This is a genomic window from Variovorax sp. M-6, from assembly GCF_052114385.1.
In the GTDB taxonomy this organism is placed as follows: Bacteria; Pseudomonadota; Gammaproteobacteria; order Burkholderiales; family Burkholderiaceae_C; genus Variovorax.
This window is the reverse complement of the sequence record NZ_JBFREQ010000013.1, coordinates 1-111,831: the sequence shown is the minus strand read 5'-3', so window position 1 is coordinate 111,831 and position 111,831 is coordinate 1. Positions and strand designations below refer to the sequence as shown.

At 66.8% G+C, this 111,831-nt stretch carries 105 protein-coding genes and 1 pseudogene (1 of these 106 only partly in view); 55 read left to right on the top strand and 51 right to left on the bottom strand.

Annotation, left to right across the window (positions count from 1 at the left end):
- Nucleotides 1-503: the start of an AI-2E family transporter gene (locus AB4Z46_RS16695; protein ID WP_442284630.1), read on the bottom strand. The gene continues 538 nt to the left of window position 1, outside the view; only the first 503 of its 1,041 coding nucleotides appear in the window; its start codon is at nt 501-503; the stop codon falls past the left edge of the window.
- A gap of 206 nt (nt 504-709) precedes the next feature.
- On the opposite strand from AB4Z46_RS16695, the gene AB4Z46_RS16690 reads away from it, so the two are divergent.
- The 4 genes from AB4Z46_RS16690 to AB4Z46_RS16675 all read left to right on the top strand — a co-directional run bounded on the left by AB4Z46_RS16690 (nt 710) and on the right by AB4Z46_RS16675 (nt 6,816).
- Nucleotides 710-925: a hypothetical protein gene (locus AB4Z46_RS16690; RefSeq protein ID WP_442284629.1), complete on the top strand. Its 216-nt coding sequence runs from the start codon at nt 710-712 to the stop codon at nt 923-925.
- Between the two features lie 116 nt (nt 926-1,041).
- The gene (locus AB4Z46_RS16685) at nt 1,042-2,562 is read left to right on the top strand and encodes an efflux transporter outer membrane subunit (RefSeq protein WP_442284628.1); all 1,521 of its coding nucleotides are present in this window, start codon (nt 1,042-1,044) and stop codon (nt 2,560-2,562) included.
- A gap of 28 nt (nt 2,563-2,590) precedes the next feature.
- The gene (locus tag AB4Z46_RS16680; RefSeq protein WP_442284627.1) at nt 2,591-3,724 is read left to right on the top strand and encodes an efflux RND transporter periplasmic adaptor subunit; all 1,134 of its coding nucleotides are present in this window, start codon (nt 2,591-2,593) and stop codon (nt 3,722-3,724) included.
- On the top strand, nt 3,721-6,816 hold the full coding sequence (locus tag AB4Z46_RS16675) for an efflux RND transporter permease subunit (protein WP_442284626.1): 3,096 nt from the start codon (nt 3,721-3,723) through the stop codon (nt 6,814-6,816). Before AB4Z46_RS16680 ends, AB4Z46_RS16675 begins: the two co-directional genes overlap by 4 nt.
- 410 nt (nt 6,817-7,226) lie before the next feature.
- Here AB4Z46_RS16675 and AB4Z46_RS16670 read toward each other — a convergent pair whose 3' ends face one another.
- Nucleotides 7,227-7,484 carry a hypothetical protein gene (locus AB4Z46_RS16670; protein ID WP_442284625.1) on the bottom strand — a complete coding sequence of 86 codons (258 nt, stop codon included), beginning with the start codon at nt 7,482-7,484 and terminating at the stop codon, nt 7,227-7,229.
- A 392-nt stretch (nt 7,485-7,876) separates the two neighbouring features.
- Between AB4Z46_RS16670 and AB4Z46_RS16665 the strand changes: the two genes are divergently transcribed.
- The 4 genes from AB4Z46_RS16665 (at nt 7,877) to AB4Z46_RS16650 (ending at nt 13,661) form a co-directional block, all read left to right on the top strand.
- A complete protein-coding gene (locus AB4Z46_RS16665; RefSeq protein ID WP_442284624.1) occupies nt 7,877-9,319 on the top strand; it encodes a patatin-like phospholipase family protein in 1,443 nt (480 codons plus the stop codon).
- A gap of 13 nt (nt 9,320-9,332) precedes the next feature.
- Complete coding sequence (locus AB4Z46_RS16660) at nt 9,333-10,073, top strand: MgtC/SapB family protein (protein ID WP_442284623.1); 741 nt, start codon at nt 9,333-9,335, stop codon at nt 10,071-10,073.
- 630 nt (nt 10,074-10,703) lie between these two features.
- The gene (locus AB4Z46_RS16655; protein ID WP_442284622.1) at nt 10,704-11,819 is read left to right on the top strand and encodes a S1C family serine protease; all 1,116 of its coding nucleotides are present in this window, start codon (nt 10,704-10,706) and stop codon (nt 11,817-11,819) included.
- Nucleotides 11,820-12,476: 657 nt separating this feature from the next.
- On the top strand, nt 12,477-13,661 hold the full coding sequence (locus AB4Z46_RS16650; protein WP_442284621.1) for an FAD-dependent monooxygenase: 1,185 nt from the start codon (nt 12,477-12,479) through the stop codon (nt 13,659-13,661).
- A 583-nt stretch (nt 13,662-14,244) separates the two neighbouring features.
- On the opposite strand, the gene AB4Z46_RS16645 is transcribed toward AB4Z46_RS16650, so the two are convergent.
- The 3 genes from AB4Z46_RS16645 to AB4Z46_RS16635 form a co-directional block, all read right to left on the bottom strand.
- Nucleotides 14,245-14,544, bottom strand: coding sequence for a DUF1214 domain-containing protein (locus AB4Z46_RS16645; RefSeq protein ID WP_442284620.1), 300 nt, complete (start codon nt 14,542-14,544; stop codon nt 14,245-14,247).
- A 136-nt stretch (nt 14,545-14,680) separates the two neighbouring features.
- Nucleotides 14,681-15,262 (bottom strand): hemerythrin domain-containing protein, encoded by a 582-nt coding sequence (locus tag AB4Z46_RS16640; protein WP_442284619.1) that lies wholly within the window; start codon nt 15,260-15,262, stop codon nt 14,681-14,683.
- 217 nt (nt 15,263-15,479) lie between these two features.
- Complete coding sequence (locus AB4Z46_RS16635; RefSeq protein ID WP_442284618.1) at nt 15,480-15,647, bottom strand: hypothetical protein; 168 nt, start codon at nt 15,645-15,647, stop codon at nt 15,480-15,482.
- 342 nt (nt 15,648-15,989) lie between these two features.
- Here AB4Z46_RS16635 and adhP point away from each other — a divergent pair, with 342 nt between their 5' ends.
- The 9 genes from adhP (at nt 15,990) to AB4Z46_RS16590 (ending at nt 27,711) form a co-directional block, all read left to right on the top strand.
- The gene (gene adhP / locus AB4Z46_RS16630) at nt 15,990-17,021 is read left to right on the top strand and encodes an alcohol dehydrogenase AdhP (RefSeq protein ID WP_442284617.1); all 1,032 of its coding nucleotides are present in this window, start codon (nt 15,990-15,992) and stop codon (nt 17,019-17,021) included.
- A gap of 121 nt (nt 17,022-17,142) precedes the next feature.
- A complete protein-coding gene (locus AB4Z46_RS16625) occupies nt 17,143-19,539 on the top strand; it encodes a phosphoketolase family protein (RefSeq protein WP_442284616.1) in 2,397 nt (798 codons plus the stop codon).
- 17 nt (nt 19,540-19,556) lie between these two features.
- Complete coding sequence (locus tag AB4Z46_RS16620) at nt 19,557-22,040, top strand: glycogen/starch/alpha-glucan phosphorylase (protein WP_442284615.1); 2,484 nt, start codon at nt 19,557-19,559, stop codon at nt 22,038-22,040.
- 513 nt (nt 22,041-22,553) lie between these two features.
- Complete coding sequence (locus AB4Z46_RS16615; RefSeq protein WP_442284676.1) at nt 22,554-23,222, top strand: c-type cytochrome; 669 nt, start codon at nt 22,554-22,556, stop codon at nt 23,220-23,222.
- A complete protein-coding gene (locus AB4Z46_RS16610; protein ID WP_442284614.1) occupies nt 23,219-24,508 on the top strand; it encodes a c-type cytochrome in 1,290 nt (429 codons plus the stop codon). The genes AB4Z46_RS16615 and AB4Z46_RS16610 overlap by 4 nt, the downstream gene beginning before the upstream one ends.
- 15 nt (nt 24,509-24,523) lie before the next feature.
- Nucleotides 24,524-24,718, top strand: a complete 195-nt coding sequence (locus AB4Z46_RS16605) for a hypothetical protein (protein ID WP_442284613.1) — start codon at nt 24,524-24,526, stop codon at nt 24,716-24,718.
- Nucleotides 24,715-25,287 carry a cytochrome C oxidase subunit II gene (locus tag AB4Z46_RS16600; RefSeq protein ID WP_442284612.1) on the top strand — a complete coding sequence of 191 codons (573 nt, stop codon included), beginning with the start codon at nt 24,715-24,717 and terminating at the stop codon, nt 25,285-25,287. The genes AB4Z46_RS16605 and AB4Z46_RS16600 overlap by 4 nt, the downstream gene beginning before the upstream one ends.
- Entirely contained in the window at nt 25,274-26,893 is a 1,620-nt protein-coding gene (locus tag AB4Z46_RS16595) for a cbb3-type cytochrome c oxidase subunit I (RefSeq protein WP_442284611.1), read from the top strand. The genes AB4Z46_RS16600 and AB4Z46_RS16595 overlap by 14 nt, the downstream gene beginning before the upstream one ends.
- The gene (locus AB4Z46_RS16590; RefSeq protein ID WP_442284610.1) at nt 26,893-27,711 is read left to right on the top strand and encodes a c-type cytochrome; all 819 of its coding nucleotides are present in this window, start codon (nt 26,893-26,895) and stop codon (nt 27,709-27,711) included. Before AB4Z46_RS16595 ends, AB4Z46_RS16590 begins: the two co-directional genes overlap by 1 nt.
- Nucleotides 27,712-27,836: 125 nt before the next feature.
- Here AB4Z46_RS16590 and AB4Z46_RS16585 read toward each other — a convergent pair whose 3' ends face one another.
- Both AB4Z46_RS16585 and AB4Z46_RS16580 read right to left on the bottom strand, forming a co-directional pair.
- Nucleotides 27,837-28,403 carry a methyltransferase family protein gene (locus AB4Z46_RS16585; protein WP_442284609.1) on the bottom strand — a complete coding sequence of 189 codons (567 nt, stop codon included), beginning with the start codon at nt 28,401-28,403 and terminating at the stop codon, nt 27,837-27,839.
- Between the two features lie 181 nt (nt 28,404-28,584).
- Entirely contained in the window at nt 28,585-29,097 is a 513-nt protein-coding gene (locus tag AB4Z46_RS16580; RefSeq protein WP_442284608.1) for a hypothetical protein, read from the bottom strand.
- A 315-nt stretch (nt 29,098-29,412) separates the two neighbouring features.
- Between AB4Z46_RS16580 and AB4Z46_RS16575 the strand changes: the two genes are divergently transcribed.
- Nucleotides 29,413-29,787 (top strand): hypothetical protein, encoded by a 375-nt coding sequence (locus AB4Z46_RS16575; RefSeq protein ID WP_442284607.1) that lies wholly within the window; start codon nt 29,413-29,415, stop codon nt 29,785-29,787.
- Between the two features lie 164 nt (nt 29,788-29,951).
- Here AB4Z46_RS16575 and AB4Z46_RS16570 read toward each other — a convergent pair whose 3' ends face one another.
- The 3 genes from AB4Z46_RS16570 to AB4Z46_RS16560 form a co-directional block, all read right to left on the bottom strand.
- Complete coding sequence (locus AB4Z46_RS16570) at nt 29,952-30,170, bottom strand: hypothetical protein (protein ID WP_442284606.1); 219 nt, start codon at nt 30,168-30,170, stop codon at nt 29,952-29,954.
- Between the two features lie 38 nt (nt 30,171-30,208).
- Nucleotides 30,209-30,664 carry a hypothetical protein gene (locus AB4Z46_RS16565; RefSeq protein ID WP_442284605.1) on the bottom strand — a complete coding sequence of 152 codons (456 nt, stop codon included), beginning with the start codon at nt 30,662-30,664 and terminating at the stop codon, nt 30,209-30,211.
- Nucleotides 30,665-30,725: 61 nt separating this feature from the next.
- Nucleotides 30,726-31,175 carry an ester cyclase gene (locus AB4Z46_RS16560; protein WP_442284604.1) on the bottom strand — a complete coding sequence of 150 codons (450 nt, stop codon included), beginning with the start codon at nt 31,173-31,175 and terminating at the stop codon, nt 30,726-30,728.
- Between the two features lie 20 nt (nt 31,176-31,195).
- Here AB4Z46_RS16560 and AB4Z46_RS16555 point away from each other — a divergent pair.
- The 3 genes and pseudogenes from AB4Z46_RS16555 to AB4Z46_RS16545 all read left to right on the top strand — a co-directional run.
- Nucleotides 31,196-31,585: pseudogene (locus AB4Z46_RS16555) on the top strand (methylated-DNA--[protein]-cysteine S-methyltransferase); the annotation flags it as partial.
- Nucleotides 31,485-31,841: an alkyl sulfatase dimerization domain-containing protein gene (locus AB4Z46_RS16550; protein WP_442284675.1), complete on the top strand. Its 357-nt coding sequence runs from the start codon at nt 31,485-31,487 to the stop codon at nt 31,839-31,841. The pseudogene AB4Z46_RS16555 and the gene AB4Z46_RS16550, both read left to right, overlap by 101 nt.
- Before the next feature lie 28 nt (nt 31,842-31,869).
- Complete coding sequence (locus AB4Z46_RS16545) at nt 31,870-32,979, top strand: zinc-binding dehydrogenase (RefSeq protein ID WP_442284603.1); 1,110 nt, start codon at nt 31,870-31,872, stop codon at nt 32,977-32,979.
- Between the two features lie 21 nt (nt 32,980-33,000).
- On the opposite strand, the gene AB4Z46_RS16540 is transcribed toward AB4Z46_RS16545, so the two are convergent.
- Nucleotides 33,001-33,711: a GntR family transcriptional regulator gene (locus AB4Z46_RS16540; protein ID WP_442284602.1), complete on the bottom strand. Its 711-nt coding sequence runs from the start codon at nt 33,709-33,711 to the stop codon at nt 33,001-33,003.
- A 134-nt stretch (nt 33,712-33,845) separates the two neighbouring features.
- Between AB4Z46_RS16540 and AB4Z46_RS16535 the strand changes: the two genes are divergently transcribed.
- The 6 genes from AB4Z46_RS16535 to AB4Z46_RS16510 all read left to right on the top strand — a co-directional run bounded on the left by AB4Z46_RS16535 (nt 33,846) and on the right by AB4Z46_RS16510 (nt 40,552).
- A complete protein-coding gene (locus tag AB4Z46_RS16535; protein WP_442284601.1) occupies nt 33,846-34,814 on the top strand; it encodes a VOC family protein in 969 nt (322 codons plus the stop codon).
- Between the two features lie 56 nt (nt 34,815-34,870).
- Nucleotides 34,871-35,725, top strand: coding sequence for a fumarylacetoacetate hydrolase family protein (locus tag AB4Z46_RS16530; protein ID WP_442284600.1), 855 nt, complete (start codon nt 34,871-34,873; stop codon nt 35,723-35,725).
- A 47-nt stretch (nt 35,726-35,772) separates the two neighbouring features.
- On the top strand, nt 35,773-36,987 hold the full coding sequence (locus tag AB4Z46_RS16525) for an amino acid ABC transporter substrate-binding protein (protein ID WP_442284599.1): 1,215 nt from the start codon (nt 35,773-35,775) through the stop codon (nt 36,985-36,987).
- A 20-nt stretch (nt 36,988-37,007) separates the two neighbouring features.
- Complete coding sequence (locus AB4Z46_RS16520) at nt 37,008-37,868, top strand: branched-chain amino acid ABC transporter permease (RefSeq protein ID WP_442284598.1); 861 nt, start codon at nt 37,008-37,010, stop codon at nt 37,866-37,868.
- Between the two features lie 160 nt (nt 37,869-38,028).
- Nucleotides 38,029-39,846, top strand: coding sequence for a branched-chain amino acid ABC transporter ATP-binding protein/permease (locus AB4Z46_RS16515; protein ID WP_442284597.1), 1,818 nt, complete (start codon nt 38,029-38,031; stop codon nt 39,844-39,846).
- Entirely contained in the window at nt 39,839-40,552 is a 714-nt protein-coding gene (locus tag AB4Z46_RS16510; RefSeq protein ID WP_442284596.1) for an ABC transporter ATP-binding protein, read from the top strand. The genes AB4Z46_RS16515 and AB4Z46_RS16510 overlap by 8 nt, the downstream gene beginning before the upstream one ends.
- A gap of 67 nt (nt 40,553-40,619) precedes the next feature.
- On the opposite strand, the gene AB4Z46_RS16505 is transcribed toward AB4Z46_RS16510, so the two are convergent.
- Both AB4Z46_RS16505 and AB4Z46_RS16500 read right to left on the bottom strand, forming a co-directional pair.
- Complete coding sequence (locus AB4Z46_RS16505; protein WP_442284595.1) at nt 40,620-41,840, bottom strand: hypothetical protein; 1,221 nt, start codon at nt 41,838-41,840, stop codon at nt 40,620-40,622.
- A 1,043-nt stretch (nt 41,841-42,883) separates the two neighbouring features.
- The gene (locus AB4Z46_RS16500; RefSeq protein WP_442284594.1) at nt 42,884-44,077 is read right to left on the bottom strand and encodes an ornithine cyclodeaminase; all 1,194 of its coding nucleotides are present in this window, start codon (nt 44,075-44,077) and stop codon (nt 42,884-42,886) included.
- 190 nt (nt 44,078-44,267) lie between these two features.
- Here AB4Z46_RS16500 and AB4Z46_RS16495 point away from each other — a divergent pair, with 190 nt between their 5' ends.
- Nucleotides 44,268-44,423 carry a hypothetical protein gene (locus tag AB4Z46_RS16495; RefSeq protein ID WP_442284593.1) on the top strand — a complete coding sequence of 52 codons (156 nt, stop codon included), beginning with the start codon at nt 44,268-44,270 and terminating at the stop codon, nt 44,421-44,423.
- Between the two features lie 108 nt (nt 44,424-44,531).
- Entirely contained in the window at nt 44,532-45,173 is a 642-nt protein-coding gene (locus tag AB4Z46_RS16490; protein WP_442284592.1) for a LysE family translocator, read from the top strand.
- 44 nt (nt 45,174-45,217) lie between these two features.
- Here AB4Z46_RS16490 and AB4Z46_RS16485 read toward each other — a convergent pair whose 3' ends face one another.
- The 6 genes from AB4Z46_RS16485 to AB4Z46_RS16460 all read right to left on the bottom strand — a co-directional run bounded on the left by AB4Z46_RS16485 (nt 45,218) and on the right by AB4Z46_RS16460 (nt 54,518).
- On the bottom strand, nt 45,218-45,646 hold the full coding sequence (locus AB4Z46_RS16485; RefSeq protein WP_442284591.1) for a hypothetical protein: 429 nt from the start codon (nt 45,644-45,646) through the stop codon (nt 45,218-45,220).
- A gap of 104 nt (nt 45,647-45,750) precedes the next feature.
- A complete protein-coding gene (locus AB4Z46_RS16480) occupies nt 45,751-46,815 on the bottom strand; it encodes an adenylate/guanylate cyclase domain-containing protein (RefSeq protein WP_442284590.1) in 1,065 nt (354 codons plus the stop codon).
- Nucleotides 46,808-47,179: an Hpt domain-containing protein gene (locus AB4Z46_RS16475; protein ID WP_442284589.1), complete on the bottom strand. Its 372-nt coding sequence runs from the start codon at nt 47,177-47,179 to the stop codon at nt 46,808-46,810. The genes AB4Z46_RS16480 and AB4Z46_RS16475 overlap by 8 nt, the downstream gene beginning before the upstream one ends.
- Nucleotides 47,176-51,384, bottom strand: a complete 4,209-nt coding sequence (locus tag AB4Z46_RS16470) for a GAF domain-containing protein (RefSeq protein WP_442284588.1) — start codon at nt 51,382-51,384, stop codon at nt 47,176-47,178. Before AB4Z46_RS16470 ends, AB4Z46_RS16475 begins: the two co-directional genes overlap by 4 nt.
- A gap of 60 nt (nt 51,385-51,444) precedes the next feature.
- Nucleotides 51,445-53,550, bottom strand: coding sequence for a prolyl oligopeptidase family serine peptidase (locus tag AB4Z46_RS16465; protein WP_442284587.1), 2,106 nt, complete (start codon nt 53,548-53,550; stop codon nt 51,445-51,447).
- Nucleotides 53,547-54,518 carry an AraC family transcriptional regulator gene (locus AB4Z46_RS16460; RefSeq protein WP_442284586.1) on the bottom strand — a complete coding sequence of 324 codons (972 nt, stop codon included), beginning with the start codon at nt 54,516-54,518 and terminating at the stop codon, nt 53,547-53,549. The genes AB4Z46_RS16465 and AB4Z46_RS16460 overlap by 4 nt, the downstream gene beginning before the upstream one ends.
- 140 nt (nt 54,519-54,658) lie before the next feature.
- Between AB4Z46_RS16460 and AB4Z46_RS16455 the strand changes: the two genes are divergently transcribed.
- Entirely contained in the window at nt 54,659-55,516 is an 858-nt protein-coding gene (locus tag AB4Z46_RS16455) for an NAD(P)H-binding protein (RefSeq protein ID WP_442284585.1), read from the top strand.
- A gap of 28 nt (nt 55,517-55,544) precedes the next feature.
- On the opposite strand, the gene AB4Z46_RS16450 is transcribed toward AB4Z46_RS16455, so the two are convergent.
- Together AB4Z46_RS16450 and AB4Z46_RS16445 are read right to left on the bottom strand one after the other, a co-directional pair.
- Entirely contained in the window at nt 55,545-56,072 is a 528-nt protein-coding gene (locus AB4Z46_RS16450) for a hypothetical protein (protein WP_442284584.1), read from the bottom strand.
- 84 nt (nt 56,073-56,156) lie between these two features.
- Entirely contained in the window at nt 56,157-56,786 is a 630-nt protein-coding gene (locus tag AB4Z46_RS16445; RefSeq protein ID WP_442284583.1) for a DUF2652 domain-containing protein, read from the bottom strand.
- 165 nt (nt 56,787-56,951) lie between these two features.
- Between AB4Z46_RS16445 and fabV the strand changes: the two genes are divergently transcribed.
- Together fabV and AB4Z46_RS16435 are read left to right on the top strand one after the other, a co-directional pair.
- Complete coding sequence (gene fabV / locus AB4Z46_RS16440) at nt 56,952-58,148, top strand: enoyl-ACP reductase FabV (RefSeq protein ID WP_442284582.1); 1,197 nt, start codon at nt 56,952-56,954, stop codon at nt 58,146-58,148.
- Between the two features lie 145 nt (nt 58,149-58,293).
- The gene (locus tag AB4Z46_RS16435; RefSeq protein WP_442284581.1) at nt 58,294-58,713 is read left to right on the top strand and encodes a hypothetical protein; all 420 of its coding nucleotides are present in this window, start codon (nt 58,294-58,296) and stop codon (nt 58,711-58,713) included.
- Between the two features lie 34 nt (nt 58,714-58,747).
- On the opposite strand, the gene AB4Z46_RS16430 is transcribed toward AB4Z46_RS16435, so the two are convergent.
- The gene (locus tag AB4Z46_RS16430) at nt 58,748-59,701 is read right to left on the bottom strand and encodes a phosphate acetyltransferase (RefSeq protein ID WP_442284580.1); all 954 of its coding nucleotides are present in this window, start codon (nt 59,699-59,701) and stop codon (nt 58,748-58,750) included.
- Between the two features lie 61 nt (nt 59,702-59,762).
- Here AB4Z46_RS16430 and AB4Z46_RS16425 point away from each other — a divergent pair, with 61 nt between their 5' ends.
- The 3 genes from AB4Z46_RS16425 (at nt 59,763) to AB4Z46_RS16415 (ending at nt 63,195) form a co-directional block, all read left to right on the top strand.
- Entirely contained in the window at nt 59,763-60,965 is a 1,203-nt protein-coding gene (locus AB4Z46_RS16425) for an acetate/propionate family kinase (protein ID WP_442284579.1), read from the top strand.
- Nucleotides 60,966-61,131: 166 nt separating this feature from the next.
- Nucleotides 61,132-62,733: an arylsulfatase gene (locus AB4Z46_RS16420; RefSeq protein WP_442284578.1), complete on the top strand. Its 1,602-nt coding sequence runs from the start codon at nt 61,132-61,134 to the stop codon at nt 62,731-62,733.
- A gap of 48 nt (nt 62,734-62,781) precedes the next feature.
- Entirely contained in the window at nt 62,782-63,195 is a 414-nt protein-coding gene (locus tag AB4Z46_RS16415) for a DUF1801 domain-containing protein (RefSeq protein ID WP_442284577.1), read from the top strand.
- Nucleotides 63,196-63,210: 15 nt separating this feature from the next.
- Here the strand turns inward: AB4Z46_RS16415 and sorU are convergent, their stop codons facing one another.
- The 15 genes from sorU to AB4Z46_RS16340 all read right to left on the bottom strand — a co-directional run bounded on the left by sorU (nt 63,211) and on the right by AB4Z46_RS16340 (nt 78,881).
- A complete protein-coding gene (sorU, locus tag AB4Z46_RS16410; RefSeq protein WP_442284576.1) occupies nt 63,211-63,531 on the bottom strand; it encodes a SorU family sulfite dehydrogenase c-type cytochrome subunit in 321 nt (106 codons plus the stop codon).
- Nucleotides 63,532-63,536: 5 nt separating this feature from the next.
- Complete coding sequence (gene sorT / locus AB4Z46_RS16405; RefSeq protein WP_442284575.1) at nt 63,537-64,751, bottom strand: SorT family sulfite dehydrogenase catalytic subunit; 1,215 nt, start codon at nt 64,749-64,751, stop codon at nt 63,537-63,539.
- A gap of 75 nt (nt 64,752-64,826) precedes the next feature.
- On the bottom strand, nt 64,827-66,020 hold the full coding sequence (locus AB4Z46_RS16400; protein ID WP_442284574.1) for a rhodanese-like domain-containing protein: 1,194 nt from the start codon (nt 66,018-66,020) through the stop codon (nt 64,827-64,829).
- Nucleotides 66,021-66,194: 174 nt separating this feature from the next.
- Nucleotides 66,195-67,442, bottom strand: a complete 1,248-nt coding sequence (locus tag AB4Z46_RS16395) for a phenylacetate--CoA ligase family protein (RefSeq protein ID WP_442284573.1) — start codon at nt 67,440-67,442, stop codon at nt 66,195-66,197.
- A gap of 48 nt (nt 67,443-67,490) precedes the next feature.
- Complete coding sequence (locus AB4Z46_RS16390) at nt 67,491-68,294, bottom strand: ABC transporter ATP-binding protein (protein WP_442284572.1); 804 nt, start codon at nt 68,292-68,294, stop codon at nt 67,491-67,493.
- 68 nt (nt 68,295-68,362) lie between these two features.
- Nucleotides 68,363-69,688 (bottom strand): ABC transporter substrate-binding protein, encoded by a 1,326-nt coding sequence (locus tag AB4Z46_RS16385; RefSeq protein WP_442284571.1) that lies wholly within the window; start codon nt 69,686-69,688, stop codon nt 68,363-68,365.
- 55 nt (nt 69,689-69,743) lie between these two features.
- On the bottom strand, nt 69,744-70,820 hold the full coding sequence (locus AB4Z46_RS16380) for a branched-chain amino acid ABC transporter permease (RefSeq protein ID WP_442284570.1): 1,077 nt from the start codon (nt 70,818-70,820) through the stop codon (nt 69,744-69,746).
- 93 nt (nt 70,821-70,913) lie between these two features.
- Nucleotides 70,914-71,843, bottom strand: coding sequence for a branched-chain amino acid ABC transporter permease (locus AB4Z46_RS16375; protein ID WP_442284569.1), 930 nt, complete (start codon nt 71,841-71,843; stop codon nt 70,914-70,916).
- An 18-nt stretch (nt 71,844-71,861) separates the two neighbouring features.
- Entirely contained in the window at nt 71,862-72,659 is a 798-nt protein-coding gene (locus AB4Z46_RS16370; protein ID WP_442284568.1) for an ABC transporter ATP-binding protein, read from the bottom strand.
- Nucleotides 72,660-72,670: 11 nt separating this feature from the next.
- Entirely contained in the window at nt 72,671-74,617 is a 1,947-nt protein-coding gene (locus AB4Z46_RS16365) for an AMP-dependent synthetase/ligase (protein WP_442284567.1), read from the bottom strand.
- Nucleotides 74,618-74,672: 55 nt separating this feature from the next.
- The gene (locus tag AB4Z46_RS16360; RefSeq protein WP_442284566.1) at nt 74,673-74,996 is read right to left on the bottom strand and encodes a hypothetical protein; all 324 of its coding nucleotides are present in this window, start codon (nt 74,994-74,996) and stop codon (nt 74,673-74,675) included.
- Complete coding sequence (gene meaB / locus AB4Z46_RS16355; RefSeq protein WP_442284565.1) at nt 74,993-76,189, bottom strand: methylmalonyl Co-A mutase-associated GTPase MeaB; 1,197 nt, start codon at nt 76,187-76,189, stop codon at nt 74,993-74,995. Before meaB ends, AB4Z46_RS16360 begins: the two co-directional genes overlap by 4 nt.
- A 4-nt stretch (nt 76,190-76,193) precedes the next feature.
- On the bottom strand, nt 76,194-77,876 hold the full coding sequence (locus AB4Z46_RS16350) for an acyl-CoA mutase large subunit family protein (protein WP_442284564.1): 1,683 nt from the start codon (nt 77,874-77,876) through the stop codon (nt 76,194-76,196).
- A complete protein-coding gene (locus tag AB4Z46_RS16345) occupies nt 77,873-78,295 on the bottom strand; it encodes a cobalamin B12-binding domain-containing protein (protein ID WP_442284563.1) in 423 nt (140 codons plus the stop codon). The genes AB4Z46_RS16350 and AB4Z46_RS16345 overlap by 4 nt, the downstream gene beginning before the upstream one ends.
- Entirely contained in the window at nt 78,276-78,881 is a 606-nt protein-coding gene (locus AB4Z46_RS16340; RefSeq protein ID WP_442284562.1) for a TetR/AcrR family transcriptional regulator, read from the bottom strand. Before AB4Z46_RS16340 ends, AB4Z46_RS16345 begins: the two co-directional genes overlap by 20 nt.
- 77 nt (nt 78,882-78,958) lie before the next feature.
- Between AB4Z46_RS16340 and AB4Z46_RS16335 the strand changes: the two genes are divergently transcribed.
- Nucleotides 78,959-79,531, top strand: a complete 573-nt coding sequence (locus AB4Z46_RS16335) for a cob(I)yrinic acid a,c-diamide adenosyltransferase (RefSeq protein ID WP_442284561.1) — start codon at nt 78,959-78,961, stop codon at nt 79,529-79,531.
- Nucleotides 79,532-79,556: 25 nt separating this feature from the next.
- Here AB4Z46_RS16335 and AB4Z46_RS16330 read toward each other — a convergent pair whose 3' ends face one another.
- Complete coding sequence (locus AB4Z46_RS16330; RefSeq protein ID WP_442284560.1) at nt 79,557-80,030, bottom strand: GAF domain-containing protein; 474 nt, start codon at nt 80,028-80,030, stop codon at nt 79,557-79,559.
- A 62-nt stretch (nt 80,031-80,092) separates the two neighbouring features.
- On the bottom strand, nt 80,093-80,284 hold the full coding sequence (locus tag AB4Z46_RS16325; RefSeq protein ID WP_442284559.1) for a hypothetical protein: 192 nt from the start codon (nt 80,282-80,284) through the stop codon (nt 80,093-80,095).
- Nucleotides 80,285-80,453: 169 nt separating this feature from the next.
- Here AB4Z46_RS16325 and AB4Z46_RS16320 point away from each other — a divergent pair, with 169 nt between their 5' ends.
- Genes AB4Z46_RS16320 through AB4Z46_RS16305 form a run of 4 tightly spaced genes read left to right on the top strand, consistent with a single transcriptional unit; the run spans nt 80,454 to nt 83,881 of the window.
- A complete protein-coding gene (locus AB4Z46_RS16320) occupies nt 80,454-81,041 on the top strand; it encodes a TRAP transporter small permease (protein ID WP_442284558.1) in 588 nt (195 codons plus the stop codon).
- Entirely contained in the window at nt 81,038-82,336 is a 1,299-nt protein-coding gene (locus AB4Z46_RS16315) for a TRAP transporter large permease (RefSeq protein WP_442284557.1), read from the top strand. Before AB4Z46_RS16320 ends, AB4Z46_RS16315 begins: the two co-directional genes overlap by 4 nt.
- Before the next feature lie 40 nt (nt 82,337-82,376).
- Nucleotides 82,377-83,405 carry a TRAP transporter substrate-binding protein DctP gene (gene dctP / locus AB4Z46_RS16310; protein WP_442284674.1) on the top strand — a complete coding sequence of 343 codons (1,029 nt, stop codon included), beginning with the start codon at nt 82,377-82,379 and terminating at the stop codon, nt 83,403-83,405.
- A gap of 23 nt (nt 83,406-83,428) precedes the next feature.
- The gene (locus AB4Z46_RS16305) at nt 83,429-83,881 is read left to right on the top strand and encodes a MarR family winged helix-turn-helix transcriptional regulator (protein ID WP_442284556.1); all 453 of its coding nucleotides are present in this window, start codon (nt 83,429-83,431) and stop codon (nt 83,879-83,881) included.
- On the opposite strand, the gene AB4Z46_RS16300 is transcribed toward AB4Z46_RS16305, so the two are convergent.
- A complete protein-coding gene (locus AB4Z46_RS16300; protein WP_442284555.1) occupies nt 83,867-84,634 on the bottom strand; it encodes a cupin domain-containing protein in 768 nt (255 codons plus the stop codon). The genes AB4Z46_RS16305 and AB4Z46_RS16300 overlap by 15 nt on opposite strands.
- A 146-nt stretch (nt 84,635-84,780) precedes the next feature.
- On the opposite strand from AB4Z46_RS16300, the gene AB4Z46_RS16295 reads away from it, so the two are divergent.
- On the top strand, nt 84,781-85,359 hold the full coding sequence (locus tag AB4Z46_RS16295; RefSeq protein WP_442284554.1) for a DNA-3-methyladenine glycosylase: 579 nt from the start codon (nt 84,781-84,783) through the stop codon (nt 85,357-85,359).
- 37 nt (nt 85,360-85,396) lie between these two features.
- Here AB4Z46_RS16295 and AB4Z46_RS16290 read toward each other — a convergent pair whose 3' ends face one another.
- From AB4Z46_RS16290 to AB4Z46_RS16280, 3 genes are read right to left on the bottom strand one after another with little or no spacing between them, the layout of a single operon-like run.
- Nucleotides 85,397-86,953: an acyl-CoA synthetase gene (locus AB4Z46_RS16290; RefSeq protein WP_442284553.1), complete on the bottom strand. Its 1,557-nt coding sequence runs from the start codon at nt 86,951-86,953 to the stop codon at nt 85,397-85,399.
- 49 nt (nt 86,954-87,002) lie between these two features.
- On the bottom strand, nt 87,003-88,127 hold the full coding sequence (locus AB4Z46_RS16285) for a DUF5938 domain-containing protein (protein WP_442284552.1): 1,125 nt from the start codon (nt 88,125-88,127) through the stop codon (nt 87,003-87,005).
- A gap of 43 nt (nt 88,128-88,170) precedes the next feature.
- A complete protein-coding gene (locus AB4Z46_RS16280; RefSeq protein WP_442284551.1) occupies nt 88,171-88,974 on the bottom strand; it encodes an SDR family NAD(P)-dependent oxidoreductase in 804 nt (267 codons plus the stop codon).
- 198 nt (nt 88,975-89,172) lie between these two features.
- Here AB4Z46_RS16280 and AB4Z46_RS16275 point away from each other — a divergent pair, with 198 nt between their 5' ends.
- The 4 genes from AB4Z46_RS16275 (at nt 89,173) to AB4Z46_RS16260 (ending at nt 93,058) form a co-directional block, all read left to right on the top strand.
- On the top strand, nt 89,173-89,874 hold the full coding sequence (locus AB4Z46_RS16275; protein ID WP_442284550.1) for a TetR/AcrR family transcriptional regulator: 702 nt from the start codon (nt 89,173-89,175) through the stop codon (nt 89,872-89,874).
- A gap of 159 nt (nt 89,875-90,033) precedes the next feature.
- A complete protein-coding gene (gene acs / locus AB4Z46_RS16270) occupies nt 90,034-92,001 on the top strand; it encodes an acetate--CoA ligase (RefSeq protein ID WP_442284549.1) in 1,968 nt (655 codons plus the stop codon).
- A complete protein-coding gene (locus AB4Z46_RS16265) occupies nt 92,001-92,396 on the top strand; it encodes a DUF488 domain-containing protein (RefSeq protein ID WP_442284548.1) in 396 nt (131 codons plus the stop codon). Before acs ends, AB4Z46_RS16265 begins: the two co-directional genes overlap by 1 nt.
- Nucleotides 92,397-92,506: 110 nt before the next feature.
- Entirely contained in the window at nt 92,507-93,058 is a 552-nt protein-coding gene (locus tag AB4Z46_RS16260; protein WP_442284547.1) for an OmpA/MotB family protein, read from the top strand.
- Between the two features lie 8 nt (nt 93,059-93,066).
- On the opposite strand, the gene AB4Z46_RS16255 is transcribed toward AB4Z46_RS16260, so the two are convergent.
- Nucleotides 93,067-93,990 (bottom strand): ketopantoate reductase family protein, encoded by a 924-nt coding sequence (locus tag AB4Z46_RS16255; protein ID WP_442284546.1) that lies wholly within the window; start codon nt 93,988-93,990, stop codon nt 93,067-93,069.
- 212 nt (nt 93,991-94,202) lie between these two features.
- On the opposite strand from AB4Z46_RS16255, the gene AB4Z46_RS16250 reads away from it, so the two are divergent.
- On the top strand, nt 94,203-94,643 hold the full coding sequence (locus tag AB4Z46_RS16250) for a YciI family protein (protein WP_442284673.1): 441 nt from the start codon (nt 94,203-94,205) through the stop codon (nt 94,641-94,643).
- A 47-nt stretch (nt 94,644-94,690) separates the two neighbouring features.
- Here the strand turns inward: AB4Z46_RS16250 and AB4Z46_RS16245 are convergent, their stop codons facing one another.
- The 5 genes from AB4Z46_RS16245 to AB4Z46_RS16225 are packed head-to-tail and all read right to left on the bottom strand — an operon-like array spanning nt 94,691 to nt 99,096.
- A complete protein-coding gene (locus tag AB4Z46_RS16245; RefSeq protein ID WP_442284545.1) occupies nt 94,691-95,695 on the bottom strand; it encodes a TRAP transporter substrate-binding protein in 1,005 nt (334 codons plus the stop codon).
- A 45-nt stretch (nt 95,696-95,740) separates the two neighbouring features.
- Complete coding sequence (locus tag AB4Z46_RS16240; protein WP_442284544.1) at nt 95,741-97,021, bottom strand: TRAP transporter large permease; 1,281 nt, start codon at nt 97,019-97,021, stop codon at nt 95,741-95,743.
- Nucleotides 97,018-97,578 carry a TRAP transporter small permease gene (locus AB4Z46_RS16235; RefSeq protein ID WP_442284543.1) on the bottom strand — a complete coding sequence of 187 codons (561 nt, stop codon included), beginning with the start codon at nt 97,576-97,578 and terminating at the stop codon, nt 97,018-97,020. Before AB4Z46_RS16235 ends, AB4Z46_RS16240 begins: the two co-directional genes overlap by 4 nt.
- A 43-nt stretch (nt 97,579-97,621) precedes the next feature.
- Nucleotides 97,622-98,065, bottom strand: coding sequence for a type II 3-dehydroquinate dehydratase (locus AB4Z46_RS16230; RefSeq protein WP_442284542.1), 444 nt, complete (start codon nt 98,063-98,065; stop codon nt 97,622-97,624).
- Nucleotides 98,066-98,085: 20 nt separating this feature from the next.
- Nucleotides 98,086-99,096 carry a TRAP transporter substrate-binding protein gene (locus AB4Z46_RS16225; protein WP_442284541.1) on the bottom strand — a complete coding sequence of 337 codons (1,011 nt, stop codon included), beginning with the start codon at nt 99,094-99,096 and terminating at the stop codon, nt 98,086-98,088.
- Between the two features lie 224 nt (nt 99,097-99,320).
- On the opposite strand from AB4Z46_RS16225, the gene AB4Z46_RS16220 reads away from it, so the two are divergent.
- The 3 genes from AB4Z46_RS16220 (at nt 99,321) to AB4Z46_RS16210 (ending at nt 102,238) form a co-directional block, all read left to right on the top strand.
- A complete protein-coding gene (locus tag AB4Z46_RS16220; RefSeq protein ID WP_442284540.1) occupies nt 99,321-100,103 on the top strand; it encodes an IclR family transcriptional regulator in 783 nt (260 codons plus the stop codon).
- A gap of 117 nt (nt 100,104-100,220) precedes the next feature.
- Nucleotides 100,221-101,075, top strand: coding sequence for a hypothetical protein (locus AB4Z46_RS16215; protein ID WP_442284539.1), 855 nt, complete (start codon nt 100,221-100,223; stop codon nt 101,073-101,075).
- An 89-nt stretch (nt 101,076-101,164) separates the two neighbouring features.
- Entirely contained in the window at nt 101,165-102,238 is a 1,074-nt protein-coding gene (locus AB4Z46_RS16210) for a TAXI family TRAP transporter solute-binding subunit (RefSeq protein WP_442284538.1), read from the top strand.
- A gap of 52 nt (nt 102,239-102,290) precedes the next feature.
- Here AB4Z46_RS16210 and AB4Z46_RS16205 read toward each other — a convergent pair whose 3' ends face one another.
- Nucleotides 102,291-102,521: a hypothetical protein gene (locus tag AB4Z46_RS16205; RefSeq protein ID WP_442284537.1), complete on the bottom strand. Its 231-nt coding sequence runs from the start codon at nt 102,519-102,521 to the stop codon at nt 102,291-102,293.
- Nucleotides 102,522-102,643: 122 nt separating this feature from the next.
- Nucleotides 102,644-104,821, bottom strand: coding sequence for a catalase/peroxidase HPI (gene katG, locus AB4Z46_RS16200; protein WP_442284536.1), 2,178 nt, complete (start codon nt 104,819-104,821; stop codon nt 102,644-102,646).
- Nucleotides 104,822-104,974: 153 nt separating this feature from the next.
- Between katG and AB4Z46_RS16195 the strand changes: the two genes are divergently transcribed.
- The 6 genes from AB4Z46_RS16195 to AB4Z46_RS16170 all read left to right on the top strand — a co-directional run bounded on the left by AB4Z46_RS16195 (nt 104,975) and on the right by AB4Z46_RS16170 (nt 111,174).
- Nucleotides 104,975-105,646: a hypothetical protein gene (locus AB4Z46_RS16195; RefSeq protein ID WP_442284535.1), complete on the top strand. Its 672-nt coding sequence runs from the start codon at nt 104,975-104,977 to the stop codon at nt 105,644-105,646.
- Nucleotides 105,647-105,865: 219 nt separating this feature from the next.
- The gene (locus AB4Z46_RS16190) at nt 105,866-106,999 is read left to right on the top strand and encodes an AI-2E family transporter (RefSeq protein WP_442284534.1); all 1,134 of its coding nucleotides are present in this window, start codon (nt 105,866-105,868) and stop codon (nt 106,997-106,999) included.
- A gap of 49 nt (nt 107,000-107,048) precedes the next feature.
- On the top strand, nt 107,049-108,569 hold the full coding sequence (locus AB4Z46_RS16185) for an efflux transporter outer membrane subunit (RefSeq protein WP_442284533.1): 1,521 nt from the start codon (nt 107,049-107,051) through the stop codon (nt 108,567-108,569).
- Entirely contained in the window at nt 108,566-109,681 is a 1,116-nt protein-coding gene (locus AB4Z46_RS16180; protein ID WP_442284532.1) for an HlyD family secretion protein, read from the top strand. Before AB4Z46_RS16185 ends, AB4Z46_RS16180 begins: the two co-directional genes overlap by 4 nt.
- Entirely contained in the window at nt 109,671-110,720 is a 1,050-nt protein-coding gene (locus tag AB4Z46_RS16175; RefSeq protein WP_442284531.1) for a DUF2955 domain-containing protein, read from the top strand. Before AB4Z46_RS16180 ends, AB4Z46_RS16175 begins: the two co-directional genes overlap by 11 nt.
- A 16-nt stretch (nt 110,721-110,736) precedes the next feature.
- Nucleotides 110,737-111,174: an ion channel gene (locus AB4Z46_RS16170; RefSeq protein WP_442284530.1), complete on the top strand. Its 438-nt coding sequence runs from the start codon at nt 110,737-110,739 to the stop codon at nt 111,172-111,174.
- Nucleotides 111,175-111,831 lie beyond the last annotated feature (657 nt).

The following is a 111,831-nucleotide window of genomic DNA, read 5'->3' as shown; positions in this document are numbered from 1 at the left end:
AGCAGGATCGCAAACCCGACGATCAGCGCATGCCGGGCGCTGAACTGTCCCAGCGCCTGCGCCCAGCCGAGAAGTGCGGAGGGATCGGTGCGTTGGGTCAGCTGCAGCAGCGCCCCCGGGTTGACGAATTGGCTTTGCCGGTGCGCGGCCAGCCAAGGTCCGATGAGGGGGGCGTTCGCCAGCCATTCAGGCACGTCGAGCCCGTGGCTATCGGCGGCCGAAAGGCCCAGTAGCAATGTGTGCGCCTCGCTCAGCAGCGCCCAGCAAGCGAAGAGCATGGGTGCCAGCACGAACACCGTGATTGCGCCTGTGAACATCGCGGCGCCTGCGCTCTTTCCGATGCGGCTCGGCAAGCGACCCCTGTATACGGCATAGAGCGGCCAGCTCGCGATCGCAGTCACGCAGGCCGCCAGAAGGGCCTCGATGAAGTCGTGCACGATCCAGAGGGACAGGACGACGATGGCGGCGGCAAGGAGCCGCCCTGGTGTGAGCTTGAGGTTCATGTGCTGCGGGCTGCTGGGTCGGACGGTATTCGTTGTGTTGAGCACTGATGCTAGATACGTCATCCGCCGGCGTCGTCAGCGACAAGTCGGGATTCCGTCGCATCTGCACGCGAGCGCGGTCTCGACTGTTCGTCGACCTTTCGCTGACGACTCGACGCGAGGATGGGCCTACGCTGACCCCCACCTTCTCCCATCCACAGACTGCCATGGTCCTGAACCCAGAATCCAAGTTCCCGAACCGCCGGGCGTACGTGTTGAAGCTGCGCAGCGACGCCACCCCCGAGGCGTTCGCGGGCCGCCTCGAAAACCTTGTCACCGGGCGCCAGCTCGAATTTGCGAGCGCCCGCGAGTTGCTGCTTTCTCTGGCCCGCGAACTCGAGGCCGGGGCCACCGAAGGCCCGGCCTACGAGCCGCCCGCATGAGCGCGCCAGACATTCGGCGACCGCGCGCATGGCGACCAAATGCCGACGCAACGCTGACGACTTCGACCAGCTCGCGCCCTACGCTACCCCCCTCGAATCCAGACGAGTCCACTCCGATGTCACCTCCATCCACACTCTCGCCATCTCCGCAAGCCAGGCAGAAGCGATCCCAACGGGTCGATCGGCCGGCCGGTCTCTTCGTCGTTTCGGCGTTAGCCACGTCAATCGCCCTGGTGTTCACCGGCTGTTCGACGCCGGCCCCGCATCCGGCGGTCGACGTGCCGGCCCGTTTTGCCGCGAGCACGCCTTCCGACATCGAGCCCGAGGCTGCGTGGTGGGAAACGTTTCACGACCCCGTACTGGCCGACCTGGTGCGGCGCGCCGAGCGAGAGAACCGTGACGTCAAGATCGCCGCCGAGCGGTTGCGAGCGGCGCGTTCCGGCGTGACGGTCAGCCAGTCCTTCCTGATGCCCAGCGTCAGCGCCGTCGGCTCGGGGAGCGATCGCAGCAGCGGCTACGGCGACGCCGTGAAGAAGTTGCAGCCGGACATCAAGAGCGGCAGCGCTGGCCTCGACGTCTCGTGGGAGATTGACCTGAGCGGTCGCTTGCGTGCGGGCGCGGCCGCGGCCGCGGCGGACGCGCTGGCGGTGGAAGACGGTCTGCGCGGCGTGCGTCTGCTGGTGATGACCGACGTCGCCAGGAACTACTTCACGCTGATCGGCGCGACACGTCAGCTTGACACCCTGCGTGCCATCTCCGCGGCCCGGGACGAGACTCTGCGCCTTGTGGGGGCGCGCCAGCGTGCCGGCCTCGCTACTTCGTTCGACGTGGAACGCTCGCAGACCGAGGCCGAAACAGCGCGCGCCCAGATCCCGCCGCTGGAGACGGTCGCGGCGGTCTCGCGGCATCGCATCGCGGTCCTGATCGGCGAGCAGGCCTTCAACGCCGCGCAGGTCGAGCCTTGGCGCGGCGACGCGGTCGTGCCCCAGGCGCAGCCGGGACAACCTGCCGCGCTGCTGCAACGGCGGCCCGACGTGCTTGCCCTGATGGCGCAGCTGGATGCGGCCAACGCCCGCCGCCAGCAGGCCGCAGCCGAATGGTTTCCGCGGCTGTTTCTCGACGCGTCGTTCGGCCGCCAGAACGTGCAGCTGAACGGTATGGGTCTGGGCGCCGCACGCTACACCAACGTGGCGGCCCTGCTCGCGATGCCGATCTTCAACGCGGGGCGGACGCGTGCGATCAACGAAATCGCCGAGAGCGGCCAGCGCGAAGCGCTGTTGCGCGCCGAGGATGGCATGGTGCGCGCGCTGGAGGACGTGGAAAACGCCCTGGTCGCGCTCTCCTCGGAACGGCAGCGCTCGCAGTCGCTGCAGAGCGCCGCCGCGTCCGCGGAAGCGGCCCTGGGCCGCGCCCAGTCGCTCTACGACCGCGGCCAGATCGACCTGCTGCCGCTGCTGGACGCGCAGCGCTCGCGCCTGGCAGCAAGTCTCAGCGCCAACGAGAGCAATACCCAACTGCTGCTCGATAGCGTGCAACTTTACAAGGCACTGGGCGGGGGCTGGCAGGTGTTCGAGCCCGCCGGGCATCCGGCAGCGCAAACCACTCCCGCCGGCGCCACCCTGGTGTCGCATTCCTGAAACCCGTCGCTTTCCACGAGGTATCGTCTTGAAGAATTCTCTTTCCGTGGCCGGCGCTTTGGCCGTCGCCACTTTGCTTTCCGCTTGCGGCCCTGACAAGCCGCAAACCGCGGCGCCCCGGCCGGTGCGCACTGCCGATGTCCGCTATGACGCGGCCCGCGAAGCCAATCGCTACGCTGGTACCGTGCAGTCGCGCTACGAAGTCGACCAGGCCTTCCGCGTGGGCGGCAAAGTCGCTCAGCGCAAGGTCGACGTTGGTCAGATCGTGCACGAAGGCGACATCCTCGCGGTGCTGGACGACAGTGACTACAGACTGGCGGAGGAGGCCGCGCGGCAGCAATGGTCGGCTACCGTCTCGCAGGCTCGCCAGGCGGAATCGGATCGCAAGCGGCTGGGTTCGCTGAAAGCCGACGGCTCGGTCAGCGCGGCCGACGACGAGCGCTCCCACAGCGGAGCGGAAACGGCGCAGGCTGCCGAAGGGGCGCAGGCGCGTCAGCTCGAACTCGCCCGCAACCGCCTGAAGTACACCGTGCTGCGCGCCTCGCGCAGCGGCGTGGTCACGGCGGTGCGCATCGAGGTGGGCCAGGTGGTCGCGGAAGGACTGCCGGTGGTCGCGATCGCCGACCCCGGCGCACCGGAAATCGTCATCGATGTGCCCGAGGACCAGGTCACGGCTTTCAAGTCGGCGCACTTCAAGGCGTCGCTGGCGAGCGCGCCCGCCGAGTTCTTCGAGGTCGCGCTGCGCGAGGTTTCGCCGCAGGCGGCCGCGCAGACACGCACTTACCGCGCCCGGCTGAAGCCGGTCGACGCGCGGACCCTGCCACTGGGTGCGACCGCCACGCTGGTGACCGACCGGGTGGTTTCGGACGTGCAGTCTGCCGCGATTCCCGCCACAGCGCTCACCCAGGCGAACGGCCATCCGGCGGTCTGGGTGGTCAAGCGCGCCGGCAAGGAGCCGGTGGGCAGCGTGGACCTGATGCCTGTGGCAGTGCTCGGCTACCGCAACGATCTCGCGCTGGTCTCCGGCCTGCCGGCCGGGGGGCTCGTCATCACCGCGGGGGTGCAGAAGATGGCGCCCGGATTGAAGGTCGCGCTAGCCGATGCGACGCTCGCTGAAGCCAAGATCAAGCCGGTCGACACGACACAGCAGGCCGCCCAATGAACAACTTCAACCTCACCGAATGGGCGCTCGGGCATCGCGCCGTGGTTCTCTTCCTGATCATCGTGGTCTCGATCGCGGGCGTCTTCAGCTTCTCGAAGCTCGGCCAGCTCGAGGACCCCAAGTTCTCGGTGCCGTCGATGACGGCGACGGTGATCTGGCCCGGCGCGAGTGCTCAGCAGATCCAGGATGAGCTCCTGAACCGCATTGAGAAGAAGTTCGAGCAGCTCGACCACTTCGAGAAGGTCGTCACCTTTGCGCGCCAGGGCTACGGCGGCATGACGATCACCGTGAAGGGCGGCACCTCGCACAAGGACCAGCAGGAAGCTTGGTACCAAGCGCGCAAGAAGTTCTCCGACCTCAAGCTCGAGCTGCCCGACGGCGTCGTCGGCCCGATCTTCAACGACGAGTTCGGCGATGTCTACTCCCTGCTCTATGCCGTCAAGGGCGACGGCATCGGACACGCGGAGCTTTCCGACATCACCGAGGACGTCAAGCGCCGCCTGCTCAAGGCGCCCTACGTGAAAAAGGTCGACCTCCTGGGCAAGCAGGACCAGAAGGTGTACGTGGAATTCTCCAACCAGCGCCTGGCCGCGCTCGGCATCTCGCCGCTCGCGATCGCCGAGAGCCTGAAGAGCCAGAACGCCATGTTGCCCGGCGGCTCCATCGACACGAAGGACGATCGCGTGTTCGTGCGCGTGAGCGGCCAGTTCACGAATCTGGACGACATCCGCAACGTGCCGGTCTCCGCGGGGGGCCGGACGATCAAGCTCGGCGACATCGCGTCCGTGACGCGCGGCTTTCAGGATCCACCGACCTACACCATCCGCCATAACGGCCAGGACGTGCTGATGGTCGGCATCGTGATGGCCGACGACGGCAATGTCGTCGAGCTCGGCAAGACCGTGGAAGAGGCGGTCGCGAAGGTGCAATCGGAACTGCCGCACGGCGTGGAGCTGGAACGCGTCGCCGACCAGCCCACCACCGTGAAGGATTCCGTGTGGGAATTCGAGCGCTCGCTGATGGAAGCGCTCGTGATCGTGATGGCGGTGAGCCTGCTGAGCCTGGGTTTCCGCACCGGCCTCATCGTCGCCATCTCGGTGCCGCTGGTGCTCGGCGTGGTCGCCATGGTGATGCTCGCGATGGGCTGGAACCTGGAGCGCATATCGCTCGGCTCGCTCATCATCGCGCTCGGTCTGCTGGTGGACGACGCGATCATCGCGATCGAGATGATGGTGGTGAAGATGGAAGGAGGGTGGGACCGCGCGAAGGCGGCCGCCTTCTCCTATTCCGCTACCGCCATGCCCCGCCTGTCGGGCGCCCTCATCACCGTGGCGGGCTTCATGCCGATCGGCTTCGCCCACTCCACCACCGCCGAATACGCGGGCGGCATCTTCTGGATCGTGGGCATTGCCGTCGTGTTCTCCTGGCTCTGCTCGGGCATGATCGTGCCTTACCTCGCGGTGAAGATGCTGCCGAAGGACTTGGGCAAGCACCACCACGGCGACCCCTACGACACGCCCTTCTATCGCAAGCTGCGCGGCTGGATCGACTTCGCGCTGGAAAAGCGTTGGCTGATCATCGCCGTGACGGGGGGTGCCCTGGTGCTCGCGCTGGCCGGCATGAAGTTCGTCCCGCAACAGTTCTTTCCGAACAGCGAGCGCCCCGAACTGATCGTCGACCTGCGCTTGAAAGAAGGCTCGTCGTTCCAGGCGGCGACCGAACAGGTCAAGCGCATGGAAGCGGTGCTGAAGAAGGACGAGGAAGTGCGCTTTTTCACCGCCTACACAGGCGCAGGCGCGCCGCGCTTCTACCTCGCGCTGTCGCCCGAGCTGCCCAATCCCGGCTACGCCCAGTTCATCGTGATGACGAAGGACATGGAAGCGCGCGAACGTGTGCGTTTGCGGCTGATGGCCACAGTCGACAAGGACTTCCCGCAGGCCTGGGTGCGCGTGACCCGCCTCGAGATGGGTCCCTCGGTGGGCTATCCGGTGCAATTCCGCGTGGTCGGCCCCGACACGCAGAAGGTGCGCGAGATCGCCCGCCAAGTGGAACAGGTCGTGTCCTCGAGCCCGAAGGTGCGTGACGTGCAGTTCGACTGGAACGACCCGGTCCGCACGCTCAAGGCGGACCTCGACCAGGACAAGGCCCGTGCGCTGGGCCTTACCCCCGCCGATGTGAATCTCGTCACCCAGAGCGTCATGAACGGCGCGACCCTGTCGCAGCTGCGCGAGCACGAGAATCTGGTGGACATCGTCGCGCGTGCCGTGCCGAAGGAGCGCCTGGACCTGGACGCGCTGAAGGACGTGAACATCTACACGCGCGCCGGCACCGTCGTGCCGCTCGCCGAAGTGGCGAAGGTGAAGTACGAGCTCGAAGAGCCCGTGCTGTGGCGGCGCAACCGCGACATGGCCATTACCGTGCGTGCCGACGTCAAGGACGGCGAGCAGGCCGTGTCCGTCACCAAGGAAATCGAGCCGCTGCTCAAGGACATCGAGGCGAAGCTGCCCGCCGGCTACCGCGTCGACACGGGCGGCGCCGTGGAAGAAAGCGAAAAGGCAAACAAGGCCCTTGCCGCCGTGGCCCCGGTGATGGTGCTCACCATCCTGCTGATCCTCATGCTCCAGCTGCAGGACTTCTCAAAGATGGCGATGGTGTTCCTCACCGCTCCGCTCGGCCTGATCGGCGTGGTCGCAGCCCTGCTGGTGTTCCGCGCCCCGCTCGGCTTCGTGGCGATCCTGGGCATTATCGCGCTCGGCGGCATGATCATGCGCAATTCGGTGATCCTGATCGACCAGGTGCGCATCGAGATGGAAGAGGGCCGCGACGCCTGGAATGCCATCGTCGATGCCGCCCTGCACCGGACGCGTCCCGTGGTGCTGACCGCCGCCGCCACCGTGCTCGCGATGCTTCCCCTCACGCGCAGCGTGTTCTGGGGCCCGATGGCCCTCGCGATCATGGGCGGCCTGACCGTCGCCACGGTGCTGACCATCTTCTTCGTGCCCGCCCTGTACGCCGCGTGGTTCAAGGTCGGCCGCCAGGCGGCCGCGAGCACCGAGCCGGCTCAGGGGCATGTGGTGCCGGCAGCGAACTGATGTGCAAAGGAGGAACGAGTCCGTGAATGGTGCAGCGATTCCGCTTGCCGACAGCCAGGCGATCTCGAGAGAGGTCGCCAGGGTGGTTGGGCACCCGGTCGTCGCGGGCGTCGATCATTGGGTCGAGTCGGTGGCCTCGCGCGGGTAGTGGATTCGCTGGCCGGCAGCACAGCCACGATCGCGATCGCGTGGATCACCCAGAAGACGCACAGCCGGCGCGAGCTGATCCAGATGGAGATCGGCAAGCACGAGACCCTCTATGGCGAGTTCATCGCGGAGTGCGGCAAGCATCCTCATGGATGCGCTGACGCATACGAGGGATGCCGACCCTCTGAAGGCTTTCGGCGAGGCATGCCGCAGGGAACTGAAGGCAATCCGCGCCGGACTCTAGGTGAGATGGTGCGGCGCCGCTACGCGGGATCGCGATCCTGCTCGACTTGCCTCTGCACGCTTGGGTAGTGCAGCTCGCGGCCGATCATCGCCCGGGCGTACAGGTAGTTGTTGCGCGCTCGCTCGCTCATGCCATCCATGTCGACGAGCCCGTGTGGGTCGCAGGCGAATGCGAACGCCCGGCCTCTTTGGAACAGGGACCGGAACACCAGGACGAAGGAAGCCGACCCGGTTTGCGCGGCTACTGCGCCGAACGCGGAAAGGTGTTGCTGATGCATGGTGAAACCCCCGGTCGTGAAGCCCGCGTCGTCGTCAGGGCGTGTACTCGAAAGCCGGCATGGCCCTAAGGGCCTCGCGCGTGGCGCCACGTAGCACCGGGTGTTCACCTGAGGCGTTGAACACACCTACCGGGATCGCGACGTCGTGTCTGCGCACGCCCAGGAAACCGGCGGCGCCCACGCTGGCGTAGGTGACGGATGCGTTCGGAGCGATGCCGAAAGGGTAGGCGGTGGCTCCTCCGAAGTCGTGGACGAATCGTCTGGGTTCAGTCCGGATTTGGTGTGCGCATGTCTGACCGAAAAGGCACGGAAACGCGACGGTATCGAGACGACTTCGCGCGGCCGGCGGCCTATCTTCTGGCCTGCGGAAACAAGCCGCACAAGGAAGCTCGATGAATCAGTTTTTCTCACATGAATCGCGCCGGCTCGCGCGCGGTGCGTCGGTCTGCGCCCTGGGCGTGCTGCTGGCCGCATGTTCCACGGCGCGTCCCTGGATCAATGAGCCGATCGCATCGGATGCGGCCCACGAGCCGCTGGTGAGGCGAGTGGTCACCACGGATCCGCAGACCACAGGACACCCGGTGATCGCGGCGGTCACTTTTTCCGGTGGCGGCGCGCGCGCGGCCGCGTTCGGGTTGGGCGTGCTGCAGGAACTTAAGGCCACACGCTTCGAGTCGCAACGCGGCGAGACCACGCTGCTGGACGAAGTGGGGCTGGTCAGCGCCGTGTCCGGCGGCAGCATCCTCGCGGCCTACTACGCGGCTTTCGGCGATGAGGTCTTCACGCGCTTCGAACACGACTTCCTGCTGGTGAATTTCCAGTCAGGGCTGATCCGCCAGGCGCTGTCTCCGGCCTCGACGTACCGTCTCACTTCGCCCTGGTGGGGCCGCACCGAAGTTCTCGGCGACCGGCTCGACACTGTGTTCCGCGGCACGACGTTCGGCGACCTGAGCCAGCGCCGTCCCTGGCCGCGTCTTCTGGTCACTGCCACTGATCTCACCACCGGAGTGCCCTTCGAGTTCACACCAGAGCAGTTCGCGCTGATTTGTTCCGACCTGGAATCGGTGCCCCTGTCGTTTGCCGTGGCCGCGTCCTCGGCAGTGCCCATCCTGCTGAGCCCAGTGACGGTGCGCAACTATGCCGGATCCTGCACGCAGTCACAGGGGCCGGAGACCGGCATGTCGCACGAACGGAACCTCTCCGCCCGCGTCCTGCACCGGATCGCTGAGAGCTACCGGAACGCAAAGGAGCGTCCGTACATCCACCTTGTCGACGGCGGAGTAGCGGACAACCTAGGAGTGCGCGGCTTGATGGATCACACCGTCGCCAGCGGCTCACTTCTGGACACGTTCCGAGACATGCCGCCGGCTTCGGTGCACACGATCGTTCTTGTGACGGTGAACTCCGAGCGTGGCGTTGCCACGGGCATCGAAATTTCCGATCGCGTGCCCAACTCAGGCCAAGTGATACAGACGCTGGTCTTCGGGGCCGGCTCCCGGTTCAGCGAGGAAACCACGGAGATGGTGAAGGACGCCGTACAGCGCCTCGAAGGCGAACTGCGCGAAGCAAGGGGTCGCGCAGGTAGCCCGTTTGCTACTGACGCGGAGATCTACTTGATCAACGTGAGCTTGCGCGACCTCAAGAACTCACGCATGCGACAACTGCTGATGAACGTTCCCACGGCATTCGAAATACTCCCCACGCACGCGCATGCCCTGGAGGCAGCCGGCCGGCAGGTGCTGCGCGAAAATCCGGAATTCCAGCGCCTGCGGCACAGCTTGGACTCGCAGCCAATGGCCGCGGGCACCGCGCCCCCGGGGGCGGAGACGCCATGAGAAAGGTCGGGCCATGTCTTCGCTGAACAATCTGCAGGTGTACTGGTCTGGCAGCTTCATCGCGGCCAATGCTCTGATTGGCGTCAACCTGCTGGGCGCGCTTCTGTTGGGGATGCTCATGGGATACGAGCGCTCATACAACGGCCGTGCGTCCGGGATGCGTACCTATGGTCTCGTGTGCATGGCGTCTACGGCGCTGACTGTATTCGTGGGCTATGCACCGCTCTGGTATGGCGGCGCGGCGGCACAAGTGGCGCCGGATGCGACCCGCGTCGTGCAGGGCATCGTCACTGGCGTCGGTTTTGTCTGCGCCGGGGTCATAGTCAAAGACGGGCTCAACGTCAGCGGGCTCACCACGGCAGCATCCATCTGGGCGGCGTCCGCCGTTGGCGTGCTGCTGGGGGTTGGCTTGTATGCGGCGGCCTTGGTCATGGCCGTGCTGTGCTTGCTCTCGATGTCGCTGGTCCACCAAGTGGAGCGCAAGCTGCCGGGACGAGCCGTCTTTGACGTGTCCCTCAGCTTCTGCCGCGATACCATGCCGGAGTTGGAGCAACTGGCCCAAGTGGCGCAGATGCATGGCTATCGCCTGCTGCACCACAGCCTCAGCATCAGCTACGCGGACACAGTTCCGGTGTGGCGCTTCTGGGTGATCGCCCTAGACCGATCGCGCTCCACTTCTCCCGCACGCCTGGCGCACGAGCTCTCTCGATCGGACGAGGTGCTTCGGTTCAGCATCGTTCCGTTGAAGAACTGAATCCCGCATCGACCTGGACGGAAGCGATTGCGGACAGGTGAGCAGCTTGCTGGCGTGGGTGGAGCGCACCTTGGAACCGGTCGGTGGCTTGGCCATGGCGCAAGCGTCAGGCGCACCCGCAAGGGCGCCCGTGGTCGACAACATCGACGCGCCAAGAACGGCTATTGGACAGAGCAAGTTAATAGGTGACTAGTCGAAGGTCCGCAGCCGAACTGAGTCCTTGGCCGTCGCCGTGCGAAAGGCGGGTCCCGCCGCACACCTGCTGTACATCGGTCCTTGGCGAAGGGCAGGGCAGGGCAGGGTCTACTACGGCTGTTGGCGACCCTTTTGGCTCTTGTCCGACGTGCCGCAGTGAGATTCGGCGTTGCCTGCGCAGGCACCTCAATCGGCAAGCCGTATTGAGGAGGGATGGATTCTCTCGGAGCAGCGCCGTGCTACTCTCTCTACACTTGCCACAGCGAAAGGCGTTTGTTGAGGACCGAAGCGGCCCACTGACGGCATCTGAGGCTGCCGTTAGAACCTCAGCCACCCGCGCGATCGCCTCCATCTGACGTACGCTGTGACGCGAGTTGCGTCTGCGCGGTTTGGATTCAAAATCTCCGAAGTGCTCTTGCCCATGAGCCCGCTTGAATGAAAGCCAACTCGATCACTCTGCATCGACTGTGGATGCTGCTCGCCCAAGCCGTGACCGTGGGTGCCGGCCTGCTGATCGCCTGGCATGCGTTCGGTCCTGCCGCGTCGCCGCCCGCCCGCAACGACGTCGTCACGATTCATGAGGCAGGCGGCAGTTCATCGCTGGCGAACACGATACTTGGGCGACGCGACACGGGCTATCGCTCGGCGGCGCGCAAGGCCTCGGCCTCGGTGGTCAACATCTATACGCGCAGCGCGTCAAGTCGCCGCAGCCGGCGCGGGCAGGATTCGCTGAGCCTGGGCTCCGGCGTGATCGTCGCGGCACAGGGCTATATCCTGACCAACAACCACGTGGTCGACGGTGCGACTGAAATCGCCGTCATGCTGCCGAACGGCAAGGTGGCTGACGCGCAGCTGCTCGGCCGCGACCCCGACACCGATCTCGCGGTGCTGAAGGTCGATGCGACGGACCTCCCGCCGATCACGTTCGCGGAGCCGGGTTCGGTGCAGGTGGGTGACATCGTGCTTGCCGTGGGTGACCCCTTCGGGGTCGGGCAGACCGTGACTCAGGGCATCGTGAGTGCAACCGGCCGTAACCGCCTTGGCATCAATACGTTCGAGAACTTCATCCAGACCGACGCAGCAATCAACCCCGGAAACTCGGGCGGCGCATTGGTGGACATCGACGGCAACCTGGTCGGAATCAATGCGGCCATTTACTCGGAAAGCGGAGGATCCCAGGGCATCGGCTTCGCGATCCCGGTGAGCCTGGCGCGCGAGGTGATGGACCAGATCATCGCGCATGGGCGCGTCGAGCGAGGCTGGATCGGCGTGGTCGCGCGCGATGCCAAACGCAGCGCCCCCGATGCATCCGGCGCGGTGGTAGAGAAGATCCAGCGCGGTGGGCCGGGCGAGAAAGCCGGCTTGCGCGTGGGTGATACCGTCACTTCGATGAATGGCAAAAGCATCGCCGATGCCACGGCCCTCATCAATGAGACGGCGATGCTGGCACCCGGCAGTCGTGTCGAGTTCAAGTTGACTCGCCACGGCGTGGCCATGGCCGTGGCAGTTGAACTGGGCCGGCGTCCAATGCCGGCAGAGAGGCGCCGGTGATCGGCATCACCGCCGACGCTCCTGGTGCCGTCCATCCTTTGGCGCAGCCATTGCCCTTCTGGCCGGAGCCGAGCTCGCGTATGCGCTCACGGAAGAAGGTCTTGTCATGCTCTTGGACCTTCCGATCGTCATAGCGTTCTTGCTGGGCTTGTCGTGCACCTTGTTGGCGTATCTCAGCCTTCGCAGTCAACCGCAGGGGCCCTCGCAAAATGGCACCTGACCCCTGCGTCAAGGGGACGTCTTGCGCGAGGGCGAAAGCTTGCCTCACGTCGAACGTCGAGCGGCAGCCTCCGGGTCCACCAAACGACCAAAGCCGGTTCCGCTTGGAGGGCCTACTCGACATCTGGCGCTGACAACGGAGCAAGGCGCTGTGAATGTCCGCAGAGCGCCAGCCTGCAGTCGTTCGTGCTTGCCTACCTGGAGGACTGCTTACGCTGCCTAGGAGCCGGACGGCGAGCGCTCGTGGACGGCAGTGCAGGACCCAAGACGATCAACGGCGGGAGATCAGAGTGGCCCCTCGCGATCTTCCCTGCCTACGACCTGCCTCAGCCGCGCTGACCCGGCATAGTGAGAAGCAGATCCTTGTGTCGACTGCCGTTGCCCTCTTCCCGCCATGCTCGCACAATGCCCTGCTGAATCATTTTCGATTGGGTTGAAATGGCATCTCAACCGAGCGTGCTGATCATCGGAGGCGGCATTGGCGGCTTGTTTGCCGCCAATGCGCTGATCAGGCAGGGGCTGCGCGTTTCGGTTTATGAACAGGCGTTCGCACTCGGCGAGATCGGCGCTGGTGTGTTTGTGACACCGAATGCGGTGCGTCACTTGGAGCGTGTGGGCCTCGGGTCCGACGTCGAGAAATGGGGTGCGCGAGTCGGTCTCGGGTCCTACTACTTTCGCCATGACGGTACGCCGATCGCCCCGGTGCAGGTGTCGGATACCTCCGGCTGGAATGCGACATATGGCATGCACCGCGCCGACTTTGTCGATTTCCTCGCTGCCAACCTGCCCGCCGGGATCGTCCATACCGGCCATCGTGCGATCGGCTTCGAGCAGACCGACAACGTAGCCCGCGTCGAGTTTGCCAACGGCGCAACCGCCGAGGCCGACGTTGTGGTTGCCGCCGACGGCATACATTCCGAACTGCGTTCCTACGTCTTTCCGGCCTCGAAGCCCGTCTTCCACGGCACCGTTTCATATCGAGGTCTGGTCTTGCGCGAGCGCCTGCCGAACTGGCCGATGGATCGCTGGCAAATGTGGGCCGGTCCATCCAGGCATTTCCTTGTCTTCCCTGTTCGTCACGGAACGATGGTCAACTACGTCGGTTTCGTGCCGGCCGATGAGGAGATGAAGGAATCATGGTCCGCGCCCGGTGATCCAGCGGTGCTGCGCAGCGAGTTCGAAGGTTGGGACCCGCGCATCGCCGATGTGCTGCAGCAAGTCGACAAGACATTTCGCTGGGCACTCTACGACCGTGAGCCGCTACCGACCTGGACCAAGGGCCGGTTGACGCTGCTCGGGGACGCGGCACATCCGATGTTGCCGCATCTGGGTCAGGGGGCCAACCAGTCCATCGAGGACGGCATGGCGCTCGCGGCGATTCTGGGCCAGGTGGACACATTGAGAGTACCGGCGTCGCTGCTTGCCTACGAGCGATTGCGTCGCGAGCGCGTGGCAGAGATTCAGCTTGGTGCCCGGCAGAATGGATTGCGTCTCGACTCGGCCGACATAGATCTCCGTGCCCGTGACGCGGAACTCGCCGCGCACGCCGAATTCCGCAAGCGCCTCTATGCCTACGATGTGGTGCCGGATGCGCGAACCGCCGCGGCAGCGCTGCTGGAATAGATCTCTTTTGGCGCGAACTCGACACTTCGCACGTCAACCCATTGGCTGGTTGAGAAGGTGGAAGCGCTTGGCGCACGCGACCCGCCACTGCCAGCCTTCTATTGCCGCCGCGGTAGGCGATGTGCCATCCTCATGGTTGCTGTTCCCTCCCAGGATAGCGCCGCCAACGAAACTGACGTGAACCCGTGTTGGACATCAATGGCCGAACTTGAGATCTGGACGGCCTTCTGTTCGTGGCCGACAGTTCCGGCTCGAGGTCCAAGCCTTGAGCGCGTCATGCAGACTGGTCGCAGCCGGTCGAATCTCTGCGTCGAACGACGGCGACCGGTGAAAGCTGACTTTCGCGCTTTTCATCGTGACCGGCTCGTCTGCATCGAAACTTGACCATTCCCGACGTCGAGGGAGGCTTGGGCAGGGCGGGGGGCGGATCGCTGGAAGGCACTGCATGACTAGGCTAGGCGCTGCCCTTTCAACGGCTGCTTTCAAATCTCGCGAGTTGGCGGTTAGGGCCCATTGCCGACCTTCGATCTTGTGCTGTGAACGCCCGCAACGTGATACCAAGCGGCCCTTCGTTCAGCTCACTTCACCCTCTCGACGTCCCGGGCTTCCAGCTCTTGTCGAAAGCAGGTTCCGTCGGGCCGTAGAGCCGAAGGATGGTGAAGTACCTCTTGCCGGGCGCGGTGGCGAGCCAGTTGCCGGCCTTGCCCTCAGGTGCTTTGGAGCTTCGCCGGCGGCCGCACCGAACGGCCGCCGCAAGTGAGGACCTCCTGGCAGTGGCTATTCCATGTACGCCAGATCGCGAACATCCGAGCGAACGGCTGTCGTAATCGCTCCACGTCGCAGCAGAATGTTCAAGAACTCCAATCCGCAAGGGGCGCCACATGGGCCATTGCTAGGGGAAACACCAAGCCAGCGCCCGCCGCGGCGCACCGGGCTCAGCGTTTATCCGAGCGGTGATCTCATCACGACGTTCAGCGCTCCGGGATTCATGCAATACCCGTCACTCCGGCCAGCCCCGCTCAGCCGCCCGCGGCCGAATCCTGCTTCTTCTCGCCTGAGGACCGCGCTGCCATCATCCCGGCCAGCCTCTGATAGGTTTGCGTCGGCGTGTCTCCGAACAGTGGGTCCGGGCACGAGGGCGCGGCTCTGGCGACGACCTCCCAGTCCTGCGCAGTCAACAGCAGCCGCGCATGCGGCAGGATCTGTCTTTCCTCCGTGGCAAGGTGATGCCGGTAGTAGGCCAGGTAGAGTGCTGCCGCCGCTTCCACCGTCGCGCTCCGCACATAGGTCTCGCTGATGACTTGGTTCAGGCGCGCGGCCAGTTCTTCGCTCGCGACGGCGAGGACGCGATGATCCTGGTGAAGGCGGTTGATCGGCAGTCGCATCCGCGGCTCGTGCGTGGCGAGGAGCGCAAACGCGGCATCTTCGCGCGGATGGTGAAAGCAATCCCCGAACTCGCGCAGGTACGAAACGATCTCGAGCATCAGGTGGTAGTCCGGGCTCTCGCCGTCTCGAAATCTGGCGACCTGCTCCTCAAGGAAGCTGAGGAGCAAGGAGAAATTCCCGTGCTCGGCATGCCATTGCGCGATCTGGCTGGTCATGTTGAACCTCCAAAACTGATGAGCCTGAACGGGCACTCTACGCCGCTTGACCGACAGATTCTTCGATCTGCATCCGCGCCAATGCCGGACGCTTGAGCGTCTCGCCACCGGGTCCGAGGCAGCGCCCCGCGACAATCGTGACGCCCAGGCCTGCGCTCGCTGGATCCGACGATCGCATCGCTGTGGCACCCGACCGCAGCTTCATTGGAGGGTCGTCCTATCCGGGTATCGCGAACATGACCAATTGGCTCATCGCGTCCACAAGCTCCTCGTTCCTCGGCGAGCCGTCTGGGTTGGCCTCGATCAATTGCCGAGCACGAGTGAGTGCTCTCCTCGCTTCCTGCACGTGAATGCTGTCCTGCTTGCGGTCCAGTTCGGCAAGCATGTCGCCGATAGCGGAAGTCACAGATGCCCGATCCATAAAGGGCTCCCGGCGCGCCCAGTCAGGCGCTCGACAAAAGTTACGGCTTCACGCCAATACAGGGCGGCGATGAGCGGCATCGGCAGGCAGTGACGCGTGCCAGCACGACATGCAGGCCGACCGGCTTGACCCCATTGTGCGCGGATGTTGAATCACTGGCGAGCCGTGCGGAAACCGGTTCCTCCGCCGCTTTGTACCCAAATGCAACGCTGGCATTTGCCCTGATCCTCTTGTTGTGCCGCGCGCTGTCGCGGTCGACAATTTGATCTTGGCTGCGCTGTTGTCCAAAACCTTCCGGAGGTCGCAATGCAGACGATGAAGGCCGCAGTGGTCCACGAGTTCGGCGAACCGCTCGTGATCGATGAAGTGCCGATGCCGATCGTGGTACCGGGCCAGGTGCTGGTGAAGGTGGCGGCCTCGGGCGTCTGCCACACCGACCTGCACGCCGCCGACGGCGACTGGCCGGTCAAGCCATCGCCGCCATTCATTCCCGGCCACGAAGGTGTGGGGCATGTGGCCGCCGTGGGCGCTGGCGTGAAGCATGTGAAGGAAGGCGACCGTGTCGGCGTGCCGTGGCTGCATACCGCCTGCGGCCATTGCGAGCACTGCATCACGGGCTGGGAAACCTTGTGTGATGGGCAGCAAATGACGGGCTACACCGTCGACGGCGGCTATGCGGAATACGTGCTGGCCGATCCGGGCTACGTCGGACACCTGCCCGCGAATCGAGGTTTCGCTGAGCTCGCACCCATTCTTTGCGCGGGGGTCACTGTCTACAAGGGCCTCAAGGTGCTCGACTGCCAATCCGGCGACTGGGTTGCGATCTCGGGTGTCGGCGGGCTGGGCCATCTGGCAGTGCAATACGCCAAGGCCATGGGCTTTCATGTGGCGGCGGTGGACATCGACGATGCCAAGCTCCAGTTGGCCAAACAGGTAGGCGCGGATATGGTGGTCAACGCCGCCACTGCCGATCCGGTCAAGGAGTTCCAGCGCGATCTCAAGGGGGCGCACGGCGTACTCGTGACGGCGGCCTCGCGCGCCGCCTTCTCTCAAGCACTCGGCATGTTGCACAAGCGGGGAACCATGTCGATGGTCGGACTGCCGCCAGGCGACTTCGGCCTGCCGATCTTCGATGTGGTGCTCAACGCAAAAACGGTCCGCGGCTCGATCGTCGGCACTCGCAAGGACCTGCAGGAAGCGCTGGCCTTCGCCGGCGAGGGCAAGGTACATACCCTGTACAGCGAAGACCGCATCGAGAACATCAACCCGATCTTCGATCGCATGCGCAAGGGCGAGATCGAGGGCCGGGTGGTTCTGCAGCTCACCGACGAGGCGTAGCTGGCGACAAAGGCAAATCGCTCGATTCGCTGAATTCCCCGGGGCCGGCCACAGGCGCGGCGGCCCGCGCCGACGCAGCGTGCCCGGCGCTACTGGCGACCCTGTTGACAGGAGACGCAGCATGACCAAGCAAGCCTCTTCGCGTGCCACGCAGCAGAAACCGCTGGACAAGGACGAACTGCGACGCATTGACGCCTGGTGGCGCGCGTGCAACTATCTTTCGGTCGGGATGATTTATCTGCGGGACAACCCGCTGCTGCGCGAGCCGCTGAAGGTCGAGCACGTAAAGCACCGCTTGCTCGGACATTGGGGCGCGAGCCCGGCGCTCTCGTTCGTATGGGCGCATCTGAACCGTGTGATCAAGCGCGACGATCAGGACGTGATCTTCATGGCCGGGCCGGGGCATGGCGCGCCGGGCGTGCTCGGCCCCGCTTACCTCGAAGGCACCTACTCCGAGGTGTATCCGGACAAGAGCGAGGATGCCGAGGGCATGGGGAAGTTCTTCAAGCAGTTCTCTTTCCCGGGGCACATCGGCTCGCATGTCACGCCCGAGACGCCGGGTTCGATCCACGAAGGCGGAGAGTTGGGCTACAGCCTCTCGCATGCCTACGGCGCCGCGCTCGACAACCCCGACCTCGTCGTGGCCTGCGTGGTTGGCGACGGCGAGGCCGAGACCGGCCCGCTCGCCACGGCCTGGCATTCAAACAAGTTCATCAATCCGGTTCGAGACGGCGCCGTGCTGCCCATCCTGAACCTGAACGGCTACAAGATCGCCAATCCGACCATCCTCGCGCGCATCAGCCACGAGGAACTGGAGGCGCTCTTCGTGGGCTACGGCTACAAGCCGTATTTCGTCGAGGGATCGGACCCCTCCGAGATGCATCAGAAGATGGCCGCAACGCTCGATACGATCTTCGCCGAGCTCCGCGACATCCGGGAGAAGGCGGGCGTGAGCGGCCGCGCCGAGCGGCCGCGCTGGCCGATGATTGTGCTGCGCACGCCCAAGGGCTGGAGCGGGCCGAAGGAAATCCGGGGTCACAAGGTCGAAGGCTCCTGGCGTTCGCACCAGGTGCCTTTCTCGGACGTGCGCGAGAACCCCGCGAGCCTGGAACTGCTTGAGAGCTGGATGCGCAGCTACAAGCCGGAGGACCTGTTTGATGCCGGCGGGCGGCTGGTCCCCGAGCTCAGGAAACTCGCACCCTCTGGGCCGCGACGCATCAGCGCCAACCCGGTCGCCAATGGTGGCCTGCTGCGCCGGGAGTTGAAGCTGCCTGACTTCCGCGACTACGCGGTGGACGTGCACGAGGCCGGCAAGGTGCTGTACGAGAACACCCGGCCTCTGGGTGAATTCCTGCGCGACACGATGCGCAACAACATGAGCACCTTTCGCGTGTTCGGCCCTGACGAGACCGCCTCCAACCGTCTGCAGGCGATCTACGAGGTCAGCAAGAAAGTGTGGATGGCCGACTTGCTGCCGGAGGACGCGGATGGCGGAGAGCTCGCCCGCGACGGCCGCGTGATGGAGATGCTGTCCGAGCACACGTTGATGGGATGGCTCGAAGGCTACCTGCTCTCGGGCCGCCACGGCTTCTTCCACACCTACGAGGCTTTCGCCCACGTCGTGGATTCGATGTTCAACCAGCATGCGAAGTGGCTGGACATCTGCAAGAACCATGTGCCGTGGCGCGCGTCGGTAGCGTCGGAGAACATCCTGCTGTCGTCCACCGTCTGGCGTCAGGACCACAATGGCTTCTCGCACCAGGACCCCGGCTTCATCGACCTGGTGACCAACAAGAGCCCGTCGGTCACGCGCGTCTACCTGCCGCCGGACGCCAACACGCTGCTGGCGGTGGCAGACGCCTGCTTGCGCTCCACAGACTGCATCAACGTGATCGTGGCGGACAAGCAGAAGCACCTGCAGTTCACGACCATCGAGGAGGCGATCGCGCACTGTGCCAAGGGCATGGGCATCTGGCGGCGCGCGAGCAGCGACGAGGGGGATGAGCCGGACGTGGTGATGGCCTCGTGCGGCGATGTCGCGACGCAGGAGGCATTGGCGGCAACGGCGATCCTGCGTGAACGGGTGCCTGACCTCAAGCTGCGCTTCGTGAACGTGGTGGACCTGTTCAGGATGCAGCCGGCCAGCGAGCATCCGCACGGTTCGTCCGATCGTGAGTTCGAAAGTCTGTTCACGCGCGACAAGCCGGTAATCTTCAACTTCCACGGATACCCCTGGCTGATCCACAAGCTGGCCTACCGCTTCTGCAACCACGAGCACCTGCACGTGCGCGGCTACAAGGAGAAGGGCAACATCAACACGCCGATGGAGCTCGCCATCCTCAACCAGGTCGACCGCTTCAATCTGGTGATCGACGTCCTCGACCGCGTGCCGCGCCTGCAGAGCCGCGCGGCGCACCTGCGGGAAGACATGAAGAACGCCATCATCGACAACCTGAACTACGCGCACACCCACGGCACCGACCACGCCGAGGTCGCGAATTGGGTGTGGCCGGGCTGAGGTCGAGGGGATGAAACATGCCCGCCAGCCCTACCCCGAGCACGATCCCCAGCGGCGCCGGCGCCGCCCGGCGCGGTCTGGACGCCAGTGCGCTGCAGCGCGACGTCGTCGACAACCTCGTGTGCCTGCAGGCGCGCTTTCCGGCCATCGCCACCCCGCACGACTGGTACATGGCGCTCGCCTACACCGTGCGCGACCGCCTGCTGGCGCGCTGGGTCGACACGATGGAGACCGATCGCGCGCGCGAAGCGCGGGTGGTCTGCTACCTGTCCGCCGAATTCCTGATCGGACCGCAACTCGGCAACAATTTGATCAACCTCGGCATCGAGGCGCAAGCGCGAGCCGCCTTGAGTGCGCTCGGTCAGGACCTGGATGCCGTGATGGCCCTGGAGGAAGAGCCGGGCCTCGGCAACGGCGGTCTCGGCCGGCTCGCGGCCTGCTACATGGACTCGCTCGCGACGCTCGAAAAGACGGCCATCGGCTACGGCATCCGCTACGAATTCGGCATCTTTCGTCAATCGATCCGCGATGGCTGGCAAGTGGAGGAAACCGACAAGTGGCTGCAGAAGGGCAACCCTTGGGAGATCGTGCGTCCGGATGTCGCCTTCTATGTTCACTTCGGCGGGCATACGGAACCTGCGACCGACGCGCAGGGGCAGTATCGCGTGCGCTGGATCGCGGCCAGGCAGGTCAAAGGAGTGGCTTGCGACACGCCTGTGTCGGGCTATCGGGTCCACCGCTGCAACACGCTGCGACTGTGGAAGAGCGAGGCCGTCGAGTCGTTCGACCTGACCGACTTCAATGTCGGCGACTACTACGGCGCGGTGGAGCAGAAGGTGGTCTCCGAGACGCTCTCGAAGGTGCTCTATCCAAACGATGAGCCCGACATCGGCAAGCGCCTGCGCTTGGCGCAGCAGTACTTCTTCGTGTCCTGCTCGCTGCAGGACATGCTGCGCTTGCTCGATCTCAAGGGCGAGCCGATCGAACGCTTTGCCGACGTGTTCGCGGCGCAACTCAATGACACCCACCCTTCGATCGCGGTTGCCGAACTGATGCGACTCCTCGTGGACGAGCGCGAACTGCCGTGGGACCAGGCCTGGGACATCACCTGCCGCACCCTTGCCTACACCAATCACACGCTGCTGCCCGAAGCGCTGGAGACTTGGCCGCTGCCACTGTTCCAGAGCCTTCTGCCGCGACCGTTAGAGATCATCCTGGAGATCAACCGCCGCTTTCTTGATACGGTCCGACAGCGTCTACCGGGCGACGAATCGCGCGTGGCCCGTATGTCCCTGATCGACGAATCCGGCATTCGGCGCATCCGCATGGCGCACCTGGCGACCGTCGGCAGCCATGCCGTCAACGGCGTCGCGGCCCTGCATTCGACGCTGCTGCGAGAGACCGTACTGCGGGACTTTGCCGAGCTGTGGCCCGACCGCTTCCACAACGTCACCAATGGCGTCACGCCGCGGCGCTTCCTGACCCTGTGCAACCCTGGCCTTGCGCGGCTGTTGGACGAGACGGTGAGCAAGGGGTGGGTGACGGACCTCAAGCGCTTGCGGGCTCTCGAGGCGCATGCAGACGACGCGGCGTTCCAGGAGCGCTGGCGCCAGATCAAGCGCGCGAACAAGGAAGTGCTGGCGCAGCGCATTCGCAGCGCCACCGGCATCGTCGTTGATCCGAGCGCACTCTTCGACATCCAGGTCAAGCGCATCCATGAATACAAGCGCCAGCACCTGAACGCGCTGTACATCGTGGCCCTATACCAGCGCATGCGCCGCGATCCGCAGTTCGCCCTGGCGCCGCGCTGTTTCGTCTTCGGCGGCAAGGCGGCACCGGGCTACGCGATGGCCAAGCTGATCATCCGCCTCATCAACGGCATCGCTGAAGCGATTGAGGACGATCCAACGATGGCAGGACGGCTGAAGGTGGTTTTCTTTCCGAATTTCAGCGTCACGAATGCCCACTACATCTATCCGGCTGCTGACCTGTCTGAGCAGATTTCGACCGCCGGCAAGGAAGCATCCGGAACCGGCAATATGAAGTTCATGATGAACGGGGCTCTGACCATCGGAACGCTGGACGGGGCCAATGTCGAGATCCGCGAGGAGGTGGGCGCGGAGAACTTCTTCCTCTTCGGCCTGCGCGCGGAAGATGTGGCGCGTCTGCAGCGTGAGGGCTATCGCCCAGCGGACTACGTGGCAGCGAACGACGAACTGCGCGACGCGCTGGACCTCATCGCCTCGGGGCATTTCTCACGCGGCGACCCCGATGTGTTTCGCCCGCTGGTGGAAAACCTGATGCAATGGGATCACTTCCTCGTGCTCGCCGACTTCGCCGACTACATGGCATGCCAGACGCGCGTGGACGCCGCCTGGGAAGATCCGGGACGCTGGACGCGCATGTCGATCCTCAACACGGCTCGATCTGGCAAGTTCTCATCAGATCGGGCCATCCACGAATACGCTGAAACCATCTGGAGCCTAGTGCCGAGTGGGTAGGCCGCCAACCTGCGCTCTGGGCCAGAGCTGTCTTGCGGCCGACGACCGCAATCGAGTCTTGAGCTGCCGAACATTTGGCGCCGGCGAAGGACCGGTGATGGCCGCGACTGTGAGTTCGCAGCCGAACCCGGCAGTTGTCGTTCGGGCTGATGGCCTGGTTGTTCAATGGCAGCCGTCAGCGCGCCTCGGGACCAGGCGGTCCCGGCCTGAAGCGGAAGCACGTGAAGCTCAACACCACGGCCGCTCCGGCAAGAAGCGGACTTCGCATTTGGAAAGGGAGATCCGCGATCCATGGGTCAGCGCGGCGCTAAAACCGCGCCACGCGGGCTCAAGCAGGTGTTTGGATCTGCTCGCGAACGGCGGGCGGCCGTAGGGGCCCGCCCCTCGGGGCAATTGACGCCAGGCCAAACGACGTATAAAAGTCAACAAATGGCTGCTCACGCCCATTACGCGGTCTGCCGGAAGCCCGCTTCCACATGGCTGGCCGCGGTGTGCGTGCTCGCGAGCGTCGGCATGGCCAGCGCGCAGGACTCGGCGATCCCCGCGTTCAAGTCTGTGGATACGATGGAAGCGCGCATGCAGGGCTGCGTGACCTGCCACGGCCAGAGCGGCCAGGGCACGAGCAACGCCTACTTCCCGCGCATCGCCGGCAAGCCGACCGCCTACCTCTATAACCAACTGGTGGCGTTTCGAGACGGCAAGCGCGAGTACCCGCCGATGAACTACCTCGTCGCGTATCTGCCCGATGCCTACTTGCGCGAGATCGCCGAGTACTTTGCGAAGCAGCGGCCGGCCTTCGAAGCCAAGCAATCGAGCGCGGCCGCGCCTGAAGTGTTCGCGCGTGGCCAGACGCTGGCGATCACCGGCGACCCGAGCAAGCAGTTGCCTGCCTGCATCACCTGCCACGGCGCGGGCCTCACCGGCATGGAGCCAGGCATTCCGGGACTGGCCGGCCTGCGCGCGCCGTACATCGTGGCGCAACTCACGCGCTGGCGCACCGGCGGGCGGCAGGCGCAACAACCTGATTGCATGAAGCGCATTGCCGATCGACTTACGGAGGCCGATGTGCATGCCGTGGCCACCTGGCTGGCCGCGCAGGACGCGCCGACCGACCCATCGCCTGCGAAGGCCAACCTCCAGGGCATGCCGATCTCGTGCGGCAGCCAGAAGCCCATGCCATGAGGAAAGGCACGCGCATCGTCCTCATCACCGCGGTGGCCGCGGTGGTGGTGGTCGCGGGCGCGCTCGCCATCTTCATGCCCGGCTACCTGCCGGTGATCCCCGGCGCGGTTCCGATGGACCCGACCACGCAAACGATCAAGAAGGGCGAATACCTCGCGCGCGCCGGCGATTGCGTGGCCTGCCACTCGAACCCCGGCGAAAAGCAGTTCGCCGGCGGTCGGCCCATGCCCACGCCCTTCGGCAATCTCTACGCGCCCAACATCACGCCCGACGACGAGACCGGCATCGGCAAATGGACCGCCGACGACTTCTATCGGATGATGCACAACGGCGTGTCGAGGGACGGCACGCTGATGTACCCGGCGATGCCTTTCGCGTCATACACCAAGGTGACGCGCGAAGATTCGGACGCCATCTACGCCTATCTGATGTCGGTGCCGCCCGTTGCTCTGAAGAACCGGCCGCACGAACTGAGCTTTCCGTTCAACCAGCGCGACCTGTTGATCGGCTGGCGCACGCTTTACTTCAAGCAGGGCGAATACGTGCCGGACCAGAGCAAGTCGACGCAGTGGAACCGCGGCGCTTACCTCGTCGAGGGCCTTGGCCATTGTGCGATGTGCCACACGGCCATCAACCGGCTGGGCGGTTCCAAGACCTCGCAGGAGTTCGAAGGCGGGATGATCCCCAACCAGAACTGGTATGCGCCCTCGCTGACATCGAATCACGAGGCCGGCCTCGGCAACTGGAGCATCAAGGACATCAAGGACCTGTTGCAGGTCGGCGTCTCGCATCGGGCCACGGTGTATGGACCGATGGCCGAGGTGGTCTACAACAGCCTCCAGTACCTGAGCGACGAAGACGTCGAGGCGATGGCGGTGTACCTCAAGGAACTGCCGCAGCGCGACTCCGAGCCACCGCCGACCAGCAGCGCGCGGCTGGTAAGCCCGAACGTGATGGAACTCGGCCGCAAGACCTACGCGAGGCAATGCTTCATGTGCCACGGCGACGAAGGCAAGGGCTTTCCGCCGAGCTACCCGCCGCTGGCGAGCAACCAGTCGATCACGATGTCGTCACCGGTCAACTCGATCCGCATGGTGCTGAACGGCGGCTACGCGCCGGGGACGATGAAGAACCCAAGGCCGCACGGAATGCCGCCCTTCTCGCACATCCTCAACGACGAGGAAGTGGCGGCTGTCGTCACCTATATCCGCGTGGCCTGGGAGAACAGCGGAACGCCCGTGACGCCTGCGCAGGTCAGCGAACTGCGCAAGATCATTCCGGAATAGAACAGGGTCTGCACCATGGCAACGCATGACGATGATTCGACAGCTGCGAGTGCATTGGATCCCGCGCATGACGGTGACCGCATCGAGGAGATCGTGCGGCGCGGGCCAGCGGGTACGTTCGCGGTGGTCGGCGTCGCTACGGTCCTTGTCGTAGCCATGTTCTTCATCTTCTACTTCTTTGCCTTCCTTCCGCGGGGAGCAGTCCAGTGACGCCGACGGGTGCCGACGCCGCACACGCCTCGGTGGCCGTCGCCGACGCGGCCGAGCGACGCTGGGCCGTCATCGTCGTGCTCATCATCGCAATATTGGTGGCGACCATGGTTCTCACCAGCCTGCACTGGGCGTCCATGCCGCCGTCGCGTGTGGAAACGATCGACCCGCGCAAGCTCCACATTTCGGGTGAGTTCGTCGAAGACAACCTTGGCACGACGCTGGGCGAAGATGGCAAGGTCATGGTTCGACTCATCGCGCAACAGTATTCGTTTGAGCCGCAATGCCTGGTTGTGCCGGCCGGCATGCCGGTCACTTTTCGCGCGACCAGCACCGATGCCGTCCACGGCTTCGTCATCGACAAGACCAACGCAAACGTGATGCTTGTTCCTGGCTTCATCGCCACCTTCACCGCCCGGTTCGACAAGGCCGGCGAGCGCCTGATGCCCTGCCATGAGTACTGTGGCACGGGGCATGAGGCGATGTGGGGCCGCGTGCAGGTGCTGCCGGCCGAAGAGTTCCTCGCCAAGGCGAAGGGCGGAGAGAGGATGAGCTGTGTTCCTCGCTAAGCGACTTGTACTCGCGCATTTCTGGGTCGCCTTCGTGGCATTCACCGCAGCCATCGTGCTCGGCGAATGGCAGATGTTCGTGCGCAGCCCGCTCAGCGCGTGGGTCGGCGACCCCGAGCACTACTACCGCTCGGTGACTGGCCACGGCACGGTGATGGGCTACGTGTTTCCAACGCTGGTTGCGATGGGCTTCGGCTATGCGATCACCGAGCTGGCATTGAAGCGGCGCCTGCTCGGACTGCGCTGGGCGTGGATCGGCTTCTGGATGGTGATGGCGGGCACGGTGATGGCGGCCACGCCGATTGCAATGGGCAGCGCTTCGGTGCTCTACACCTTTTACCCGCCGATGATCGGCAGCGTCTTCTACTACCTGGGCGTCGTGCTGGTGGTGGTCGGCTCTTGGGTATGGGTGGCACTCATGGCCATCAACTTGCGGGCCTGGAAGAAGGACAACGCAGGCAAGGCCGTGCCGCTGGCGATGTTCGGCAACGTGGCCGGCGCCTACCTGTGGGCATGGACCTCGGTGGGCGCGGCGATCGAGATCATCTTCTTGATCCTGCCGGTGGCACTCGGCTTCAAGGACACCATCGACGCTGGCCTGGCGCGCGTTTTCTTCTCATGGACGCTGCACGCCATTGTGTACTTCTGGCTGATGCCGACCTACATCGCGTTCTACACGATCGTGCCGCGTGCCATCGGCGGACGCCTCTACAGCGACACGATGGGACGCGTCGCCTTCGTGCTGTTCCTGGTGTTCTCGATGCCGATCGGCGTCCACCATTTGTTCGCCGATCCGCAAGTGGGGTTCGGGATCAAGTTCCTGCACTCGGTGTTCACCGCGATGGTGGCTGTGCCGACCTTCCTGACGGTGTTCACCATCGTCGCGTCGGTCGAGATCGCGGCGCGACTGCGCGGCGGCAAGGGGATCTTCGGATGGGTCAAAGCGCTGCCATGGGGCAACCCGATGATGCTGGCCGTCACCTTCTCTTTCATCATGCTGGGCTTCGGCGGCGCGGGCGGCCTCATCAACATGAGCTTCCAGCTCAACGAAACCATCCACAACACGCAGTGGGTAACAGGGCACTTCCACCTCATCTTCGCGGGTGCCATCGTCATCATGTATTTCATGGTGGCCTACGACCTGTGGCCGCAGCTGACAGGCTGCAGGCCATTGCCCGTTGGGCCCATCAAGGCGCAACTGTGGTTGTGGTTCGTGGGCATGATGGTCATGACGATGCCTTGGCACTGGGTCGGCCTCCTGGGAATGCCGCGGCGCATGGCGTATTTCGATTTCTCCAACCCGGCGCTGGCCGGCCAGGGCTGGACGTTGATTGCGGGATCCATCGGCGGGCTGATGCTGGTGATCTCCGCCCTGGTATTCGTCTACATCCTGGCGCGCGCGAGGAAGACTGATGCGCAACCGGCGACCTTCACCTTCAGCACGCCGGTGCACATGCCGGCGACCACGCCGATCGCGCTGAACGGCTTCGGCCTATGGCTTTCATTGATGATCGCGCTCACGCTCGTGAACTACGGCTTTCCGATCGCGCAGCTCGCGTCGCTGAAGGAGACCTCGGTACCTGCCATTCCCATAGGAGGACGATGATGCAGGAACCTCGCCTGTACACGTGGCGCAACGGTTGGTTTCGCTGGAGCGTGCTCGGCGTCAGTGGCATGACGGTGGCCGCGCTGCTCGTCGGCCTCATCTGGCTGCCCTCGCTGCAGAGCGACTTCACGGCCAAGGGCGTCTGGGACAGCATTTGCCGCGCCGCGGGCGTACCGAGTGAATGGATCGCGCAAGGCAAATGGCCCAGTGCTAGCAAAGGCACGACTCAGGTCGTGCTGACGAGCGACATGGCACGCGCGGGCGCGGGCGACGCAATCGGCCGCGGCGCCACCATCGCGGTCCAGCAGTGCAGCATGTGCCACGGGGCACAAGGCATGAGCGACGCGAATGCACCGAACTTGGCCGGGCAGTACCCGGAAGTCGTCATCAAGCAATTGCACGATTACAAGCGGGGCGACCGCGCCAGCGCCATCATGCAAACGCTCGCGCAAAGACTGTCGGACAAAGACATCACCGACATCGCGGCCTATTACGACTCACTGCCCAAGGCGCGCGCGGCGATCGTGCAGGCCGGCGAAATGGATGCACCGGCGCTTGTGCGCGTCGGTGACCCGCTGCGCAACATCGTCCCTTGCGTTTCGTGCCACGGCGGCATCGACCACAAGATCGGCGCGCCGTGGCTGGAAGGCATGCCGAAGGAATACCTGCTGAAGGAGATGAAGGCCTTCGCATCCGGTGCGCGGCGCAACGACAGCTTCGCGCAGATGCGCAATGTGGTGCGTCCGCTCACGTCCCAGGAGCTCGACAGCGTTGCGGAGTTCTATGCACGTCGGGAACCGGCGGCTGGCAGTCGCTGACGAACGCCCCACAGCGCGACATTGCCGTGCGGCGGGGAAAGACGGAAGCCGCTGCTTGTCGGCCTGAGGCAGAAGGGGGCCTGGGCGAATGACCCGCCCCCTGGAGGCGGCTTGTCGCCTGGCCACTAGAGCAGGTAGGGGACGAAGCGTTGTGTGCGGCGCATGTAGTCACGGTAGGCATCGCCGAAATGTTCGATGCACTCTTTTTCCTCGCGCTTGGCGGTGACGAAGATCAGCGCGGTCGATGCCAACACCAGCAGCAAGCCCAGCCAGGTGAAGCGCTGCAGAAAGACGCCCCAGGCAAGGCAGATCAGCGCCGTGTACATCGGGTGGCGGATGTATTTGAAGGCTCCTGTCGTCACCAGTCGAGTGGTCTTCTCGAATCCGATCAGTGCCTCGTCCTTGCGGGCGCTGCTTGGCTGGCCCAGCTGTCTCAGGCGGCGTGCCGCATGCAGCGGCAGCCAGGCCGACGTGACGAGGAACAGTTGCGCCAGAAACTGGCTCGGTGACAGCAGAGGATCGTCGCCCCACACCGGCAGATTGATCCAGATCAGGCCGAAGATGCACTCCACCGCGAAGAAGCGATAGAAGCCGTGCGAGCGCGGCCGCGTGATCGCTCCCCGCGAGATGTACAGCAAGACCGAACTGACGATGACGAAAGTTGCGGGGTAGGCCTGCAGGGGCAGAAGCATCGAGGAAATTTACATGCAGTGCGCCGTGTAGGGAAGGCCACGCGACATCGGGCGGCTCTAACAGGGCATCGGCGGCGCCTGATGCTGGCGGACAGGGCGCTGCCGACGATTCCACGAGCCGCACGGATCCGGACCGACAACACGCCCGTCAGACCCATCGGCGAACCGCGCATGCGAAGCGTCAGAGATCCACTGAAGCTTCGGGCGCACCTTGCCTCGCCTTCCAGGAGCCGAGCAGCAGCACTCCCCCGGAATTTCCCACCGACAGTTGCGCATCCGGCGTTGCCCATGCCCGGCTGGCCCCTTGGTCGAACGCGGGGCGCCCGTACTTCTGCGTGAGGGCACTCTGGACATGCACCCAATCACCGGGGTCCTTCAGGTCGATCCAGACGCTCAGGAGCTTGCCGCTCTCGATCCGAAGAAATGTCGCCTGGATCGGCCGGGAGGCCAGCTTGCCCCCATGCTGGATGCACGAGAAACCGGCGTCGTTGCGGTACTTCTCCCATTGGACAGGGCAATCAGCCATGGCCTGGCCGGGCGCGAACCCTTTCAGCGAGTACGGCCCTGCGGGCGCAGAGATGTCCACCAGGGACGAGGCGAATGCGACGGCTGCGCCCAGCAAGCCCGCGCCGAGCACGCCCCACCTGCAGCGGAGCAATCCGGTGGACGACCAGGTGCGGAGACGGGACTTCATGGGCCCGGATGGTAGGGTGGCTACAGCGCACCAGCAACAAAAACTCGGGAAAATGGCAATAGTACCGGCCGGCTCCTGCCCGCCACCCCGCCCACGACTGCTCCCGACTGTCGCGAATTCACGTTCCGGCCCACTGCCGCCAGCAGCGGTCAGTCTGCGTCTTGCGAGGTCGAATCGCCTGACTACAATTTGTGTGCTCAAAACAAAGTGCTGCACCTCGGTCCCGCAGTGCCAGGCTGCGAGAGGCGGCGGGAATCCCGTAGAAGGCCGTTTGGGGTGTTTTTCAGGGTCGGCCGGGCTGACTGGAAGGGCATCATGACGACAACGATTGCGCAACAGGTCTGCGTCCAACTCCATGACCGATTGACCGCGGCCGAAGCCGGGCTGGCAGCCGACGGCTTCGCATCTCCAGTTCTCGTGGCCGTCGTGGCCGAGTTTCGGCGGAAGTTCTCGAAAACTCGGCCGGCGCTGGAAGGCGACGCTGGCCCAGGCCAGCGCGAGGCCATATTCGAGCTTGAGCAGGCAGCCGACAGCGCCAAGTGGGCGGCTTTGGCCGACCCGGGCGCGTCCGAAAGCGCCAAGCTGACAGTCATCGCCGCCCATGACTCCATATGCTGGTTCAAAGCGACCGGCAGTCTGCTCGACCGACAGTACGCCGAACCGGACCCGCTCGCTTCGGTCGCCGAATGACCGCAAGTGGCCGACCATAGCCTGCCGGTGAAGCGGACTCTCAGGAAGTTCGGCCGCGCGACGCCAGCGCCTTCGCAAAGACTTGCTTGTCCGCGATCTCGAAGCTCCCTTCGTTCGAATCGGCTCCACCGATCCATCTCGATGAGCGCGGCACGCGTGACGGGTTACTCAAAGTGATCCTTTGGCTTCGCGAAATGCGCACGCAATGACTGCACCCATCTTTCATAGGCGTGGCGAGACATGCTCATAGGATCGGCAGCTGATTCACACACCGAAAGTGCTCCGTTTGAAGTGCAAGCCGCAGAGCCCGGCGCAATCGGCTCGGGGGTCGATTCGCGCGCGAGCCGTGCCTCTTCATATAGCTGGCGCATGATCTTGCTCATCGTTCACTCCATCCGAAAAAAGGGCGCTAGTGCATACGTCAACTTGAAAACCCCGCGGCGGTTCTTACGGTCAGGACAAAGACACGGTCATCGCCGGTCGGCACCGGCAACGAGAATCCGATCTCGACAAATGGACTGGTGATCGAGAGTCCGCCGTTCACGGGTTGGAAAGCGAAGCACATCAGGAACTCACACGCATGGCGTTGTGCCTCGAGACCGAAATCGAGCGTCACCAGCCTCCAGCTGCCATCGTCCCTGGCAAGGGGCACCAGAAGCTGCAGGGCTCGGTTCTCGAGATAGGCGCGGCTCTGCACGATCGAGACGGCCTTCTCGATTGCAGGTGAGCTCGGTTCTCCCTGGACATCAGGAACGACAACCTCGGCCGAGTGCCGCCGGAACTGCAGATGCCTCTGGTGGAGTCGAGCAGACTGATCGCGAAGCCACGCGCTACCGAGATTCGCATGGGCACTGGTTCGGGTGGTATTGATGGACATCTCTGGCTCCTCGTGGATGGACACTAAGGGCCGCCCGCCGTGCGGCGCACGGCCCCTTGCGTCAGACGGTCGTCATGAGGCCGAGCTGCGTCAGCGCCTTCACGCCGTCATCCAGGCCAATCTCTTCGACGATCTTCCCGTCCTTCAGGCGCAGCACTGACGTGCCCGTGAAATGCATCTTCCGACCCGTGGCCGCGGGCAACCCGCCGACCAGGAAGTCGCCAAACGCGGGGCCGGTGTGCGTGCCGCCGCCTTCCCAGCGCCCGACGACGTAGTCACCTTCGGCGATGAGGTCCGCCGCACCCCAGAAGTTGAGGTCGGGGAATGCCTTGCGGAAATCCGCCATGAAGGCCTTGATGTCCTCGCGGCCGCGACGCGGCTCATGCAGCGAGTAGTGCAAGAGCATGTCGGGGGCGGCGATCTCGTCGACGATGCCGAGGTCGCAGGTCTCGCCCCAGAAGTCGGTGAACCAGCGGCCGACGATGGCCTTGTTGTCTTGTTCGATGGACATGGAAAAGCTCCTTGTTGAGAGTGGGTGAGCCGAAATTTAGGCGGTGGGCATCAGGCGCGCACTCCGCTTTTTGCGTTCGAATCCTCTCGACAGTGAAGTCAGCGAAAGCCGAATTCGATCGCAAGGACCGGCGTTCCCGAATCGCCTTGCGTACCTGGACTGCGATCACTACGAATCAGCCTCACCTCCGCGAGTGGAGGCTGGCGACGGCCGGTACCGAGCAGCAGCAAAGCGCGTGGGCGGCGCTGCGCCGCACTCCCGCAGGCCTGTCGACGACGTACGGAGCGATCGGCAAGGCAATGAGCATCAATGACTGGCGCGCAGCCTTGGACGCAGGTTCGGCGGTGGGCGCCAACCCGATCGCCATCGTCGTGCCGTGTCACCGGGTACTCGGCAAGGCCGGCGATCTCGCGCACTACTTCTATTGGCCTGGGGGCCCTGCTGGAACGCGCCCGCAAGGATTTCCAGCGTGGCGAGCATCGCTGGGTGGCCGAGGTCACGAACCACCTCGCCTTCGCGCAGCCCGGCTGGAGGAGTTCGACGGCCTGTTCCATGTCGCCGAGCCCTGATTCTCCCGCAGGGCCGGCCGCTCGATCGACCCGACATGCTGGCGGTGGCCGAAGGGCTTGCCCGAACTCACCGCGACCCACACACTGGTCGGCCTGACCCGACCCACGAAGCAAAGGAAGACCCCATGCAAATGCGTTCCAAGGCCGTGCTGTTCCGCGCCGACGGCGTGACGGTCCTCGTCGAAGACATCCTGGTCGACCCGCCCGGGCCCCACGAGGTGATGGTCAAGGTCGGCGCCTGCGGTGTCTGCCACAGCGATCTCTCGGTCACCAACGGCACGCTGCCGCTGCCGGCCCCCATCATCCTTGGCCACGAAGGGGCCGGGGTGGTGTGCGAGGTGGGGGCGAGCGTCACCGACCTCCAGGTGGGCGACTCTGTCATCAGCAGCTTCGTCAACACCTGCGGCCGCTGCCGCTACTGCACCAGCGGCAGACCCAACCTCTGCGACATGGGCAACACCACGCCCTACACGCTGCCGGGCGCCCAGCCCCGCACCTGGGACCTGAACGGCCAGCCGCTCAACGTGATGGGCGGCTGCGGCGTGATGGCCGAATACGCCACGCTGCACGAGAACAACGTGGTCAAGATCACGCCCGGGGTGCCGCTGGACCGCTGCGCCCTGATCGGCTGCGGCGTCATGACCGGCTGGGGCGCGGCCTGCAACACGGCCAAGGTCGAGCCGGGCTCGATCTGCGTCGTGTTCGGCGCCGGCGGGGTCGGGCTGAGCGCGCTGCAGGGTTGCCAGATCGCCGGCGCGACCATGATCGTCGCGGTCGACATGCTGGCCAGCAAGCTGGAACTGGCCAAGGTCTTCGGTGCCACCCACGTGATCGACGCCTCGAAGTCGGAGAACCTGGTGAAGGAGTTGCGCAAACTCACCGGCGGCGGCGCCGACTACGCCTTCGAGTGCGTCGGCCATGGCGAGATCGTGGCCCAGGCCTACGGCTGCCTGCGCAAGGGCGGAACCGCGATCGTCGTGGGCCTGGCCGGACCCACCAACATGACCACCCTCAAGACGGCCAGCTTCGCGCTGGAGGAAAAGGGCATCAAGGGCAGCTACTACGGCTCGACCCGGCCGCGCATCGACTTCCCGCGGCTGCTGGGGCTCTACCAGGCCGGCAAGCTGAAGCTGGACGAGCTCATCACGCGGCGCTACCGGATCGAGGAAGCGCCGCAGGCCTTCGACGACCTTGCACAAGGCCGAAACGCCAGAGGCGTGATCGTCTTCGAGTGAGATCGGCGCAGCTCGGCCGCGTCATGCGGCCAGGCTTCCGGCCTGTGTTTCCGGCGCGCGATTCAGGCGCGGCGAACTCAGCAGCAGCTGGGCCGTATGGTCCAGGTGCTGCGCGAGCAGCGCCTGCGCGGCCTCGATGTCGCGCTTGAGCACCGCATCGACGATCGCCTGGTGCTCGGCCTTGACGTCGCGCTCCGCGGCGGCGAGCGGCGCCGACAGGTAGCGGTAGCGTTCGCTTTGCTGGTAGAGCATCTGGTGCATCTTCAGCAGCCACTGGTTGGGACAGCCCGACACCAGCGCGCGATGGAACTCGCCATGGTTCGCGGCCCATTCGGCATTGAGCTGCTGCGGAAACTCGGCGTCCCGCTCGGCGACGCGATTCAGCCGGTACAGCGCCGAGACGATCCGGCCTTCCCAGGCCAGGTCGCCATGGCGGATCGCCTCCGCCAGGCAGAGCTTTTCGATCTGGATGCGGGCCTCGACGAGGTCCCTCAGATCGAGCGCCGACACCGGGCTCACGCGGTAGCCGCGCGCCGGCTCCGACACCACCAGCGCCTCGGCCTCGAGCATCGCGAGGCCCTCGCGCACCGCGCCGGCGCTGACCGCCAGCTCGTCCGCCAGGGACACGATGTTGAGCTTGGAGCCTGGCAGCAGGCGTCCCTCGACGATCGCGCTGCGCAACCGCTCGAACACGAGTCGTGTCTGGCTCATTCCCCTGGGGCGCTCGCTCATCGCTGTCATTGGTGGTCCGAAGAACTTGATCTTACTAGTTAACCCTAGGTATAGATAAATAGCCTGTCGATATAGTTTGCCAAAAAGAATATATTCTTTTCTCAGAACCACGAACAGTCCTCGGAGACACATCCATGGCCATCGAGTTCCGCACCCGCAAGGATCCGCATCGCGCCGACGTCCACGGCGTGCATTCCCTCGATGGCTTCGTCTTCACGGTGCCCGACCTCGATGAAGCGGCACGCTTCTACGATGCCTTCGGCCTCGAGACGAAGCGCGTCGGCGAGCGACTCGATCTCTGCACGTCCGGGCATCCGCACGCCTGGGGCTCGCTGTACGCCGCGCCGGGGCCCAAGAAGCTCCAGTACCTGCGCTTCGGCTGCTTCCCCGAGGATTTCGATGCCATCGCGGCGCGCATCGAGCGGCTGGGCGTGGCGCGCTCGGCGCCGCACCCGCTGGGCGACGCCGAAGGGCTCTGGGTGCAGCATCCGGATGGCTTTCCGGTCCAGATCGCGGTGGCCGCCAAGAGCACGCCGGACCTGCCCGCCGAGAAGCCGTTGGAGCCGCCCGTGCCGCCGGGCACCGGCGCCTCGCTGGCCCGCTCGCGGATTCCGAAGGTTCATCCGCGCCGGCTGTCGCACGTGCTGCTGTTCTCGCCGGATGTGTCGCGCGCCATCCGCTTCTACGAGGATGCGCTGGGCCTGAGGCTGACCGACCGCTCGGCCGATCTCGTGGTCTTCATGCACGGCGTGCACGGCAGCGACCATCACCTGATCGCGATGGCGAAGTCGCCGGGGCCGGGCCTGCACCACCTGAGCTGGGACGTGGCCAGCATCGACGAGGTCGGGCGCGGCATGGAGCAGATGTTCGCCGCCGGCTATTCGCGCGGCTGGGGCGTCGGCCGCCACGTGCTGGGCTCGAACTACTTCTACTACGTGCGCGACCCCTGGGGCAGCTACGCCGAGTACTCCTTCGACATCGACTTCGTGCCGGGCGATTTCGATTGGCGTGCCGGCGACCACCCGCCCGAGGATTCCTTCTATGCCTGGGGCCCCGCCGTGCCCGAGGACTTCGTCACCAACTTCGAGATCCAGAACGGATGACCGCGCGCAGGGCGTGGCTCTCCCTTTCCCTTTTCTTCATCTGAGAGGTCGTTCCCATGCGTCTCGTCGCATTTCAAAGCAAGGGCCGGGCGGCCATCGGCCTGCGTCTGGCCCAGGAGATCGTCGACCTCACGGCCGAAGGCCTGCCCGCCACGATCGACGCGCTGTTGCGCGCCGGGCCCGAGGGATTGGCCGCGGCGAGACGCGCCGGCGCCTCGGCGCGCTCGCGGCTGCCGCTGTCCGGCATCGACTGGCTGCCGCCGCTGCAGGAGCCCTCGAAGGCCATCGCGGTCGGCCTCAACTACGTGGACCATGCGGCCGAGGGCAATTTCGAGCCGCCCAAGTACCCGGTGCTGTTCCATCGCTTCCCCTCGTCGTGGGTCGGGCATCGCCAGCCGCTGGTGCGCCCGCACGTGTCGACCCAGTTCGACTACGAAGGCGAGCTGGTGGTCGTGATCGGCAAGGCCGGCCGCTACATCGACAAGACGAAGGCGCTGGAACACGTGGCCGGCTACTCGCTCTTCAACGACGGGTCGATCCGCGACTACCAGTTCAAGTCGGCCCAGTGGATGATGGGCAAGAACTTCGACCGCTCGGGCGCCTTCGGCCCCGAGCTGGTCACGGCCGACGAACTGCCCGCCGGCGCCACGGGCCTGAAGCTGCAGACCCGCCTCAACGGCCAGGTGCTGCAGGAGGCCAACACGCGCGACATGATCTTCGACGTCGCCACGCTGGTGTCGGTGTGCTCGGAGCCCTTCGCGCTGCAGCCGGGCGACATCATCATCGCCGGCACGCCGGCCGGCGTGGGCTTCGCGCGCAAGCCGCCGATCTTCATGAAGGCGGGCGATGTCTGCGAGGTCGAGATCGAGGGCATCGGCCTGCTTTCGAACCCCGTCGTCGACGGCGACTGACCGGCCGCGCGCCCGCCGCTTCCCGGAACCATCACAGGAGACAGAGCATGAACATGGACCGTCGTTCCTTCGTGGCAGCCGCCGGCGCCCTCGGCGCCAGCACGCTGTGGAGTTCCGGGGCCGGCGCGCAGCCCGGCGGCACGCCGATCCGCGTCGGCGGCACGCTGGCGCTGACCGGCCCGCTGTCGTCCACCGGCATGGTGCACAAGCTCACCGGCGAGATCTACGTCGACTCGTTGAACAAGCGAGGCGGCCTGCTGGGCCGGCCGGTGGAGTGGGTGCTGAAGGACGACCAGTCCAAGCCCGACCTGGCCCGAACGCTCTACGAGCAGCTCGTGACCTCCGACAAGGTCGACCTGCTGATCGGGCCCTACGCGACCGGCAACATCCTGTCGGCGATGGGCGTCGCCCAGCGCTACAACAAGACCCTGGTCCACCACACCTTCGGCATCCCGAACCTGGCCAAGTACGACCAGCAGTTTCCGGCCTGGTCGATCGGGCCGGACCCCGAGAAAACGCTTCCGGCGCTGGTGCTGACCGCGCTGGCCGCATCGGCCGCGCCGCCCAAGACCATCGCGGTGGTGACCAGCAAGTTCCCGTCGGTGCATTTCGTGGCGCTCGGCGCGCGCGAGGTCGCCAGGCAGCGCGGCCTCAAGGAGGTGCTGTTCCTGGAGTGGGACTTCGGCAACCGCGACTTCGGCCCGATCGCGGGCCGGGTGAAGGAGGCGAACCCGGACTTCATCTGGACCGGCGCGATCGGCCTGGAGGGCAACCAGCTGCTCGACGCGATGAAGAAGATCGACTATGCGCCGCTGCACCACTTCTATCACGTGCCCGCGCCGGCGCCGATGCTGAAGGCGCCCGAGGCCAACGGCGCGTTGTCGATGACGATCTTCGAGGACCATCCGCCCTTCACCAACAATCCCGTGGCGGCCGAGTTCGTCAAGGTCTACCGCGAGCGGGCCGCGAGCGCCAACATGCCCGACACCGCGGTCGAGACGCAGGCCGCGGCCTCGTTCACGGCCTGGCAGATCATCGAGGCCGCGGTGATCGCCACCAAGGGCCTGGACGACAAGGCGATGGCCGCCTGGCTGCGCGCCAACCAGGTCGACACCATCCAGGGCAAGCTGCGCTTCAACGAGCGCGGCAACTTCGGTGCCGACCTGAGCCGCGTCAAGCAGGTGCAGAACGGCAAGTGGGTCACGGTCTGGCCCGCCGACTGGGCGGCGCCCGGCGCCAAGCTGCAGACCCGCGGCGCCTAGGGCGTGCGAACAGGCCCTGGATGACGCTGCCGAGCGCCACGCTCCTGGCCCAGGCGATCCTCGCGGGGCTGTTCACCGGTGCGCTCTACGGCCTGCTCGGCCTCGGGCTGAGTCTCTCGTGGGGCATGCTGCGGCAGATCAACTTGGCGCATTTCGCGCTGGCCTTCCTCGGCGCCTACCTGACCTACGAACTGTCGAGCCATCGCGGGGTCGACCCGCTGCTCACGCTGGTCTTCATCGTGCCGCTGTTCTTCGCGCTGGGCGCGGCCCTTCACTGGGTGCTGACGCGCTTTCGCGTGAGTTCGTTCAATTCGCTGCTGGTGACCTTCGGCGTCACCGTGATCATCGAGGCGCTGCTGCAATGGATCTGGACCGCCGACTACCGCAAGCTGGAGTCGAGCTACGCGGAGCACAAGCTGCGCCTCGGGCCGCTGTTCCTGCCGGTACCCGAGCTCATCACGCTGGGCCTGGGGGTCGGCATCTCGCTGGCGGTATGGGTGGCGCTGCGTCGCACCGACCTCGGCAAGGCGATGCGCGCCGCGGCCGAGGATGCGCCGATCGCCGCCGCCTTCGGCGTCAACCAGAACGCGCTGGCGCTGATGCTCTCCGGTCTCAATGCCGCGCTGGCCGGCGTCGCCGGCATGTGCATCGCGCTGGCCTACACGCTGTCGCCCTCGCAGATCTACGCCTGGATCGGCGTGGTCTTCGCGGCGGTGATGCTGGGTGGTCTGGGCCGGCCGCTCGGGCCGCTGATCGCGGGCTGCATCATCGGCGTGACCGAGGCCCTTACCATGGCGATCACCGCGCCTTCCTGGGCGCCGCTGGTGTCCTTCTCGCTGCTGATGCTGGTGCTGCTGGCGCGGCCGGGGAGGGTGGCATGAGCCGCCGGGCCGCTCCCAAGGCGAATACCGAAGCGCTGCTGCGCGAAGGTATCCCAATAAGCCGCCGGGCCGCTCCCAAGGCGAATACCGTAGCGCGATGCGCGGAGGTTGCCGAATGAGCCGCCGGGCCGCTCCCAAGGCGAATACCGGAGGCTCTCCGATGAGGCGCTCGCTGCTCGTGCTCCTGGCCGCCGGCGCGGGCCTGGCCGTGGTGCCGTGGCTCGGGCTGCCGGCCTTCTACGAGTCGATCCTGTACCTGGTGCTGCACTGGATCGCGCTCGCCACGTCTTGGAACCTCCTGTCGGGCTACTCGGGCTACTTTTCCTTCGGCCACGGCGCCTTTTTCGGCATCGGCATGTACACCACCGCCACGCTGGCGACCCGCCTGGATGTGCCCTTCCTGTGGACGCTGCCGGCCGCCGGCGCGATGGCCGCGCTGTTCGGAGCGGTGCTCGGCGCGGTGGCCTTCCGTGTCCAGGCGGTGCGGGCCGAGCTGTTCTCGCTGCTGACCCTGGCCGCCACCTTCGTGGTCGCGACCATCATCCTCAACACGCCGATCGACGGCGGCCCGGGCGTCTACATGAGCGCGGTGCCGGTGCCCGCGATCGGGCCCTCGCCCTCGGGCACCTTCTATCTGCTGGCACTGGCCGTCGCCTTGGTCACCGTGGTGGCCGCGCTGGCGGTGTACCACTCGCGCTTCGGCACCGGCCTGTTCGCGATCCACGACGACGAGGACGTGGCCGAGGTGATGGGGGTGCCCACCTTCCGCTACAAGCTCGGCGCCTTCGCCCTGTCCTGCGGCCTGGCGGGCGTGGTCGGCGGCGTGCATGCGTTGTTCATCTCGTACGTGACCACCGGCGACACCTTCACGATTGCGCTGCCGCTGACCGTGGTGCTGATGGCGGTGTTGGGCGGCACGCGCCACTGGGCCGGGCCGATCGTCGGCGCCACCGCGATCACGCTGCTGCTGTATGCCTTCACCGGCGGCGACACCGCGATCGTGGGCAAGGGCCTGACCGGCCTGGTGCTGATCGTGGTGATCCTCTTCATGCCCGAAGGCCTGCTCGGCCAGGCGCTGAAATGGTGGAACACACGCCGCGGCGCCGTCGTGCGCGCGCCGCCGGCGGTCGCCGCCGCCGCTGCGCGAGCGGCCGTCCCGCCGGTGGGGCCCGCGGCCGAGGCCGGCGCGGTGCTGTTGCGGGCCCGGGGCGTGCGCAAGTCCTTCAAGGGCGTGCAGGCGCTGCGCGGCGTCGATCTCGAACTGCGGCGCGGCGAGATCCTCGGGCTGCTCGGACCCAACGGCTCCGGCAAGTCGACCTTCATCAACGTCGCGAGCGGCCACTACGCGGTGACGGCCGGACTGATCGAGTTCGACGGCCGGCGCATCTCGGGCATTCCGGCGCACCGCATCGCGCAGGGCGGCATCGCGCGCACCTACCAGATCCCGAGGCCCTTCGCCCACCTCACGGTGCTCGAGAACGTGGCGCTGCCCGCGATGTTCGGCGCCGCCTCGCTCGACCGCCGCAGCGCCGAGGCCGAGGCCTGGCAGTGGCTGGCTTTCACCGGGCTCACCGAGCGGGCGCAGGCGCTGCCCGCCGAACTCAATCTGCACCAGCGCAAGTTCCTCGAGTTCGCGCGGGCGCTGGCTTCGCGGCCGCAGGTGCTGATGCTCGACGAGGTGCTGTCGGGCCTGACGCCGTCGGAAATCGATGAGGCGGTGGCGCTGATCCGCCGCATCCGCGACCAGGGCGCCACCATCGTCTTCGTCGAGCACGTGATGCGCGCCGTGATGGCGCTGTGCGACCGGGTCGTGATCTTCAATCGGGGCGAGGTGCTGGCCGAAGGCGCGCCGCAGGAGGTCATGCAGCGTCCCGAAGTGGTCGCCGCCTATCTCGGCCAGGCGATCGTGCACGAGCCGCCCGCCGGTGGCGCGCAGGCATCGGCGCCGGCCGCGCGCGCGGAGCTGAGCCATGCTTGACTTGGAGGCGATCCGCGTCGCCTACGGACAGGCAACCGCACTCTGGGACGTGTCGCTCTCGATCGGGAAAGGCGAGCTTGTCTGCGTCGTCGGCCCCAACAGCGCCGGAAAGAGCACGCTGATCAACGCCATCGCCGGCCTGCATCGCGTGAGCGCGGGGCGGCTGGTGTTCGACGGCCAGGACATCTCCAGGCTGGCGCCGCACCGCTTCTGCGGCCAGGGCATCGCGCTGGTGCCCGAGGGTCGGCGCCTCTTCACCGAGATGACCGTGCGCGAGAACCTCGAGCTCGGCAGCTACCTGCGCGCGGCGCGGGTCGAGCGGGCCCGCTCGCTGGAACGCGTGTGCACGCTGTTTCCGGCGCTGGTCGAGAAGCTGTCGCAGCCGGCCGGTGCGCTCTCCGGCGGTCAGCAGCAGATGGTGGCCATCGGCCGCGCGCTGATGGCGAGGCCGCGCCTGCTGCTGCTCGACGAACCGTCGCTGGGCCTGGCGCCGAGCATCGTGCTCGACATGTTCGACGCCATCCGGCGCATCCATGCGGACGGCATCGCGGTGCTGCTGGTCGAGCAGAACGTGAGCATGGCGCTCGAGGTCGCCGAGCGCGCCGCGGTGCTCGAGGAGGGCCGCATCGTGGCCCTTGGCCGGCCCGACGAATTGATGGCGCGGCCCGAGCTGCGTCGCGCCTACCTCGGGCTGGAGCCGGACTGAACTGCAAGCTCGCCCAGGCGCCGATGCGGCGCTGGTCAAGGCGCGGTGAGGCCCGGGCCAGGCGTGGTCATCCCATCAGCGTCGGATTGCGGCGAGATTCATCGATTCGTCGCTGCCTCAATGCCTCCTTGCACTGCGGCAGCTGTCCCATCCTGGGCTCTGCGCACTGGCTGTTGACGCACACGGCACGCGCGATGAAATGACGCCCGCTGCAGGCCGCCAGGGGATCGCGCTCGCCGCGACTTCCGGCGGTCGGGGCGATCGCCTTCGGGCGGCTCGCAGGTGATTTCGATGTCGCCGGGAGCGTCGCCTCGGCTGCCGGTTCGCTGGATTCATGGGCGATCGGCTGGAGCTGCGAATGGCTCGACGCTGCGCGCTCCCTCGTGTGGCGATCGTGCGCGGCGAGCCCGCTCGGTGGCTGGGTCCACGCGTTCTGAGGTCCTTGCAGCGTGAGGGTGGCGCTCGTCCGCTGCAGCTTCGCCGCGGTGCGGATCTGATGCCATGAAGCGAAGGCCGTGAACAGCAGCAGCGAGGGCACCAGCACCAGCATGAGTGCGCTGCACAGCGCGCGCGCTTCGGACACATCGCGGTGTTCGCCAGGGGCGGCCGCTTCGGGCCGACCGACCGGGGCGGCGGCGTCTTCTTCCTCGTGGCTCGATGTCAGGGTGCCGCCGCAGGTGCGGCAGCGCAAGGCACCGCCATGGTTCACGGTCTGACAGAACTCGCAGGTGCCGAACGCTTCATCCCTGCGATTGAGCATCAGGCTGACGACATCCCCCACCTGCACATACGCGTCCGCCTGCGAAGCCCTCTCGGGCCAGACGGCAATTGCACTGTCGGTAGACATGTTGACCTCCTTCTGGCCGCGTTGACGCGCGGCGCGCTCATCGGCCTGAACCGCCGCCGGGGCCACCGCCGGCGCCGCCAGGACCACCGCCACCACCTGAGCCACCGCCGGCACCACCGGCACCACCGCCACCGGGGCCACCGCCGGCACCGCCGGGACCGCCACCGCCACCGGGGCCACCACCGGGACCACCGGGACCGCCGCCGCCACCGGGGCCACCGCCGGGACCGCCGCCGCCTGAGCCAGCACCGGCACCAGCACCAGCACCAGCACCGGCACCAGCACCAGCACCAGCGCCAGCGCCACCACCACCAGCACCAGCACCAGCACCAGCACCAGCACCAGCACCAGCGCCACTACCACCAGCGCCAGCGCCACCACCGGAACCACCACCACCGGCACCACCACCGCCGCCACCACCAGCGCCGCTTCCACCTGCATCAGCAGCCATGGTGAACGCGGTCCTGGCCGGCGAAGGCTTCGAGAGAGCCACGACGCCCGCCACTGATGGCGAGCCGGTCGGCGGGACCTGGGCCGACTGCGTCCCCCGGCTCGTCGCGGTGTTCAGGCAAATGGCTTCGCCATAAGGGTTGTAGCGGTCGCACCCCGGAGGACCGTTCGACCGGGCGTTGTCGGCGCTGGCTGCCGCGCCGGGCTTGGGCGCAGGCTGAGCGGGGTCGACATTGGCCATGCGCACGCTCGCAGCCGGTGCTGATACAGGCACGGCAAGCGGCGGAGCAGGGACAGCGATGGGTCGCTGCGCGGGCGCGCGGGCGCGCGCTCTGGTCGGGCCCACGTCCCTCGTGGCCTCGGACGCCTTGCCCGAGGCGTGGGCGGGGGCAGGGGCGGGGGCCGCCCAGTGGCGAGTTGCCGCCGGTGAGCGCTCGGACGGGCTTGCCGCCAGGCCGGACGGAGGAGGCGGCGCCGGCTCGTTCGGCGCCGTCGGCGGCACGACTTCGTTCTCTTGCGGGGCTGGCAAGACCGGCTCCGGCGTCGAAGCCGGCACGACCGGTTCCAGGGTCGGGGCCGGCATGTCCGGCTTCGGAGCGATTGCGAGTTGGAGGGGCGGGACAGCCGCCTCCACCCGCAGGGAAGTGGGGGGGCGCGATGGCGGACTGTGACCCGCGAGGCGGCTCGAATGCCAGAGCACGAAGATGCCGCCCATCGCCAGCAGCACGGCCAGCAGCAGAAAAACGGATACATCGAGGCGCGCGGGTGCGCCGATCGAGCCGGTGCGCGGCGGGGGGCGGACGGGCGGTGGGCGCTCAGCCGCTTTCGCGGGCGCCGCCCGGTCGGGCGCTGCATGCAGCTGCGCGATTGGATCGCGCAGCGTGCTGTCGAAAGTCACTTCAGGCGAATCGTGGCCCGAGAACCTGCCACTGCAACCCCGGCAGTATTTGGCCGCGTCCCGGTTGGGCGTGTGGCAGGAACTGCAGAACTTCGTCATGCCGTTCTTCGACTTTCGCGTGGTAGTGCATGCTAGCTCATCGAGGGCGGCGCTGATCATCGGCCAAAAGGCCAGGGGCCCCTGCGGCAATGCCGGTTTCGAGTGAGCGGTCGACCGGCCGCGGCCGGAGATCGACGACCGTCAATGATGCAGGCTCGGATCCGGCAGCGCACCTTTGGTGCGCGCGAGGCTGCCGCTTTTCCTGCAGCAAGCCAAACAGGTCCTTCGGATCGGTGGCCTGGGGAACCAGCTCGATGATCTCGCCGAGACCCAGTTCGGCCGCGGTGTCGGCCATGAAGGCGAGTGCGGCGAAATCCTCGAGCGCGAAGCCCACCGAGTCGAACACGGTGACCTGGGAAGCATCGACGCGACCGGGCCGGTGGCCCGCGAGCACCTGCCAGATCTCGGTGACCGGAAAGTCCGCGGGCATCTGCTGGATCTCGCCCTCGATGCGCGACTGCGGTTCGAACTCGACGAACACCGATGCCCCCTCGAGCACGCCCTGGTGCAGTTCGGTCTTGCCCGGGCAATCGCCGCCGATGGCATTGATGTGCATGCCGGGTTCGATCATCGGTGGCGTGAGGATGGCGGCGCGGGTCTTGTCGGCGGTCGCTGTCGTGACGATGTCGGCACCGCGCGCCGCTTCGGCGGTGCCGACGCAGAGGTGGACCTCCAGACCCCGGCCGCGCAGGTTCGCGGCCAGCTTGGCGCTGGCGGCCGCATCGGTGTCGAAGAGCGCCAGCTCGCGGATGCCCACGAGATCGCGGAACGCCAGCGCCTGGAATTCGCTCTGCGCGCCATTGCCGATCAGCGCCATGCGCAGGCTGCCCGGGCGTGCCAGTCTGCGCGCGGCCAGCGCCGACATGGCGGCCGTGCGAATGGCGGTCGTCAGCGTCAGTTCGGAGAGCAGTCGGGGAGCACCGGTGTCCACGTCGGCCAGGACGCCGAAAGCCATCACTGTGGGCAGGCCGTGGCGATGGTTGCCCGGATGGCCGTTGACATACTTGAAGGCGAAGCGGGCGGCATCGGCGATCGGCATCAGCTCGATCACGCCCAGATCGGAATGGCAGGCGACGCGGGCGACCTTGTCGAACGCGTTCCAGCGCAGGAACTCGCGCTCGATGCGATCGGCCACGCCGGCAATGCAGGCGCTCAGTCCCTTGCGCTGGACCAGCCGGATCATCTCCGCGGCGCTCAGGTACATGGTGGTCGGGTAGCGGCGGGTTTGCATGGCATGCCTCCGGTGTCGATGCCGACCAGTGTCCCGGCGATGCCTGTCAGACAGAAGCGCCAAGGATGTCGCGTTCCGGCCGGTTCCCTGCCGATCCGGCAGGTGCCGATGGCGCTTCGGCAGGCCAGCCACTTTTCCGGCGGCCAGCGGCTCAAAATGAGACTACCTTGCTGCCAAAGGAGCCAAGCCCATGACGACCCCCAAAGTCCCTTCCGAGGACGATCCTGCGCAACTTCCGGTCGAGCCGGAATTTCCCACGGACACCGATCCGACCAACCCCCATTCGGACGAAGGCAAGCCCGGCGCGGACGAGAACGCGGCGGGATTCGTGAAGGAGAAGCTCTGAGGGCCTGCCCCTCGCCAGGCATGGCCCTCGATCAGCGCGGGTTGCCGATCCTGAACACAATGGCGGGCTGATTGCGCCGCCGCGTTGGCGGCGTTGCAAGGAGTGATCGTGACCTGGTCCAACTGGCTCGTCTTTTGCGGTGTGTCGCTTTTCATGGCTTTCACGCCGGGTCCGGCCGTGTTGCTGGCGGTCTCCAATTCAGTGTCGGTGGGGCCGCGCCGGGCCATGTGGGGGTCGCTCGGCAATGCGGCGGGCGTGTTCCTGGTGTCCGCCATCGCGATGGCCGGCCTCGGCGTGCTGCTGAGCAGTTCGGCCACGGCCTTCATGGTCCTCAAGCTGGCCGGGGCGGCCTATCTCGTCTATCTCGGTGTCAGGCAGTGGCGCAGTGGCGCCAATGCCTTCGCCGACACGCGTCGATCCGCCGGGGAGGCCGGGGCGCCGGCGCCGCTCAGGCTGTTCGGCCATGGCCTGACGGTGGCCTTGACCAATCCGAAGAGCATTCTGTTCTTCTCGGCGCTCTTCCCGCAATTCCTGACACCTGGCGCGCCGGTGGCCGAGCAGTTCTTCGTGCTGACGGCCACATTCGCGGCCTTCACCATGCTGTCGCATGCGTTCTACGTGCTGGTGGCGCGGACCATGAAGCAAGGCTTCGCCGACGTCCGCCGCGTGCGGCTGTTCCATCGCATCTCGGGCACGGCCTTCGTGCTGCTCGGGCTCGGAATGCTGCGCTTGCGCAACAGGCTGGCCTGAGCCTCGCAGTTGCGCCGTGGGTGCGCGGAATCGCGGCGTCGTGCCTACCGGACGGTCGACATCACCGTGGCGCGGCACCTCGGCTGCTCACGCGGCGCCAGCAGGGCGCAGTTGTCCATCGCGCGGTTCTGCATGTCGTTCATCCTTGGCCGCGCTGCGGGAGGGGGGCCTTGCCGGTAACCCGGCCCATAGGCGACTGGCGGCGGGCCGTAATAGGACGGTGCCGGACGGTAATAGGCGGGCGGCTGCTGGTAGTACACCGGAGGCGCAGGCTGGTAGTACACAGGCGGCGCAGGCTGATAGTAGACCGGCGGCGGGGGCGCGTAGACCGGCGCCGGCTCGTAGTAGACCGGGCCGCCGACGCCGACGGACACATTGACCTCGGCATGCGCCGCGGCGGCAATCGAGAGGGCAGCGGCCGCCAGGGCCGCTGGAAGCGCCCATTTGACAAATGCAGGGCCAGTGAAGGTCAAGGAACTCTCCGAAGGGTGGGCGAAAGGGCCCTAGTGTCTCAGAACGCTCGACCTCCGGACTTGGTGGACACGGATCACATCCTGTGACATCGCCGGTCGGCGCCTCAGCCCGTCGGCCTCGACAGATCCGCCTCGGTGACGGCGTAGACCTCGACCGGTGCCGCCTTGCCCCGCATCGACGCCGTGCCGAGGGACTCGACCGGAATGCGTCCGCCGAGCGCCATGCAGGTCGCCGGATCGATCAGGATCGTTCGCCTGGCCAGCTTGGTGTGCTCCTCCAGGCGCGCGGCGAGATTCACGGTGTCGCCGATGCAGGTGTAGGTCGCGCGCCGCTGCGTGCCGGTGTAGCCCGCCACCATGTCGCCGGTGGCGATGCCCACGCCGATCCGGATCGCGGGCTTGTCCGCCGCCGTGCGCTCGACGTTCAGCAGGTCGATCATCTCGACCATGTCGAGTGCCGCGCGCACCGCGGCCGCGCCGTGGTCGGGCAGCGGCAGCGGGGCGCCGAAGATGGCCATCAGGCCGTCGCCGACCATCTGGTTCACCACGCCGCCGTGGCCGTTGATGGCGTCGAACATCAGCGTGTAGTAGGTGTTCAGCAGTTCGATCGTTTCTTCGGGCGGCTGCGACTCGACCAGCGCGGTGAAGCCCCGGATGTCGGAGAACATCACGGTGCCATGCACATGCCGCCCGCCGAGCGCGAAGCCGGATTGCTCCAGGTCCTGCACGACCTCGGAGGTGGCGAAGCGGCGCACCAGTTCCTTTTGCTGGTCGCGCAGGCGCTTCTTCTCGAGGCTGGCACCGATGCGGGCCTTCAGCAGCACCGCGTTGACTGGCTTGTGCAGATAGTCCTCGGCGCCGAGTTCGATGCAGCGCACGATGTCGGCGACGCCCTCGAGCGACGAGGTGACGATCACGGGCAGGTCGCGCAGTTGCGGATCGCCGGTCAGTTGCTCCAGCACCTGGAAGCCGTCCATCTCCGGCATTTCCATGTCGAGCAGCAGCAGGTCGTAGGCGTCGCGCCGCAGCAGTTCGAGGGCGACGCGTCCGTTCTCGGCGCACTGGACGCTGTGGCCCTGCAGTTCGAGGCTGCGCGCCATGAGCAGGCGGTTGACCTTGTTGTCGTCCGCTACCAGCAGCCGGGCCGGCGCATGGCGAAAGTCAGTCATGGCTCAGTTCCTCCAGGGCCGCAGCCACCCGCGCGTATTCCGCCGCCAGCGCATCGAGCGCATTCGATCCCCGCGCCGCCTCGAGGCCGCCGAGCTCCTGCTCGCGCGCCATGGCGCCCAGCGCGAGCGCGCCGAAGGTGAGGCTGTTCGACTTGAGCGAATGCGCCGCGCGGCGGAAGGCGTCGGCGTTGCCGGCGACGAAGGCGTCGCGCAGTTCCTTCAGCATCGCCGGCGCTTCTTCGAGGAAGGTCTGCACCAGCTCCTTCACGAAGTCGGCCCCCGCGGTCTCCTGCAGTTCGGCGAAGGTCGCGCGGTCGATGGCGGCATCGCTCATGGGCTCCCCGCGCTTGTCGGTGGTGTTCATGTCGTTCGGTCCTTTCGTCCCGGCACGCTGTTCAGCGCTTCGACCAGCCGGTCGATGCGGATCGGTTTGGTCAGGTAGTCGTCCATGCCCGCGGCCATGCACATTTCGCGGTCGCCCTGCATGGCGTTGGCCGTCATCGCCACGATGCGCGGACGCTGCGCCGCCCGCAGCAGCGTGCAGATCTGCCGCGTCGCGTCCAGTCCGTCGAGTTCGGGCATCTGCACATCCATCAGCACCACATCGTAGGCCTGGCGCTGCACCGATTCCACCGCCTCGATGCCGTTGGCGGCGAGGTCTGCCCGGTAGCCCATCTGCTGCAGCAGGCGCATCGCGAGCTTCTGGTTCACTGCGTTGTCTTCGGCCAGCAGGATGCGCAGCGGGTGGCGTGCGGCCATCGACGGGTCGATCTGCGGCTTGACCGGGTCGCCGGCCGCGGGCCTGGCGGCCGCGCCGGGCGCGAGCAGGCTGACCAGCGTGTCGAACAGGTGCGACTGGCGGATCGGCTTGGCCAGGTACGCATTGAAGAGCGATTCGGCATCGCCCGCCTCGCGCCGGCCCACCGAGCTGAACAACACCAGCGGCAGGCCCGCGCGGCTCGCGCGGACACGCCGCGCCAGGTCGATGCCGTCCATCTCGGGCATGTGCATGTCGAGGATCGCGAGATCGAAGCGCTCGCCTTGTTCGAGCCAGCGCAAGGCCTCGAGCGGCGATTCGGTGGCGCGCAGATCCATGCCCCACTTGCCGGTCTGCAGCGAGAGCACGCGCCGGTTGGTGGCGTTGTCGTCGACGATCAGCAGGCGCTTTCCCTGCAGTTCGGCCTGCGCGCCGATGAAGTCGCGGCGCCGGCTTGGCGGCAGTTGCACGGTCGGCACCTCGATGGTGAAGAAGAAAGTCGAGCCGCTGCCCACGCCGTCGCTCTCGGCCCACATGCGCCCGCCCATCAGCTCGGCCAGCCGCTTGCTGATCGCCAGGCCGAGGCCGGTGCCGCCGTACTTGCGGGTGGTGCTCGAGTCGGCCTGGGAGAACGACTGGAACAGCCGGCCCATGCCTTCCGGCGACAGGCCGATGCCGGTGTCCCGCACGGCGAAGGTCAGCGTCACCTTGCCGGCGGACGCGGCCTCGGCGCTGACGGTCAGCACCACCTCGCCGGTCTCGGTGAACTTCACCGCGTTGCTCAGCAGGTTCAGCAGGACCTGCCGCAGCCGCGTGAGGTCGCCCGTGACGGCGGCCGGCACGTCGCCCTCGAACACGTAGGCCGTGTCGAGGTCTTTCTCGGTGGCTCGCGTGCTGACCAGGTCGAGCGCCGTCTCCACGCAGTCGCGCAGGTCGAACGGATGCGACTCGATGTCCATGCGCCCGGCCTCGATCTTCGAGTAGTCGAGGATGTCGTTGATGATGGTCAGCAGTGCGTCGCCCGAATCGCGGATGGTCGCCACGTAGTCCTGCTGCTCGGTGTCGAGCGGCGTGTCGAGCAGCAGGCCGCTCATGCCGATCACCGCGTTCATGGGCGTGCGGATCTCGTGGCTCATCGTCGCCAGGAACGCGCTCTTCGCGGCGTTGGCGGCCTCGGCCGCGGCACGCGCCTCCTGCGCCTGCTTGAACAACGCGGCATTCTGGATGGCGACCACGGCCTGGTCGGCGAAGGTCTTCAGCAGCTTGATTTCCTTCTCGGCGAACGGGCCCGGCGGCTGGCGGGTCACATGAATCGAGCCGATGTTGCGGCCCTCCCACATCAGCGGGGCGACCATGATCGCGTAGGTGCCGACCTTTTCGGCCACCTCGCGCATGAACTGGGGCAGGTGCGGCTCGGCCAGCGCATCGGGAATGTGGACGATGTCGGGGCCGCCCATGGCCAGCCCGATGGGCGTGTGGTCGATCGGCCGCGGATAGTACTTCTCGAGTGCTTCGCGGGCCGAGCCGCGGTGCGCGCCCAGGTGCACCTGGCCGTCGTACCCGATCAGCGAGATGCCCATCTGGGCACCGGAGAACAGGCGCTGGCAGCTTTCCAGGATCTTGTCGAACACGGGCTGGGCGTTCTCCATGGAGCCGCTGATGACCTGCAGCACCTCGGCGGTCGCGGTCTGGCGCTCCAGCGCCTCCCTGGTTTCGTTGAACAGGCGCACGTTCTCGATGGCGATCACCGCCTGGTCGGCGAAGGTTCCGGCGAGTTTCGCCTCCTGGTCGCTGAAGGCGCCGGGCGTCGCCCGGAGGATGGCGATCGTGCCGATCGCGCGTCCCTCCTTCATCAGCGGGATGAAAAGGCCCGACCGGTAGCCCAGCGCCAGCGACAGGTCCTTCATGCGCGGGAACTCGTTGACGGCGATCTGGGTGTCCGCCACGTTGACGACGCGCGCGTCGAGCAGGCTGGCACCCGCCGCGCTGCCGCGATCCAGCGGCCAGGGCTTCAGGAAGCCTCCTTCGCGCGTGCCGCGGGTGCCGTCGTCGGCAAAGGCCACGGTCTCCACCATGCCGCCGCGCGGCATGCAGAACGCGACCGCACGGCCGTCGAACAGACGCCGGCAGGCCTGCACGATGGCATCGAAGACCGGCTGGGTCTCGGTCGGCGAACTGCTGATGGCGCGCAGGATCTCGGCGATGGCGGTCTGCTGGTCCAGCGCCTCCCGGGTCTCGTTGAACAGACGCGCGTTCTCGATGGCGATCACCGCCTGGTCGGCGAAGGTCTGCACCAGCCCGATCTCGGCCGGCGCGAAAGGCCGCACCTGGTTGCGCAGCAGGGAGATCACGCCCACCGAGCGGCCATCGCGCAGCATCGGCACGGCCAGCACCGTGCGAAAGCCATTGCGTGCCTGCAGCTCGCGCACGTCCGGATACTCGGTGGCGAGCAGCGGCACGACGTCTTCGACATGCACGCAACGGTGCTCCAGGAACGCGCGGCCGGCGATCGAGCTGGCGCGCAGCGGCAGCTCCAGGCCGGCGGCGTCGCCGCCGTACGCCGGCCCATAGTTCGTCATCGCACGCAGTCTGTCACCGACCGCCAGCCAGACCCGGCTGCCTTCGGCCCGGCACAACAGGCCGGCGCGCTCGGCCACCGTGTCGAGCACCGGCTGCACGTCGGTCGGCGAGCCGCTGATGACCTTCAGCACCTCGGCCGCCGCGGTCTGGTGCGCCAGGGTCTCCTGGGTCTCGTCGAACAGGCGCGCGTTCTCGAGCGCCACGCCCATGCTCGCGGCCACCGTCTCGAGGAGCTGGATCTCGTTGCTGCCGAAGGCGTATTCGCGTTCGTGGTTCTGCAGCCCGATGATCCCCAGGGCGCGGTCGCTGCCGATGATGGGGACGGCGACCATCGAGAGCGCCCAGTCGGTGCCCGGTGCCGGCTTGAGGCCGGCCAGGGTCTGCTCCTCGCGCGTGTTCGCCACGCCGACCTGGCGCGTGTGGAGCAGTCGATGCGCCGGTTCGTCCGGCTTCAAGGGCCGCGCCGGCGGCAGGGGCAGCGGCAGGTTGTGCTCGTAGCGGTACAGCGCCTGGATGAGATTGGTCTTGTCGTCCCACCACAGGATGTTCACGTCGCCGGAATCGAACACTTCGCGCAGCTTGTCGCCGACCATGGTGACGATGGCCTGGAACTCCAGACCGGCCGCCATGCCTTGCTGGATGCTGTTGATGAAGGCCAGTTCGCCGGCGCGTTGCGCGAGCTCGGCCGAACGCTCGGCCAACCGGCATTCCAGGCGCTCGCGGGCGCGGATGTGGGCCAGCGCCACGGCGGCCTCGCTCGCCAGCAGGGCCAGCAGGCCGCGGTCCGGCTCGTGGAAACGACCGGCCGGGCCCTCGATGTCGGCGTAGAGGTGGCCGAACAGCTGGCGCTGGGCGACCAGCGGGGCGATCAGGCACGAGCGCTGGAGCGCGGGGGCCGCGCCTTCGGGCCCATGGCGCAGGCTCGCGGTGCGCGTACGGCGGGTTTCGCCGAGCCAGGGCTCGATCGCGGCCAGCAGGCCGGCGGCATCCTCACCCCGCGGCAGCATCGAACCGGCGACGCGCGGGCCGCCGTCGGTGTCGAGCACCAGCAGCACGCGCTGCGCGCCGCTGAGTTCCGCCGCCTCGTCGATCAGGGTGCGGTGCAGCTCGCTCTCGCTGCACAAGGCATTCAGGCGCAGCCCGCTGTCGACCACGCGCTCGAAGGGTTCGCGCAGGTCGGTGCCGGCGCGCAGCGCCTGCATCGACAGTGGCCGGGACCGGGACTCTGCCATGGGGCATGTGCCTCCTGCGATCAGGGGGTGGATGCGCGAGTCGCGCACACGGCATGGAGTCTAGCGGCGAAGCGTCCAGTGGTCGCGGGGGTTGAGCCGCTCCCACAGGAATCGGTAGGCCAGGGCCTGCATCGTGGCGGCTTGCTCGTTGTTCGCGGCGCCGCCGTGGCCGCCCTCGATGTTCTCGTAGTAGGTGACGTCCTTGCCCGCTTCGATCATCGCCGCCGCCATCTTTCGGGCATGCGCCGGGTGCACCCGGTCGTCCCGGGTCGAGGTGGTGAACAGCACCGGCGGACAGTCGCGGCGCGCGTCGAACAGGTGGTAGGGGGAGAAAGTCCGGATGAAGGCCCACTGCGCGGGGTCGTCGGGGTCGCCGTACTCGGCCATCCAGGAGGCACCGGCCAGCAGGCGGGTGTAGCGCCGCATGTCCAGCAGCGGCACCTCGATGACCACCGCGCCGAAGCGCTCCGGATAGCGGGTCAGCATCATGCCCGCGAGCAGCCCGCCGTTGGAGCCGCCCTGCGCTCCCAGGTGGCTGGGCGAGGTGATCCGCCGGGCCACCAGGTCTTGCGCGACCGCGGCGAAGTCCTCGTAGGCGCGGTGGCGGTTCTCCCGGAGCGCGGCCTGGTGCCAGCGCGGCCCGTATTCGCCGCCGCCGCGGATGTTCGCCACCGCGTACACGCCGCCCTGCGCGAGCCAGGCCCGCCCGAGCGCGCCGGAGTAGCCCGGGGTCAGGGAGATCTCGAAGCCGCCGTAGCCGTACAGCAGCGTCGGCGCCGTGCCGTCGCGCGCCAGATCCGCCGGGCCCACCGTGAAGTACGGGACACGGGTGCCGTCGTCCGAGGTGGCGAAGTGCTGCTCGACCGCCAGCCCCCGGGCATCGAAGAAGGCGGGCATGGACTTGAGCAGTTCGGGCGCCTGGCCCACGGTCGCCAGCGAGAGGGTCGACGGCGTGAGGTAGTCGGTGGCAGTGAGCCAGACCTCGTCGGATTCGTCCGCATCGACCGCTCGCGCGTGCACGCTGCCGATGGGCGGGGCGCCGACGAACTCGCTGCGCTCCCAGGGCCCGGTGCCGGCGGCCGGCGGCGTCAGGACGTGCAGGCGGCTCTTCACGTGGTCGAGCACGTTGACGACCAGGTGATTGCGGGTCCAGGTCGTTGCCGCCAGCGAGCGCGTCGGGCCCGGTTCGAAGAGAACGGCGAAGTCACGCTCGCCCTGCATGAAGCGGTCGAAGTGCGTCGCCAGCAAGGAGCCGGCTGCGTAGCTGCGGCCGCCCGTGGTCCAGGCGTCGCGCAGTTCGACGAGCAACCACTCCCGCCGGATGCTCGGTTCCGCCGACAGCGGCACTTCGACCTTCAGCAGCCGGTCGCCCCCGGCCACGAGGAACAGCTCGGAACTGTAGAAAGCGAGCGACCGGGCCACGAAGTCCCGCTCGAAGCCCGGGGTGTGCATCCGGAAGGCCGAGATGTACATGTCGCCGGCCAGGCCCTCGTACACCGTCCGGGCCGATTCCTGGGGCGTGCCGCGCGTCCAGCGTCGGGCGACCCGTGGATAGCCCGAAGTGGTCGACGCACCGTCGCCGAGGTTGGTGAACGCATACACGGTGTCGTCGTCGATCCAGCCCAGGCCGCCCTTGGACTCCGGGCGGAAGAAGCCGCCGTGTTCGGGCGCCACGAAGGCCTTGGCCACCAGGTCGAACTCCCGCGTCACGTCGGCATCGGATCCGCCGCGCGAGAGGCTCACGAGCGCCTTTCGGAAAGCCGGCCGCAGCACGGCCGCCCCATGCCAGACCCAGTGGACGCCTTCCGCCGCAGCGAGGGCGTCGAGGTCGATCACCGTCTCCCAGGCCGGATTCGCGCTCCGGTACTCGGCCAGCGTGGTGCGCCGCCACAGGCCCAGCGGGTGGTCGGCGTCCTTCCAGAAGTTGTAGTAGAAGTCGCCCAGCTTGGAGACCTCGGCGATCTTCGCGTCGGAGTCGAGCACCGCCCGCACCGCGTCCCGCGCGCTGGCGAATTCGTCGGTGGCCGCCAGGGTGCGCAGGGTCCGGGCATTGCGCTCGCGGACCCAGGCCAGGGCGTCAGCGCCTTCGACCTCCTCGAGCCACAGGCGAGGATCGGCGGGTTCCGTGGACTCGGGTTCGGTGTTGGGAGAGAGAGGGGAGGTCATGGGGTCGATTGGATCCGAACTTCGCGCAACGCGGTGCGTCGCACGGACCCCGGCGAGACGCCGGTGAAGCGCTTGAAGGCGCGGCTGAACGCGGCCTCGGACTCGTAGCCGACGCGGCTCGCGAGTTCGGCGAGCGGCGTCTCTTCATCCTTGAGCCATGCTTCGGCCGCGTGCATCTTCCAGCGCGCCACGTATTGCATGGCGGGCTCGCCGACCCGGTGCGTGAAGCGCGCCGCAAAGGCCGACCGCGACATGCCGACCTGGCGTGCCAGCGATGCCACGGTCCAGTGGCACGCCGGGTCGCGATGGATGAGCGCGATGGCGCGACCGATCTGCCGGTCGCGCAGCGCGCCGAGCCAGCCGGTCTGCGCCGCGGGGTCGCTCGCCAGCCAGGAGCGGATCGCCTGGATCACGAGAATGTCGGCCAGCCGCGTGATGATCGTCTCGCCGCCGGCGCGCAGTTCCTGGGCCTCGGCCACGATCAGGCGCAGCGTGCTCTGCAGCCAGTCCTGTTCGGGCGAATTCCAGGCATCGACGCGGATCACGCGCGGCAGTGCTTCCAGCAGGCGGTGCGCGGCGGCGTGGTCGAAGCGCACCGCGGCGCAGATCATCGAGGTGGCCGCGCCGCCGCCGCCATGCCGCAGGACTTCGTAGCGGTCCTTGACGAGTTCGCGCGGCAGGTCGAACAGTTGGCCGGGCAGGGCGCCCGCGCCGCAGCTCAGCCGGTGGCCTTCGCCGTGCGGCACCAGCGCGAGATCGCCGGTGCGGAGAACGCAGGGCTCGGCGCCGGCGGTCTCCAGCCGGCACTGGCCCGAGGTCACGACATGGAGCATCAGGCAGCTGTCCATTGCCGGCAGCTCGAGCGTCCACGGCGCCGTGAACTCCGAGCGGCAGTAGAAGGTGCCGCTCATGCGCAGGAAGTGCAGCGCTTCGCCCAGCGGATCGGCGGGTGTCATGGCATCGAGCATGGCCGCAGTATCCCCGCGCCGGCGGCGGCGCGTCCATCGGTCTGGACGATCGGGCATGAACGAGCGACGCCCTGCAACGGCTGGGGGCCGCGTCCGCGGCAAACATCGGAGCTTGTTCCACCCACCCTCAGGAGACGATCATGAAAGAAGCCTTGAAACTGGTTCTCGGCGGCACGGGCAAGACGGGCCGCCGCGTGGTGCAAGGACTCGAGGCCCGGGGCTTCGGCGTTCGCATCGGTTCGCGCGCCGCCGTGCCCGGTTTCGATTGGGACGATGCCCGGACGTGGGCCGCGGCACTGGAAGGCGTGGATGCCGTCTACATCGCGTACCACCCCGACCTTGCAGTGCCGGGCGCGCCGGCCGCGATCCAGGCTTTCACGGACCTGGCGGTGCGAAGCGGCGTCACGCACCTCGTCCTGCTGTCCGGCAGGGGCGAGCCCGAGGCGCAGCGCTGCGAAGACATCGTGCGCCGCGCGGGCGTCGACTGGACCCTGATCCGGGCCAGCTGGTTCTGCCAGAACTTCAGCGAGGGCTACCTGCTCGACCCGATCCGCTCCGGCGTCGTCGCGCTGCCCGTGGGCGCGGTCGGCGAGCCCTTCGTGGACGCCGCCGACATCGCCGAGGTGGCGGTCGCGGCGCTGTCCGAGGACGGCCACGCGGGCCAGCTCTATGAAGTGACGGGCCCCCGGCTCTGGACCTTCGCCGAAGCCATCGCCGAGATCGGCCGCGCCAGCGGGCGCCGGATCGACTTCGTCGAAGTGCCCATGGACGACTATGCCGCCGCGCTGCAGCACGAGCCGTTGCCGCCGGGCTTCGTCGATCTCATCCGCTATCTCTTCACCGAGGTGCTGGATGGGCGCAATGCGTCGACCGCCGACGGCGTGCAGCGTGCGCTGAAGCGGCCGGCGAGGGACTTCGCGCACTACGTGCGCGAGACGGCGGCGCGCGGGGTCTGGTCGGCTTCCCCTTCCCGGGCGCCCGCGAATCCTTCGACCTGAGCGGCACGGAAGACGCCTCGGCTGCAGCCTACCAACGCCAGCGGTCGCGCATCAAGTCGTCGCCGACGTTGTAGTGGTCGACCCGTCCGGTGGGGTCGACGTAGATGTAGAGCAGCCGCCGGTTGTTGATGTGGAGGTAGCGCCAGGACCATACGGTGCCGTCGAACGACGTCACGCGCGTCTGTTCGAACGGCGGCCCGTAGGTGAAGTAGATGTCCTCCACGCGCCACTCGCCGGGGCGGATCGTGCTGCCGAACAGGCCTTCGTCGAGTTCCTGCCTCACCGATCGCACGCGACCCGAGGCGTCGAGGTCCACGTTGCTGACCTGGAAGCCGGCGGGGCCGCGTGAATACTGCAGCCGATCGCCGGTCGGGGTGCGATAGACGGCCGTTGGCGCGCCCAGTTGCTGCAGCACCTGGTCGCGGCCGGTGCCGGGCTGCACGCGCGAGGGGTCGCTGGCACAGCCCGCGAGCAGCCCGCAGAGCAGCACAATGGCCGCCGCGGCCTTGGGGTGGAGGCAGAAGTGGCCCTGCATGATGACCATAGTGTCGACCAACGAGCGCGTTCCGGCTGTCAGACGATTTGCTGCCTGCGTTTCTTGTAGGGGTTCACGGTTGTCGGCGGCTTGGCGAAGCGCTTTTCATGCGGGGGATCCGGTGACCGTCGCCTTCGCCTCGGCCAGGTACGGCGCCATCGAATGGTGCCGATACGCCACCTCCCCGATCTCGTCGTAGCTGCAGTTGCCGCACTCGAACGACGCGGCCGCCGCGGTGCCGTCGGCCAGCTGGTTCAGCGTCTCCTCGCTCACCAGCAGGTACTCGGACTCGTGCACCTGATTCTTCAACAGCCGGTGCGCGACGATGATGCTCTTGCCGATGAATTTCGAATGTCCCTTGACCTGCATGGTCCTGGCCGGCCCGAAATGCGCGACGAACTTGAGCGACAGGCAATGGACGCTGGAACACGCGCCGCAAGTGCAGGTGCGCAGGATCTCGATCCGCTTGATGTGTGAATGGAAGTCCACGAACATCTTCCGTGCCTGCGCCAGAAGCTCGTCCAGCGACGGCGGGGCGCCGGGACGAACGAACAGCACCGCATCGCCTTCGAACTCGGAAACCTCCAGCCCGAGCTGGTTGGCGTCCACGATCAACTCCAGCAACTCCTGGATGATGTGCTGGCTATGGCTCACCTCGGTCTCGGTCACGAACTTCGTGAAACCGCTGATGTCCGGGATGAAGAAGAGCATGTTGTCGGGATCTGTTGTCGCCACGGCTCGCTCCAAGGAGTTGCGTCATCACATTCAACCACGCGCCTACGCTGGTCAGTCACAGCAACGACAAGACCCCGAAGGCAGCCCCGTCTTGCGACACCTAGAATGCTCGCCGTTCGCGCGCCTCCGCGGTGCCATCCCGACATTCCACCCAGCGAAGTTCTCATGATCATCCAACCGCGCGTGCGCGGCTTCATCTGCGTCACGACCCATCCTGCGGGCTGCGAGGCCAATGTCGGCAGGCAGATCGAGTATGTCAGGGCCCGGGGCCGCATCGCAGGGGGCCCCAAGAGAGTCTTGGTGATCGGCGCGTCGACCGGCTACGGCCTCGCCGCCCGCATCACCGCGGCATTCGGTTGCGGCGCCGACACGCTCGGCGTCTTCTTCGAGCGTCCGGGCAGCGACACCAAGCCCGCGACGCCCGGGTGGTACAACAGCGCGGCCTTCCATCGCTTCGCCGCCGCCGAAGGCCTCCACGCGAAGAGCATCAACGGCGACGGCTTCTCCGACGCCATCAAGCAGAAGACGATCGACGCGATACGAGCCGACCTGGGCCAGGTCGACCTGGTCGTCTACAGCCTCGCGGCGCCGAGGCGCACGCATCCGAAGACCGGCGAGGTCTTCAGCTCGACACTCAAGCCCATCGGCCAGGCAGTTGCGTTGCGCGGCCTCGACACCGACAGCGGGGTCGTCAAGGAGACGGTCCTGCCGCCGGCGACGCAGGCCGAGATCGACAGCACCGTGGCCGTGATGGGCGGCGAGGACTGGCAGATGTGGATCGACGCCCTGCAGGCGGCCGGCGTGCTCGCCGACGGCGCGAAGACCACCGCCTTCACCTACCTGGGCGAGCAGATCACCCACGACATCTACTGGAACGGCTCCATCGGTGCCGCCAAGAAGGATCTGGACCGGACGGTCCTCGGCATTCGCGAGCGGTTGGCGGCGACGGGCGGCGATGCCCGCGTCTCGGTGCTCAAGGCGGTCGTCACCCAGGCGAGCGCCGCCATCCCCATGATGCCGCTGTACCTGTCGCTGCTGTTCAAGGTCATGAAGGCGCAGGGGACGCACGAGGGCTGCATCGAACAGGTCCACGGTCTCTTCGGCGACAGCCTCTATGGCGCCTCGCCGCGCATGGACCCGGAAGGCCGCCTGCGCGCGGACTACAAGGAACTGGCGCCGGAAGTCCAGGGCCAGGTGCAGCAGCTGTGGCGCCAGGTCGGCAGCGACAACGTCCACGCGCTGTCCGATTTCGCCGGCTACAAGGCGGAGTTCCTGCGTCTCTTCGGATTCGGGGTCGAGGGCGTGGACTACGAGGCCGACGTGAATCCCGACGTGCCGATTCCGGGCCTGATCCAGGCCTAGGCCAGGACCGCGGCCGGCCTTCGCACAAGAGGGGCCCTCAAGAGTAAACTGCCCCGTCAGACAGCGCCGCTGGCGTCCCCGAGACGGACGACAGGCTTCGAGCGGCGTTTGCGGTCGGGGGGCTGACCTGCGAAGGGGAACAACCATGACCATGCATCTCGCGATCGGCGACTCGTCCGGGCCGCTTTCGATCGCCAGCGTCAGCCACTACAACCCGACCGGCGTCCTGCTCACGCCCGGCGCAACCTACGAGATCGCGGCGGACGACAGCCGATGGGTCGACTGGCACCTGGCATCGAGCGCGGACGGCAGGATCGAGCCCAGCTTTGCCCAGTCGATGGCGCGCTGGGCGCTGCGCTGCAAGGCAGGTCGCTGGTTCCAGCTGATCGGGGCGGTGGGTCGCACCGATGCCCATCTGTTCCCCATCGGCAAGCACGCCGTATGGACCTACGAAGGCCAGAGCGGCGAGGCCGAGCCTGAACTGTTCCTGTTCGCCAACGACGCCTGGTTCGCCTACCTCAACAACCACGGCGCGGTGAACGTGACGGTCACGAGACTCCGGTAGGGCGCATGGCGGCGCAATGCGTGTCGGCCAGGCCTCAGCCGACCGCCCTGATCGAGCCTTCGCGCGCTGCTTTCACCAGCATCGAGGCGACCGCGCATGAGGCGAGCCGCGCCGCCTCGGAGTCCGCCCGGCTGGTCAGGATCACCGGTACCTTCGCGCCGAGGACGATGCCGGCGGCGTAGGCGCCGGCCAGAAAGCTGAGGCTCTTGGCCAGCATGTTGCCGGCGTCGAGATCGGGCACGATCAGGACGTTGGCGAGGCCGGCCACCGGCGAGACGATGCCCTTGATCCGCGCCGCCTCGGGGTCGATCGCGTTGTCCATCGCCAGCGGGCCGTCGAGTTGCGCGCCGGTGATCTGGCCACGGTCGGCCATCTTGCACAGCGCCGCGGCATCGAGGGTCGACGGCACCCTGGGATTCACGGTCTCCATCGCGCACAGCAGGGCCACCCGCACTGCCGGCATCTGCAGCGCATGCGCGAGGTCGATCGCGTTCTGCACGATGTCGACCTTCTCCTCCAGCGTCGGCGCGATGTTGATCGCCGCGTCGGAGATGATCAGCGGCTGCGCGTGGCCCGGCACGTCCATCACGAAGCAGTGGCTGATGCGTCGCGACGTGCGCAGACCCCCTTCGCGGCGCACCACGGCGGCCATCAGCTCGTCGGTGTGCAGGCTGCCTTTCATCAGCGCGTCGACCTCGCCCTGGAGCGCCAGCGCGACCGCCATCTCGGCGGCGGCGTGGCTGTGCGGCGCATCGACGATCCGCGTGCCCTCGAGCCCGGCCCCGAGCGCGCGCGCGGCGGCCTCGATCTTCGCGCGCGGCCCGACCAGCAGCGGCGCGGTCAGGCCCAGCCGGGCCGATTCGAGTGCCGCCTGCAGCGCCACTTCATTGGTCGGGTGCACCACCGCCACGCGCAGCGGCGGCAGGGCGCGCGCGGCGGCGATCAGGCGGTCGTAGTGGGGATGCGCGGTGGCGGACGAAGGCTCCATGGATACTCCAGCGAACAGGCTCGGGGTTATAAGTGTCGTGCTTTCCTGGAGGATGCGAACAATGTCTGATGCAACGGCCGGCGGCGACATGGTCGCGGTCGCCAACGCAGGCTCGTCGAGCCTGAAGTTCTCGTTGTACGAAATGCGCGGCGAGGCCCTGAGCCCGGTCCTGCGCGGCCTGGTCGACGGGCTCGACACGGCGCCCGAATTCACCGCCAGCGACCCCGCGGGCCAGGTGATCGGCCATCGGGCCTGGGACGCCGGTTCGGCGCTCGGACACGATGCGGCGCTGCACCATGTGATCGACTTCGTGCGCGAACTGGTGCCGGGCATCGTGCTGCGCGGCATCGGCCATCGCGTGGTGCACGGAGGCGCCTCCTTCGCACAGCCGGTGCTGGTCACGCCGGAGGTCCTGCGGCAACTCGACGCGTTGTCGCCGCTGGCGCCGCTGCACCAGCCCAACAACCTGTCGCCGATCCGGCTGGCCTTCGACGCGCTGCCCGGCGTGCCGCAAGTGGCCTGCTTCGACACCGCGTTCCACCGCAGCAACCCGGAGATCGCGCAGATGTTCGCGCTGCCCTTCGCGCTGTACACGAGCGGCGTGCGCCGCTATGGCTTCCATGGCCTGTCCTACGAGTACATCGCGTCGCGACTGCCGGAGGTGGCGCCGGAACTGGCGTCGGCCAGGGTGGTCGCGCTGCACCTGGGCAACGGCGCCAGCGCCTGCGCGATGCAGGGCGGCCGCAGCGTGGCCAGCACGATGGGTTTCACGGCGCTCGACGGGCTGCCGATGGGAACGCGCTGCGGGGCGATCGACCCCGGGGTGCTGCTCTACCTGATGAACGAGCGCGGCATGGATGCGCGGGCCGTCGAGCAGTTGCTCTACAAGGAGTCGGGCCTGCTCGGCGTCTCGGGCGTCTCGAGCGACATGCGCGTGCTGCGCGCCAGCGATGCGCCGCGCGCCCGGCTGGCGATCGAGCTCTTCGTCTACCGCATCGTGCGCGAGATCGGGTCGTTGGCGGCCGCCATGGGTGGCCTGGATGCGGTGGTGTTCACGGCGGGGATCGGCGAGCACGGCGCCGATATTCGCCGCCTCGTCGTCGCCGGGCTGGGATGGCTCGGCATGCAGATCGACGACGCCGCCAACGACGGCGGCGGCCCGTGCATCAGCCGCGCCGCCGGTCGCTGCTCGGCCTGGGTGATACCGACCGACGAGGAGTCGATGATCGCGCGGCATACCGTGAGGCTGCTGGCCGCGCGGTGAGCCCCGCGCCGCGCCGTTGCACCAAGGTGCAATACAAAGATCGCCGCGATCCGGTTAGTCTGCCTGGCGGAAGGCCTTGAAAGGCGCTTCCGGGTCATCGGCGACGTCCGTGACCCAACGACAGCATCTCCCTCTTCGGGATCGACATCCACTTCAGGAGCATTCGATGGCGACAAAGTCAGGACAAGGCGCAGGCGGCAAACCCAACATCCTCGTCCTCTGGGGTGACGACATCGGGGTGACGAACATCAGCGCCTACAGCGACGGCATCATGGGCTACGAGACGCCCCATATCGATCGCATCGCGAAAGAGGGCGTTCGGTTCCTGCACTACTACGGCGAGCAGAGTTGCACCGCGGGTCGTGCGGCCTTCCTGACCGGGCAGCATGGCCTGCGCAGCGGCCTCACAAAGGTCGGCTTCCCGGGCGCACCGATGGGGATGAGCCAGCTCGATCCGTCGATCGGCGGCTTGCTCCAGAACCTGGGCTACGCCACGGGCCAGTTCGGCAAGAACCACGTCGGCGACCGCAACGAGAGCCTGCCGACGGTCAATGGCTTCGACGAGTTCCTGGGCAACCTGTATCACCTGAATGCCGAAGAAGAGCCGGAGCTGCCCGACTACCCGAAAGACCCGGCCTACCTCGCCAAGTACGGTCCGCGCGGCGTTCTCAAGTGCAAGGCAAGCGACAAGGACGACCCGACGGTCGACCCTCGTTTCGGCAAGATCGGCAAGCAGACCATCGAAGACACCGGTCCCCTGACCAAGAAGCGCATGGAGACCATCGACGACGAAACCTCGGCCGCGGCGATCGACTTCATGAAGCGCCAGAACGACGCGGACAAGCCGTTCTTCGTCTGGTTCAACTCCACCCGCATGCATTTGCGCACGCACGTGCGCGACGCGCATCGCGGCCGCTACGAGCATGGCGACAGCGAGTACATCGACGGCATGATGGAACACGACGACACGATCGGCACGCTGCTCGATGCGTTGGACGAGATGGGCATCGCGGACAACACGATCGTGGTGTATTCGTCCGACAACGGACCGCACATGAACTCGTGGCCGGATGGGGCGATGACGCACTTCCGCTCGGAGAAGAACACCAACTGGGAAGGGGCCTTCCGGGTCCCCTGTCTCGCTCGCTGGCCGGCGGCCATCAAGCCCGGCACGGTCACCAACGAGCTGATGAGCCACAACGACTGGATCCCGACGCTCTGCGCGATCGCCGGCGAGCCCGACATCGTCGGCAAGCTCAAGAAGGGCTACAAGGCGAACGGCAAGAGCTACAAGGTTCACCTCGACGGGTACGACCAGTCCGACTTCCTGCGCAAGGTGAGCGGCACCGCGGGCAAGAAGAGCAGCGTGAAGAGCGCGCGCGATCTGTTCTTCTACACCGACGACGATGGCCTGCTGGTGGCGATCAGGCAGGGTGACTACAAGTACGTCTGTGCCGAGCAGCGCGTGGCGGGCACGATGCAGGTGTGGGCGGAGCCGTTCACGGAGCTCCGGCTGCAGAAGATATTCAACCTGTTCCAGGATCCCTTCGAGCGCGCCGACATCACCTCCAACACCTTCTGGGATTGGCAGTTGAATCACATCGGCCAGGTGTACGGCCTGATGGAGGAGGTGTTCAAGTTCGCCGAGACCTTCAAGGAGTTCCCGCCGCGTTCGTTCCCGCCGAGTTTCAATCCGGCGACGGTCCTGGAGATGACCATGGCCGACATTCGCAAGCGGATGGAGGCGTCGGCTTCGAAGTCGAAGTAGCCACCCGGAGGCTGCCGCGCGTCACCGGGAGCCGGAGAGGAACGCCAGATGATGCCGAAGACCAGCCCCGCTGCCAGCCCGGACGCCTATGTGACGGCGCTCCATGGCTGGCGCCGAGAGCTGGTCGACGGGCTGCGTGCGGCGGTTCGCGCCGCATCGCCCCTGGAGGAGATCGTCAAATGGCGCCACCTCGTCTACATGTCGAACGGTCCCGTGCTGCTCATTCGCGCCGAGGAGGGCCGCGTGCTGTTCGGGTTCTGGCGCGGGCAGCGCCTCTGCGGCATCGAGCCCCGGCTCAAGCCCGGGGGGAAGTTCGAGATGGCCACGCTGGACCTGCGCGAAGGCATGACGGTCGATCCGGCGACGGTGCGCCTCCTGACGCGCAAGGCCGTCGCGCTCAATGAAGCGCTGGGCGACCCAACGCTCGCCGCCGTGCGCGTCGGGCCCGCTGCGCGCACCTGACGCGCGCCGTCGCCCTCAGGGCGCCGCGCCGGTTGCCGACGCCACGTAGCGCGCCAGCGTGCGGATCTGCTCGTCGGTCAAGGACTTGAACGCGGGCATCGGGCCGATGCCGTTGCGGATCGCCTTCTCGACGCGGGCCGCGTCCGGCTGCAGTTCGTCGAGGTCGGGACCGATCTGGCCGGTGGCGCCCGCCTTCTTGAGCGTGTGGCACAGGGCGCAGGCCGGCGTCGCGCCGGTCAGGAAAAGCTTGCGGCCTTCGTCCGTGGCCGGCTGGGCGTGGGCGCCCGCCATCCACAGGCCGGCGAGGACGGCGGCCCCCCAGAAGCGAGAACGCATGGGGTTCAGGCCACCGAGATGGAGACGGCGTGGTCGCGCCAGCTCGAATTCAGGTAGCCGCCCTTGTTCTCGACCCGGTTCTCGGTCTGCACATTGCCGCGCACGTCGGTGACGCGGCTGGCCAGCACGTACTTGCCGGCCGCAAGCCGCACGGGCAGCTCGAACTGGCGCCAGGCGAAGCGTCCCAGGTCCGGCCCGACGAGCGCCGCGCGCTGCCAGGTCTGGCCGCCGTCGATCGAGACGTCCACCTGCTTCACCGCGTTGACGCCGGCGAAGGCGACGCCCCGCACGACCACTTCCTCGCCCGCGCGCAGGTCCGTGGCACCGGCCAGCGGCGTGTTGATCCACGACTTGGGCGGCATCTGCCACACCGAGGGATCGGTCGGCCGCTGCGAGGCCTCGCCGGTCGGCGTCATGCGGTAGTCGGTCTGCTGGATCGACGAGTCGCTTTCCGCCGCGGTGAACGCCACCTGCTTGACGTACTTGATGCTGTTGACGCCGGTGAAGCCCGGCACGATGAGGCGCAGCGGTCCGCCATGCGCCAGCGGGATCGGCTGGCCGTTGATCTCCCAGGCCAGCAGGGCGTCCTCGTAGACGGCGGCCGGTACGCTGCGCTCGACCCTCGACTTCGGGCTGATGCCGGCCGGCAGAACCTCGCCGCCGGTGCCGGTCAGGAACTTCATCCCCGGGTTGATGCCGCCGAGCGCTGCCACGACGTGGCGCACCGGGACGCCGGTCCACATGATGCAGCCGGCCGCGCCCGTCTGCCACGGGGTTCCGCTCGGCTTGGAGGGGAACATGCCGCGGCCATTGCCGCTGCATTGCAGGACCATGGTCACGCTTTCGGTGCCCATGGTCTTGAGTTCGCGCACGCTGAGCGATTTCGGGCGCCGAACGCCCTCGATTTTGACGGTCCAGTCGTCTGGCTTGGCGACGATGTCGGCGCTCGGCGGCGCCAGGTTGTTGCGCACGTAGAGCTGGTTGACCGTGGTCAGCGAGCCATTGCCGGCCGGTCCGCGCCGCATCTCGATGGTGTTGGCGCTGTGGACGATCATCGTGCCCGCGTCCTTGAAGGCCGCGAAGGCCGGCAGGGGCCGCGCGGCCGCGCCTTGGGCGAAGGCCGTGCGCCACGGTCCGACGGCGGCGATCGTGACGGCCGCGCCGGTCCCGGTGAGGAGGGCGCGACGCATCGGATTGGGCGCAAACGGCAGATCTGTCATGAGGAAAGCTCTTTCGAATGAGGGTGTGGGGTGATTGAAGCTCGGAGCCGATACTAAGCGCTGCGCGGGCGGCGACTACTTCGCCGCCGAGTCCACGGCCAGTCCGGCGGCCCGCCATTCGGGCAGGCCGCCGCGGAACCAGTTCACGTGGGTGTAGCCGGCCTTCAGCGCCGCGATGCTCGCCTTGTGGCTCTTCCAGCATTCGGGCCCGTTGCAGCCGAAGACGAGCTCGGCGTTGCGGTCGGGGCCCAGTTCCGCCACGTTGAACTCGTCGAGGTTGGCGGCGAAGTCCGGGTCCTTCGCCGACTTCTCGACGTAGGGGACCAGCACCGAGCCGGGCACATGCGCTTCCTTGAATTCCGCGGCGTTGCGGGTGTCGATGTACTTCGCGCTGCGGCTGGACAGCAGGGTGGCCACGGTCTTGGCGTCGACCACCTTGGCGCCCTTGAGTTCGCGCGGCGTGAAGTAGCCCAGGGTGGAGACGTACGTGAAGTCCTGCGCCGACACCCGTGTGGTCTTGGTGCCCGGCGCGGCATCGCCCAGGTCGGTGCGCAGCATGTCGGCCGAGACCTTGGAGCCATCCTTGATCGCAATGCTCAGGCCCGGGACGTCGCGCGATTCCATCACCGTCTTCACCGCCGCACCGGCAGCGACCCATTTGTCGAAAGTCGACTTCTCGACACCGACGACGTCGCAGCGGCCGATCTGCAGGCACACCAGCAGGGCGTCCTGGTAGCGCGTTTCGTACAGGTCGCGGAAGTGCCGCTTCATCGTCGTGTTGGCGGCAATCGCCTCGCCGCGCAGCAGGTAGGTCACCAGGCTGTCCTGCAGCGGCAGGCCGAGGCGCTTGCCGGCGGCCTGCTGGAAGTTGCCGATCGTGCTGTTGGCGGGCACCACCAGCACGGCTTGCGAGCGCGCATCCACCGCGGCCACGGGCGTGTAGCCATAGCGCACCGCGGAGCCGATGAGGTGGGCCGGTCCGACGACGACATCCGGCAGGCGCGCGCGGGTGGCGCTCAGGTCGCTGGTCATGTCGGCCGAACCCGTGATGGCGATATCGGCAACGCGCTCCTTGCGCAGTGCCTGCTCGATCGCGTTGCGCCACACGGTCATGGTCGCGCCGCGCGATTGCTCGGCCTGGTCGCCCGGGTTCACCAGCACCTTGACCTGCGCATGGCCCGCCGTCGAGGCCAGCAGGCAGGCGGCCAGCGCCAAGCCGGCGGCCCACCGCGCGCGGGTGGATCCCGCCGCTGCAATACTCTTGCTCATCGTCGTCTAGCCCCTATGATGCTTGTCTCAAAGTATGAAACCTTCTGATACATAGGGGCAAGTACATCTAAAGTTCTCGGTTGATGTCGGTGGGTACAGGGGCATTCCGAAGGGGTTGACCATGCCACACGGTTGCGGCGCCGGCCGCCTCCCGAACCCGACGCCGGCGCCGACCTACGAATAGGTGCGACGGTCCTCGATGGTCTTGCCGTCGTCCTGAAGGCTGCCGGGCGCGACCAGCTCCGCTTCGCCGCGCAGCTTGGTCACTTCCCTGAAGCTCGCCTCCAGCCGCGTTCGCAGCCCGTCGTGGCGATGGGCCACCTCGACCTTCAGGCACACCTGGTCGTTCGCCATCTCGCCGGAGACCACCATCCGCGCCTTGAGCACCTCGGGAAAGTGCCGCACCACCTCGCCCACCTGCGAGGGGTGGACGAAGATGCCCCGCACCTTGGTGGTCTGGTCGGCCCGGCCCATCCAGCCTCGGATGCGCGGTGCCGTGCGGCCGGTCGGGCAGCGGCCCGGCAGGAGGGCGGACAGGTCGCCGGTGGCGAAGCGGATCAGCGGGTAGGCCGGATTGAGCGTGGTCACCACCAGTTCTCCGATTTCGCCCTCGGGCACGGGATCGCCCGTGCCGGGATTGACGATCTCGACGATCACGCGCTCATCCAGCACCAGACCTTCGCGCGCGGCGGTTTCGTAGGCCACCAGCCCGAGGTCGGCCGTGGCATAGGTCTGGAAGACCTCGACCCCGCGCGTCCTGAACCAGTCCGTCAGGCTGGGAGGGCAGGCCTCCCCGCCGATGGCGGCCTTGCGCAGGCTTCGGACGTCGACGCCGATGTCCTGCGCTTTCTCCAGCAGGATGCGCAGGAAGCTGGGGGTGCCGATGTAGGCATCGGGCCGGAGCTCGGCGATGGCGTGCAACTGCTGCTCGGTCTGCCCGGTGCCCGCGGGAAACACCGTGCAGCCGAGGGCCAGCGCGCCCGATTCGAAGAGGAAGGCGCCCGGCGTCATGTGGTAGCTGAACGCGATGTGCACCAGTTCGCCGGCGCGCAAGCCCGCGGCATGCAGCGCTCGGGCGCTGCGCCAGTAGTCGCGCGCCGTGCCTTCGGGCTCGTAGACGGTGCCGGGCGACGCGAACAGGCGCAGCATCTGCGGACCTCGGAGCAGCGTCGAGAAGCCGCCGAACGGGTCCTCCGGGCGCAGCCGCTTCTGGCGTGCCAGCAGGTCGGTCTTGCGCGTGACGGGCAGGCGGGCGAGTGCGCGCCGGCTGTGGATCGAGGCGGCGTCAACGCCCCTCAGGATGTCGGCGAACGCGGGTGCGTTCTGCTGCGCATGGGCGACCTGTAGCGCGAGGGCCGCCATCTGGGCCGCCTCGCGCTCGGCGGGCGGACGGGTTTCGAGTGCATCGAAGAAGGCATTCATGGCTGGCAGAAAGTTCGGGGAGGTCTCACGGAATGCGGCCGGGCAGGGTCAGGCGAGCCACCGCTTGCGCCGCTTGTAGGACTTCACGTCGCGGAAGCTCTTGCGCTCGCCGCCACCCATGCCCAGGTAGAACTCCTTGACGTCCTCGTTGCTGCGCAGGTTGGCCGCGCTGCCGTCCATGACGATCCGGCCGCTTTCCATGATGTAGCCGTAGTCGGCGTACTTGAGCGCCATGTGAGTGTTCTGCTCGGCGACAAGGAAGGTGACCTTCTCCTTCTGGTTCAGGTCTCTCACGATCTCGAAGACTTCCTCGACGATCTGGGGTGCGAGTCCCATCGACGGTTCGTCGAGCAGCACGACGCTCGGGTTGGCCATCAGCGCGCGGCCGATGGCGCACATCTGCTGCTCGCCGCCCGAGGTGTAGGCGGCCTGCGAGGTGCGCCGCGTCTTCAGGCGCGGAAAGTAGCTGTAGACCTTCTCCAGGTTGCGCGCGATCTCTGCCTTGTCGGATCGCGTGTACGAGCCGGTCATCAGGTTTTCCTCGATGGTGAGGTGGGCGAAGCAGTGACGGCCTTCCATCACCTGCACCACGCCGCGGCGCACCAGTTCGGCCGGCGACAGGTTCTCGATCCGATCGCCGCGCAGCGCGATGCTGCCCTTGGTGACCTCGCCGCGTTCGCCCTGCAGCAGGTTGGAAATGGCGCGCAGCGTGGTGGTCTTGCCCGCGCCGTTGCCGCCCAGGATGGCGGCGATCTGGCCTTCGGCCACGGTCAGCGAGACGCCCTTGAGCACCAGGATGACGTGGTTGTAGATGACCTCGATGCCATTGACATTCAGAACGATGCTTTTCATTGAATAGGATCCGAAAGGGGCAGGCAGGGGCCGTTGCCGGCCTGCCTGCGCCGACTTCGCGAAGCTGCCTATGAATTGCAGTCGTCGGGAGTTCGACGGGTCAGCTTCTTGTCGCCGACATACTTGTCGGCAGCGGTCTTGAGCAGCGGCTGCAGCACACCCGGGTCCGCATGGAGCCAGTCCGAGCTGACATCCCACTTGCTCCCGTTCCAGGTGTAAGCACGCGCCGCCGACGGCCCCATGTGGTCCTTGCAGGTCGTGGCCATGGGGCGCATCACGTCGGCGATGCCGAGCGCTGCCAGCTGCTTCTCGTCGAGCTTCAGGTTCTCGTAGCCCCAGCGCGCCTGCGCCGGCGTCATCACCTGGCCCTTGCCGAACTTCTCCTGGGCCCGGCGAACGCCCTCGACCGAGACCATCGCGTTCATCAGGCCGCGCATGTAGAGCGCCTCGCCCACTTCTTCCTTCGGGCCCGAGCCATTTCCCTTGCCGTGCAGGTTCTCCAGCACTTCCTTGGCAATCCCGGAGCCGAAGCCCGAGCCGGGGAGGATCAGCACGGCGCTGTAGCCCTCCGCGCCCGCGACGCCCTTCACGTCCGAGTCCGAGCCCGAGGGCCACACGCCCACCATTCGGTTGCGCGGATAGCCGGTCGACTGGGCTTCCTTGAGCGCCGTGGAGTTCATCACGCCCCAGCCCCAGAGCAGCACATAGTCCGGCCGGCTCTGGCGAATCTGAAGCCAGGCGGCCTTCTGGTCGACGCCGGGATGCGACACCGGAATGGAAGTCAGCTCGAAGCCATGCATCTTCGCGCGCGCGGTGACGACCGGGACGGCCTCCTTGCCGAAGGGGCTGTCGTGATAGAGCAGGGTGATCTTCTTGCCCTTGAGCTTGTCGAGGCCCCCGGCCCTCTGCGCGACATACTGGACCTGCGTGTCGGCGGAAGCCCAGTGCGTGCCGCCGATGGGGAAGCTCCACTTGAACACCTCGCCGTCGGCGCTTTCGCTCAGGCCGTAGGCGGGGGTCAGGATCGGGATCCGGTCGGCCGCGCCGCGTTCCGTGAGCGCGAAGGTGATGCCGGTCGACATGGTCTGGAACACCGTGGCGCCGCCGTTTTTTCCTTTCAGGCGCTCGTAGCATTCCACGCCGCGGTCGGTCGCGTAGCCGGTCTCGCACTCCTCCCAGGCGACTTTGACCCCGTTGATGCCGCCCTTCAGGTTGACCAGCTTGAAGTAGTCGACGAAGCCGTTGGCCCACGGCGTTCCGCTGGGGGCGTAGGGGCCGGTCCGGAAGGTCAGCAGCGGGAAGAACTGCTGCTTGTCCTGTGCCATTGCCGGCGCCGAAGTTGCTGAAATCACCGCGGCCAGCACGGTGGCCGCGATCGCGCTTGTCTTTTTCATCGTGTCTCCTGTTGTTGCATTTGTTCAGCCGAAAACGTTTCTCTTCACCCGACCGTCAATGAGGGAACGGCCATACCCTCAGCTTTTGTTTTCCCAGCATCCAGAGCTTGCTCAGCCCGTGGGGCTCGACGATCAGGAACCAGACGATGAGCCCGCCGAACACCATGGACTCGGCGTGGGAGACGGCTGCCGCGGAGACGTTGGCCCCGACGAGGGCACCCAGTGCCGGCAGCGCCTGGCTCAGGAAGATGGGGAGGAGGACGATGAAGGCAGCGCCGAAGAAGCTGCCCATGATCGAGCCCAGGCCGCCGATGATGACCATGAAGAGAAGGCGGAACGAGAGTTCCACGGAGAAGGCCGCCGGTTCCCAGGCGCCGAGGTGCACGAAGGCCCACAGGCCGCCGGCGATGCCGATGACGAAAGAGCTGACCGCAAAGGCCGTGAGCTTTGCGTACATGGGGCGGATGCCGATCACCGATGCGGCCACGTCCATGTCGCGGATGGCCATCCACTCCCGGCCGATCGCGCTTCGCACCAGGTTCTTGGCGAGCAGGGCGAAGACCAGGACGAACCCCAGGCACAGCAGGTACTTCTCGACCGGCGAGTCGATCGACCAGCCCGCGATCTGGAGTCCGCCGACGGAGACGGAGCCGGACGACGAGTCGTTGGTCAGCCACTTGATCCGCAGGAACATCCAGTCGCTGAAGAACTGCGCGGCCAGGGTGGCCACCGCGAGGTACAGGCCCTTGACGCGCAGGCTGGGCAGGCCGAACAGAACGCCGTAGAAGGTCGAGCACAGCCCACCGAGCAGCAGCGCGGGAACGAGCGGCATGTCGGGAATCCGGACCAGGAAGTTGTACGCGCCGTACGCACCCATGGCCATGAAGGCGCCCGAGCCCAGTGAAATCTGGCCGCAGTAGCCGACCAGGATGTTCACGCCGATTGCGGCGAGCGACATGATCAGGAAGGGGACCGCGATGGCGCTCAGCGCATAGTCGCTCGCGGTGGCCGGAACGACCAGGCATGCCATCGCGAGCAGGACCAGCATGGCCCAGCGATCCTGCGCGATGGGAATGATCTGCTGGTCGGCCCGGTAGGAAGTCTTGAGCTGGCCGTTTTCTCTGTAGAACATTTTTTTCTCGAACAGTCTTCTGGGCAGTGAGCCGGGATGCGTGGATGTCGGGGATCTGTCGGGCAACGCGCGGCGCGCGTCGTCGGGCTCGCTTCAGACGCGGTCGATCATCTTTTCGCCGAACAGGCCCTGGGGACGGAACAGCAGGAACACGAGGGCCAGCACGTAGGCGAACCAGATCTCGATGCCGCCGCCGATGAGGGGGCCGAGATAGACCTCCGAGAGCTTCTCGCCCACCCCCACGATCAGGCCGCCGATGATGGCGCCTGGCACCGAGGTCAGGCCGCCGAGGATGATGACGGGCAGGGCGCGCAGGGCCACGGTGGACAGCGAGAACTGCACCCCGAGCTTGGAGCCCCAGATCATTCCGGCCACCAGCGCCACCACGCCCGCCACGCACCAGACGATGACCCAGATGCGGTTGAGCGCGATGCCGATGGACTGTGCGGCCTGGTGGTCGTCGGCCACGGCGCGCAGGGCACGGCCGGTGCCGGTCTTCTGGAAGAACAGCGACAGGCTGGCCACCAGCACGGCGGCGATCAGCGCGGCGTAGAGATCCTCCTTGTTGACGAGGATGCCGCCTTCGAAGATCGACTCCAGGAGGAAGATCGGGTCCTTGGGCATCCCGATGTTGATCTGGTAGATGTTGCTGCCGAAGAGGCTCTGGCCCAGGCCTTCGAGGAAGTAGGAGATGCCCAGGGTGGCCATGAGCAGGGTCGCGGCTTCCTGGTTCACGAGGTGGCGCAGCACCAGCCGCTCGACCGCCCAGGCCACCGCGAACATGCACAGTCCCGCGAGCAGGAAGGCCAGCAGGTTGGCCTGCAGCTGGCTGTCGATGCCCAGCCACTGAGGGATCCATTCGGCAAAGCGGGCCATCGCCAGCGCGGCGAACAGCACCATCGCGCCCTGCGCGAAGTTGAACACGCCAGAGGCCTTGAAGATGAGCACGAAGCCCAGGGCGACCAGCGAATAGAGCATGCCCGCCATCAGGCCGCCGGAAAGGGCTTCCAGGAAAAATGCCATGTGTGTCTCCGCCGGATCTCAGTGGGCAGTGCCCAGGTAGGCCCTGACGACTTCCTCGTTGCCGCGCACCTCGTCGGGCGTGCCGTCGCCGATCTTCTTGCCGTAGTCGAGCACGACCACGCGATCCGAGATATCCATCACCACGCCCATGTCGTGCTCGATCAGCACGATGGTGGTGCCGAACTCGTCGTTGACGTCGAGGATGAAGCGGCTCATGTCCTGCTTCTCCTCCACGTTCATGCCGGCCATCGGCTCGTCGAGCAGCAGCACCTTCGGCTCCATCGCCAGCGCGCGGCCGAGGTCGACGCGCTTCTGCAGGCCGTAGGGCAGTTGCCCCACGGGGGTCTTGCGGTGCGCCTGGATTTCGAGGAAGTCGATGATGCGTTCGACGAAGGCGCGGTGTTTCTCTTCCTCGCGCTGGGCCGGCCCGATGCCGAAAGGATTCCGGAAAGCCTGGCTGAGCAGCCCGCTGCGGATGCGCAGGTTGCGCCCGGTCATGATGTTGTCGATCACGCTCATGCCCTTGAACAGCGCCAGGTTCTGGAAGGTGCGCGCAATGCCCATCTCGGCCACCTGGCGGCTGTTCATGTGCTTGAACGTGCGGTTGCGAAATGCGATGGAGCCCTCCTGGGGGGCGTAGACGCCGTTGATGCAGTTGAGCATCGAGCTCTTGCCCGCGCCGTTGGGACCGATGATCGCGCGCACCTCGTGCTCGTGGACGTCGAAGCTGATGTCGGTCAGGGCCTTGACCCCGCCGAAGCGCAGGCTGATGTTGCGGACGTCGAGGATGACGTCGCCGATGGTTTTCTGGCTCACGGTTGTCTTCTTCAGGCGGCGGCTTTGATGGGGGTGAACGTCTTGGCGTCCAGGATCCGGAGATTGGCGCTCGCGCTGCCGGTGCGGCCGTCTTCGAACTTCACCTGCGTGTCGATGAACTGCTCGGTCCTGCCGCCGTACAGGGCGTCGACCAGAACCCCGTACTTCTCGGCGATGAATCCGCGCCGGACCTTGTTGGTGCGGGTCAGCTCGCCGTCGTCGGCGTCGAGTTCCTTGTGCAGCACGAGGAAGCGGCGGATCTGGCTGCCGGCGAGCAGCTCGTCGCGCGACAGGTCGGCATTGACTTTCTCCACGCACGCGCGGATGAGCTCGTGCACCTCGGGCTTGCCGGCCAGGTCGTTGTAGCCGGCATAGGGCAGGTTGCGCCGCTCGGCCCAGTTGCCCACGGCCTCGAAGTCGATGTTGACCATCACGCAGACCTTCTCGCGTCCATCGCCGAAGGCCACGGCCTCCTTGATGTGCGAGAAGAACTTGAGCTTGTTCTCGACGTACTTGGGCGCGAACATGGCGCCATCGAAGGCGCCCCCGAGGAGGCGGCCGACGTCCTTGACACGGTCGATGATCTTCAGATGGCCGCTGGCGTCGATGAAACCGGCGTCGCTCGTGCGGTACCAGCCGTCGGCGCTGAGAACCTCGGCGGTGGCCTGGGGGTTCTTGTAGTACTCCTTGAGCAGGCCCGGCGATTTCACCAGGATCTCGCCGCTGTCGCTGAGCCTGATTTCCACGCCCTCGCAGGGCACGCCCACGGTGTCGGCGCGCGCCTCGTGGTCGGGCTGCAGGCAGACGAACACGGCGGTCTCGGTGGAGCCGTAGAGCTGCTTGAGGTTGATGCCGATGGAGCGGTAGAAGCTGAACAGGTCCGGGCCGATGGCCTCGCCCGCGGTGTAGGCCACGCGCACGCGGCTCATCCCCAGGTTGTTGCGCAGCGGGCCGTACACCAGCCAGTCGCCCAGCCGGTAGCCGAGGCGATCGAGCAGGCCGACCGGCTTGCCGTCCCTGAGCGCGGGGCCGACCCGCCGGGCCAGCTCCATGCAGGCATGGAAGAGCTTGCGCTTGAGGAGGCCGGCGTCTTCCATGCGGATCATCACGCTGGTGAGCAGGCCCTCGAACACCCGCGGGGGCGCGAAGTAGTAGGTGGGGCCGACTTCCTTGAGGTCGATCATCACCGTGCTGCCGCTCTCGGGGCAGTTGACCACGTAGCCGGCCACCAGCCATTGCGCGTACGAGAAGATGTTCTGGCCGATCCAGGCCGGCGGCAGGTAGGCCAGCACTTCGTCCTTGTCGGTCAGCCTGTCGAAGCTCGCGCCCGCGCGCGCACGGTCGATCAGGGCGCGGTGCGTGTGGACCACCCCCTTGGGGTTGCCGGTGGTGCCGCTGGTGAAGAACATGGCGGCCACGTCGTCGGCGCTTCCCTGCTCGACCTGCTGGCGGAACAGCGCGGGGTGGGTTCTGGCGTGGGCCGCGCCCGCCGCGATGAGCGCATCGAGCGCGGCGAGTCCCGGCTGGTCGTAGTTGCGCAGACCGCGCGGGTCGTCGAACCAGATGTGCGACAGCCGCGTGCACTGCTCGCGGATCTCGAGCAGCTTGTCGACCTGCTCCTGGTCCTCCACCACGCAGAAGCGTACCTCGGCATTGTTGACGGGGAAGACGCATTCGGCGGCCACGGCGTCCTGGTACAGCGGCACCGGAATGGCCCCGAGCGACTGCGCGGCGAGCATCGTGGCGTACAGGCGCGGCCGGTTGGTGCCGATGACCACCAGGTGTTCGCCGCGCTGCAGGCCGGCCTGGAGCAAGCCGCAGGCAATGGCTTCGACGAGCGCGGCCATGGCCGACCATGTGGTGGTCTGCCAGATGCCGTACTCCTTCTCTCGCATGGCCGGCGCGTTCGGGCGCGTGGTGGCTTGATGCGACATCAGACGGGGAAAAGTGGTTTGCACGTGTACTCCACGCAATCGCGATTTCGGGGCCGACGAAGGAGGAAGGAGGAAAGGCCTAGCCGGCGAGGCGACGCGCCGTGACGAAAAGGGCGCAGAGGTCCTTGTCGTTCGACGCCTCGGCGACCTTCTGGCAATAGCGCCAGTGGTCGTCGCGCAGGGGGGCGCCGAGTTCCGCCGCTTGCCGCAGCCGCTGAAGCGCCAGGCGCCGGTGGCCGAACCGGATGCTTCGCTCCAGCAGCTCCAGCACGATCAGCTGGCTCTGCACCTGCAGGGCCGGATGCGCCGCCGGCGTACTCCCCGCGCGGGCCAGCCGCTTGAGCGACCTGATCCGTTTCCGGTCGCGCCCGCGAAGCGGCGCGGCGAGATGGGCGACCGTCACGGGCCGTCTCCGCAAGCCGCCGCGACGGGCCGGTCCAGCACATAGACCGTGCCGTGCATCAGCGCGATGTGCGCGTTGTCCTTCGCCCGGGTGACATGCACCTGGTAGCTGCCGATCTTTCGCGATCGGCTCACCTCGCTGGCATGCGCAATCAGCCAGTCGCCTTCGTCCACGGCCGTGGAGATGCTCATCTGGCCGTCGACCAGCGTGGCCAGGCGGCCGTGGGAGTTGCACGCCAGGCCGAGCGCCATGTCGCCCAGCGCAAACAGCGCGCCCCCGTGGCACTTGCCGTTGAAGTTGATGTGCTTGCGTTCGACCTTCATGCGCAGGGTGGTGCTGCCGACGGACGCGGCCACCAGCTCGATGCCCATCAACTGCGCGAGGTTGTCGGCGGCGATCCAGTCCGAGGTCTGGCTGTAGGCCTTCTTGACGCCACCCGCTTCGTGGCGAAGGCCTCTTTGCGTGCGGCCATCCAGCCATTCGACCAGGGCCTCGATGCCGTCACCGGACGGCGCCGAGACCTTCCGCACGGCCGGCGGCGAGGCCTGGTCGCGGCGCAGCGCCAGCATCGCCAGCAGGTCGGACTCCGTCTTGCGGGCATCGGGCAGGTCGGCCTTGGTGACCACGAACACGTCGGCGATTTCCAGCACGCCGGCCTTGATGGCCTGCACGTCGTCGCCGAGTCCCGGCGGGCACACCACGACCCGGGTGTCCGCGTAGCGGGTGATCTCGACCTCGGACTGGCCGGCGCCCACGGTCTCCACGATGACGACGTCGAAGCCGGCCGCATCGAACAGGTCGATGACGTCGCCTGCCGCCACGGCCAGCCCGCCCAGATGGCCGCGCGACGCCAGCGAGCGGATGAAGACCCCGGCGTCGGACTGGCGATCGCCCATGCGGATGCGGTCGCCCAGAACCGCGCCGCCGGTGAACGGGCTGGAGGGGTCGACGGCGGCGACGGCCACCGTCCTGCCGCGCTCGCGCAGCCCCCGGATCAGCGCCGAGACCAGGGTCGACTTGCCGCCGCCCGGCGGGCCCGTGACGCCAATCACATGGGCTCGCCCCTGGCGTGCCGCGACGGCCTTGCGCACGGCGTAGGCCGCCTCGCTGCCATTCTCGAGGGCGCTGATCGCCTGTCCGATCGACCTGCGGTCGCCCGCCAGTGCGGTCTGGATGAATGCGCTGTTCGCCATGCTCTCAGACCAGGGTGAGCGGCTGGCCGAAGCCCAGCTGCTCGCGCAGCGTGCCGCAGATCTCGCCGTGCGTGGCGCCGACTTCCGCCGCCGCCACCACGTGCTCGAACACGTTGGTCTTGCGCGACTCCGTCGACCGGGCCAGCGCGCTCAGGGCCTTGCCGACCTCGCCGTTGTCGCGGGTCTTCTTGAACTCCGCGAGCTGCGACAGGTAGCCGGCCATCCGGGCGGGGTCCGGGTATTCCAGGGTGGGATACGACGCCGGGTCTTCCTCGATCTGGTAGGCATTGACGCCGACGATGGTCTGCTCGCCCGCATCGATCTTCTTCTGGAAGGCCAGTGCCGAGTCGCCGATCATCTGCTGGATGACGCCCTTCTCGACGGCCTGGTACATCCCTCCGACCTCGTCGACCATGGCGATGATCGCGTCGATCTTCCGCTCCATGTCGTCGGTGAGCGACTCGACGTAGTAAGACCCGCCCAGGGGGTCGATCACATCGGTCAGGTAGGCCTCTTCGCGCAGGATGTTCTGCGTGGCGACCGCGATCCGCGCGGCTTCCGCGATCGGCGTGGAGAAGACTTCGTCGTAGCTGTCGGTGTGGAGCGACTGCAGGCCGCCAAAGATGCCGGCCATCGCCTGCGTGGTGACCCGCGCGATGTTGTTGAGCGGCTGCTGGCGCGTCAGGTCCACGCCCGAGGTCTGGCCGTGGAACTTGAAGCGCCACGAGCGCGGGTCCTTGGCGCCGAAGCGTTCCTTGCACAGACGGGCCCAGACCCGCCGGCCGGCCCGGAACTTGGCGACTTCCTCGAACAGGCTGATCGAGATGTCGAAGAAGAAGGTGAAGCGAGGCAGGAACTGGTCCGGATCCATCCCGGCGGCGATGCAGTCCTCGGCGTACTGGATGCCCGAGCACAAGGTGAACGCCATGGCCTCCGCCGGGGTCGCGCCGGCCTGCTGCATGTGCTGCCCGACGATGGAGAGGGGGTTCCAGCCCGGAACCTGCTTGTTGCAGAACTCGATGTGGTCCACCACGACCCGGCGCGCACCCTGCAATGCAAGGCGGAAGAACATGTGGTTGGCGACGAAGTGGGAGATGCAGTCGCTCTGGTTCGAGGTTCCCGTGATGCGGGTCCACGGCACCCCGCGACGCTTGGCCACGGCAAGCTCGAAGGCAAGCAGGGTGAAGGGGGATGGGTCGTTCATCGCCGTCGACAGGCGGTCGACCGGGACGCCGTCGAGCGCGGTCTCCATGTCCTTGACATGGTTGATGACGGTGCCGCACGTGCCCAGAAGCTCGGAAGGAACTTCGTCGGCGTCGTAGCCCCGGAACACCGAGTTGCAGGGAATCAGGGAGAGGGCGGAGGCCCCGAGGTCCAGGATCTCCTTCACGCGCCGGTTGTAGTCTTCGGGGACGCCCAGGCCGATGAGCTGCCGCTGGGACCAGCTTCGGCCCCGGTACATCGTCGGATAGATGCCGCGGGTGAAGGGGTACTGGCCGGGATAGCCGAGCGACGGCTCGTACGCCTGGCCCGACCAGTCCGCCGGCGTGTACAGCGGCTTGATGCCGATGCCGGATCGGTTGTAGGTCGTGGCGTCACCCTTGACGCCCTGGGCAAACTCGTTCTTCCAGCGCAGATGGCCTTCGGAGGACGACGGGTCCTTGATGTTCGTGACGGTGGCGCTCATGCGGATTCCCCTTGCCTCTGGCGACGTTTGGCGGTGAGCGCGATGACGTCGGTCACCACATCGTCGAGCGCCGTTCCCGGATGGAAGACACGGGCGACGCCGGCTTGCAACAGCATGGCCTCGTCCTTGGCGGGGACGATGCCGCCGACGATCACCTGGACATCGGACATGCCGGCTTCCCTCAGTGCTGCCATCAGCTTGGGGACGATCAGGTGGTCGGTGGCGAGGGACGAGATGCCGAGCACGTCGGCGTCTTCCTCGACCGCGAGCTTCACGACGGTGGCAATCTCCTGCCAGGGCGGGGTGTAGATCACCTCCATGCCCGCATCGCGCAGGCAGGCTGCGATCACGCGGCTGCCTCTGTCATGACCGTCGAACCCGATCTTGGTGACAATCACCCTAGGGGGACGTGCTGTCATCTTGCGTTTCCTTAATGAGCCCCACGAATTTCCTTGCCAGTACGCGTGGGGAGTCGCGTCCCTGGGGGTTGAACCAGAGCGCGGCCCAGTTCAGCGCGCCGATCAGCATCAGCCGCAATGCCCGCCGATCTGCTCTTGGTGTGAGCGGTAGCGCCGCGACCGCGTCGCGGAATGTGGTTTCGTAGCTCTCGCGGAGCTCTCTGAGCCGCTCGGCCGCGCCCGGAATGTCGTCCGGCAGGACGCGGATGAGGACGTGGGCGTAGTCGCTGTCGCGAAGCACCGTCTCCAGGTGCGCCCGGCAGAGCGCCTCGAGACGCAACCACGGGTCGGACTCCTTCTGCACGGCCTCGGCGGCAGCCACTTCCAGTTCCTTGACCCCCGCGCTGTAGACGGCAATCAGCAGCTCTTCCTTGGAAGGGAAGTGGTAGTACAGCGAGCCGGGAAGCATGCTGGCCGCCACGGCGATGTCGCGCATCGACGTGGCGGCATAGCCGCGGCTGGCGAACTGTCGCGCCGCCGAATCCAGGAGTTCCGGCAACCGGTTGTCCGAGCGTGGAGGGCGGCTGGTCTTTCTTTGGGTGGCCATAAAAAACAATCGTTCGTTTGGTATATTGTTTGTCGCAGCATTTCTTTCGTCAACACCTTTGAACTAGGGAATCCACCATGGGGCAGCGTTTGACTCAGATTGCGACACGCACCGGCGACGATGGAACATCGGGATTGGGCGACAACAGCCGGCTCCCGAAAGACCACGAGCGGTTCTGTGCGATGGGGGACACGGACGAACTCAACGCGCACATCGGCCTGCTGCTGTGCGAGGAGATCCCGCAGCGGATCCGGGACCTCCTCATGGAGGTGCAGCATCAGCTCTTCAACCTCGGCGGCGAGCTGAGCATTCCCGGGTTCAAGCTGTTGGACGCTGCCGCCGTGGCGGTGCTCGACCAGGCCCTGGCCGAGGAAAACGCGGGACTGCCCCGGCTGCAGGAGTTCATCCTGCCGGGCGGCAACCGCGCGGCTGCGCAAGCCCACGTCTGCCGCACCGTGGCGCGACGCGCCGAGCGCTCGGTCGTGGCCCTGGGCCGGCAGGCAGTCTTGCACCCGGCGCCGCGGCAGTACCTGAACCGCCTGTCCGACCTCATGTTCGTGCTCGCCCGCGTGCTCAATCGCCAGGACGGCGGGGACGATGTCTACTGGAAAAGTGAACGCCTCAGGCAGGCAGGCGCCGCCGAGGCTTGACGCCGCTCAGGTCGTCGACCGGCGACTACCTGTGGGGATCGACGGCAAAGGCCGCAACGATCGGCGCGACCGACTCGAGGAGCTCGAAAGCGTCGTCCGAAAGCGGAACCGGTGCGAGATCGAAGTGGCACAGGACCCCCCACAAATGACCACTCGGCGCGACGAGCGCGGTGCCGTGATAGGAAAACACGGTGAACAGGGTCCCCTCGTACGCGTGCCCTGCAAGCCTCGGGTCTCTTGAAGAATCGTTCGTCCGGAAGGGAATGCCAGGCTTGATGCGGCGGGCGAGGCTCTTGTCGAGCGGCATCGCGGACAGGAATGCCGGCTGCCTCTTGCCCAGGGCGTCATGAAGACAGACGTTCTTCAGAACGAGGCCGGCGAACCGGTAGACCGCGGTGTAGCGATGGGGCACGCCCTCGTTCAAATAGGCGAGGCCACCCGCAAGACCCTGCGTCTTGAGGATCTGCGAGAAAGCGTCCAGGACCTGGGCCGAGGCCATGCGAGATTATGTGTCGCCGGGTGTTCGGGAGCACGGGCCAAGCGTCGCGCGCCGGCCGCTGTCTAGCCGCACTTCGGCGCGCAGACGAGATGGTTCTTGCCGAGGAAGCGGCGCGAGGTCAGCGCCGTGCGAATCACGAACTTTCCGCACTTGAAGCACGACATCATGGATTCGGCGCGCGGGGTCGTGATGATGGAACCTGCCGCCTTCTTGACATAGCGCAGACCATCCTGGGTGAGTTGAGTGTCGGACATGGATCTCATTTTACCCGGGCACAATTCGATACAAACCGGCCCCGCGGGAGGCATGGTTGCCCGGCGATGACGCGCCCTCTTCGTCACGGGTAAACCCCCAAATCGACAGTGGTAACGATCGTTACTATATGCCACCTCGATCCGACTCTCCCTCGCGCAAGAGAACCCCATGACCAGTTCCCATCGATCCTCGCCCGATGCGGCCGAGTCGCAGTCTTCGTTCGATCCGCATGCGGCGCCCGATTCCCGCGACCGGCCATCCATGGCGCCTCGCCTGCCCGAGGAGCGCATCGCCGTCGGTGCGCTGGCGCTGCTGGTCGCGATCACGCTGCTCAACGTCGTGACGCGCTATCTGACGGACGAATCCTTCGCCTGGACGGAGGAGCTCTCGGTGTTCCTGATGGTGGTGCTGGCGCTGGCCGGCGCCTGCGCGATCGCGCGCCGCGACCGCCACATCCGGATCGAGTTCCTCTACAACCGGCGCGATGCCGCGGGCGCGGAATCTCCGCGCCGTGCGCTCCAGCTGATCGCGGGGGCCTGCTCGACGCTGGTGTTCCTGGTGCTGGCCGCGCTCTTCGCGCGCTGGGTCTGGGACCAGTACAGCTTCTCGGAACGCTCGATGGGATTGGGCCTGCCGCTGTGGTGGTATGGCTGCGTGATCCCGCCGCTGTGCCTCGCGGCTTCGCTGCGCGCCTTCTCGGCGCTGCGCCGTGCGTTGCGGGAGAACCCCCGCGGCGCGCCGGAGACCGGTCGATGATCGCGACCTTCCTGCTGGTCTCGTTCGCGGTCTTCCTGCTGATGGGCATGCCGATCGCGATCGGCCTGACGCTGGCCGGGCTGCTGTCGATCGGTATCGCGAATGCCGATTCCGCCTGGTTCGGCCTGATGGCGGTGCCGCAGAACTTCTATTCGTCGATCGCCAAGTACCCCTTGCTGGCGCTGCCGATGTTCGTGCTGGTGGGCTCGATCTTCGATCGTTCCGGCGTGGCGCAGCGGATGGTCGACTTTGCGGTCGCCTGCCTGGGGCGCGGGCCCGGCATGCTGCCGACGGTGGCGATCCTGGTGGCGATGCTGCTCGGCGGCATCAGCGGATCGGGCCCGGCCACCGCGGCGGCGGTCGGTGCCGTGATGATCGCGGCGATGGCGCGTGCCGGCTATCCGGCGCCGTTCTCGGCGACGGTCGTCGGCGCGGCCGCGGCGACCGACATCCTGATCCCGCCGAGCATCGCCTTCGTGGTCTACAGCGTGCTCGTGCCCGGTGCCTCGGTGCCGGCACTGTTCGCCGCCGGGATGATCCCCGGCCTCCTGGCCGGGCTCGCGCTGATCGTGCCGACCATCCTGCTGTCGCGCAAGCATTCGTTCGGCGAGGCCGAGCGCGCGCTCCCGCGGCCGCCTTTCTGGGCTTCGCTGCGCGAGGCCTCCTGGGGACTGGCGGCGCCGCTGCTGATCCTCGGCGGCATGCGGCTGGGCCTGTTCACGCCGACCGAGGCCGCGGTGGTGGCGGTCGCGTACGGGTTGTTCGTCGGCATGGCGATCCATCGCACGATCGGCTGGCGCGACCTCTATCCGATCTTCCGAGAAGCGGCGGAGATCTCCGCGGTGATCATGCTGATCCTCGGCGCGGCCGGCGTCTTCAGCTACGCGCTCAACACGCTGGGCGTGGCCGACCCGATCGCGCAGTGGGTCAAGGCCGCCGGGCTCGGCAGCCTGGGTACGCTGGCGCTGGTGCTGGTGGCGCTGCTGGTGGTCAGCATGTTCATCGACGGCGTGTCCATCTTCCTGATCTTCGTGCCGCTGCTGTATCCGGTGGCGCAGGCCTTCCAGTGGAACCTGGTGTGGCTCGGCGTGCTCTTCACGCTGGTCGTCGCGAAGGCCCAGTTCACGCCGCCGATGGCGATCAACCTGATGGTCAGTTGCCGCCTGGCCGGCGTCACGGTCGAGAGCACTGTGCCCTGGGTGCTGTGGTTCATCGTCAGCTTCCTGGTGGTGATCGCCGCCGTCTTCTTCTTTCCCGGGCTGGCACTCTGGCTGCCGCAGCGGCTCGGCTATTGACCCCGTCCATCCCGCTTCACCTTCCAGGAGACTTGCCATGCTGAAGAGACGCTCCGTGTTCCGCGCCCTGGGCGCCACCGCCGCATCGGTCGCGCTGCCGCGCTTCGCCTTCGCGCAGGCGGCCTACAAGGCGGAGTACAAGATGAGCACGGTGGTGCCGCCGGCCTTCGCCTGGGGCCGGGGCGGCGAGATCTTCGCCAACCTGGTGCGCGAGCGCACCGCCGGCCGCATCAACATCAAGCAGTACCCCGGCGCCTCGCTGGTGCAGGGCCAGCAGGATCGCGAGTTCTCCGCCATGCGCCAGGGCGTGATCGACGTGCTGTGCGGAGCGCCCATCAACTGGTCGGGCACGGTGCGGGAACTGGGCGTCTTCACCTTGCCCTTCCTGTTTCCGGACCACGCGAGCTGGGACGCGGTGATGCGCAGCGATGCGGTCCAGAAGGACTACTTCGACCTGGTTCGCAAGGCCGGCGCCGAGCCGCTCGCGGTCGGCGAGACCGGCTTCCGGCAGATCAGCAACAGCAAGCATCCGGTGGTCAAGCCGGCCGACATGAAGGGCCTGAAGATCCGGGTCGCCGGCAGCCCCATGTACGGCGAGATCATGACCGACCTGGGGGCCAACCCGACCTTCATGAGCTGGGCCGACGCCCAGCCTGCGCTGGCTTCCGGCGCGGTCGACGGCCAGGAGAATCCGCTCGAGGTCTTCCTGGCCGCGCGCATCAACGCGCTCGGCCAGAAGTACGTGACCAAGTGGAACTACAGCAACGACGTGCTGCTGTTCGCGATCGCCCAGCCGATCTGGAAGGGCTGGACGCCGGCCGACCAGAAGATCGTGCGCGAGGCCGGCATCGACGCCGCGGCGCAGCAGGTGCAGCTGGTGCGCAAGCTGTTCGCGGACGACGTCGAGAAGGTCCGGGCGATGGGGGTCGACGTGCATGTGTCGGATCCGCGCGAACTCGAGCAATGGCGGCTCGCCACGCGCCGGGTCTATGCGCGCTGGAAGGCGCAGACCGGCGCGCCGCTGCTCGACCGGATCGAGGCGGTGATCGAGAAGACCCGCAAGGCCTGACGAAGATTGGGTACGATTCCTCGATGTCCAGTGACCTGTTGCCTGTCGACTCCTCCCTGATGTTCAAGCTGATCCGGGTGGTCAACCTGGTCGCGCGCCCGTTTCACGAAAGCATCGGCAAGCAGAACCAGCTGTCGATCAGCGAATGGCGCGCGATGATGGTGCTGGCCTCGCATCCCGGCAGCTCGGCCTCCGAGATCGCCGACTGGACCGGCATGGACAAGATGTCGATCAGCCGCGCGATCGCCGGCCTGCACAAGCGCGAGCGCATCGTCAAGAAGGACGACCCGAACGATCAGCGCAAGAGCCTGCTCTTCCTGAGCGCCAAGGGCGAGCGCCTGTTCGCCCGCATCGCGGCCCAGGCGCGGGTGCGCGAGGAAGAGCTCTTCTCGGGCGCCAGCCGGCAGGAGCTCGAGCGCTTCGATGCCACGCTCGAGAAACTGGTGGCGGCGCTCGGTCGGCTAGAAGCCAAATAGATTGCCGTCACCGTGCTCGCGGGCTTCGGCCCAGCCGATCAGCAGCGCACCGTAGGGGCAGTCGATCGCCACCTTGGCGCCGGCCTGGCATTGCACGAAGCAGTTGGCGGTGGCGGCCTGGCCGTCCACCTCGATCGCGCCGCCGCGGACCCAGAAATCCGTCAATCCGCGAGCCTCGAAGCTGAAGGCGGCGCCCGGCAGCAGCGTCAGCTGCACCATGCGGTGGACCGAGCCGGTGTCGGCGTAGTCGAACACCGTCTGGCGACGCACGCCGGGAATGCCGGTGGGGAAATGGGGCAGGGCGTCGACCGGCACGTTCACCTCGGGCGGCACGTCGGGGTGCAGGTTTCGCACCTCCGCCAGGCGCGAACCGGCATGGACGCCGCTGATGGTGTCGGCCGCCGGATAGGTGACGGGCCCTTCGAGCCGCGACACCAGCACCGTCGATTGATAGGAGATGGCGTCGTGCGTGGAGCCGCGCACGTTGATGCCGGCTTCATGCAGCCGCACCGATCCGTGGTGGTCGGTGAGGCCGCCATCGACCACGAAGCTGGTCGCCACGCCCTGGTGCTGGTGCAGGCCGCTGCGCACCGAGGCGTCGAAGCGCACCAGTCCCAGGAAGGTGCCTGCGCGGTCGTCGTTGCGCACCGTCTTGAGCCAGAGGCCCGGCTTGGCCGTGGCTTCCCAGGGGATGGCGCTGGCGTCGAAGACGCGCGTGGGTGGATGCATCGGACTGGCGGAAGGGGACGACATGTGTTTCCTCGGACAGAGAAGGTGCTGTACTTCCCATATGGTAACGAACGTTACCAATAACAGGGTCCGGGTTTCTCCCGAGCGCGTGCGGGCGCCGGCGCGCGGCGCTACGATGTTCGTTCACACCTTCACACCTTCACGACAGAATGCCGATCGCCCCGCCGCCCATCGACTTCGGAGCGCCGTCGCACGAGGTCGCGCGCCTGCTGATCGGCGTCACGCTGCTGGTCGATGGCGTCGGCGGCCGCATCGTGGAGACCGAGGCCTACGACCGAGAAGACCCCGCCTCGCATTGCTTCGGCGGCCCCACGCCGCGCAACGCGGCGATGTTCGGGCCGCCCGGGCACGCCTACGTCTATCGCTCCTACGGCATCCACTGGTGCCTGAACCTCGTCTGCCGCGAAGCCGGGCACGGCGCCGGCGTGCTGATCCGTGCCATCGAGCCGACGCACGGGATCGCGCGCATGCGCGAGCGCCGGGGGCTCGATGCGCCGCGGCTGCTGTGCGCCGGACCCGGCCGGGTCGGCCAGGCGCTGGGCATCGACGCCAGCTTCAACGGCAAGGCGCTCGACGCGCCACCCTTCGAGTTGCTGGCGGCGCCAGAGGACCAGGCGCCGTGGCAGATCGCGGTGGGTCCGCGCATCGGCATCTCCAAGGCGATCGCGCAGCCCTGGCGCTTCGGCGCCAGGGGCTCGCGCTACCTCAGCAGGCCGTTCAAGCCCTGATGCGCCATGCGCCCATCAGGCGCGCGCAAGAAAGGGGTCAAGCCGTAGCCGACCCGTCGCCGGCGCGCGCCAGCAGCACGGCCCGCACTTCCTTCTTGAGCACCTTGCCCACCTTGGAGCGCGGCAGTTCCGGCCAGATCTCGATCTGCTTGGGGGCCTTGACGCTGCCGATGCGCGCCTTCACGAAGGCCTTGACCTCGTCGGCATCGACCGTGCGGCCCGGATGCAGCTGGAGCACGGCCACCACGCGCTCGCCCCACTTCTCGTCGGGCAGGCCGACCACCGCGCCGTCCTGCACGTCGGGGTGCTGCAGCAGGATCTGCTCGACCTCGGCCGAGTAGACGTTGAAGCCGCCCGAGATGATCATGTCCTTGGCGCGGTCCACGATGTAGAGAAAGCCTTCGGCATCCAGGTAGCCGATGTCGCCCGTGTGGTGCCAGCCGTGGCGCGATGCCTCCTGCGTGGCGCGCGGATCCTTGTAGTAGCCCAGCATGACCAGCGAGCCGCGCACCACGATCTCGCCGGTCTCGCCGGTCGCGAGCAGGACGCCGTCCTTGTCCATCACGGCGACCTGCACCAGGGGGGCCGGGCGTCCGGCGGAAGCCAGCCGCCGGCGTGCCACGCTGCCGTCGGCATTGAAGTGCTCCCTGGGCGCCATCATCGAGATCATCATCGGCGCCTCGGTCTGCCCGAACAATTGCGCCATGACCGGGCCGATCTTGACCAGCGCCTCTTCCAGCCGTGCAGCCGACATGGGCGCCGCCCCGTACCAGAAGCACTGCAGCGAATCGAGCCGGGTCGTGGCCAGGTCGGGATGCTGCAGCAGCATGTAGATCAGCGTGGGGGGCAGGAAGGTGTGCGTGATCCTGCAGTGCGCGATCAGCCGCAGGAACTCGCCCAGGTCCGGCTTCGGCATGATCACCACTTCGCCGCCCAGCGCCATCACCGGCAGGCACAGGACGCCGGCCGCATGCGTCAGCGGTGCCAGTGCGAGGTAGGCCGGGCGGCCCTCGAAGGGATAGCCCATCAGCGTCAGCGCGGACATGCTTTCCAGGTTGCGGCCGGACAGCATCACGCCCTTGGGCTGGCCGGTGGTGCCGCCCGTGCCGGCGATCATCGCGACGTCGTCCACGACCGGTATCTCGAGCGGCGCGTCGCTCGCATCCGCCAGCCACGCGTCCAGCGATGGCGCCCACTCCAGCGCCTGGTCGATGCACACCAGCGTGGTGATCCTGGGCAAGCCCGCGCGCATCTCATCGACCAGCGGCGCATAGTGGCTGTGAAAGATCAGGCAGCTGCAGTCGAAGGCATCGAGCACGAAGCGGTTCTCCGCCGCCTCGTTGCGCGGGTTGATCGGGCACCACACCGCCGCGGCGCGCGACAGGCCGAAGACGCAGGCGAACGCCACGGGGTCGTTGCCCGAGAGCACCGCCACCTTGGCCCCCGGCTCGACGCCGCTGCGCTGCAGCGCGCGTGCGACCCGAAAGCTCAGGCGCTGCACGTCGGCGTACGTGAGCCGTGTGTCGCCCATGCGCAGGCAGGCGGCCGAGGGGCCCAGCGAGGCGCCCTTGTCCAGGTAGTCGATCAGACGCATGCGGCGCCCTCCAGCAGGCAGCGCCGAGCCATGGCCCGGCGCCGGCGTTTCAGCGATGAACGGTCAGCACGGGTTCCATCACCAGGCCGAAGCTCTGGAGCACGCCCAGCAGTTCCCGATGCCCGAAGGCCTGGCAGGCGGACGCGAAGCCGACGCGCCTGGGCGCCTGCTGCAGCAGCGAATAGGCCGCATGGGCCTGCAGCAGGCCGGTCTGCTTGTAGTTGCAGTTGCCGTGGATCACGCAATGCACGCGCGCCAGCGGGCCGGAACCATGGACCGAGTCGAGCGAGATGTTGACCCGCGGGTTCTCGCGCGGCGGCATGCCGGCCTGGATGGAGGCAGCGATGCTCGCGAGCTGTGCCTCGCGCTGTTCGGGCGGCAGCGGCGCGATCTGCTCTTCGTACATCTTCTGCGTGGCGACGAAGCCTTGCATCACCTCGCGCGCGAACACGCCGCCGAGGGCCTTGCAATTGGCCACGCGCGGGTCGTCCTTGAACCAGACCGGGTGCGCGGTGCCGGCCCAGGGCGTCACCAGCGCCGGCAGGTGCTGGCCCGGCACCACCACCTCGTAGTGCGTGCTCTGCGGCCACTCGACGAACTTGTTCTGCTCCAGGTAGTACCACTTGGCCTTCAGGATCGTGAAGATGGTCTGCGTGGAGGCGTAGGTCGGGAGCCCCTTCCACAGCACCAGGATGTCCAGCGTGTCGACCCCCGGGGTTTCGAGGCAGATGTTGGCCGCGATCTCGCCCGTGGTGTACATCTGCGCCACGCCGGGCGACAGCAGCAGGCCCTTGTCGGCGAACTTCCGGCCCCAGCGTTCCTGGGCCTCCAGCAGCCAGTCCTGCTCGCCGGTGGTGTCGGTGTAGTGGCAACCGGCGGCCAGGCAGGCCTCGGCCACTTCATGGCCGTACTTGATGAACGGCCCCACCATGTTGCTGACCGCCTTGGCGCCGCGGAACAGTTCGGTCAGCGCGTCGACGTTGTGCTCCACGCCCACGACTTCATAGTCGGCCGTCTCGATGCCGGGGATCTTGTCCATCACCGACTGCACGCGCGCCTTGTCGCGGCCGGCGGCAATGAAGGGAATGTTCAGCTCGCGCAGGTACTCGCACACCAGGCGACCGGTGTAGCCCGATGCGCCGTACACCACCACGGGTTTCTTGCTGCTGCTCATGATGTCTGGTCCTTCGTTGGGGTTGCGGAATGCGGGGCGGGGCTCACATGCCCATGCCGCCGTCGACCGGCAAGCCGGCGCCGGTGATGAAGCGGGCGGCGTCCGAGCACAGGAAGACCACGGCATCGGCCATGTCGCCGACCTCGCCGAGACGGCCCAGCGGGGTCTGTCCGATCACGTCGCCGACGGCCGCCTCGACGCTGGGCGCCAGTCCGGCGGCCACGATGTCGCCGGCCAGCTTCATGCCCATGTCGGTCGGCACCAGCCCCGGGTAGATGCAGTTCACGCGCACGCCGTACCCCAGCTTGCCGGACTCCATCGCCGCCACGCGGGTCGCGCGGTCGACGGCCGACTTGGTGGCGGAGTAGCCGGCGATGGCAGGGAAGGCGATGGTCGCGGCCACCGACGAGATGTTCACCACCGCGCCGCCCTGGCCGGCGCTGCCGCCGGGGCGCATCGCGCGGAACGCGTGCTTCATGCCCAGCAGGCTGCCGGCCACGTTGACCTCCAGCATGCGCCGCAGATCGGCCGCTTCGACGTCGACCACCAGCGAGGTGATCTCGATGCCGGCGTTGTTGACCAGGATGTCGAAGCCGCCGAGTTCCTTGACCGTGGCCGCGGCGGCACTCGCCCAGTCCTCGTCCTTCGTCACGTCCAGGGGCGTGAAGCCTACCTTGGCGCCCGAGGCCGAGAGCCGGGCGGCGGTCTCCCGACCCAGGTCGGCGAGGACGTCGCCAATCATCACCGCCGCACCGGCGGCCGCCAGCGCCTCGGCGATGCCGGCGCCGATGCCGCGCGCACCACCGGTCACCAGGGCCTTTCGCCCTTTCAGATCGAACTTGGCCATCGCTTGTCTCCTGGTAGGTATGGGGTCGAGATGGAAAAAGCATCGTAGAAAGTCGCCTATACAACTGTCAAGCTTTTCTTTGACGAGTGTCAAGATTCTCTAGAATGAACGGGTGCGCGGCACTCGCCAGGCGGCGGATGCATGCCGTGCTATGGTTTGAAATCACTGAGCAACAAGGGCTGCCGGCTGGGCCAGAAGATGACGTCACAACAGGAAAAGCGCGCGCAGAGGGTGTCCAGCGCGCGGGTCGACAAGTTCGCCGAGCGCCGCGAGGAGTTGGGCGAGGCCGCATTGACCACGCTGGCTGCGCTGGGCTATGCCCGCAGCAGCTTGCGCGAGATTGCGCAGAACTCGGAGTTCTCGCATGGCGTGCTGCACTACTACTTCAAGGACAAGTTCGACCTGATCATCTGCAGCGTGCGGCGGTACAAGGCGCGCTGCGTCACGCGCTATGACGAGGTCACTGACCAAGCGGCCGACTACGACGAATTGATGGCCGGCTTCCTGAAGATCCTGGGCGCCACGCTGCGCGACGAGGCGCCGCTGCACCGCCTGTGGTATGACCTGCGGGCCCAGGCGCTGTTCGAGGAAGCGTTCCGCGCCGACGTGGCCGAACTCGACAAGGGCCTGGAACACATGATCTGGCGTGTCATGAGCCGCTTTGCCGAACTCGCGGGCGGACCCTGCGGCCTGCCGCCTTCGGCGGCCTACGCCTTGTTCGACGGCCTCTTCCAGCAGGGCCTGCTCAAGCACCTGTCGGGCGACCCGCAGGCCATCGCCGCGATGCAGGAGGACGTGCGGAGTTCGATCGACCAGTTGTTCGCGGGTGCTCGTCGCGCTGCCGGCAGCGTGCCGACCCGGCGCCCGAAGGCGCGCGTGAGCGCCGCCTCGGCCGGCTAGCGCTGCGCGGCCAATCGCGCGTCGAGGGCACGCGGAGCTCTTCAGGGCAAAAAAACCGCATTCAAATCACAATAAATCTCGTTTTACTTGACCGACGCACGGTCGCACCATCCATTCGACGGCGCTGGTGATCGCAGGGCCCCAAAAAGGAGATGCGCGATGTCGAGCAGACCCGGAGTGTTCCCGGTATCGGACGAATGGAAGTGGCGCGCCTGGCTGGACGAGCGCGGCTACCGCGAGGCCTACCAGCGATCGATCACCGATCCGCAGGGCTTCTGGAGCGAGCAGGCGGCATCGCTTTCCTGGTTCACGGCGCCGCGGAAGACCCGCGATGTCTCGTTCGAGCCCGGCGAGATTCGCATCCACTGGTTCGAGGACGGCGTGCTGAACGCCAGCGTGAATTGCCTCGACCGCCATCTCCACGATGGAAGTCGCGCGGCGATCATCTGGGAGGGCGACGACCCGTCGGAGAGCCGGACCCTCAGCTACGCCGAACTCCACGCGCAGGTGTGCCGGCTCGCCAACGGCCTGCGTTCGCTGGGCGTGGGCAAGGGCGACCGCGTCACGATCTACCTGCCGATGGTGCCGGAGGCCGCGGTGGCGATGCTGGCGTGCGCCCGCATCGGCGCGATCCATTCGGTCGTGTTCGCCGGCTTCTCCCCGGAGTCGCTGGCGGGGCGCATCCAGGACTGTGAATCCCGCGTACTGATCACGGCCGACGAAGGCGTGCGAGGCGGCCGCCGCCTGCCGATGAAGGCGAACGTCGACGAGGCGCTCAGGCACTGCCCGCAGGTATCGACCTGCGTGGTGCTGCGCCGTACCGGCGGCGAGGTCGGATGGACCGAGGGGCGGGACCTCTGGTACGACGAGCTGGTGGCGCGCCAGGCGCCTGCCTGCGAACCCGAGCCCATGGGTGCCGAGGATCCGCTGTTCATCCTGTACACCTCGGGCTCGACCGGCAAGCCCAAGGGGGTGCAGCACAGCACGGGCGGCTACCTGCTGGCAGCCTCGCTCACGCACAAGTACGTGCTGGACTATCACGCCGAGGACGTCTTCTGGTGCACCGCGGACGTCGGCTGGGTGACGGGTCACAGCTACATCGTCTACGGGCCGCTGGCCAATGGCGCCACGACCGTCATGTTCGAAGGCGTCCCCGGCTATCCCGACAGCGGGCGGTTCTGGCAGATCATCGACAAACACCGCGTCAGTATTTTCTATACCTCGCCAACGGCGATCCGCTCATTGATCCGCGATGGCGAGGCGCCCGTGCGGCGCAGCAGCCGTGCGTCGCTGCGCCTGCTCGGGACGGTGGGCGAACCCATCAATCCCGAGGCCTGGCGCTGGTACTACGAGGTGGTCGGTGAGCGGCGCTGTCCGATTGTCGACACCTGGTGGCAGACGGAGACTGGCGCCATCGTGATTGCGCCCTTGCCGGGCGCCACCGCCACCAAGCCCGGCTCGGCGACGCTGCCCTTCTTCGGCGTCGAGCCGGTGATCGTCGACGAGCATGGGCGCATCCTGGAAGGGGCGTGCGAAGGCATGCTGTGCCTGCGCCAGGGCGGCCCCGGCATGCTGCGCACCATCTACCGCGATCCCGCGCGCTTCGTGCGCGCGTATTTCGACGCCTATCCGGGGCTCTACTTCACGGGCGATGGTGCCCGCCGGGACGAGGACGGGTACTACTGGATCACCGGCCGGGTCGACGACGTGATCAACGTCTCGGGCCATCGGCTGGGCACGGTCGAAATAGAAAGCGCCCTGGCTGCGCATCCCGAGGTGGTCGAGGCCGCCGTGGTCGGCTATCCCCATGACGTGAAAGGGCAGGGCGTCTATGCCTACGTCACGCTGAAGACGCATGTCCGGCCCACCGCCGCCCTGCGCGAAGAGCTCGTGCGCCGGGTGCGCCGGCAGATCGGCCCGATCGCGGCGCCCGATGCGATCCAGTGGGCGCCCGCATTGCCCAAGACCCGATCGGGCAAGATCCTGCGGCGCATGCTGCGCAAGATCGCGGCCAACGAGGCCGCGGATCTTGGCGATACCTCGACGCTGGCGGACTCCTCGGTGCTCGACGGGCTGATCCAGGGACGGCGCGAGGCCGCGACCGTCGCGCTGGCGGAGCGCGTGTGATGCTCCCCAGGCCTCGGCCCGTCGCATTGAAGCGGGTGCGCGAAGCGGCATCGCCCGCCGACGGCCTGCGCGTGCTGGTCGACCGCCTCTGGCCCCGCGGGCTGGCGAAGGATCAGGTCGTCATGGACCTCTGGCTCAAGGATGTCGCGCCCAGCAGCAGCCTGCGCAGCTGGTATGGCCACGACCCCGAGCGCTGGGAAGGCTTCGGGCTGAAATACCGCGCCGAACTCGCGCAGCGCGCGGATCTGCTGCAACTGCTCGACGACCTGCGTCATCGGGGAACGCTGACGCTGCTCTCCGACGCCAAGGACACCATGCACAGCCACGCCATCGTGTTGCGCGAGGCGATCATCGACCGGCACCACGTACGTGCTCGTCCGTGCGCACTCGGATAGGCGGCGCCCGGCGACGGCCCTAGCATCGAGCGAGGGTTCAGCGCCTGCTGCACCTGCCGGTCCGTGGTCTGCGAGGCCCGGTGCACTGTTCAACCACGAGCGAGGAAATCATGCAATCGACCAAGTTCATCCTGGCACTGTGTTCCGTCGTCCTGGCCGCCGGCTGCGTCAGCAAGCAGACCTACAACACCGAGGTCCAGAAGGCCGACACCTATGCGGCCCTCAGCAAGCAGCTCTCGGACGAGCTGAGCGCCGATCAGGCGCAGATCACGCAGTTGCAGAACCAGCTCAAGGTGACGATGGTCAACGAGATCCTGTTCCCCGAAGGCGGCTGGACCCTCAGCGCCAAGGGCGAGCAGACGCTGGCCAAGATCGCGCCGACGCTGTCCAACCTGCCGGGCCAGCAGGTCGTGGTCGAAGGCTTCACCGACAACTTGCCGATCGGTCCGGATCTGAGGCGGCGCTTCCCGTCCAATCTCGAGCTTTCCTCGGCGCGGGCGGACGATGTCGCGCGCTTCCTCACTTCGAAGGGCGTGCCGACGAACTCGATCTCGGCGCAGGGCTTCGGGGAGTCGCGCCCGGTGGCCCCCAACGACACGCCGCAGGGCCGAGCCAAGAACCGCCGCGTCGAGATCGTCATCTCGGCCGCCAGCCGCCCGTAGCCGGAGCTTCAGGCCGGATCGAGGCCGTGCGCCGGTCGCGCGGTTTCGATCAGCTTCACGAGGGTGTGCAGCACACGATTGGCAGGTGTCCGGACGCCCAGCGCCGCGCCGCGCCGGACCACGAACCCGTTGAGGTGATCGATCTCGCTGCGCTTGCCGCGCGCGAGATCCTGCGCGGTCGATGAATACTGGGCCGGCATGGTGGGGGCCAGTGCTAGAACCACGGCCTCGATGTCGGCGGGCAGCCCGATGCCGTCCGCCCGCGCCACCTCGACGCACTCGGCCACCACGTCGCGCATCACCTGCTCGACGCCTTCGCCCTGCACGAGCCGGCCGTACGGCAACTGCGCGATGGCCGACAGGGCGTTGTAGGCGCAGTTGAGGATCAGCTTGACCCACAGCGCGGCGCGAACGTTGGCCGAGATCTCGGTGGGCACGCCGGCCGCGATCAGCATCCGCGCCAGCGCCTCGCTGCGGCTCGACGGCTCGATGACGAGCTCGCCGCGGCCGTGGTGCCGCAGGTGGCCCGGACCGGCCATCTCGGTCGCGACATAGACCACCGCGGCGGCGACGATGTGGCCGGGAAGTACCGCGCGCAGCCGGTCCGCGTTATCGACGCCGTTCTGCAGCGCGAGCAGCATCGCATCGGGCGCCAGGTACGGCCGCAGTTGTGCCGCGGCGGATTCGGTGTCGGTCGATTTCACGCAGAACAGCACGGTCTGCGCGTCGCGCACGGCCTCGGCCTCGGTGCTGGCCGAAAGCTGCACGTGTTCGTCGAAGCTGCGCGTCTCGAGCCGAAGGCCGGCGTGCCCGATGGCCTGGACATGGGCCGGCCGGCCGATCAGCACCACCTCATGGCCGGCGCGGGCCAACATCCCGCCGTAGTAGCACCCCACGGCGCCTGCGCCCATCACGGCGATTCGGGTTCCCATGTTTTCCTCCGTTGTGGCGGCGCCGCGCGAGCGAGGCCCCGCCCGCATCGTACCTTTCGCGGCGTGCCGGGGAGGCGGTGCGCGTGAGCACAAATTTTTTCAAATGGGTGTCGATTTCAGGGATCCCGATTCGACGTAATGTCAGAGCCGTCGTTGATCCCGAACCGACTTCGGGGCCGTGCGGCTCAACAACGACGCAAGGAGAAATGATGATGCGTGTCATGGTGATGGTGAAGGCCACGAGCCAGTCGGAGGCCGGCGAAATGCCCAGCACGGAGCTGCTTGCGGCCATGGGCAACTTCAATGAGGAACTCGTCAAGGCGGGCGTGCTGCTCGCGGGCGAGGGCCTGCACCCGAGCGTCCGGGGCAAACGGGTGCGCTTCTCGGGCAGCCAGCGGACCGTGATCGATGGGCCGTTCACGGAGACCAAGGAACTCGTCGCCGGGTTCTGGCTATGGCAGGTCAAGTCGATGGAGGAGGCTGTCGAATGGGCCCGGCGCTGCCCGAACCCGATGCCGGGCGACTCCGAGATCGAAATCCGCCCGCTGTTCGAGGCCGCCGATTTCGGCGCCGAACTCACACCCGAACTGCGGGCCCAGGAAGAGCGGCTGCGGGCCGAGGTCGAGGGCGTGGCGGCAAGCAAGCCAGGCTGACGCCCGGCCCCGGCCCTCATTGGCCGCGCCGGCGCGGCATCGGCGTTCTATTTCCGGGCCTTGGCGATCTCGGCCATGAGTTCCTTCACGGTCGCTTCGCCGACGGACGCGGTGTACTTGTCGATGACCGGCTTCACCTTCTCGCGCAGCCTGGCCATTTCCGCCGGAGGCAACTCGGTCACCGTCATGCCGGCCTGCTTGAGCGCCTCGAGCGCGCTGTCGGCCGCGCCGCGCGACGCCTGGCGCTGGAAGGTCGTGGCTTCGGCGGCCGAGTCGGCGATGATCTTCTTCTCCTGCTCGCTCATGCCGTCCCAGGTCTTCCTGCTGACGATCAGTGCCTGCGGGTTGTAGATGTGGCGGGTCTGCGTGAGGTACTTCTGCACCTCCGCAAACTTGGACGACAGGATCACCGTGTTGGGATTCTCCTGGCCGTCGACCGCCTTCTGGTCCAGCGCGGAATACAGCTCCGGGAAAGGCAGGGGCGTGGCATTGGCGCCCAGCGCGCTGAAGAGGTCCACGTAGATCGGCGACTGGATCACGCGAATCTTCAGGCCCGCGATGTCGTCCGCCTTGCCGATCGGGCGCTTGCTGTTGGTGAGGTTGCGAAAGCCGAGATCCCAATAGCCGAGGCCATGCAGGCCCTTTTCCTCCAGCTTGCCGAACAGCTTCTGGCCGAAGGGTCCGTCAGTGACCGCGTCCGCCTCCTGGCCGTTGTTGAAGAGGAAAGGGAAGTCGTAGGCAGCGAATTCCTTGACCTGTGCGCTGAGGATGCCGGCGTTCAAGACGGTGATCTCGACCGTGCCGCCTTGCAGCGCCGACACGGTCTGCAGGTCGCCGCCGAGCGAACCGCCGGGGAACAGCTTGACGGTGATCTGCCCGCCCGATTTCGAAGACACCAGATCGGCGAACTTCTGCGCGCCCTGCGCTTGCGGGTGGCCGGTCTGGTTCTGGAACGCGAACTTCAGCGTGCGCTCCTTGACCTGCGCGCCGGCGCCGGCCATCGCCAGCATCGCGGCGGCGGCGATCAACGTCTTCCAGATGCGAATCTTCATGGGAGTGTCTCCTGTCGGTTTTGAGTGAAGCGGGTGCGGCGGGTGTCAGGCGCCGAGCAATCTGGCCGGCCAGATGACCAGCCACGGGAACAGCACCATCACGAACATGATCACGAACTCCGCGATCATGAAAGGCACCACGCCCTTGGTGACGTCGTCCATCGAGATGCGTCCCACCCCGGCGACCACGTTGAGCACGGTTCCCACCGGCGGCGTGACCAGGCCGATGGAGTTGTTGATGATGAAGAGCACGCCGAAGTAGACGGGGTCGATGCCCGCCGCCTTCACGATGGGCATGAGCACGGGCGTGAGGATCAGGATGGTCGGCGTCATGTCCATCGCGGTGCCGACGATCATCACCAGCACCATGATGGCGAACATCAGCAGGATCTTGCTGCCCATGAAGGGCTCCAGCAGTCCGACCACCTTCGACGGCAGATCGGCCACCGTGATCAGCCATGCGCTGACCATCGCGGCGGCGATGAGGAACATCACGATGGCGCTCGTCTTGGCGGCACTGACGAAGATGCCGTACAGGTCCTTCCAGCGCAGTTCGCGGTAGATCACGGTCGAGACGAACAGTGCGTACACCGCGGCGACCACGGCCGCTTCGGTCGGCGTGAAGACGCCCATGCGCAGACCGACCAGGATGATCACCGGCAGGAACAGCGCCCACAGTGCCTGGCGGAACGCCCGCATGATTTCCACGCCCGACTTGCGCGGCGGCGGAACGATCTTCTCGCTGCGTACCAGCCAGGCCCAGGTCAGCCACAGGGCCGCGCCGATCAGCAGGCCGGGCACGATGGCCGCCAGGAACAGCTTGGAGATGGAGACGTTGGCCGCGACGCCGAAGATCACGAGCCCGATGCTGGGCGGAATGACGGGGCCGATGACGCCGGTGGCGGCAATCAGTCCGCCGGAGCGCGCCTTGTCGTGCCCGGCGCTGACCATCATGGGCAGCAGCAAGGCGGTCAAGGCCGCGGCATCGGCCACTGCCGAGCCCGACAGCGCCGACAGCAGGCACCCGGCCAGAATGGTCACGTAGCCCAGGCCGCCTTTCACATGGCCGACCAGCGCCATGGCGAAATCGACGATGCGTCGCGAGAGTCCGCCGACATTCATGATCTCGCCGGCGAGCATGAAGAAGGGAACCGCCAGCAGCGGAAAGCTGTCGGCGCCGCCGATGACGTTCTGCGCGAGGATCTGCGCATCGAACAGGTCGAGGTGCCACATCAGCGCCACCCCGCTGGCCAGCAGCGAGAACGCGATGGGAATGCCCATGGCCATCGCCAGCAGCAGCGAGCCCACGAAGACGAGGATGGTCATGGCTTGCCCCCGGGGCCCGGGCCGGCGCCGAGAATCTGCTGGAGTTGCACCGCCTCCTCGGACTCCTGGATCATGACCAGCTCGTCATCGGCGATTTGTCCGCTCAGGATCCGATAGAGATCCAGCGCGAGGATGGCCGCCGCCAGCACCGAGAACACGATGCCCACGCTGTAGACGATGGCCATCGAGGCGCCTGTCACGGGGGCGGTCACGTCCCAGTTGATGCGGGTCTGCGCCAGGCTGCCCTGGAACAGCAGCCAGACGATGTAGAGCATCACCAGGTGGCCGGCGACGGCGCAGAACTTCTTTCCGGCCGGCGGCAGCTTCTGGACCACCATGTCCATGCCCAGGTGGCCGTGCTCCTTCAAGGCCACGAGCGCACCGAGAAACGTGACCCAGATGAAGAGCCAGCGCGAGACTTCCTCCGACACGGTGATGCCGGAGTTGAAGCCGTAGCGCAGCACCACGTTGCCGAACACCAGCACCACCATCACCGCCAGGAAGAAGGCGATGACGGCCTCGATGGCCTTGCAGCTTCGATCGATCCATCGGTTCATGTTGATCCGTGACTTCGTGGTTGATCGGCGAGGGGATGCGGGTTCAGGCCTGCGTCTCGCGCAGCGTCTCGACGAGCGCGCGCAGCGCCGCAAGGTACGAGATCGGCCCCAGCCCCTGGATGGTGGCCTTGACCGCCGGCGAAATGATCGAGTGCGTTCGCCACGTTTCGCGCGTCGCGATGTTGGACATGTGCACTTCCAGCGTCGGAAACGGCATGGCCTTGATCGCATCGTGCAAGGGCACGCCATGCTGCGTCAGGCCGGCGGGGTTGACCAGCGCGCCCTGCGCCTCGTCGATGTTCCGGTGCAGGAAGTCGATCAGATCGCCTTCGTGGTTCGACTGGATGATGTCGAGCGTCACGCCCAGTTCGGCGGCGAGCTTCTCCAGCCGGGCGTTGATTTCGGCCAGCGTCGTCGTGCCGTAGATGTGCGGCTCGCGACGCCCGAAGAGGTTGAGGTTGGGGCCGTGCAGGACGAGGATTTTCATGGGATGCCTTGCCGTAGGACTCACTTGCGGATGCGGGCAAGTTCGTCGTTGTAGAGCTTGACGATCGCGGGGTCGTAGCTGGCGGCGAAGCGGTCGATGACGGGCTTGGCGATCTGGCGCATGCGCGACTGCTCGGCCGGGCTCACCTCGTTGAACTGCATGCCCTTGGACTGCAGGTCGCCCACCGATTTCTGCGCAGCGGCGCGGCTCACCTGGCGCTGGTAGCCGCGCGCTTCGTCGGCGGCTTCGCGCATCCACTTCTGCTCGCTGGGCGAGAGCTGGTCCCAGAACTTCTTGCTGACCAGCACGATGTTGGCGGCATACACGTGGTTCGTCGCGCTCAGGAACTTCTGCACCTCGAAGAACTTGTTCGACAGGATCACCGAGAACGGGTTTTCCTGGCCGTCGACGGCCTTCGATTCCAGCGCGCCATAGAGCTCCGCGAACGGCATCGGCACCGGGTTGGCCTTGAAGGCCTTGAAGGTGTCGAGGAACACCGGGTTCGGGATCACGCGGATCTTCAGGCCCTCGAGGTCGTCGGCCCTGGTGATGGGGCGCTTGCTGTTCGTGACGTTGCGAAAGCCCAGGTCCCAGTAGCCCAGCGCGACCAGGCCCTTCTCGGGCAACTTGGCGATCAGCGCCTGCCCCATCGGGCCGTCGAGCAGTGCGTCGGCCTGCGCGAAGGTGCTGACCGCGAAGGGAAAGTCGACCAGGCCGAACTCCTTGACGATGCCCGCCAGCGACGTGGTGGCGGGCGCCGACATCTGCTGCACGCCGCCTTGCAGCGCGGACTGCTGCTGCAGCTCGTTGCCCAGCTGGGACGCGGGGAATTCCTGCACCTTCATCTTGCCGCCGCTCTTGGCGGCCAGCAGTTCCGCGAAGCGCTTGACGCCGAAGCTCACCGGGTGGTCGGCATTGTTCAGGTGGCCGAAGCGGATCACGCGCTCCTGGCCGTCCTGTGCGAATGCGGGGGCAGCCAGGGCGAGGGAGAGGCCGGCAGCCGCCAGCAGGCGAGGGAGTAGGGTTCTCAAGAAGGGCTCCAGACGACGTGAATTCGGGGTGCGGCGGATGCTCTTGGGCGCGGTCCGATGCAGGATGCGGCGCGATCTTAGCGATCTGTGGAAAAGTTTTCCATAAGTAGAAACGCTTTCCGGAAACGCGGTACATTGACGTCCGGCTTGCCTGCGCGCGGCGCGCGCGCCGCCGTCGCCGCGAGTCGGGCGGGGGGATTTGGACAGGTCTTCAGGGTCAAGGAATGAGCGCAATACTGGAACGCAGCTTCAAGCTGATGGAGCACCTCGCCGAACATCCGGAGGGCCGGCAGTTGTCTGCGTTGGCCACCGATCTCGGCATGCCGCTGAGCGCGACGCACCGCCTGCTGGCCGAACTGATCCGCTGCGGCTACGTACGGCAGGACCAGAGTCACGGCGACTACTCGCTGACCATCAAGCTGGTCTCGCTCGGCCTGAGTTTTCTGAGCAACAGCGGCATCGTGGATGTGGCGCAGCCCTTGCTCGACCGACTCGCGGCCGAGTCGGGCGAACTGGTCCGCCTGGCGGTGGTCGACGGCGACGAACTCACCTTTGTCGCCAAGGCGCAGGGTGCGACGCGCGGCCTGCGCTACGACCCGGACATGGGCCTGTCGGTCAATCTGTCGTGCAGCTCGGCCGGCCATGCGTGGTTGTCGACGATGACGGATGAACAGGCGCTCGAACTCATCGCCAGGCAGGGCTTCGGCAAACCCGGCGAATTCGGGCCGAAGGCGCCGACGACCGTCAAGGCGGTGCTCGCTTTCGTTCGAAGTGCGCGCAAGCGCGGCTTCAGCATGATCAACGAGGTGTTCGCGCCGGCCATGACCGCCATGGCCGCGCCGGTGAGAAGCGGCAACGGCGCCGTGATCGGGGTGATCACGATCGCCGGCCCCCTGGTTCGATTGACGGAAGAACGCATGCTGGCGCTCGGCCCGGCCCTTGTCGCCACCGCGGAGGAGGTCGCACATGCGAGCGGGGGGTCGGCGATGTTCAAGCGACGCGCCTGACCGCACCTCGCCCCACGGGCGGGGCGGCCCATGAAAACGAGCTTGGTTCGGCGCGAAAGTAGGTCCAGAATCAAAAAATCGCTCGATCCCGCGGCGAGCATGAACCTTGTGTGAACCATGGCAAACCCGGCCGACCTGGACCCATCGTTCTCAGTACCCTGCAGGCGATGCGCTGCGATGCTGCAGGCAGGGAACCGCTTTTGCCCGTTCTGCTTCGAGGATCAGCTGGCCACGCTCGAGACTGACGATGCAAGACCGCCTGCCATGACCGGGCGCGGCGCCGCTGCTGAAAATGAAGCGCGGGCCCCCGTGGTCATCGACTTCGCGGACACCGTGCAGGCGGATGCGGAGGAAGTCATCCACATCCCCGGCCCCACGGGCGCGGCGAACGAGGAATCGGACCTCGAAATCGGCCTTGTCCGACCTGGCGCCTTCTGGCAAACGGAAGCCTCGGGAGGCGGCGCCAAGGCGCGCTGGGCGGCGCGTTTCGCGACCCCCCAGCGCAAGGTGATCGCCATCGCATGCGCGCTGGTCTTGATCGGGCTCGCTGCTCTGGGGCTCGAGCGCGCCTATTTCGACGATCAGAACGAGGCCGGCAGGCTGCGAGCCTTCAGCGCCGGTGTCGAGCGCGTGCAGGACGCCCTGAACCGCGGCGACCTGGGTGCCGCGGAGCAGGGCCTCGAGATCCTGGATGCCGACCATGCGGAAGACCCTGGCGTTCGGGCGCTGAAGGAGGCTTTGGATCGGCGCGTGCAAGAACAGGCCGCCACGCGTGAACAGCTTCCGGACCCCGCCCTGAAGGTGTCCAGGGCGCTTCGACGCAACGAGGCCGCGGCGTCGGCTGCTCCAGCCCCGTTGGCTCCGGAAGCGCCCGTGCCCGCCATTTCTGCGCCCGCCATCGGCACCGCCGGATCGCAGGAGAAAGAGTGCAGCGAAGCGCTCGCGGCGCTGGCCTTGTGCGCGAAGAAATAGGGAGAACGAGAGCGTCCGAACGAGACACTGAGCAGCAACAATGAGCCAGGCATCACCTGGTGGTATCGCCAACCTTCGATGGAGCCAGTATGCCTATCAGATCCCTGTTGACCGGACTGTTGTGGATGGCCTTCCTTGCGTGCGCGGCCGCGGCGCCCCGGGCGGAGTACAAGATCGTCACCGCATCGAAAACCGGCACCTACATCCAGATCGGCCGGGACCTCGCCACGTGGGTTGCCGAGCCCGCCGACATCGACCTCGAAGTCCTCGAGTCGAAGGGCTCGGCGGAGAACGTCCAGCGCATGCGCTTCGAGCCCGGCGTCAAGCTGGCCTTGGTGCAGTCCGACGTCTACCAGGCGTTTCTGGACGAGGCGAAGGCGGGCAACGCCGATGCCGGCAACATCATCCGTCCACTGCGCCTCGTCATGCCGCTCTATGACGAGGAGATCTATTTCGTCGCCCGCGCCGACTCGCCGCTGAACAGCATCCACGAGATCAGGAACAAGGTGATCGGCGTCGGCCCGCTGGGCAGCGGCACGGCGCTCACGTCGAGAACGCTGTACCAGCTGATGTTCGGGGAGCCGCTGCCGACTGCCAACGCGCAATACCTGAGCAACGAGGAGGCGCTGGCCAGGCTCACGGTCGACAAGTCGATCGACGTCGCCATCATCGTTGCCGGACAGCCGGCCAAGCTGTTCTCGGACATGAAGGCCGAGGCGCGCAACTACATCAAGATCCTGAAGCTCGACGATGCAGCGCCAGAGACGGCGCGGGCGAAGAAGACCTATTTCCCCGCGGTGATACGCGCCGCCAGCTATCCGACATGGCTCAAGGCCGACGTGACCACGCTGACCGTCAAGGCCTACCTGGTCACCTACGACTACGGACTGCAGTCGACGGTCGGGAATCTGGGCCGCTTCGCCGAATCCCTTTGCATCAATTTCGACAAGCTCCAGGCCAACGGCCATCCCAAGTGGAAGCAAGTGCGCCTGGAACTCCCGGCCCTGAGCCAGGGGTGGCGCTACTACGCGCCGATGGAAAAGCGCATGCGTACCTGCATTGCCCGCCGTGCGGCTGTCGCTGCTTCGACCGCCGTCCAGGCGCCGCCGCCATCGCGCGCTTGCACGGAGCAGGAACTGGTGCTGGGGATCTGCAGGCGGTGAGTGGGGCGACGGTCATGCGCGCGGTCGATTTCGGCCTCGCGCTGCGCCGCCTCTAGAGCAATGTCCGCAATCGGCGCTGGGCGCGGTCGAGTCCGACGACCAAGCGGTTCTCGATACTCTCCGCCTCCGTGATTCGCTCGTCGAGCCATGCCGCATCCGCGCATCCGACTTGGGACATCTTCTGCATCATGACGCAGATGAGGGCGTTTTGGTCCGTGATCAGCCCATCCCAGAGGGCGATATCCGCCTGGGCGCCTTGTATTTCCACGTAGCTGGCCGTCATCGCTGTCTCCTGCCCGCTTGTCTGCATAGCGTAGCACTGCGCCGCCTCGGGAGGAGGAGGGCAAAGACGAATGCCGGTTGGTGAAGGCCCATCGCCACGGCGTGCGATGGCCTCCCCAGGCCCTAGACCATGTCGAAGCGGCCAAGGTTCATCACCTTGGTCCATGCTGCGACGAAGTCCTTCACGAACTTCTCCTGCGCGTCCGAGCTGCCGTAGACCTCGGCCAGGGCGCGCAGCACTGAATTGGAGCCGATGGCCAGGTCCACGCGCGTCGCGCTGCCCTTGCGCTCGCCCGTCTTGCGGTCGACTCCCTCGTACAGGTTGTTCTCGCCGGGCACCGCCTTCCAGATCGTGTTCAGGTCGAGCAGGCGCACGAAGAACTCGTTGGTCAGCGTGTGCTCCTTCTGGCTGAAGATGCCGTGCTTGGTGGCACCGACGTTGGCGCCCAGGGCGCGCATGCCGCCCACCAGCACCGTCATCTGGGGCGCGGTCAGGGTGAGCAGCTGCGCCTTGTCGATCAGCAGCGCATCGGCGGGAACGCTGTAGTCCTTCTTGAGGTAGTTGCGGAAGCCGTCGGCCACCGGCTCGAGCACCGCCATGGCTTGCACGTCGGTCTGCGCCTGCGACGCGTCCATGCGGCCCGGGGTGAAGGGCACCGTCACATCGTGACCGGCGTTCCTGGCCCCCTGCTCGACGCCGGCGCAGCCGGCCAGGACGATCAGGTCGGCCATCGATACCTTCTTGCCGCCCGATTGCGCCTTGTTGAACTCGCCCTGGATGGCTTCCAGCGTATTGAGCACCTTGGCCAGCCTGGCCGGCTCGTTGACCTCCCAGTCCTTTTGAGGCGCGAGGCGGATGCGGCCGCCGTCGGAGCCGCCCCGCATGTCGGAGCCTCGGTAGGTGGAGGCCGAGGCCCAGGCCGTCAGCACCAGGTCGGACACCGACAGGCCCGAGGCCAGCACCTTGGTCTTGAGCGCCGCGATGTCCTTGTCGCCGACAAGGGGATGGTCGACCTTCGGAATCGGGTCCTGCCAGATCAGCTCTTCGGCGGGCACTTCCGGGCCGAGGTAGCGCGCGCGCGGGCCCATGTCGCGATGCGTCAGCTTGAACCAGGCGCGCGCAAACGCGTCGGCAAGCTGCTCGGGGTGCTCGAGGAAGCGCCGCGAGATCTTTTCGTAGGCGGGGTCGAAGCGCAGTGAAAGATCGGTGGTCAGCATGGTGGGCACGCGCTTCTTCGACTTGTCGTGGGCATCCGGAATGTCCGCCGCAGCGCCCTTGGCCTGCCACTGTCCCGCGCCGGCCGGGCTCTTGACCGCTTCCCACTCGAACTTGAACAGGTTCTCGAAGAAATGGTTGCTCCACTGCGTCGGCGTCTGCGACCAGGTGACTTCCAGGCCGCTACCGATCGCATCGCCGGCGATGCCGCTGGCGTGGGTGCTTTTCCAGCCCATGCCCATCTCCTCCAGATCGGCCGCTTCCGGGACCGAGCCGACGAGGTCCGCCGGGCCGGCGCCGTGGGTCTTGCCGAAAGTGTGGCCGCCGGCGATCAGGGCGACGGTTTCCTCGTCGTTCATCGCCATGCGGGCGAAGGTTTCGCGGATGTCCCTGGCCGCCGAGACCGGGTCCGCGTTGCCGTTCGGGCCTTCCGGGTTGACGTAGATCAGGCCCATCTGCACCGCGGCGAGCGGGTTTTCCAGGTCGCGGTCGCCGGTGTAGCGCTTGTCCTCCAGCCACGTCGTTTCCTTGCCCCAGTAGACGTCCTGGTCGGGCTCCCAGGTGTCCGGGCGGCCGCCGCCGAAGCCGAAGGTCTTGAAGCCCATCGATTCCAGGGCCACGTTGCCGGTCAGGATCATCAGGTCGGCCCAGGAGATCTTGCGGCCGTACTTCTGCTTGATCGGCCACAGCAGTCGGCGCGCCTTGTCGAGGTTGACGTTGTCGGGCCAGCTGTTGAGCGGCGCAAAGCGCTGCTGGCCACGGCCGCCGCCGCCACGCCCGTCGCCGGTACGGTAGGTACCGGCACTGTGCCAGGCCATACGGATGAACAGCGGCCCGTAGTGGCCGAAGTCCGCCGGCCACCAGTCCTGCGAGTCCGTCATCAGCGCACGCAGATCCTTCTTCAGCGACTCGTAGTCGAGGCTCTTGAACTCCTTCGCGTAGTCGAAGTCCTCGCCCATGGGATCTGACTTGGAGGAGTGCTGGTGAAGCAGGTCCACCCGCAGCTGGTTGGGCCACCAGTCACGATTGACATGGCCCCCCGCATGGGGGAATGGGCACTTGGCTTCCGCTTGTGTCTCGCTCATGGTGAATCTCCAGTTCTTTGATTGAAGATCTCTGCATTCTGGATGCCGCACGGACGAATCGGGCAAAGGCTTTGCCTATGACGGTCATAGGATTGATCGCGTTGACGGACCGTGGCCGAAGGGCGGCCGCGGAACGGGCCCATGGAGGCGGGATTGACGAACGTCAACGTGACGCGCTCGATATGGATCATGCTTGGCACCCTTCCCGACCATCGCGAAAGGGGGATTCTCATGAAGATCGCAACTTCGCTCATAGCGATCGCAATGCTGGGTACGCTGCTGGCGCCCGCTGTCTCGCAGGGCAAGCCCGCCCGAGAGGTTGCGGCCTCGGCGAGCCCCGGCACGGGGACGCTCAAGGAGGTGATCAGGGCCACGGGGGTCATCCAGGCGATGGACCTCGAGAAGCGCCATGTCACCATCAAGGATTCCAAAGGCAAGGTGCATGTGTTCGGAATCGGTCCCGAGGCACGAAACCTCGAGCAGCTCAAGGTCGGTGACAAGGTGACCGTCCGTTACGCGCAGGCGCTCACGTTGACCTTGATGAAGGATGGCAAGGAACTGCGCAGCAGGGTCGAGACCATGAGCGGCGACAGGGCCAAGGCAGGCGAACGCCCGGGCGGTGCGGTCGGAGAAAAGGTCGAGGTCACCGCGGACGTGGTGGCCGTGAACAGGAAGACTCACATGATCACGCTGCGCGGGACGGAATACGAGGTGGACCTGACGGTCCGCGATCCCGACCAGCTGAAGATGATCAAGGTGGGCGATCAGGTCCATGCGGTCTACACCGAGGCGGTGGCGCTGTCGGTCGAGCCTGCGAAGAAGTAGAGCGGGGTGGGTGCCTGCCTTGCGCAGACCCCTTTCGCATCGGACCCGTACGACGACAACCACTGGGCGGCGGCGCGCAGAAAGGTTGAAGATGGCCGGGGCGGCAAGCCTTTGCGAGAAACCAGCACGAGTCATGCGTGGTGCCGTGTTGAGAGTCATCAGTCGATGTGAAACGACTCAGGACAATTCCGACGTCGTCTACTTTCGAAGGGTCGACCCATGAGAACGCTTCTCCAGCCCGATCTCGTACGCGAAACGCGGATGTCCAGGAAGCTGATGGATGTCTTCATCCGGGCCGGACTGGTCCTGGCCCTGACGCTGCTTTGCTACAAGATCTTTTCGCCCTTCATCACCATGATGGCCTGGGCGCTGATCCTGGCAGTGACGATGTATCCGGGCCACCAGGTGCTGGCCGGCCGGTTGGGCGGGAAACAGGGTCTGGCTGCCACCTTGCTCGTGGTGGGCGGCATTGCGCTGATCGTGGTGCCCATGGCCGTGGTCCTGGGCTCGATGGGCGATTCGGTCCACGAGACGATCGAGCGGGTGAAAGACAACGAGTTTGCGATTCCCGCGCCGCCTGCGCGCGTTGCCGAGTTGCCCATCGTCGGCTCGAAGCTGCACGGCCTCTGGTCGCTCGCGCATACGGACATGCCGGCGGTCATTCAGAGGATGCAGCCGGAGCTCGGCGAACTGGCCGCCAAGGCGCTGGCGATGGTGGCGAGCATTGGCGGAACCATACTGCTCTTCATGTTCTCGTTCATCATCGCCGGCATCATCATGGCCTTCGGAGAGTCGGGGGCCGAAGCCGCGCAGTCCATCCTCGGGCGCATCGTCGGCAGCCGACGAGGCGAGGAGTTTGCTGCGCTCGCCACCTCGACCATCCGCGCAGTGGCCCTGGGCGTGGTCGGCGTGGCCTTCATTCAGGCGATGGCCGTGGGCATCATCCTGATCCTTGCCCAGATTCCCTTCGCCGGCGTTCTGGCCGTGATCGTGCTGGTGCTGGGCATCGCGCAGGTCCCGGCACTGCTGGTCACCGTGCCGGTCATCGCCTACGTCTGGCTCAGCAAGGACTACGAGACCGTGCCGGCCGTCGTCAACTCGGTGCTTCTTGTGGTCGCCGGCATGCTCGACAACGTGCTGAAGCCGCTCTTGCTGGGGCGGGGCGTGGATGCGCCCATGCCGGTGGTTCTGATCGGTGCCCTGGGCGGACTGGCGGGCGCCGGCATCCTGGGCATGTTCCTCGGCGCCACGGCGCTTAGCCTTGGCTATCAGATCCTCATGCGGTGGGTCGCGACCGATCCGGACCTCGTCGACCCGGTCGAACTGGAGGGCGAGCCGCCGATCGTGTCCTGAACCGATGCCTGAGATGCCTTCGATGGGGTCGAGCTTGCGAATCCTGGCCTTGGCCGGCGCCGCCGCGACGCTCGGGGGATGCACCACGGTGGGCCCCGATTTCGAGCGGCCCCGCGTGCCGTGGCTGTCGGGGTGGAGCGGCGGTTCGCTGGAAACTCTCGCCGCCGACCTGAGGCGTCCACGCAATGGGTCGCTGCCGCAGTGGTGGCACAACTTCAACGACCCCGTGCTCGACCAACTCGTCGCCGAGGCGCAGCGCGTCAATCCGAACGTGCGGATCGCCGGCCTGCGCATCATGGAGGCGCGGGCGCAGCTCGGCATTGCCGACAGCACGCGCTATCCGCAGGTGCAGCAGGCAACAGCCCAAGTGCTCGGCGTCGGCGAGCAGCGTTCAAGCGGGCGCGACACCAGTGCGTGGACTGCGAATGTCGGGTTCAGCCTGGGTTGGGAGATCGACTTCTGGGGCAAGTTCAGGCGTAGCATCGAGTCGGCGGACGCTGCCTATCTCGCCAGCATCGCCCAGTACGACGATATTCAGGTGCTGATGGCGGCCCAGGTCGCCGGCTTGTACTGCACGATCCGCACGGTGGAACTGCGGCTGCGGATCTCTCGCGAGAATGCGGAACTGCAAAAGCGCAGCCTCCAGATCACGGAGCTTCACTTCAAGAGCGGCAACGAGTCCGAGCTGGACGTCCAGCAGGCCAAGGCCCAGTACCTGGGCACGCTCTCGACCGTGCCCCCGCTGGAGATCGCGCTGCGCCAGGCGCAAAACGCCTTGAGCATCCTGCTGGCCCGCCCGCCGGGCCCCTTGCCTGAGATGGAAGAAGGGAAAGAAAGGATCCCGCAGGCCGGCCTGGACGTCATCGTCGACATGCCGGCCCAGCTGCTGCGACGCCGCCCTGATGTGCGGGCGGTGGAAATGCAGCTGGCTGCGCAGTCCGCCCTGATCGGCGTGAGCGTGGCCGATCTCTATCCCTCCATTTCTCTGCTGGGCGCGCTGGGTCTGTCGGGCTCGACGCTCGAGGGCGCATCGAGGGTCTTGAGCGGCACCATCGGGCCCAGTCTGGTCTGGAATGTGTTCGACCATGGACGGTTGACCAACACCGTGCTGGTGCAGGACGCGCGGTTCCAGCAACTCTATGAGCAGTACCAGAACACGGTGTTGCAAGCGGCTCGCGACGTCGACGATGCATCGGTCGGCTTTACCAAGACCGGCGAGCAGATCGTGCTGCTGGCAGATGCGGTGAAGGCCGCGCAGCGTTCGCTGGAAATCGCCGACAGGCAATACAACGAGGGCTTGGTCGACTTCCAGCGCGTGCTCGACTCGCAGCGCACGCTCTTCAGCGAGCAGGACCAGCTGGTTGCCAGCCGCGGCAGCCAGTCGCAGAGCCTGATCACCCTCTACAAGGCCATGGGAGGTGGATGGGAGGCGGCCCGCAGCCGGCCGGTGCTCGACGACGCGACGCAAGAGGCCATGGGTCGGCGCAGCGATTGGAAGGGGCTGTTGGCCGCTCCGTTGCCGGCGCCCGGCGACGCCGTGCTTCCCCCTCCGGAAGGGACAAGACCATGAGCGACGAACCCAGGCAGCCCACGGTGCCGCCGCCCGAAAGCGGCAAGGGCGCGCGCCTCGGCGCGATCGTCGTCCTGGTGCTGATCGTCGCCAGCCTCGTCTGGTATTTCGTTTCGGATCGCCTGACGCCCTACACGTCGCAGGCCCGGGTGCAGGCCTTTGTGGTGCCGGTGGCGGCGGAAGTGTCGGGCCGGGTGCTGAAGGTGCATGTCAAGAACAATGACAGCGTGGAACCTGGACAACAGCTCTTCGAGATCGACCCGACGCAATACCGCATCGCGCTGCAACGCAGCCGTTCCGACTATGAGTCGGTTCGGCGCTCGGTCAATGCATCGGTGGCTTCCGTGGAAGCCGCCCAGGCTGGTCTGCGGGCGGCCACGGCCAACTATGTCTACGCCCGGCAGGACGCAACGCGACTGGAGCAGATCTTTGCGGAAGACCCCGGCGCGATTTCCATCCGCCGGGTCCAGAGCGCGCAGGCCAGCCGGGTCAAGGCACTCAGCCAGGAGCAGGCCGCCCGTGTCGACCTGATTCGCGCCCAGGAAGCCGCGGGCGACAGCGGCGACAAGAATGCGCAACTGATCAGCGCCCGATCGGCGGTCGACAAGGCCGAACTGGACATGCAGCGCACCGAGGTGGCCGCGCCCGGCCGCGGCCTCGTGACCGACCTGCGCACCGACGTCGGGCAGTTCGTGCAGGCTGGCGCGCCCGTCATGACGCTGATCACGATTCGCGATCTCTGGATCAGCGCGGACATGACCGAGAACAATCTCGGCAACATCAAGCCGGGCGATGCGGTGGCCATCGTGCTCGACGTGATGCCGGGCAGCGTGCTGAAGGGAAGGGTCCGCAGCGTCGGGGCCGGTGTCGCCAGCGGGCAGCCCGCACAGCCCGGAACGCTGCCGACGATCGAGAACAGTCGCGACTGGCTGCGGCAGGCGCAGCGTTTTCCGGTGGCCATCGAATTCGATCCGTCCGAGCGCGAAAAGCTGCGCGCCGTGCGGGTGGGGGGGCAGGCCGAAGCGCTGATCTACACCGGCGATCACGGGCTGATGAACTGGCTGGGAACGGGCTTCATCCACATGATGAGCATGCTGTCCTATGTCTACTGAACGCCGCCGCATGGGACCGGCCGACAAGGCCGTGCTGCGGCTGGCCATCGGCCTGGGCCTCGCGGTGCTCGTCGCCTACGGGCTTGCGCTGAAGGCACCCTACGCAGTCTGCGTGGTCGCCGTGCTGATTCTGTGCAAGGCGGGGCCGCCGATCCCGCTTTTCAAGGGCATCGTCTTCGCCTTCATTGTTCTCGCGCTGATGGCGGCAGGGGTGCTGGTGGTTCCGGTACTGCAACACTACGCGCTGGCCGGCGTGCTGCTGACGGGCGCGTTGCTCTACGCGGTGTTCTATTCGGGCGCGCGCAAGGCCAATCCGGTGACGACGATTCTCGTGATGGCCGTTGCCTTGATTCCGGTGGTCGGGGTGGTGGCGCAGGTCCTGGCCTTCCAGATCGGCGCGACCCTCGCGGTAGGCCTTTGCATCGGCGTGCTGGTGAGCGGCGCTTCGCATGCGCTGTTCCCCGATCTCCCTGCACCTGCCAGCAAGGAGGCGGCGCCCGAGGTCACTTCACGAGAATCGGCGAGTTGGACCGCATTGCGCGCCGTCGTGGTCGTCATGCCGGTCTTCGTGCTGGCGCTGACCAATCCCTCGTTCTATGTCGCCGCCATCATGAAGTCCGTCGCGCTGGGTCAGCAGGCCGGCTCTACAAGCGCCCGCGCGGCCGGACAGGAGCTCTTGGGGTCCACGATCATGGGCGCAGTGATCGCCGGATGCGTCTGGATTGGCCTTTCACTGCGCCCCAATCTATGGATGTTGATGCTGTGGATGGCCGCGGCCGCACTCTGGGCAGGGACGCGGCTTTTTCGGGTCCGGCCCAACGCCTTGCCGCCTTCTTTCTGGGTCCAGTCGCTGGTGACCATGCTGCTCCTGCTGGGACCGGCCATCGAGGACAGCGGCAGCGGCAAGGACGTGATCAAGGCATCGGCCATGCGCGTCGCCTTGTTCGTTGCCGTTGCGCTCTATGCATGGGTGACGGTGTGGGCGCTGGAACACTGGCGAGCCAGCCGATCCGATGCGCTGTCCTGCAGACAAGCCTGAACGGAGGAATCGCACCATGCTGATAAATCTGGCGATCGGGCTGCCGATCATCCTGCTGTGTCTGGTGCTCCAGGCCGCCGTCACGTTCTGGAGCGTTCGCTACTACATAGGCCAATCGAACCGCGTCACTTTCGCTCGTCCGTTCGTTCAGATTCGCTCGCTTCTGGTCGCGATGATCGCGCTGATACTGGGGAACTTCCTCCAGATCATGATCTGGGGATTGCTGTTCATGGTGCTGGGCGAGTTCGGCGAGTTGTACGAGGCGGTGTACCACTCGGCAGTGAACTTCAGTTCGCTGGGCTACGGTGACGTGGTCATGACCAAGCCCTGGAAGTTGCTGGGTCCGCTCGAGGCCGGGAACGGGGTGTTGATGTTCGGCCTGACCGGCGCTGCGTTGATGGCGATGCTGCAACAGATGATCAAGGCGCAATCGGAGCAGGGAAGGACCGAATAGCCGAGCTTCATCGTGCCGAAAGAATGGAACCCTCGCCCCGCGCTCACGCACCTCAGTCTAGGCTCCAGACCTTGAGGGTGGCCGCCGGCACATTGCTGAGACCCCACCAAGCGCCGGTTCAGGGGAAAACCATCGGACGGCAATTGTCTGTTCTTGCCGATGCCTGTATTGACGTTTGTCAGTGAATGCGAGTCATGAGAGTTTTGATTCGACGCCGGTCCGTGGGCGAAACGACCGCAGCACGGGCATGGCGCCTTTTCTTTCGATGTTGCAACTGGAAGTTGCCGAACTGCTCAACGTTGCCGAAGCGCAACTTGTGCAATGCAATTGTCACGCCAATTGAAACTGCAGGTTGCTGCTCCGCTCTGACGGCGAAACACCCAGTTTCATTCGTATATTCCAGCGGACTTGATCGCACCTATTGTCGACCTCGACTGGCTCGAGTAATCGGCTGTCTCGAAGGCTCAAGCTGAGGCTCTCTCATCGACATTGACAATGTGAGGAGAAATTCATGTTCGACCGACGCACCTTCGCAGCTTGCTGCGTGCTTGCCCTCCCGTATGGCGCCTGCCTTGCGCAGACCACGTTCGCAGCGGACCAGTACTACGACAACCGCTGGTACATCACGCCCTTCGGGTCGTACATCCATCCGGACGG

Excerpts from the sequence above, each read along its gene's own strand:
- AB4Z46_RS16690 (WP_442284629.1), top strand. The coding sequence starts at position 710 with ATGGTCCTGAACCCAGAATCCAAGTTCCCGAACCGCCGGGCGTACGTG.
- AB4Z46_RS16685 (WP_442284628.1), top strand. The coding sequence starts at position 1,042 with ATGTCACCTCCATCCACACTCTCGCCATCTCCGCAAGCCAGGCAGAAG.
- AB4Z46_RS16675 (WP_442284626.1), top strand. The coding sequence starts at position 3,721 with ATGAACAACTTCAACCTCACCGAATGGGCGCTCGGGCATCGCGCCGTG.
- AB4Z46_RS16670 (WP_442284625.1), bottom strand. The coding sequence starts at position 7,484 with ATGCATCAGCAACACCTTTCCGCGTTCGGCGCAGTAGCCGCGCAAACC.
- AB4Z46_RS16665 (WP_442284624.1), top strand. The coding sequence starts at position 7,877 with ATGAATCAGTTTTTCTCACATGAATCGCGCCGGCTCGCGCGCGGTGCG.
- AB4Z46_RS16660 (WP_442284623.1), top strand. The coding sequence starts at position 9,333 with ATGTCTTCGCTGAACAATCTGCAGGTGTACTGGTCTGGCAGCTTCATC.
- AB4Z46_RS16655 (WP_442284622.1), top strand. The coding sequence starts at position 10,704 with ATGAAAGCCAACTCGATCACTCTGCATCGACTGTGGATGCTGCTCGCC.
- AB4Z46_RS16650 (WP_442284621.1), top strand. The coding sequence starts at position 12,477 with ATGGCATCTCAACCGAGCGTGCTGATCATCGGAGGCGGCATTGGCGGC.
- AB4Z46_RS16645 (WP_442284620.1), bottom strand. The coding sequence starts at position 14,544 with ATGTGGCGCCCCTTGCGGATTGGAGTTCTTGAACATTCTGCTGCGACG.
- AB4Z46_RS16640 (WP_442284619.1), bottom strand. The coding sequence starts at position 15,262 with ATGACCAGCCAGATCGCGCAATGGCATGCCGAGCACGGGAATTTCTCC.
- AB4Z46_RS16635 (WP_442284618.1), bottom strand. The coding sequence starts at position 15,647 with ATGCTTGCCGAACTGGACCGCAAGCAGGACAGCATTCACGTGCAGGAA.
- adhP (WP_442284617.1), top strand. The coding sequence starts at position 15,990 with ATGCAGACGATGAAGGCCGCAGTGGTCCACGAGTTCGGCGAACCGCTC.
- AB4Z46_RS16625 (WP_442284616.1), top strand. The coding sequence starts at position 17,143 with ATGACCAAGCAAGCCTCTTCGCGTGCCACGCAGCAGAAACCGCTGGAC.
- AB4Z46_RS16620 (WP_442284615.1), top strand. The coding sequence starts at position 19,557 with ATGCCCGCCAGCCCTACCCCGAGCACGATCCCCAGCGGCGCCGGCGCC.
- AB4Z46_RS16615 (WP_442284676.1), top strand. The coding sequence starts at position 22,554 with ATGGCCAGCGCGCAGGACTCGGCGATCCCCGCGTTCAAGTCTGTGGAT.
- AB4Z46_RS16610 (WP_442284614.1), top strand. The coding sequence starts at position 23,219 with ATGAGGAAAGGCACGCGCATCGTCCTCATCACCGCGGTGGCCGCGGTG.
- AB4Z46_RS16605 (WP_442284613.1), top strand. The coding sequence starts at position 24,524 with ATGGCAACGCATGACGATGATTCGACAGCTGCGAGTGCATTGGATCCC.
- AB4Z46_RS16590 (WP_442284610.1), top strand. The coding sequence starts at position 26,893 with ATGCAGGAACCTCGCCTGTACACGTGGCGCAACGGTTGGTTTCGCTGG.
- AB4Z46_RS16585 (WP_442284609.1), bottom strand. The coding sequence starts at position 28,403 with ATGCTTCTGCCCCTGCAGGCCTACCCCGCAACTTTCGTCATCGTCAGT.
- AB4Z46_RS16580 (WP_442284608.1), bottom strand. The coding sequence starts at position 29,097 with ATGAAGTCCCGTCTCCGCACCTGGTCGTCCACCGGATTGCTCCGCTGC.
- AB4Z46_RS16575 (WP_442284607.1), top strand. The coding sequence starts at position 29,413 with ATGACGACAACGATTGCGCAACAGGTCTGCGTCCAACTCCATGACCGA.
- AB4Z46_RS16570 (WP_442284606.1), bottom strand. The coding sequence starts at position 30,170 with ATGAGCAAGATCATGCGCCAGCTATATGAAGAGGCACGGCTCGCGCGC.
- AB4Z46_RS16565 (WP_442284605.1), bottom strand. The coding sequence starts at position 30,664 with ATGTCCATCAATACCACCCGAACCAGTGCCCATGCGAATCTCGGTAGC.
- AB4Z46_RS16560 (WP_442284604.1), bottom strand. The coding sequence starts at position 31,175 with ATGTCCATCGAACAAGACAACAAGGCCATCGTCGGCCGCTGGTTCACC.
- AB4Z46_RS16550 (WP_442284675.1), top strand. The coding sequence starts at position 31,485 with ATGACTGGCGCGCAGCCTTGGACGCAGGTTCGGCGGTGGGCGCCAACC.
- AB4Z46_RS16545 (WP_442284603.1), top strand. The coding sequence starts at position 31,870 with ATGCAAATGCGTTCCAAGGCCGTGCTGTTCCGCGCCGACGGCGTGACG.
- AB4Z46_RS16540 (WP_442284602.1), bottom strand. The coding sequence starts at position 33,711 with ATGAGCGAGCGCCCCAGGGGAATGAGCCAGACACGACTCGTGTTCGAG.
- AB4Z46_RS16535 (WP_442284601.1), top strand. The coding sequence starts at position 33,846 with ATGGCCATCGAGTTCCGCACCCGCAAGGATCCGCATCGCGCCGACGTC.
- AB4Z46_RS16530 (WP_442284600.1), top strand. The coding sequence starts at position 34,871 with ATGCGTCTCGTCGCATTTCAAAGCAAGGGCCGGGCGGCCATCGGCCTG.
- AB4Z46_RS16525 (WP_442284599.1), top strand. The coding sequence starts at position 35,773 with ATGAACATGGACCGTCGTTCCTTCGTGGCAGCCGCCGGCGCCCTCGGC.
- AB4Z46_RS16520 (WP_442284598.1), top strand. The coding sequence starts at position 37,008 with ATGACGCTGCCGAGCGCCACGCTCCTGGCCCAGGCGATCCTCGCGGGG.
- AB4Z46_RS16515 (WP_442284597.1), top strand. The coding sequence starts at position 38,029 with ATGAGGCGCTCGCTGCTCGTGCTCCTGGCCGCCGGCGCGGGCCTGGCC.
- AB4Z46_RS16510 (WP_442284596.1), top strand. The coding sequence starts at position 39,839 with ATGCTTGACTTGGAGGCGATCCGCGTCGCCTACGGACAGGCAACCGCA.
- AB4Z46_RS16505 (WP_442284595.1), bottom strand. The coding sequence starts at position 41,840 with ATGCAGGTGGAAGCGGCGCTGGTGGTGGCGGCGGTGGTGGTGCCGGTG.
- AB4Z46_RS16500 (WP_442284594.1), bottom strand. The coding sequence starts at position 44,077 with ATGCAAACCCGCCGCTACCCGACCACCATGTACCTGAGCGCCGCGGAG.
- AB4Z46_RS16495 (WP_442284593.1), top strand. The coding sequence starts at position 44,268 with ATGACGACCCCCAAAGTCCCTTCCGAGGACGATCCTGCGCAACTTCCG.
- AB4Z46_RS16480 (WP_442284590.1), bottom strand. The coding sequence starts at position 46,815 with ATGACTGACTTTCGCCATGCGCCGGCCCGGCTGCTGGTAGCGGACGAC.
- AB4Z46_RS16475 (WP_442284589.1), bottom strand. The coding sequence starts at position 47,179 with ATGAACACCACCGACAAGCGCGGGGAGCCCATGAGCGATGCCGCCATC.
- AB4Z46_RS16470 (WP_442284588.1), bottom strand. The coding sequence starts at position 51,384 with ATGGCAGAGTCCCGGTCCCGGCCACTGTCGATGCAGGCGCTGCGCGCC.
- AB4Z46_RS16465 (WP_442284587.1), bottom strand. The coding sequence starts at position 53,550 with ATGACCTCCCCTCTCTCTCCCAACACCGAACCCGAGTCCACGGAACCC.
- AB4Z46_RS16460 (WP_442284586.1), bottom strand. The coding sequence starts at position 54,518 with ATGCTCGATGCCATGACACCCGCCGATCCGCTGGGCGAAGCGCTGCAC.
- AB4Z46_RS16455 (WP_442284585.1), top strand. The coding sequence starts at position 54,659 with ATGAAAGAAGCCTTGAAACTGGTTCTCGGCGGCACGGGCAAGACGGGC.
- fabV (WP_442284582.1), top strand. The coding sequence starts at position 56,952 with ATGATCATCCAACCGCGCGTGCGCGGCTTCATCTGCGTCACGACCCAT.
- AB4Z46_RS16435 (WP_442284581.1), top strand. The coding sequence starts at position 58,294 with ATGACCATGCATCTCGCGATCGGCGACTCGTCCGGGCCGCTTTCGATC.
- AB4Z46_RS16430 (WP_442284580.1), bottom strand. The coding sequence starts at position 59,701 with ATGGAGCCTTCGTCCGCCACCGCGCATCCCCACTACGACCGCCTGATC.
- AB4Z46_RS16425 (WP_442284579.1), top strand. The coding sequence starts at position 59,763 with ATGTCTGATGCAACGGCCGGCGGCGACATGGTCGCGGTCGCCAACGCA.
- AB4Z46_RS16420 (WP_442284578.1), top strand. The coding sequence starts at position 61,132 with ATGGCGACAAAGTCAGGACAAGGCGCAGGCGGCAAACCCAACATCCTC.
- AB4Z46_RS16415 (WP_442284577.1), top strand. The coding sequence starts at position 62,782 with ATGATGCCGAAGACCAGCCCCGCTGCCAGCCCGGACGCCTATGTGACG.
- sorU (WP_442284576.1), bottom strand. The coding sequence starts at position 63,531 with ATGCGTTCTCGCTTCTGGGGGGCCGCCGTCCTCGCCGGCCTGTGGATG.
- sorT (WP_442284575.1), bottom strand. The coding sequence starts at position 64,751 with ATGACAGATCTGCCGTTTGCGCCCAATCCGATGCGTCGCGCCCTCCTC.
- AB4Z46_RS16400 (WP_442284574.1), bottom strand. The coding sequence starts at position 66,020 with ATGAGCAAGAGTATTGCAGCGGCGGGATCCACCCGCGCGCGGTGGGCC.
- AB4Z46_RS16395 (WP_442284573.1), bottom strand. The coding sequence starts at position 67,442 with ATGAATGCCTTCTTCGATGCACTCGAAACCCGTCCGCCCGCCGAGCGC.
- AB4Z46_RS16390 (WP_442284572.1), bottom strand. The coding sequence starts at position 68,294 with ATGAAAAGCATCGTTCTGAATGTCAATGGCATCGAGGTCATCTACAAC.
- AB4Z46_RS16385 (WP_442284571.1), bottom strand. The coding sequence starts at position 69,688 with ATGAAAAAGACAAGCGCGATCGCGGCCACCGTGCTGGCCGCGGTGATT.
- AB4Z46_RS16380 (WP_442284570.1), bottom strand. The coding sequence starts at position 70,820 with ATGTTCTACAGAGAAAACGGCCAGCTCAAGACTTCCTACCGGGCCGAC.
- AB4Z46_RS16375 (WP_442284569.1), bottom strand. The coding sequence starts at position 71,843 with ATGGCATTTTTCCTGGAAGCCCTTTCCGGCGGCCTGATGGCGGGCATG.
- meaB (WP_442284565.1), bottom strand. The coding sequence starts at position 76,189 with ATGGCGAACAGCGCATTCATCCAGACCGCACTGGCGGGCGACCGCAGG.
- AB4Z46_RS16350 (WP_442284564.1), bottom strand. The coding sequence starts at position 77,876 with ATGAGCGCCACCGTCACGAACATCAAGGACCCGTCGTCCTCCGAAGGC.
- AB4Z46_RS16345 (WP_442284563.1), bottom strand. The coding sequence starts at position 78,295 with ATGACAGCACGTCCCCCTAGGGTGATTGTCACCAAGATCGGGTTCGAC.
- AB4Z46_RS16340 (WP_442284562.1), bottom strand. The coding sequence starts at position 78,881 with ATGGCCACCCAAAGAAAGACCAGCCGCCCTCCACGCTCGGACAACCGG.
- AB4Z46_RS16335 (WP_442284561.1), top strand. The coding sequence starts at position 78,959 with ATGGGGCAGCGTTTGACTCAGATTGCGACACGCACCGGCGACGATGGA.
- AB4Z46_RS16330 (WP_442284560.1), bottom strand. The coding sequence starts at position 80,030 with ATGGCCTCGGCCCAGGTCCTGGACGCTTTCTCGCAGATCCTCAAGACG.
- AB4Z46_RS16325 (WP_442284559.1), bottom strand. The coding sequence starts at position 80,284 with ATGTCCGACACTCAACTCACCCAGGATGGTCTGCGCTATGTCAAGAAG.
- AB4Z46_RS16320 (WP_442284558.1), top strand. The coding sequence starts at position 80,454 with ATGACCAGTTCCCATCGATCCTCGCCCGATGCGGCCGAGTCGCAGTCT.
- AB4Z46_RS16315 (WP_442284557.1), top strand. The coding sequence starts at position 81,038 with ATGATCGCGACCTTCCTGCTGGTCTCGTTCGCGGTCTTCCTGCTGATG.
- AB4Z46_RS16305 (WP_442284556.1), top strand. The coding sequence starts at position 83,429 with ATGTCCAGTGACCTGTTGCCTGTCGACTCCTCCCTGATGTTCAAGCTG.
- AB4Z46_RS16300 (WP_442284555.1), bottom strand. The coding sequence starts at position 84,634 with ATGTCGTCCCCTTCCGCCAGTCCGATGCATCCACCCACGCGCGTCTTC.
- AB4Z46_RS16295 (WP_442284554.1), top strand. The coding sequence starts at position 84,781 with ATGCCGATCGCCCCGCCGCCCATCGACTTCGGAGCGCCGTCGCACGAG.
- AB4Z46_RS16290 (WP_442284553.1), bottom strand. The coding sequence starts at position 86,953 with ATGCGTCTGATCGACTACCTGGACAAGGGCGCCTCGCTGGGCCCCTCG.
- AB4Z46_RS16285 (WP_442284552.1), bottom strand. The coding sequence starts at position 88,127 with ATGAGCAGCAGCAAGAAACCCGTGGTGGTGTACGGCGCATCGGGCTAC.
- AB4Z46_RS16280 (WP_442284551.1), bottom strand. The coding sequence starts at position 88,974 with ATGGCCAAGTTCGATCTGAAAGGGCGAAAGGCCCTGGTGACCGGTGGT.
- AB4Z46_RS16275 (WP_442284550.1), top strand. The coding sequence starts at position 89,173 with ATGACGTCACAACAGGAAAAGCGCGCGCAGAGGGTGTCCAGCGCGCGG.
- acs (WP_442284549.1), top strand. The coding sequence starts at position 90,034 with ATGTCGAGCAGACCCGGAGTGTTCCCGGTATCGGACGAATGGAAGTGG.
- AB4Z46_RS16265 (WP_442284548.1), top strand. The coding sequence starts at position 92,001 with ATGCTCCCCAGGCCTCGGCCCGTCGCATTGAAGCGGGTGCGCGAAGCG.
- AB4Z46_RS16260 (WP_442284547.1), top strand. The coding sequence starts at position 92,507 with ATGCAATCGACCAAGTTCATCCTGGCACTGTGTTCCGTCGTCCTGGCC.
- AB4Z46_RS16255 (WP_442284546.1), bottom strand. The coding sequence starts at position 93,990 with ATGGGAACCCGAATCGCCGTGATGGGCGCAGGCGCCGTGGGGTGCTAC.
- AB4Z46_RS16250 (WP_442284673.1), top strand. The coding sequence starts at position 94,203 with ATGCGTGTCATGGTGATGGTGAAGGCCACGAGCCAGTCGGAGGCCGGC.
- AB4Z46_RS16245 (WP_442284545.1), bottom strand. The coding sequence starts at position 95,695 with ATGAAGATTCGCATCTGGAAGACGTTGATCGCCGCCGCCGCGATGCTG.
- AB4Z46_RS16240 (WP_442284544.1), bottom strand. The coding sequence starts at position 97,021 with ATGACCATCCTCGTCTTCGTGGGCTCGCTGCTGCTGGCGATGGCCATG.
- AB4Z46_RS16235 (WP_442284543.1), bottom strand. The coding sequence starts at position 97,578 with ATGAACCGATGGATCGATCGAAGCTGCAAGGCCATCGAGGCCGTCATC.
- AB4Z46_RS16230 (WP_442284542.1), bottom strand. The coding sequence starts at position 98,065 with ATGAAAATCCTCGTCCTGCACGGCCCCAACCTCAACCTCTTCGGGCGT.
- AB4Z46_RS16220 (WP_442284540.1), top strand. The coding sequence starts at position 99,321 with ATGAGCGCAATACTGGAACGCAGCTTCAAGCTGATGGAGCACCTCGCC.
- AB4Z46_RS16215 (WP_442284539.1), top strand. The coding sequence starts at position 100,221 with ATGGCAAACCCGGCCGACCTGGACCCATCGTTCTCAGTACCCTGCAGG.
- AB4Z46_RS16210 (WP_442284538.1), top strand. The coding sequence starts at position 101,165 with ATGCCTATCAGATCCCTGTTGACCGGACTGTTGTGGATGGCCTTCCTT.
- AB4Z46_RS16205 (WP_442284537.1), bottom strand. The coding sequence starts at position 102,521 with ATGACGGCCAGCTACGTGGAAATACAAGGCGCCCAGGCGGATATCGCC.
- katG (WP_442284536.1), bottom strand. The coding sequence starts at position 104,821 with ATGAGCGAGACACAAGCGGAAGCCAAGTGCCCATTCCCCCATGCGGGG.
- AB4Z46_RS16190 (WP_442284534.1), top strand. The coding sequence starts at position 105,866 with ATGAGAACGCTTCTCCAGCCCGATCTCGTACGCGAAACGCGGATGTCC.
- AB4Z46_RS16180 (WP_442284532.1), top strand. The coding sequence starts at position 108,566 with ATGAGCGACGAACCCAGGCAGCCCACGGTGCCGCCGCCCGAAAGCGGC.
- AB4Z46_RS16175 (WP_442284531.1), top strand. The coding sequence starts at position 109,671 with ATGTCTACTGAACGCCGCCGCATGGGACCGGCCGACAAGGCCGTGCTG.
- AB4Z46_RS16170 (WP_442284530.1), top strand. The coding sequence starts at position 110,737 with ATGCTGATAAATCTGGCGATCGGGCTGCCGATCATCCTGCTGTGTCTG.